Here is a 110,529-nt window from a genome sequence, read left to right on the forward strand (position 1 = left end):
ATGACCTTTTTTAATTTAGGACATAGTGTCCAACTTCATTTTACAATCGGCCGAAAAAAGAGTTATTTGAAAATAAATAACTCTTTTTTTCTGCAAAAAAATTCGAGAAACATAAGTGAAACCCTTGATATTTAAGGGGAGACCAAGTACAATAGTCTTTGTGCATTTGGGCAAGTCTGCTCTAATGCCTAGAATTGTTGTAAAGCGTTGACGCAAAAGGTTGCGGCACGCCAGGCTGCATTGCCACAGTGGTGTGCAGGGAATTTTTGCCGAGCTAGTCATCTTTTAAAGAAGACGTTAAGGAGGTAATTTAATGGCAAGTCAAACAATTCGTATTAGACTTAAGTCTTACGAACATGGTATTCTCGATGAATCAGCTGCTAAGATCGTAGCTAGCGCAAAGAGAACTGGTGCAGAAATTTCAGGTCCAGTTCCTCTTCCAACTGAAAGAACTTTGTTCACTGTTCTTCGTTCACCACACAAGAACAAGGACTCACGTGAACAATTCGAAATGCGCACTCACAAGCGTTTAATCGACATTTTGAATCCAACACCTAAGACTGTTGATTCATTAATGAAGCTTGATCTTCCAAGTGGCGTAGACATCGAAATCAAATTGTAATTTAAATAGAAAGAGGTGTAATCATGACCAAAGGAATCTTAGGAAGAAAAGTTGGTATGACTCAAATCTTCACTAAAGATGGTATCCTTGTTCCAGTAACTGTTATTGAAGCAACTCCTAACGTTGTTATGCAAGTTAAGACTGTTGAATCAGACGGTTACGAAGCAGTTCAATTGGGTTACCAAGACAAGCGTGAAGTATTGAGCAACAAACCAGAAAAAGGTCATGCTGATAAGGCAAAGACTTCACCTAAGCGCTTCATTCGGGAAATCCGCGGTGTTGAGCTTAAGGACTACGAAGTCGGCTCAGAAGTTACTGTGGATACATTCAAGGAAGGTGACGTTGTAGACGTTACTGGTACTTCAAGAGGTCATGGATACCAAGGTAACATTAAGCGTTGGGGTCAATCCAGAGGTCCAGAAACTCACGGTTCAAGATACCACAGAATTCCTGGTTCAATGGGGTCAATCATTAACCGTGTACCAAAGGGTAAGAAATTACCAGGTCACATGGGCGTTAAGACTGTTACTATTGAAAATTTAGTTGTTGAAAAAGTTGTAGCAGATAAGAATGTATTAATGATTAAGGGTAACGTTCCAGGTGCTAAGAATTCATTAATCGTTGTTAAGACTGCTTCTAAATCTGAAGATGCTGCTAAGTAGGAAGGAGGACTAGAATGGCTAATTTTAAAGTTATCGATCAAAACGGTAAAGACTCTGGTGAAGTTACTTTAAACGACAAGGTTTTTGGTATTGAACCTAACGAAAGCGTTGTTTTTGACGCAATTATTAGACAAAGAGCTGGTAAGCGCCAAGGTACTTCAAAGGTTAAGAATAGATCTGCTGTTCGCGGCGGTGGTAAGAAGCCTTGGAGACAAAAGGGTACTGGTCGTGCTCGTCAAGGTTCTATCAGATCTCCACAATGGCGTGGTGGTGGTGTAGTATTTGGTCCAACACCTCGTTCTTACGCATACAGCATGCCAAGAAAGCAACGTCGTTTGGCTATTAAGTCAGTTCTTTCCCAAAAGTTGCTTGATAAGGACTTAATTGTTTTAGACAAGTTGACCATGTCAGCTCCTAAGACTAAGGAATTTGTTGCTATGTTAAACAGCTTGAATGTTGAAGGTAAGGCATTAGTTGTTTCAGACGACAAGAATGTTCAACTTTCAGCAAGAAACTTGACTAAGGTTAAGGTTGTTCCAGTTAACGGTTTAAACGTTGTTGACGCAGTTAACTACGACAAGTTGATCTTATCTCAAGATGCTGTAAAGAGAATTGAGGAGGTTTTGGCTTAATGAACGCACGCGATATCATTTTAAGACCTGTCATTACTGAAAAGTCCACGAACTTAATGGATGATAAGAAGTACACTTTCGACGTGCTTTTAACTGCAACCAAATCTCAAGTTCGCAACGCTGTTGAAGAAATCTTCGATGTTAAGGTTAAGAGCGTTAACATTATGAACGTTCGTGGTAAGGACAAGCGAGTAGGTCGTTACACTGGTAAGACTGCTCGTCGTAGAAAGGCAATCGTTACTTTAACTAACGATTCAAACGACATCAAGATTTTCCAAGACGAAAGTAATTCAGAAGATTAGTAATAGGAGGTCAGTCAATTGGCTATTAAGATTTACAAGCCAACCACAAATGGTCGCCGTAATATGACTTCTTCAGACTTTGCAGAAATTACTAAGAGTAAGCCAGAACGTACTTTGCTCGAAAGTAAGTCACACACTGCAGGTCGTAACTCATACGGTCATATTACTAGTAGACACCGTGGTGGTGGTCACAAGCAAAAGTACCGTATCATCGACTTTAAGCGTAACAAGGACAACGCAAAGGCAGTTGTAAAGGCAATCGAATACGATCCAAACAGAACTGCTAACATTGCTCTTCTTCACTACACTGATGGTATTAAGGCTTACATTATCGCACCTAAAGGTTTAAAGGTTGGCGATGTTGTTGAATCAGGTGAATCTGTAGATATCAGACCTGGTAACGCATTACCATTGAAGAACATTCCTACTGGTACTTCAATCCACAATATTGAAATGAGACCAGGTAAGGGTGCTCAACTTGTAAGAAGTGCTGGTACTTCAGCTCAAGTTTTAGGTTTCGATGGTGCTTACACTTTAGTTAGATTACAAAGTGGTGAAGTTCGTAAGATTTTATCAGAATGTCGTGCAACTATCGGCGTTGTTGGTAACGAACAACACTCATTAATCCAATTAGGTAAAGCTGGTCGTAGCCGTTGGTTGGGCAAGCGTCCTCAATCACGTGGTTCTGTAATGAACCCTAACGATCACCCACACGGTGGTGGTGAAGGTAAGGCTCCAGTTGGTCGTCCACAACCTATGACTCCATGGGGTAAGAAGTCTCGTGGTATCAAGACTAGAAACGTTAAGAAGGCTAGCGAGAAGTTAATTATTCGTCACCGTAAGGGTAGCAAGTAACAGAAGGAGGGTTAATTAATGAGCCGTAGTATTAAAAAAGGTCCTTTTGCTGATGCATCCTTGTTAAAAAAGGTTGATGCACAACAAAGCGCAGAAAAGAAGCAAGTTATTAAGACTTGGTCACGTCGTTCAACTATTTTCCCTTCCTTTGTTGGTTTGACTATAGCTGTTTACGATGGTAGAAAACACGTACCTGTATACGTAACTGAAGATATGGTTGGTCATAAGTTAGGTGAATTTGTTCCAACAAGAACTTTCCGTGGACACAAGGCATCTGACGACAAGGCTACTAAGTAGAGGAAGGAGACACATCTAAATGGCAGAACAAATTAGTTCAGCTAAGGCAGAAGCAAGAACTGTCCGCATCGCTCCAAGAAAAGCACGTTTGGTTATTGACTTAATCCGTGGTAAGAGCGTTGCTGAAGCATTGGCAATCTTGGAATTTACGCCTAGAGCTGCTTCCCCAATCGTTGAAAAGGTATTGCGTTCAGCAATCGCTAACGCAGAACACAACTACGATCTTGAAAGTGCTAACCTTTACGTATCTGAAGCATACGTAAATGAAGGTGCTACTTTAAAGAGATTCCGTCCTCGTGCTAAGGGTATGGCTTCTCCAATTAACAAGAGAACTAGTCACGTAGTTGTTGTAGTTTCAGAAAAGAACGATTAAGGGAGGTTTATCAATGGGTCAAAAGATTAACCCAAACGGTTTTCGTCTCGGTGTTATCCGTGATTGGGAATCAAAATGGTATGCTGACAGAGGTTACAAAGAAACTTTAAACGAAGACCTTCGTATCAGAAAGTTCATTTCAGAAAAATTAAAGGATTCCTCTGTTTCAACTGTTGAAATTGAACGTGCAGCTAACAGAATTAACATTTCAATTCATACTTCAAAGCCAGGTATGGTAATTGGTAAAGGTGGTTCTGAAGTTGAAGCTTTAAGAAGAGATTTAAATGCTTTAACTGGTAAGCAAGTACACATCAACATTGTAGAAATTAAGAAGCCAGATCTTGATGCAGAATTAGTTGCTGATAGTATCGCTCGTCAATTAGAAGCTCGTGTAGCATTCAGACGTGCAATGCGTCAAGCTACTCAAAGATCAATGCGCGCTGGTGCTAAGGGTATCAGAGTACAAGTTTCTGGTCGTTTGAATGGTGCTGACATGGCTAGAAGAGAATGGCATACTGAAGGTCGTGTTCCACTTCAAACTTTAAGAGCTGATATTGATTACGCTTGGGTAAATGCCTTCACTACTTACGGTGAAATTGGTGTTCAAGTATGGATCAATCGTGGCGAAGTCTTACCAACTCGTAAGAACAAGCCTGCGAAGGGAGGAAACAAGTAATGCCTTTAGTACCAAAGCGAGTAAAACACCGTCGTGAATTCCGTGGTAAGATGCGTGGTGCTGCTAAAGGTGGTAAGTATATCGCCTTTGGTGAATACGGTTTACAAGCCCTCGAATCACACTGGATTACTAACCGTCAAATCGAAGCTGCCCGTGTTGCAATGACACGTTACATGAAGCGTGGCGGTAAAGTTTGGATTAGAATTTTCCCTCAAAAATCATACACTGCTAAAGGTGTAGGTGTACGTATGGGTTCTGGTAAAGGTGCACCAGCAGGTTGGGTAGCTGTAGTTAAGAGAGAAAAGATTATGTTTGAAATTGGTGGCGTTGATGAAGCAACTGCTCGTGAAGCTTTAAGACTTGCTTCAACCAAGTTACCAATCAAGACTAAGTTTGTGACTAGAAGTTCGGAAGTAGGTGGCAATTCTAATGAAGGCTAAAGATATCAGATCATTAACCACTGATCAAATGTTAGAAAAAGAAAAGCAATACAAAGAAGAACTCTTCAATTTGCGTTTCCAACAAGCAACGGGTCAATTAGAAAACACCGCTCGCTTGAGCAAAGTCCGTAAAAACATCGCAAGAATCAAGACTATTCTTAGCGAAAAAGCATTAGAACAAAATTAATGGAAGGGAGCAATTAACTTGAGCGAATCAATCGAAAGAAATCGTCGTCACGTATATCAAGGTCGAGTTGTTTCAGATAAGATGGACAAGACTATTACTGTAGTTGTCGACACTTACAAGAACCACCCTGTTTACAGCAAGCGTTTTAAGTACTCAAAGAAGTTCTACGCACAAGACGAAAATAATGAAGCTAAAGTTGGAGATACTGTTCGTATCATGGAAACCCGTCCATTATCTCGCACAAAGCGCTTCCGTTTAGTTAAGATTGTTAAGAGATCTGTTTAATTTTTACGGATTTACTGAAGGGAGGATTTCACAGTGATTCAAAACGAATCTCGTTTAAAGGTTGCTGATAACTCTGGTGCCAGAGAACTCTTAGTCATCAGAGTCTTAGGTGGTTCAAAGCGTAAGACTGGTAATATTGGTGACATCGTAGTAGCCACTGTTAAGCAAGCAACACCAGGTGGCGTTGTCAAAAAAGGTGACGTCGTAAAAGCTGTCATTGTCAGAACAAAATCAGGCGCACGTCGTGAAGATGGTTCATACATCAAGTTCGACGAAAATGCTGGCGTAATTATTAACGCTGATAAGAGCCCTCGTGGTACTCGTATCTTTGGGCCAGTTGCACGTGAATTGCGTGAACACGACTACATGAAGATCGTGTCTCTTGCCCCTGAAGTTTTATAATTGTTAGTGAGGTGCACTGATGTTTGTTAAAACTGGTGACAAAGTAAAGGTCATTGCCGGTAAAGATAAAGGTAAAGAAGGTACTGTTCTTTCAGTTAACGTTAAGAAGAACCGCGTTGTTGTTAAGGGCGTTAACATGATCAAGAAACACCAAAAGCCTTCACAAACCAATGCAAATGGTGGTGTAGTTGAATCAGAAGGTTCAATCCACGCATCAAATGTTAAGGTTATTTCAAAGGCAGATAATAAGTAGAAGGGAGGACGCAAATGGCAAGTTATTTAGCTACAGAATACAAAGAAAAAGTTATGCCTGCATTGCAAGAAAAGTTTAACTACAATTCAGTAATGCAAGTACCAAAGATCGACAAGATCGTCTTAAACATGGGTGTTGGTGACGCTGTTTCTAACGCAAAGAACTTAGACGAAGCTGTTGAAGAATTAACTTTGATTTCAGGTCAAAAGCCATTAATCACTAAGGCTAAGAAATCAATCGCTAACTTCCGTTTACGTGAAGGTATGTCTATTGGTGCTAAGGTAACCCTTAGAGGCGATAGAATGTACGATTTCTTATACAAGTTGATCAATGTTTCTCTTCCACGTGTTCGTGACTTCCGTGGTGTTTCAGATCGTTCATTTGACGGTCGTGGTAACTACACTTTAGGTATTAAGGAACAATTGATCTTCCCAGAAATCGATTTCGATAAAGTAAATCGTACTAGAGGCTTGGATATTGTTATTGTTACTACTGCCAAAACTGATGAAGAAGCCCATGAACTTTTAGGTCAATTTGGTATGCCTTTTACAAAGTAATTGGAGGATATTAATGGCTAAAACATCACAAAAAGTTAGAAATCATCGTCCTGCTAAGTTCTCTTCACGTGAATACACACGTTGCGAGAGATGTGGTCGTCCACACTCCGTATACCGCAAGTTCGGTTTATGCCGTATTTGCCTTAAGGAATTAGCACACAAGGGTCAAATTCCTGGTCTTAAAAAGGCTAGTTGGTAGTATACGGTTAGGAGGATAGCATAAATGGTTATGACAGATCCGATCGCAGATTACTTAACTCGAATCAGAAACGCCAACATGGCTAAGCACGATTCAGTTGAAATTCCTGCATCAAACATCAAGAAGTCAATTTCAGAAATTTTAAAGCGTGAAGGCTTCATCCGCGACTACGAAGTTGTAGATGACAACAAGCAAGGCGTTATCAAAGTTCTATTGAAGTATGGTCCAAACGGAGAACGCGTAATCTCAGGTTTGAAGCGTATTTCTAAGCCAGGTCTTAGAAACTACGTTAGTGCTGAAGATTTACCTAAGGTTCTTAATGGTTTAGGTATTGCCATCGTTTCTACTTCTGCCGGTGTTATTACTGACAAAGAAGCTCGACAAAAGGGCGTTGGCGGCGAAGTTATCGCTTACGTTTGGTAATTCTGACAGAAAGGAGAAAATTCAATGAGCCGTATTGGTTTAAAGACTATTGAAGTACCTGACAGTGTCACTGTTACCAAGGAAGGCGACAACATCACTGTTAAGGGCCCTAAGGGTGAATTGACAAGATACTTCGATCCAAAGATTAAGTTCGAACAAAAAGATGGCGAAATTAACTTTAGCCGTACTAGTGAAAGTGATAAAGCTCTTCACGGTACTGAAAGAGCTAATTTAGCATCAATGATCGAAGGTGTTGTTGATGGTTACAAGAAGACTTTGAAGTTAATCGGTGTTGGTTACCGTGCTCAAGCACAAGGTAACAAGATTACTTTGAATGTTGGTTACTCACACCCAGTTGTTTTGACTGCACCTGAAGGTGTTACTGTTAAGACTCCATCAGCTACTGATGTAGAAGTTGAAGGAATCTCTAAGCAACACGTAGGTCAATTTGCAGCCGAAATCCGCGCCGTACGTGCACCTGAACCTTATAAGGGTAAGGGTATTCGTTACACTGACGAATACGTACGTCGTAAGGAAGGTAAGACTGGTAAGTAATAGTTAGTTATTTTTGAGGTGAAATTGTGATTTCAAAACCAGATAAAAACAAATTACGCTTAAAGCGTCATAAACGTATTCGTGATAAGATTTCTGGGACCGCTGAGCGCCCACGCTTAAGTATCTTTCGTTCAAACAAAAACATCTACGCTCAATTAATTGATGACGTAGCGGGTGTAACGCTTGCAAGTGCCTCAACTTTGGATAAGTCTGTTTCACAAGACGCTAACAAAGTAGAACAAGCCGCAGCTGTTGGTAAAGCAATTGCTGAAGCAGCAAAGGCAAAGAACATTTCAAACGTTGTATTTGATAGAAGTGGTTACTTATACCACGGCCGTATTTCAGCTTTGGCAGATGCCGCTCGTGAAAACGGATTAGATTTCTAGGAAGGAGAATAACACATGGCAAACCGCAACGATTCTCGTAATAATCGTAGAAACAAGGACGATATCGAAGATCAATTAGTCGCTGTCAACCGTATTACTAAGGTTGTAAAAGGTGGACGTCGGATGAGATTTGCTGCCCTTGTTGTCGTTGGTGACAAGAAAGGCCGTGTAGGTTTCGGTACTGGTAAGGCTCAAGAAGTCCCAGAAGCAATCCGTAAGGCTGTTGAAGCTGGTAAGAAGAACATGATCAATGTTCCTAAGGTTGGTACTACTATTCCTCACGAAGTAATTGGTCATTATGGTTCAGGTAACATTATGTTGAAGCCAGCTGAAGCAGGTTCCGGTGTTGCTGCTGGTGGTGCCGTACGTATCGTTATGGATATGGCTGGTATCGCTGATGTTACTTCTAAATCACTTGGTTCAAACACTCCAATCAACGTTGTTCGTGCAACAATTGATGGTTTGAAGAAGCTTAGAACTAGTGAAGAAGTTGCAAAACTTCGCCAAATCACGAACGAAGATTAGGGAGAGGTTACTAGATGACTGATTTAAAAGTTACTTTAATTAGAAGTGTTGCTCACCGTCTACCTAACCAAAAGAAAGTTGTTAAAGCTCTTGGTTTAGGTCGTATCAGTAGTACTGTTGTCGTTCCTGACAACGCTGCTACTCGCGGTGCATTATTGAAAATTGCTCACTTAATCTCTGTTGAAGAGATTAACAAATAATTGAATCAAGGAGGTGCCAAATAAATGAAGCTTCATGAATTACATTCAGCAGAAGGCTCACGTCGTGCAAGAAAGCGTGTAGGTCGTGGTACTTCAAGTGGTTACGGTAAGACTTCAGGTCGTGGCCAAAAGGGTCAATTAGCTCGTCAAGGTGGTCATACTCGTTTAGGTTTTGAAGGTGGTCAAATGCCATTATTCAGAACTATGCCTAAGCGTGGTTTCAAGAACGTAAACCGTAAGGAATATGCCATCATTAACTTAGACGATTTAAACAAATTCGAAGACGGCAGCGAAGTAACTGTTGAAAACTTAAAGGACAATGGCGTAATTAAGAAGGAATTGTCTGGTGTTAAGTTACTTGCTGACGGTGAAGTAAAGGTTAAATTGACTGTTAAGGTCAACAAAGTTTCCGCAGCTGCTAAGAAGGCAGTTGAAGCTGCCGGCGGAACTGTTGAGGTGATTTAATGATTTCAACCTTGAAGAACGCCTTTAAGGATAGAGAGATTAGAAACAAGATTTGGTTCACTCTTTTTATTCTTTTGTTATATCGGATCGGTGCTAACATTACCGTTCCTGGTGTAAATGCAAAGGCGATCACTCAAGTTGCACAAACTGGTTTAGTTCCAATGCTTGATACTGTTACTGGTGGTGGGCTAGACAATTATTCAATCTTTTCACTAGGTGTTTCTCCATACATCACAGCGCAAATTGTTATTCAATTGCTACAAATGGATATTGTACCTACTTTAGTTGAATGGGGAAAACAAGGTGAAGTTGGACGTCGTAAGACCAATCAAGTAACCAGATATTTAGCGCTGGTTATTGCATTCGTACAAAGTATTGGTATTACACTTGGGTTCAATGCTTTAACTCAGATGGGTTTGGTTAAGAATCAAACACCACAAACTTATATTGAAATAGCCATCATTATGACAGGTGGTACTATGTTGCTTAACTGGCTCGGTGATGAAATCACTGATAAAGGTTTAGGTAATGGTATTTCTGTGATCATTTTCGCTGGTATTATCGCAAGATTTCCAGCTGGAATGTATGACATTTATAAAGAAGAAATTGTTAACACCAGTGCTAGTGATCGTTGGCAAGGTATTTTGTTCTTCATCGCGGTAATCGTTGCGATTCTTTTGATTACGCAATTCGTTACCTGGGTTGAACAAGCTGTTCGTCGTATTCCTATTCAATATACTAGAAGAGCGACTATCAGCGGGTCAGAAAGTTTTCTACCTTTAAAGGTTAACGTATCTGGAGTTATTCCGGTTATTTTTGCCAGTTCGTTCATCGTTACTCCGGCAACAATCTTAATGGCTTTCCAGAAAAACCATGGAGATGCTCAATGGTATAAAGTTTTAACTACCATTTTTAGTATGCAAACTACTCCTGGTGTTATCATTTATACTCTTTTGATTGTTTTATTCACTTTCTTCTACGCTTTCGTTCAGGTAAATCCTGAAAAGCTTGCTGAAAATTTGCAAAAACAGGGAGCATATATCCCAAGCGTATGGCCAGGGAAAGATACACAGGATTATGTTTCAAGATTATTAATGCGGTTATCAACTGTAGGTGCACTATTCTTAGGTTTAGTTGCCTTGATACCACAGCTTGCTACTAATTTCTGGAACCTACCTAGTTCGATCGGACTTGGTGGTACTAGTTTATTGATTGTTATCGGTGTCGTTTTGGAATTATCTCGTCAAATCAATGGTTTATTGATGAAGAGAGAATATGTTGGATTCATCAGATAGGAAAGAAAAATGATTAACTTAATTCTTTTAGGTTTACCAGGTGCAGGTAAAGGCACAGCGTCTGAACAAATTGTTGATAAATATCATTTAACACATATCTCAACTGGGGATATGTTTAGAGAAGCAATGGCAAATAAGACCAAGGTTGGTCTGGAAGCCAAGAGTTACATCGACAAAGGAAACTTGGTACCTGATGAAGTTACTGCTAAGTTAGTTGAAGAACGTTTAAGTCAACCTGACATTAAGGAAGGTTTCATCTTGGACGGTTTCCCAAGAACTACAAAGCAGGCTGAACTTTTGGAAGGTATCACTGAAAGACTTAACAAGCCTTTAACAAATGTTATCTCACTTGAAGTTAACCCAGACATTTTAGTTGAACGTTTATCTTCAAGATTCATGTGTAAAAATTGTGGCGCAACTTATAACAAGATCTCAAAGATGCCTAAGGTTGAAGGTACTTGTGATCGTTGTGGTGGTCATGAATTTTATCAACGTGAAGATGATAAGCCAGAAGTTGTTAAGAATCGTTTGGAAGTTAACGAAAAGATGAATGCACCTTTGAAGGACTTCTATCAAAAGAAGGGTTTGCTTACTGTAATCAACGGTGAACAAGAACCTGAAAAGGTATTTGAAGATATTGATGCGGTATTAAGTAATAACAAGTAATAGAAGGCTTGTATAATTATTTTTCCGTGTTATAATTGCAAAGTATGACTGTTTAATTGCGGAGGAACAACTTTGGCAAAAGATGATGTCATTGAAGTAGAAGGTAAGGTAGTTGATACCTTACCTAATGCTATGTTTAAAGTTGAATTGGAAAATGGAGCTACTATTTTAGCTCACGTTTCAGGTAAGATCAGAATGCACTACATTCGCATTTTGCCAGGAGACAGAGTAACTGTAGAACTTTCTCCATATGATTTAACAAAAGGTAGAATTACGTATCGGTTTATTAAGTAATAACGGAGGTAAACATGAAGGTTAGACCATCTGTTAAACCAATGTGTGAACATTGTAAAGTTATTAAGAGACATGGCCGTGTTATGGTTATTTGCCCTGCAAATCCAAAGCACAAGCAACGTCAAGGTTAAAAATTAGGAGGTGCAATTTATGGCACGTATTGCTGGTGTTGACTTACCAAGAGATAAAAGAGTTGTTGTAGCTCTTACATACATTTACGGTATTGGTGAACCAACAGCTAAGAAGATTTGTAAAGACGCTGGTGTTTCTGAAGACATTCGTTCTAAGGATCTTACACCAGAAGACCAAGAAAAGCTTCGTGTAGAAGTTGACAAGTACCGTGTTGAAGGTGACTTGCGTCGTGAAGTAAGCATGAACATTAAGCGTTTGGTTGATATCGGTTCTTACCGTGGTATTCGTCACCGTCGTGGTCTTCCAGTTCGTGGTCAAAACACTAAGAACAATGCTCGTACTCGTAAGGGTACTAAGAGAAACCGTTAATATATTATAAGGAGGTTTATAGATGCCTAAAACAGCACGTAAGCGTCGTGTGAAGAAGCATGTCGAAAGCGGCGTTGCTCATATTCATTCTACGTTTAATAATACTTTAGTCATGATTACTGACGTTCAAGGTAATGCAGTTGCTTGGTCTTCAGCTGGTGCATTGGGCTTTAAGGGTAGTCGTAAGTCTACTCCATTTGCAGCTCAAATGGCAGCTGAAGCAGCAGCTAAGAGTGCAATGGACCAAGGCATGAAACATGTAGAAGTTTCTGTTAAAGGTCCTGGTGCTGGTCGTGAATCTGCTATTAGATCACTTCAAGCAACTGGTCTTGAAATTACTGCAATTCGTGACGTTACGCCAGTTCCCCACAATGGTTCCAGACCACCAAAACGTCGTCGTGTTTAATTTTGTCCTAGTAAGAGGACGTTACGTTTTGAAAGGGGCCTAGTAATGATTGAATTTGAAAAACCAAATATTACCGTTGTTGAACAAGAAGATTCTTACGGTAAGTTTGTTGTTGAACCACTAGAACGAGGCTTTGGTACAACTTTGGGCAACTCTCTTCGTAGAGTATTGCTTACTTCAATTCCTGGTACAGGACTTGTTTATGTACAAATTGACGGCGTTTTACACGAGTTCTCAACAGTTCCTGGTGTACGAGAAGATGTAACCAAGATTATTCTGAACTTAAAGAAACTTGAATTGAAGTCTCTTTCAGATGAACAAAAGGTTATTGAATTGGACGTTGAAGGTCCAGCCACAGTAACTGCTGATGATCTTAAGGTTGATTCTGACGTTCAAGTTTTGAATCCAGACCAATATATTTGCTCCATTGCTGAAGGTGGACATTTGCACATGCAGATCGCAGTTAAGAACGGTCGTGGTTATGTTGCTGCAAATGACAATAAGAGTGATGACATGCCAATTGGTGTTATTCCAGTAGATTCATTGTTCTCACCAATTAAGAAGGTTAACTACCAAGTAGAAGCCACTCGTGTTGGTAAGAGAGATGACTTTGACAAGCTCACTTTTGAGATTTGGACTGACGGTTCAATCAACCCTAATGACGCCCTTAGCTTTGCTGCTAAAATTTTAGTTGAACACTTCAAAGTATTTGAATCAGCTGATGCAAGTACTAAGTTTAACGAAGTAATGGTGGAAAAAGAAGACGACAAGAAAGAGAAGAAACTCGAAATGACTATTGAAGAGTTAAATCTTTCAGTTCGTTCATATAACTGCTTAAAGCGTGCAGGTATTAATACTCTTCAAGAATTGACTGACAAGAGTGAATCAGATATGATGCGTGTACGTAATTTGGGACGTAAATCATTAGAAGAAGTTAAGAATAAATTAAACGACTTAGGACTTTCACTTCGTCAAGAAGATTAACTGAAGAAATGATAAAGGAGGCAAACTGATGGCATACCGTAAATTAGGTCGCGATAGTGCACATAGAAAAGCAATGCTTAGAGAAATGACTACTCAATTGATCATCAACGAACGCATTGTTACTACTGAAGCTCGTGCTAAGGAAATCCGCAAGACTGCTGAAAAGATGATTACTCTTGGTAAGCGTGGTGACTTAGCTGCAAGAAGAAGAGCCGCAGCATTTGTACGTGATGAAGTTGCTGATATTCATGAAGAAAATGATACAGTTGTTGTTAAGTCAGCATTGCAAAAACTTTTCTCTGATATTGCACCTCGTTACAAGGACCGCAATGGTGGTTACACCAGAATTATGAAGCTTGCTGTACCTCGTAAAGGTGACGCAGCTCCAATGGTTATCCTTGAATTAGTTTAATTCAGATAACACAACTTAATAGCTATTAAGAATTATCCATGAAAGTGAGAATAAGCGCGATGATGATGGCGAAAGCTTAGTCTAGCTTAGATGTTTTTCATCCCTCTTCATGGATGATTTTTTTTGCTCTTTTTTGGTACAATAGTCATAGTTTGATAATCGAGGTGGAGTTAGTGGAAAATATCGTTACTTTTAAAAATGTTTCCTTTACATATAGAGAAGCCAAGAAACCGGCAGTTAATAATATTAGTTTTAGTATTAAAAAGGGTAGTTGGACTTCAATCGTTGGGCATAATGGTAGTGGTAAATCCACCATCTCAAGATTGATTAATGGCTTACTTGTTCCAGATGATAATCCAGAGACAGAAATAGTAGTTGATGGTATAAAATTATCAGATGATACAGTTTGGGATATTCGTAATAATGTTGGAATTGTTTTTCAAAATCCAGATAATCAATTTGTCGGAGCAACTGTAGCAGATGATGTGGCTTTTGGACTTGAAAATCGTGGCATTCAACGTGACAAGATGATTGAAATTGTTGACACAGTTCTTAAAGAAGTGAACATGAGTGACTATAAAAATTCTGAACCATCAAATTTATCTGGTGGTCAGAAACAACGTGTGGCAATTGCTGGAATCTTGGCTATTGAACCCAAGATAATTATCTTGGACGAAGCTACCTCAATGCTTGATCCTCAAGGAAAAGAACATATTATTGAATTAGTTAAAAGGATGAAACAGAAGAATGATTTAACAGTCATTTCGATTACTCATGATATCAATGAAGCTGCTAATTCCGATCAAGTTTTAGTAATTAATGACGGTAATTTGGTAACAAGTGGTAGTCCAAATGAGGTTTTTATTCAAACAAAGATGATTAATGAAGTTGGACTAGAGGAACCATTTATTTTTAAATTACAAGAAAAACTTAAGGCTGTGGGTATTGATTTACCTCCAAATTTAGATACGGAAGAAAAGTTGGTTGATGCTTTATGTCGATTAAATTCAAAAATGTAAGCTATGTTTATTCACCAGACTCACCATTTGAGAAAAAGGGGCTAGATAATGTTAGTTTTGAACTAAAAGAAAATTCCTTTATAACATTGGTGGGTCATACTGGTAGTGGTAAATCTACGTTGATGCAGCATTTTAATGCATTGCTCAAGCCGACTAAAGGCGAAATTGAAATAGCAGGTATGACAATTACTCCGGAAACTAGCAATAAAAATTTAAAAGAGTTGAGAAAGCATGTTAGTTTGGTTTTCCAATTTCCGGAAGCACAACTTTTTGAAAATACTGTTGTTGATGATATTGCGTTTGGCCCAAAGAACTTTGGCTATAGTGAAGAAGAAGCAAAAGATTTAGCTAGAAAATGGATTAAGAAAGTTGGTTTGCCAGAAAATATCGCTGAAAGATCCCCATTTGACTTATCGGGTGGGCAAATGAGAAGAGTTGCTATTGCTGGGGTTATGGCGTATTCACCAGATATTCTCTGTTTAGATGAACCAGCAGCAGGCTTAGATCCTAAAGCTAAGAAGCAAATGATGGATTTGTTTAAAGAGTATCAAGAAGAGGGACATACGGTTATTCTGGTTACTCACAATATGGATGATGTTGCTGAATATGCTGACGATGTCTTAGTCCTTGAAAAAGGTAAATTAGTTAAGCATGATAATCCAGAGAACACTTTTGCAGATTCAAATTGGGATAGAACACATTCACTTGATGAGCCAACTCCAAGTATATTTGCAGATAAATTGAGTGGATATCATTTTGATAAAAATCCTTTAACTTTGGATGACTTAGTTGCTGGGATTAAAAAAAATTTGAAGAGGTGAGAATGTGAGTAAAATAATTATAGGACGGTATATCCCAGGAAATTCAATTATTTATAAATTGGATCCGCGTGGTAAACTACTTGCATGTATTCTCTTTATTTTTGTGATTTTTCTTGCAAATAATTGGATAACGTATGGTATCATTTCGGCATTTGCTTTAATTGCTGTTGCGGCAACTAAATTGAAGCCAAAGGTATTTTGGGCTGGAGTTAAACCGCTGGTATGGCTGATTTTTTTCACCTCAATTCTGCAATTATTCTTTACTAGTGGTGGGACAGTTTACTGGAATTGGTGGATTTTCACTTTATCTAGTTATGGAATAACAAATGCCATTTATATTTTCATTCGTTTTACTTTAATCATCTTGATTTCAACTGTAATGACCGTTACTACAATGCCACTTGAAATAGCAGACGCGATGGAATGGCTATTAACGCCTCTGAAGCTATTTAAGGTACCAGTAGATAAAATAGCTTTAGTGATGTCAATTGCGCTAAGATTTGTCCCTACGCTTTTTGATGAAACATTAAAAATTATGAATGCACAAAGATCTCGAGGAGCAGATTTTAATGATGGTGGATTAATAAAAAGAGCGAAAGCCATCTCACCTTTGCTGGTACCATTATTTATTAGTTCATTGGAAACGGCCGTTGACTTATCCACAGCTATGGAATCCAGAGGTTATCGTGGCAGCAGCGGTAGAAGTCGATATCGAGTACTCAGTTGGTCGAATGTCGACTGGATTAATTTAGGATTTTTTATTGCGTTAACTATATTACTATTAATATTTAGGACACATTAAAATGACAACAAGGTACAAAATGTTGATGGCTTACGATGGCCATCTTTTTCATGGCTTTCAAATTCAACCTAATGCACGAACTGTGCAGGGAGCGATTGAGGAAGCATTAAAGAAAATGACAAAGGGGAAAAGGATAATCGTTGAAGGATCAGGGAGAACAGATGCTGGAGTCCATGCATTGGGGCAAGTGATTCAATTTGATTACCCGGGAAATAAAATACCTGCCGATAAGATGGTCTTGGCGCTCAATTCAATGATGCCGATGGATATTATTTTTAAGGAATGTGAAATTGTCGATGATGATTTTCATGTTCGTTATGATATTAAAGGTAAGTGGTATCGATATCGCATGAGCTTGGATCACTTTGTTAATCCATTTAAAAGATTTTATACCGGGCATTATCCATATCCAATTGATGTGGAAAAGATGCAAGAAGCAGCAAAGGATCTGTTAGGTACACATGACTTTACCAGCTTTGCGGCAAGTGGTGGACAAATTGTTGATAAAGTCAGAACGATGTATTATGTGAATATTGAAAAAAATGAAGAGGAAAATGAATTAATTTTTGATTTCATTTGTTCAGGTTTTTTATATAACATGGTGCGAATCTTGGTTGCAATGCTATTAGAAATCGGCAGTGGTAAACGTCCAGTTGACGATATTCCGCGGGTGATTGCAGCTAAGAATCGATTAGAAGTTCCACAAACAGCTCAAGCAAGTGGATTATATCTTTATCATGTTTTTTATGATGAAATGCCAAAGAAATACCGGCAAGATCTTGATTTATAATTGACTTTTTCCTAAAAAGGACGTACTCTAGTATAGTATGTTTGTCCACGATAGGCCCCGGAAACTTATTGTTTTCAAACTGCAAATAAACGGAGGAATTTAAATTGCGTACTACACCATTAGCAAAATCTAGTGAAATCGAACGTAAGTGGTACATTATTGATGCAACAGACGTATCTTTAGGTCGTCTTTCAACTGCTGTAGCCACTATTTTGAGAGGTAAGAACAAGCCTCAATATACACCAAATGTTGATACTGGTGACAATGTCATTGTTATCAACGCTTCAAAGATTAAGTTGACTGGTAAGAAGACTACTGATAAGTTCTACCACCACCACTCATCATGGCGTGGCGGCTTGAAGTCAGTATCATACGGCGAATTGCTTGCTAATAACCCAGTTAAGATGGTTGAAATCTCAGTTAAGGGTATGCTTCCAAAGAACACTCTTGGTCACCAAGAATTCTTGAAGATGCACGTTTATGCTGGTGAAGATCACAAGCATGAAGCACAAAAGCCTGAAAAGTTAGATATTAACAAATTAATCTAGGAGGTTAAAAATGGCACAACAAGCTGCATACATCGGTACTGGTCGCCGCAAGGATTCAGTTGCGCGTGTTCGTTTAGTACCAGGTAACGGTAAGATTACTGTTAACGGTAAAGATGTTGACGTATACATTCCATTCCCTAACTTAGTTAAGGATTTAAAGCAACCTTTGACATTAACTGAAACTGACGGTCAATACGACGTTCGCGTTAATGTTAACGGTGGTGGTTTCTCAGGTCAAGCTGGAGCTATCCGTTTGGGTATCGCTCGTGCACTTCTTGATGTAGACCCAGATTTCCGTGGTCCACTTAAGAAGGCAGGTTTCTTGACTCGTGACCCAAGAATGAAGGAAAGAAAGAAGCCAGGTTTGAAGAAGGCCCGTAAAGCTTCTCAATTCTCAAAGCGTTAATATTTTATATTACGTTTATCAAAAAGCATTCGCATCATTGCGAGTGCTTTTTTGCGCGCAAAAAAGTATACAAATACAAAGAAATGCCGTTAACATATCCAAGAATAGCCTTATTTAGTGGTATAATAAAACTTTATTGCTTGCCAATAAATAAGAAGGGAGTTTTTCTTTTTGGAAAAACAAAATATAGATACAGCTTTTTTCGGACAACCTAAAGGGTTATCCACACTATTCTTCACTGAAATGTGGGAACGTTTCAGTTACTACGGCATGCGTGCTATTTTACTATTCTACATGTACTACGCAGTCACTAAGGGTGGTTTGGGAATGGATCAAACCACCGCTGCTTCGGTCATGTCGATTTACGGCTCGCTGGTTTATTTGTCAGCCCTAGTTGGGGGCTGGCTTTCAGACAGAGTATGGGGTTCAAGAAAAACTGTCTTTTATGGCGGTGTTCTAATCATGCTAGGTCACATCGTTTTGGCATTGCCAGCAGGTATCGGCGCCTTATATAGTTCAATTGCTTTAATTGTGGTTGGTACCGGATTATTGAAACCTAATGTTTCTGATATGGTTGGTGGACTTTATTCAGTTGAAGATCGCCGCAGAGATGCTGGGTTCAGTATTTTCGTCTTCGGAATCAACCTTGGTTCGTTTATTGCTCCATTACTTGTTCCATGGGCGAGTGAGGGCTTCGGTTTCCATGCTTTTGGCAATGAATTAAATTTCCACGCCGGATTCTCGTTAGCTGCAGTCGGAATGTTTTTCGGTCTTGTACAATATGTCTTAGGTGGTAAAAAGTACCTGCCAACTAGCAGTTTGGAACCAAACGATCCAATCGATCGAGGCGATTTACTCAGAATTGTGAAATGGGTCGTTATCATTCTAATTGCAATTGCGGCATTCTTAGCTGCTTTAGCTGGTGTTGGTCAATTAAACATTAACAACGTCATCACCATGTTAACTATTTTGGCAATTGCGTTGCCAATCTACTACTTCGTAACTATGTTACGTAGTCCAAAGGTTACTAAGATTGAGCGCTCACGTGTCAAAGCTTATATTCCACTATTCTTTGCTGCAGCTATTTTCTGGGGAATTGAAGAATCAGGTTCAGTTGTTTTGGCATTATTTGCTGAACAAAGAACTGTGCTTCACATTGGTAATTGGCATTTTGCAGCCGCTAACTTCCAATCACTTAATCCATTATTCATCATGATTTTAACGCCAGTCTTTGTTTGGCTGTGGGAACACTGGAAGAAGCAACCATCTGCTCCAGGTAAATTTGCTGCCGGACTTGTTTTTGCCGGTTTATCATACATGTGGATGGCAATACCTGGGATGCTTTACGGTACAAGCGGTAGAGTAAGTCCTTGGTGGCTAGTTGGTTCATGGTTTATTGTTGAAATTGCAGAAATGTTGATTTCACCAATTGGGTTATCTATCACCACTAAACTTGCACCTAATGCTTATCGTTCTCAAATGATGAGTATGTGGTTCATGGCAGATGCTACAGGACAAGCCATTAATGCTCAAATCGTTAAGTTCTACTCAACTAATACTGAAGTTCAATACTTCATGGCAATTGGCTTGGTTAGTGTAATTTTCGGTGTAATCATGTTCTTATTAGTTAAGAATATTAATACCTTAATGGAAGGTGTACATTAATAAAAAAAGGAGACGTCCAACGCGGATGCCTCCTTTTAAAATACCTAATTTTATAAGCTGTCTTGAATGTTATCAGCTAAGTAGTTGTATAACATGCCTTTCTTTAATGCCTTAGTGTCAACATCGAGTGCTTCAGCGATTGCGTAACTAAATGCCCAAGCAGTTGCAGGACCGCGGCTAGTTACAATCTTGTGTACCTTGTCAGTAACAGTAATCTTTTCAGAAAAGTGCGCAGATGAATCGTACTTTTTACATTCTTCTTCAATGCCTGGGTAGCAAGTGAAATCTGCATCATTCAAAACACCATATTTAGCAAGAGCACGAGGTGCAGCGCACATTGCTGCATCCCACTTACCTGCTTCATGACGCTTAACCATCAAGTCGCGAAGCTTTTCATTGTCACGAAGGTTGGCAGAACCAGTCATCCCACCTGGAAAAGCAACTAAGTCATAATCAAGAAGTGAATCATCCACAACTTTGTCACAAGTAAGTTCAATATGGTGGTCGCCGTCAACCTTTTTACTAGTTAAACCAACCATGTCACATTCAACGTTCAAACGGCGAAGGGTATCAACAACACTTAAGCCTTCAACTTCTTCACAACCATCTGCGAAAACAACAGCAACTTTTGTCATATTATCATCCTTTCAAATAATCACTTATACTTATTATCCAACATAATTATTCAATATTTAAGTAAAATGCTAAATCTGATAACCTTGATAAATGTAATGTTGGGTGAGGTACGATTGGAATTTTTTCCTTCTTTGGGGCAAGCCAAAGTGATTTTAAACCACTATTTTCTGCACCTTGGATTTCTTCACTTAAAGTTGAGCCAATAATTAATGAGTTATCAGGATCAACACCAAGGTCTTTAACCACATTGATAAAAATACTCTTATCTGGAAGTATCTTGTCGAAATCATCTGCAAAGAAAAGAGCATTAAACTTATCCACAATGCCGCTATCGTTCAGGCGAGGGAGTAGCTGTGATTTACTTTCCTTACCGACGCAAACTAAGGTGAATTTGTCCTGAATTTTATTCAAAAATTCTGCGCTATCTTTAATTAAACGGTGTTGCTTTTGTAGGTCTTGATTGAAAACTCGCTCAGCTTCATTCAGTTCGTCATAGAAAAAATTTTGTAAAAGTAAATTAATTTGCTCTTTTCGATCTAATAATTTGAAAGATTCTGATAATTTCGTATACTTAATACTTTCAGAAGATCCAAAAGAGCGGTCAAAATACTTAAGAGTTTTGCGTAAGGCATTTTTTATAGCAAGCTTTTCGTTTAACAGAGTTCCTTCAGGAACAAAAATCAAAGTTTCAAAAGTATTCATTGAATCACCTCATTACTATTGTATAATTTATCCAAAGATTGACACAATTGGGAGTTTAATATGGGAACAGTTGGAACATTTATCTTTCTATTAATTGCTGGAGTCTTATCAGGAGTTGTTTCTGCCGTTGCAAGTATGGCGTCATTAGTCTCATATCCAGCTTTATTAATTGCTGGCGCATCGCCAGTTTCTGCTAATATTACTAATACAGCATCATTAATTTTCACAGGAATCGGCTCAGCAGTGTCTTCTCTTCAAGATATGAAGGGACATTGGCGTGAAATGTGGAAATATGGAATTTTTATTCTCGGCGGTGCTCTTTGTGGGAGCCTTTTACTTCTTGCATTTCCTGGGAGCGTTTTTGAAAAATTAGTCCCGTTTTTTGTGATTTTCTCTGGTGGGATGCTCTTTTTGAGTGGTTCAAAACGCTTCTTCCATATGGATGAAGAACATAGCCAGTTAAAAATTTCTGCTGCATATATCGGAATGTTCTTCGCTGGAATTTACACCGGTTATTTTGGTGCAGCTGCTGGTGTTTTAAACTTAATCTTTTTAACTTATGTTAGTGAATGCAACTTTGTAACTATTAATGCGATGAAGAATATTTTAGGTTCTTTAGGAAATTTAGTAGCTTTGGTTGTCTTCATTTTTGGTGCTAAAATCAATTGGATGATGGTTCTTCCCCTAGCAATTGGCTTATTTATTGGTGGGTTCTTGGGACAAAAGAGTATTAAATATATGTCACCTGCTGCAGTTCGGTTGATTACAGCAATTCTTTCCCTCGTTTTGGCAGGATATTTGTTCTATTCAGCCTACATTGCATAACTAAATTTGGTAAAATAAAAGGAATAGTAAAAAAGGGGGATTGAATTGGCAACAGAAGTTTATTTAGTACGCCACGGAGAAACAATGTTCAATCAGCTGAATAAAGTTCAGGGCTGGTGTGATTCTCCGTTGACTGTAAAAGGAATTGACGATTTAAAGAGAACTGCAAGAGCATTATCTCAAGTCCACTTTGATAATATGTATTCATCGGACTTGAAGCGAGCAATTGATACTGTTCATTTGATGAAAGATGCTAATGTTGTTTCGAAGATCGGAAAAATTAGAAAATTACCCGAATTTCGGGAAGTATTTTTTGGCAGTTTTGAGGGTGATGATATTGATCAAACCTGGATACAAATTGCTGAAGAGGCTGGTCTAGGCCCAGAAAGAGATGTACAAAAAATCATTAATCAAGTAGGGATCTACAGATTCCGTGAGGCTACAAAAAGGGCTGATCCGCGTCATTTAGCAGAAAATACTGAAGAACTTGATGAAAGAATGACGCGCGGGATTGAAAACTTACAAGATTTGACTAAAAATGAGGATCGAGTATTGCTGGTTTCTCATGGTGATTTCATCAAGACACTTGCTATTAAGTATTGGGATAAAAGTGATGGTAAACATGATATTGAATTTCCTAATAATGGTAGTGTTACCCGCGGAATTTTGCATAAAGATGGTCAATTTGAAATTGTTGATTACAACAAAGATGCAGAAAATTTATAAAGGACTGAGAATTTCAGCCCTTTTTTGTTTGTATAAGATATTTGGTATATGATATTTTCTATAATATATCGAGGGAGAATTTATGAAAGAAAATAGTTCTGTAAGGTATCTGATAGTAACAGTTTTTAATATTATTATTACAGTTGCCGAATTCATTGGTGGCTTTATGTCCGGGTCACTTGCTCTAATCTCTGACGCTGTTCACAATTTAAGTGATGTAGGTTCGATTATTTTAGCTTTTATCGCTAACTTAATTGCACGTAGGCAAAAGAATACGCGCAAAACCTTTGGTTATGAGAGAGCAGAAACTCTTGCGGCTTTTACGAATGGGATTATCTTAATTGTAATTAGTATCTATTTATTCATTGAAGCAATCCAAAGATTTTCTAATCCAGAGCCAATTCAAGGTAAGATTATGTTCATCGTTTCTTTGATTGGGCTTGCTGGTAATGTGATCTCAATGCTAGTGATGATGATCGATACCAAAGGTAGTTTAAATGCCAGAGCCTTGTTCTTAAACATGGCCTCTGATGCCTTATCAAGTATTGCGGTAGTTGTCGGATCGATTGTAATTTCTATCTGGAATATCACAATTATCGACCCAATTTTAACCTTACTTGCTTCAGTCTTATTACTCTGGGAGGCAATCAAGGTGACAATGAAGGCCGCGAATATCTTGATGGAAGGTAATCCTGATATTGATTTAAATAAAGTAAATGCGATCCTAACTTCTTTTGCAGAAGTGAAAAATGTTCACCATGTGCACGTTTGGCAATACAGTGATGATATAATTATGCTTGATGCACATATTAATGTTTCTAAAAGCATGCAAATCGAAGAGATAGAAACATTGTATGGTCAAATTGAAAAGAAACTTAAAAAGGAACTAGGAATTAGACACGTGACTCTTCAAGCTGAATGCGAGCGAGGAAAGAATGAAAAGATGATTGTTCCTGGGAAAAATGATTAGGTGATTAGATGGGGTTTCAAGTTAATATTTTTACAGCAATAATTATGTTAATTGTAGGAATTTATGATGTTTCCTACGCAATTAATCGGCGTCATCAACCAAATAAGAGACCGATCTATGCTTATTCAATTTTGGGCGCAGTTTTCATTATTGGTGGATTAGTATTATTAATTCTTCAATTACTTGGTATCAAGGTGAAATAACATGGTAAAGTTAGTATTAGTTAGACATGGTGAAAGCATTGCTAATGCTGAAAATGTGTACACTGGATGGAATGATGTTCCTTTAACTAAAAAAGGCGAAGAGCAAGCTCGACAGGCAGGTAGACTGATTAACAAAATCGATGATTTTCAGCCCACCCATATCCATACTTCGGTTTTATCGCGGGCAATTATGACAGCCAACCTTGTAGCTGATGTCTGCAATATTTTGTGGTTACCAATTACTAAGACTTGGCGCCTAAATGAACGCCACTATGGTGCTTTAAGAGGACTAAATAAAGATATTTCGCGTAAAGTTTTCGGAAAAGAGCAAGTATTATTATGGCGGCGTAGTTTCGATTCGATTCCGCCTAAGCAAGGCTCACCGATTATTGATTGTCGTTACAAACTATGTGATCAACACTTGATGCCGCGAGCAGAGAGCTTACATCAAACGCAACTTAGATTAATGCCATATTATTATGATGAAGTTGCTTCAAGAATGTTAATGGGGGAAGATCAATTAATTGTCGCGCACGGATCAAGCTTAAGAGCATTAATTAAAAAGCTAGAAGACATTAATGATCATGATATTGTTAAGCTTGAAGTGCCAAACGCCCAGCCAATTATTTATACGATGGATGACCAATTGAACATTATTGACAAAAAAATCTTAAAATAGTGCACGAAAGTGCACTTTTTTAGTGTACTTAATAAGGAAATGGCTTTAAGTATGTTAAAATTTATTACGATATTAAATAATTAATTTCTAGTTTGGAGTATTCAGTATGCGTAAAATATTTTTACTAAGAGGCGCACCTGGCTCCGGTAAATCTTCTTTTATTGCTCGCCATCACTTACAACCATATGCGATCAGTCGTGATCAAATTCGGTTATTATTGGCGGATTTAACAGTTTATTATCAAGAGGAAGCCGATTACTTACACCAGGTCATTCCGCGTCATGTTACCGTACAGACGCAAAAGATGGTAGACAATCTTGTTGAGCATAAAATGTCTTATGGAGAAACCGTCATTGTTGATGGTACGCACATTGTGCCTAGTGCGATTGAACATTTTAAGCCATGGGTTGATAAATACCATTATGAGTTGTTTGTTGTGGATTTAATGCAGCACAACACTTTAGAAAGTTTGCTTAAACGAAATCAAACAAGAATGCACTATGATTGGGTAAAGCCGGAAATCGTCAAGCAAATGTACCGCTCATATGAGGCTCATCCAGAAGTCCCATCTTGGGCACATGGAATTGTCCCTAACCAAATGGAAAAGGCTTTACAGCAAAAAGAGAGTAATTTAGATCGTTATTCACATGTTATTGCTGTTCCTGATCAAGTTAAGGAAGAAGATTTTCCACATGTGCATATTTCTAATTTCTACTTTTCTTTCAATGATAAATTTACAGAAAAGTATGGCTCATATCGCAATGTTGTGACAATTGCCAAGACTGAAGAAGAAGCTGTGCAAGAATTCAAATTGCCATATTTTGTTTTTAAATTCCACCACAAGCACTTCTTGATTTCCGCATATCCTATTCGTAACGAAATGCTAGACCCAATTAAGAAAGTGCATGGGGTTTGGTCATACACAACTGGGCTTTACAATGTGGCTGATTATTTGAAGGAATTCCCGGAGAACAAGCAGCAACATGTGCACCAATTTAATTTGAGCAAGCTTGATCCAACAAGATTGCTCCATATTTGGTAAGAAGAAAGATTTAATTTCGATTTTTTCGGAGTTAAGTCTTTTTTAATGCGCTAGGAATTTAGCTGTCTTTGTGCTAATCTTGGAATTCAGGAGGAAGGAAAAATGGCTGGGAATTATAGAAGCGTTTTTGACATTATTGGGCCAGTGATGATTGGACCATCTAGCTCACATACTGCAGGTGCAGTAGCTATTGGACAAGAAGGATATAAATTATATGGTGGCGTCCCTAAAAAGGCGACAGTCCATTATTATGGCTCGTTTGCTCAAACGCACCGCGGACATGGGACCGATTATGCGATTGCAGCTGGTATTCTTGGTTTTGCAGCTGATGATCTGCGTGTTCCTAAAGCACCTGAGATTGCGCGAGAAGAGGGCGTAGACTTAAGGTTTGTCGAAGAAGAGGGACCTAGCCCAATTAATCACCCAAATACAGCCATTTTGGATTTATCAGGTCCTGGTAAGAAAATGCAGTTATCAGGCTGTTCAATTGGTGGAGGAGTTATTGAAATTCGTCAAATTGTAATCTATGGCATTACAATTAAGCCTTTGGGTACCTTGCCAATTATTTTAAAAATTGAAAAAGATCAAGAAAGTGAATCAGAAGCGGAATTGACCGATTTTTTAGAAAAGAATGCGCCATTTAAAAGACAAATTATTTATAAATCTGGCAATAGTAAAATCTATGAATATGACTTGATTAACTATCTGCAGGACACAACAATTAAAGAATTAAAGCAGAAATTTAAAAACATTATCTGCCTATAAAAAGAGTAAGCAACTATGTATAAATATATTAAAGAGATCGTAGCTGATGCAGAGAAAAAGCAAAAACCAATCTCTGAATTAATAATCGAACAAGAATGTGAAATGTCAGGCTTATCAAGAGAAAAAATCTGGCAAAGAATGAAATATAATTTGGAAACGATGCAGAGAGCTGTGGAAAAAGGGCAAGAATGCGACGGTGTTTTCTCCAAAACTGGGATTTCCGGTGGAGAAGCTGTGAAAATAAAAAAATATCGGCAAACTCATAAGACTTTATCTGGTGATTTCATCATGAATGCTGTGCAAAACGCAGTGGCAACTAATGAAGTTAATGCAGCAATGGGGATAATTTGTGCAACGCCAACTGCGGGTTCTTCCGGTACTTTGCCAGGCGTAATTTTTATGCTAAGAAGGCGTTTTGAACTAACAGAAGAACAGATGATTCGCTTTTTATTCACAGCCGGTGGATTTGGTTTAGTGATTGCCAATAATGCAGTGATTGCTGGAGCTACTGGAGGATGTCAGGCAGAAGTAGGGAGTGCTTCAGGAATGGGAGCAGCTGCAGCTGTGGAAATTGCGGGTGGCACGCCGGATCAGAGTGCACAAGCAATGTCCATTGCTTTATCTAATTTGTTAGGTCTAGTTTGTGATCCAATTGCAGGCCTAGTGGAAGTGCCCTGCGTGAATCGAAATGCAATCGGTGCAAGTAACGCATTGATTGCGGCTGATATGGCTTTAGCTGGTTGCAAGAGTGTGATTCCAGCAGATGAATGTATTGATGCAATGAAGAAGATCGGTCAGGATTTGCCATCCTCTTTGAGAGAAACTGGAATTGGTGGCTTAGCCGGTACTCCAACTGGACAAGCAATTAAGGCGAGAATTTTTGGTAAAGATGCATAGGAAGGTGATTGGATGAGGGATGCAGAAACGATCAAAAATGACATCATTTATCGCCTGTCACAAGTCATTGATCCAGAATTAAATATTGATGTAGTAAATTTGGGTTTGATTTATTCGCTGGATCTAGATGAAGATGGAATTTGCCTAATCAATATGACTTTGACAACACCGGCTTGTCCGCTAACTGGCTACTTGATTGACGAGATTAGTAAGTCGGTTAAACAGGTAGAAGAAGTCAAGAATGTCGATGTGGAATTTGTGTGGTATCCAGTATGGACGCCAGATAAGATGAGTGATGCAGCTAAGGCAGCGTTAGGGATGAAAAAAAGTTAGAGAGAATAATTGTTCCCTCTAACTTTTTTAATATATTCAATTACCGTCAATTAAAACTTAAATGCTAAAGCACCCATTGGATCCCATGGCAACAATTGAATTGGATCCTTAACACCTTCATCGTAGGCCTTCTTCAAATCATCAGGTAAGATATCCTTGTTGATAACTGCTTGGTAAACAAATGAGTCAAACCACTTGTCACTCATGACGAAGTAACCCTTGAAACCTGGCTTTTCGCCCCATGAATTTTCAATCTTCCACTTAGTTGGCTTGCCATCAACAATATCAACACCAGTGATAACCATTGCATGGTCCATCAAACTTTCACCAGAATCAAGCTTGTCAGCCTTGGACATAGTGAAGTCAACATCAAACAATTCATCTCTTCTGTAAAGGTCAGTGTCAAGAAGACCTGCACGACGTTCAGAATCCTTAACAACGTTTGAGCCGAACCAAACAACTTCGCCGCTCTCCAATTGCTTAATGATCAAGTCCTTCATTTCGTCGATCTTGAGGTTCAAGTGACGAACTTGACGACCGCCTTCAACATTACCTAAGTATTCCACAGAGAATACCTTGTGGAAAGGCTTATCATCAGTTGGTGCGTTAATTGTGGAAATGTGGTTTGATAAGTCCATACCAACGTACTTGTCGAAGAATTCCTTAGGAGTAATGTCCTTGTCAATGTGGTAATTCTTGTCATCGTCGCGGTATTCAAAGTTGAACTTCTTAGGTGGAACACCAAGTGAAATTGCCAAAACGCGGAAGACATCGTTAAGCATTTCTTCCTTGCGAGCTTGAACTTCATCTTCTGACTTACCATCTTGAACTAACTTACGAAGTTCCAAACCATCTTTTCTGAGTAAAGTGTTCAAAGTATCATTTAAAGCACTGGAGTTAGTTGAGTTAGCAGTTTCTGGGTAAACGCTCTTTGGAACGATACCGTATTTTTCAATAATGCCGCAGAGCATGTCCCATTGACCACCATCTTGTTGAGGAGTGGTGAACAAGAATGCTACCTTACGATCGCCTAAGTCCTTATCAGCAGTAGCAATCACATTTTCAAAGAACCAGTTTGACTTTTCGAATTTGTCCCAGAAGTTAGTGTAGTTTTGAGATAATTCGAAGTCCTTTAAGCTAAACTTCTTTTGAAGTGGGTGACGCATGGTGTTCAAAGCACTGAACATCCAGCAGCGACCTGATTGCTTTTGGTCAGATGGTTTACCAGTCTCAATTTCGATTGAGAAGGTTGGGTCAAGGTCGATCTTAGTTTGCAAATCTTGACTAGCTTTGAAAATGCCGTTTTCTTGAGCGGCACGGCTAGCTACTCTGTATGCAGGGTGGTTAGTTAAATCATTTTCAAATTTTTCAATAGTTTCATTTGAGATTTCTTTAGTCATAAAAATCCTCCTTTTATGTACACATCTAAAGAACATTTTAGCCTATAAAAATAATGTCGTCTATTTAGAAAATGGACGGTGGTACCAAATTGTTTCGTATTCGGGATGCTTTTCAAAATAAGTAATAGCGATGGGATCAAGTGGCCAGATTGGATAGCCAGATTCTTGTATGTAGGAAATTACTTTCTCCATAAGCAGGCTTAATTCATGTGGATCATGTTCATCAGGATTTAAAAAAATATGATTCATTATCCAGACTGTAGCGTCTTTTCGCTCAATTAAATCAATATCAGTACTTGAAGTGATTTGATCATCACTAGTTTTTAAAGTGAAATATTTTTTCTTTTCAATTTTTTCAGACATTTTTGACCTTTTCTAAAAAATATTTGGTGTTTTTTGCGTATATTATTATGTAAGGAAATTCTGTTACTTCTTACTTTGATAAAAACATTGTAAAATAGATAGCTGTAAAAAGAAACGAAGTTCGACATGGAGTGTAATGTAGATAAATGAAAACACGTGGATTTGAAGTTGTAGAAAAATATCGTGATCAAAATATCACCTTGCCGCGTAGGCAAACATTGGCTAGTGCCGGGTATGATCTTGAGGCTGCCGAAGATATTGTCATTCCAAGCATTTGGCGCTTAGATTTTGTGCGTATTTTTAGATTGATCAGAAATGGTCACCAGATGTTTGAGCGTGATTACGAAATGGCAGATAAGATCTTAAAGCCAGTTTTGGTTCCAACCGGGCTTAAGGCATACATGCCAGATGATGAGGTCCTGATTTTAGCAAATCGCTCATCTAATACTTTCAAGAAGAATCTGAGTTTACCTAACGGAATTGGGGTAATTGATGCAGATTACTACAATAATCCTAATAATGAAGGCGAAATTTTCGTCCAAATGATTAATTACGGGGTTAGACCGCTTCACATTCACAAGGGTGACCGCATTGCCCAAGGAATTTTTATGCAATATCTTAAGACAGATGATGATGATCCAATTAACCGCGAACGTGTCAGCGGCTTTGGATCAACGAATAAGAATAAGGAGAATTAATGGCAAGAGTAAAAACACAATATAAATGCCGCTCATGTGGCTATATTTCAGCAAGTTACTTAGGACGCTGCCCTAACTGCGGCGCCTGGAATCAATTTGAAAAAGAAACTCAAGAAGTACAAAAACGTTCAGCTAAAGTTGCACCAAGTCAATTGATTAAGAAGACTGGGATTAATGAACCAGTAAATCTTTCGAAGATTAAGGCTGAAAAAGAAGAGCGAATTGTGACAAAATCTGAAGAATTAAATCGCGTGCTTGGTGGCGGAATTGTTCCAGGATCACTGGTCTTAATAGGTGGTGACCCTGGAATTGGAAAATCTACTTTGATGCTACAAGTAATGAGTGAACTTTCTGAAAAATACAAAGTTTTGTACGTTTCAGGGGAAGAATCAGCCAATCAAATTAAGTTAAGAGCTGATCGCTTAGGCCTTGGCGGCAGTTCAATGTTGCTTTATCCAGAAACTGACATGCATGATATTCGCGAGCAAATTGATGAGGTTAAGCCAGATTTTGTCGTTATTGATTCTATTCAAACAATGAATGAACCAAGTCTTGATTCGATGACAGGTTCTGCTTCACAGGTGCGTGAAGTTACTAGTGAATTGATGAAGATTGCTAAGATGGATGCAATTACGGTCTTTGTTATTGGGCACGTGACTAAAGAAGGGGCAATTGCCGGACCTAAGATTTTGGAACATATGGTGGATACAGTGCTTTATTTCGAAGGGGATGAACACCATTCCTACCGCATTCTGCATTCAGTAAAAAATCGTTTCGGTGCTGCCAATGAAATCGGTATGTTTGAAATGGTGAACGAAGGATTGCGTGAAGTTACCAATCCATCTGAAGTTTTTCTCGATCAGCGACTTCCAAATTCAACAGGTTCTGCTGTGGTCGTTTCACTTGAAGGAACGCGGCCACTGCTTGCAGAAATTCAAGCTTTAGTAACACCGACAGCTTTTGGTTATGCTAAGAGAACAACGTCAGGAATTGACTATAACCGAGCAGCTCTATTGCTCGCAGTTCTTGAAAAGCGGGGCAACTTAATGTTGCAGAATCAGGATGTTTATTTAACGGCAACTGGCGGGATTAAACTGAATGAACCAGCAATTGATTTAGCGATTGCGATGGCAGTAGCTTCTAGTTACACTAACAAAGAAATTTCACCGACTGATTGTTTTGTTGGCGAAGTTGGTTTGACTGGGGAAGTGCGCCGAGTTAATCGCATTGATTCAAGAATTCAAGAAGCTGCTAAAGTGGGCTTTAAGCGTATATTTATTCCAAGACATAATATGAGCGCAAGTTTGAAAAATTATGGCATCGAAGTGGTGCCAGTTGCAAGTGTAGCTCAAGGTTTAAAATTAGTTTTTGGCTAAACAATTGAACTTTTCTTATTTAACGCGTAAACTATTCTTGTTTGAATCTACTATTTTTGAAAGAGGTATGAATTTTGGCTAAAGAAAAAATCCGTGTAAGATATGCACCTAGTCCAACTGGTCACTTACACATTGGTAATGCACGTACTGCACTTTTTAACTATTTATTTGCTCGTCACAATAAGGGTACCTTTGTTTTAAGAATTGAAGATACCGACCAAAAGCGTAACGTTGAAGGTGGTTCAAAATCACAAATGGAAAACCTTCACTGGCTTGGTATCGATTGGGATGAAGGTCCTGATAAGGGCGGTGAATATGGTCCATACCGTCAATCAGAAAGAAAAGATATTTACAATAAGTACATCAAGCAATTGATTGATGAAGGTAAGGCATACTACTCATACAAGACTGAGGAAGAACTCGAAGCACAACGTGAAGAACAACGTGCTATGGGGATTGCACCTCACTACACTTATGAATATGAAGGTATGACTGCCGAAGAAATCAAGAAGGCTCAAGAAGAAGCACAAGCAAAGGGCCTGAAGCCAGTTGTTCGTATTCACATTCCAGAAATGGAAACTTATGAATGGGACGATATTGTTAAGGGTCACTTAAGCTTTGAAAGTGACACTATCGGTGGTGATTTCGTTATCCAAAAGCGTGACGGTATGCCAACTTACAACTTTGCTGTTGTAGTTGACGATCATTTGATGAAGATTACCCACGTTCTTCGCGGGGATGATCACGTTTCAAATACTCCAAAGCAATTGGTAGTTTACGAAGCATTAGGTTGGCAGCCACCTAAGTTCGGTCACATGACTTTGATCATTAACTCAGAAACTGGTAAGAAGCTTTCTAAGCGTGATGAATCAGTTCTTCAATTTATTGAACAATACCGTGACCTTGGTTACTTACCAGATGCAATGTTCAACTTCATCACTCTTCTTGGTTGGTCACCAGTTGGTGAAAACGAAATCTTTACTCAACGTGAATTTATCAAGCAATTTGATCCAGCACGTTTGTCTAAGTCACCTGCTGCCTTTGACCAAAAGAAGCTTGAATGGATTAACAACCAATACATTAAGCAAGCTGACCGTGATACTTTGCTTGACTTAGCTTTAAACAACTTACAAGAAGCTGGTCTTGTTGATGAAAATCCAACCCCAGAAAAGATGGAATGGGTTCGTCAATTAGTAAACATTTACTCAGTTCAAATGTCTTACACAAAGCAAATTGTTGACATGGCCAAGATCTTCTTTGAAGATGCTAAGGACTTGACTGACGAAGAAATCGAAGAAATCAAGAACGATGACGGTCGTCCTGCAATTGAAGAATTTAAGAAGCAATTGGACCTTATTCCAAGATTTACTTCAGTTCAAATTATGGGTGCTATCCAAGCAACTCGTCGTGAAACTGGTATTAAGGGTAGAAAGTTATTTATGCCAATCAGAATCGCTACTACTAGATCAATGGTTGGCCCTGGTATCGGTGAAGCCATGGAACTTTTAGGTAAGGAAAAAGTGATGAGTCACTTAGACTTAACCTTGAAGCAAATGGAAGAAAACGGTCTTTAATTGATATTTTTTAAAAGAAGCTGCCTTCAAAAGGTGCAGCTTCTTTTTTCTTTGGTAAAATAAAAATAGCAATTTTAAGAAAGGACAGTGCAAACCGTGAAAGTCTTTAACACTTTAACAAGACAAAAAGAAGAATTTAAACCATTAGTACCTGGTCAGATCAGTATGTATGTCTGTGGACCAACGGTTTATAACTATATCCACATTGGTAATGCTCGCAGTGTCATTGCCTTTGATACTATTAGACGCTATTTTGAATACAAGGGATATAAGGTTAAGTATGTTTCTAACTTTACCGATGTTGATGACAAGATGATTAACGAGGCTAGAAGTGAAAATACAACTGTCCCAGAATTAGCAGAACGCTACATCAAGGCTTTTTTAGAAGATACTGATGCTTTAAATGTTGAACCAGCAACTCTTCATCCGCGTGCTACTCATGAAATTGAAGATATTATTTCTTTTGTTCAAACCTTAATTGATAAAGGTTACGCATACGAAGTCGATGGGGATGTGTACTATCGCGCCAAGAAATTTGCCCATTATGGTGAACTTAGTGACCAAAACATTGATCAACTTGAAGAAGGCGCTTCAGAGCATATCAATGATGAAGAACAAAATCGTAAGGAAGATCCAATCGATTTTGCTTTATGGAAAGCTCAAAAAGAAGCAGATGAAATCGCTTGGGATTCACCATGGGGCAAGGGTCGTCCAGGTTGGCACATTGAATGTTCTGTGATGAGCACTAAATACTTAGGTGACACTTTCGATATTCACGGCGGCGGCCAAGATTTGGAATTTCCACACCACGAAAATGAAATTGCCCAAAGTGAAGCAAAAACTGGTAAGAAGTTTGTTAATTACTGGCTTCATAACGGTTTTGTTACTGTAGGAAAAGACCAAGAAAAGATGTCTAAATCACTTCATAACTTTGTGACTGTGCATGACATTCTTAAGAAGGTTGATCCACAAGTTTTGCGCTTCTTCATAGCAAGCGTGCAATATCGCCGTCAAATCAATTATTCTGAAGAAAATCTTGAACAAGCTAAGAATATTCTTGATCGCTTCAAGAACACTTTGACCAACATTAACTTTCGCTTGCAAGATGATACTGAAGCAAAGCAGTCAGATGAATTAAGAAAAGCTGTCGCTCAAACCAAAGAAAACTTTGATTTGGCAATGGATGATGATTTTAATGTTCAAAATGCTTTGACTGCAATTTATGATGTATTGCCAGTTGTTAACGCCAATACCAATTTAGCAAATGTTGATAAAGAAGCACTTGAAAACTTCAAGCAAGACCTCAGTGAATGGCTCAGCATTTTCGGGATTGATTGTGAAAAGTTGGCTGCTCGACAAGAAGCAACTAATGATGATGAAATTGACAACTTAGTTAAAGAACGTGATGAAGCCCGCAAGAATAAGGACTGGGCTCGCAGCGATGAAATTCGTGATCAATTAAAGGAAATGGGGATCACTATTCAAGATACCCCTCAAGGGACAAGGTGGAGTCGTGATTAAAATAAAAAAACTCGAAGAAAAAGAAGTCGATCCTAATACTTTAAATGGGCAAACTTTAGCCTATTTAGGTGACGCTGTTTATGAAATTTATATTCGTCGTCACTTAATTAAAGGTGGAATTGTGAAGCCGCAAATGTTGCAAAGGGATGCGACACATTATGTTTCTGCTAAAGCACAAGCTGGGTTAATCACTAAGTTGCAAGATGACGGTTTAATTTCTGAAGAAGAACAAGCTGCTTTTTTAAGAGGTAGAAATAGTAAAAGTCATACAAAAGCTAAGAATACTAGTCTTAAGACTTACCAACTTTCAACCGGTTTTGAAGCAATGATTGGCTTTTTGGATTTAGCTGGGCAAAAATCAAGAATTGATGAGTTAGTTGCTTGGTGCATTAAGACTGTTGAGGATGGTGGACTAGATAATTATGAATTCAAATAAAGATTTTGTCTTTGGTCGACACGCTGGGCTTGATTTTTTGAAAACTCAGGGTTCAGACCGAATTAATAAGGTTTTCTTGCAACATGGTATTCAAGAAGACTTTGCTAACCAAGTTTATTCTTTAGCTAAGAAAAAGCGGTTAGTAATTCAAGAAGTACCTAAAAATAAACTTGATCGTTTGGTTCAAGGTGGTAATCACCAAGGTCTTGTTTTAGCTGTTTCAAGTTTTGAATATGCTGATCTTGATAACTTGCTCAATAAATTTGACGATGAAAACCGCGATGCCTTCTTGTTAATGCTTGACTCAATTGAAGATCCACACAATTTAGGCTCAATCTTGAGATCAGCTGATGCAACAGGTGTTGATGCAATTATTATCCCTAAGCGTCATGCGTCTGGGTTAACTTCAGTAGTTGCTAAAACTTCAACTGGTGCCATTGACTATGTGCCCGTTGCACGCGTTAATAATTTGGTTCAAACAACTAAAGAATTAAAGAAGCGCGGTTATTGGATTTTTGGAACCGATATGGCTGGGACAGATTATCGCGAATGGAATGCTAATGGGAAAACTGTTTTGGTAATTGGTAATGAAGGTAAAGGAATCTCACCATTACTTAAAAAGCAGATGGATCAAACTTTGACTCTACCGATGGTTGGACACGTTCAATCATTGAACGCTAGTGTAGCCACGGGGATTTTGTTATACCAAATGTTGAACAGCAGAAATCCATTAAAATAATAATGAATTAATAGGCTTAGAACTTTTATGTTCTGAGCCTTTTTTGCACAAAAATAAGTAATTGAGCATTATTTTTGTGCAATTTTTTCTTTCTGCTTCAAAAATCTTCAGAAAAGATTATTTATAGAAATATCCTCAGTAGTATTAAACATGAGAAAAAATACGGGAGAAAATTATCTTATGAAGATTGTGAAAGTGACTGAGGAAAAGGAAAGAGAATTAATTGCAGCTGTTGCTGAAAATAATGAGGAAGCACTCTTAGAATTGTTTGAACTGCATAAACCAATTGTTGAGCACAGTAAAAAAATGTATTGGATGAGGAGCTTTGATTCACAAGATTGGGATCAGGAAGCGTTGATTAGCTGTCATGAGGCAGCCCTCAGATATGAGCATAGTCGAGGTAGATTTGGAACTTTTTATAAAAGACAGCTCCACAACAAAGCAATCTCATTTTTGCGTCATAGTCGGGCAAAAACGCGGGTGGCAAATGAGCAGGCGATATCTTTGGAAAAATTAACAGAAGATAGTGATATCGAAATAAACAAAGACAATATGGAGGAAATATGCATTATTGATTATTGGCAAGGAAATAAATTTTTCAGCGAATTGACTTTATTAGAACTTACTGCGTTTAAGGTTTTAATTGGAGAACTCACTTATAAAGACGCAAAGCAGTTTTTTAATTATTCAGAGGTTCAGTTGAAAAGAGCTGCAAATCGGGTTCAACAGAAATTTGATCGTACATTATTGATCGTTTAGTTAAGCGCTTAAAGTAAATTATTGTATAATAAGGTCTGTAGGATATTATTAGGAGGTAATTTAAGATGGCAGACGAAATTTTAAAGACTGCATTGTTAGACCGTCACATGAATGAAGCTTTTGACTGGAGTGATTCAGATATGCCAGTCAGAGATGCCCTTTGGGACTATTTCATGGAAAAGAATGGTAAAGATACCATGAAGACGGAGGAAGATATGCTTCCGTTCTTGAAAGACTCTGACGATAAGATCGAAGCCTTCGTCAACGAAAATCTTAAGAAGTAATCCGACTAAACAACAATGTTCTACGCACCGTGGTCACGCATGTTTGACCACCAAAGACAGTTGCTCTCCTAGCAGCTGCCTTTTTTTTGTAAAAAATTGAAAAAATAGTGTTCTCATAATACAATGTGGAAAATAAAGAAAATTAACCACCTTTAATTGGAATGAATAATATTATGAGTAAAAAGAAAGAATTGAAGAAAAAACGTAAAAAAGCTAAGCAAACCATTGAAGAAATATTAACAATTCAAGATTTTTTGTATGAAAATACACCGTATTATATTTTGGATTATCAACCAGATATTTCTATTTACACTAAGGGAATGCAGAAATTCTACTATGAAGATGGTGGATATGAAGATTGGCTAGACGAGAAGTATTTGCCAATTTTTGCAGATGCAGTTACCAAGATTGCTTTTGAATTGATGCAATATAATTATTCAGAAGTTTATTTAGATCCAGTAGGTGATTTTGATACGAAATATAAAAAGTACGTTGGCTATAATATTCGAAAAATAGGTCTAGCTAAATTAGACGAAATTATCCACCATATTATTCTGGATTGGCAAGATAATATGACGATCAAGTTTATAGACCGGCATCATAATATCTTTTTTATGGAAATCAAGGATGAATGGGAAACTACCTTTACTAATTTACGTGGCGATAATTTAAAGCTAATCAAAAAAATATCTAAAGCAGAAGGATTGTTTTTGACAAAATGTCAATATGATGAAATGGAGTATATTGATGCTCCGAAGTCATGGCTAGATAAAACGGATAAAAAATGGAAGAAGTTTTATAGTTAAAAATGAAATATATTATTGGAATGGATGTTGGTACGACTGCTACAAAAGGAACTCTTTATGATGAAAACGGTCAGTCGATTGCAGAAATGCAGCAGGGATATCCTTTGATTCAGGATAAAGTTGATCAAGCTGAAGAAGATCCTAATTTGATTTTTGATGCTGTTCAAGATGTGATTTTTACTTTAGCCAAAAAGGTGAGCGGAGAAATTGCTGCAATTTCTTGGTCGAGCCAGATGCATTCGCTGATTGGGCTAGATGAAAATAAGCAGCTGTTAACCAATAGCATTACTTGGGCCGATAATCGGGCAGAATATGTTGTAGAAGAAGCCAAAAGTAGTGGTTTAGCACAACAAATCTATGAGCGAGCAGGGATGCCAATTCATCCAATGGCTCCAATTTATAAATTAATTTGGCTCAAGCAAAAACATGAAGAGCTATATAGAAAAGTTAAGTATTGGCTAGGTATCAAAGAATATTTGATCTTCCGCTTAACTGGAAAGATGGCGATCGATATCCCGATGGCGGCTGGGACAGGGTTATTGAATCTGCAAACTTTGACTTGGGATCCTGAACTTTTAAGAGCAGTTGAAATTGATTCTGAGCAATTACCAGAGTTGATGCAGCCAGTAGCTATCGTTGGGACAATTTTGCCGGAATATTCACAGAAGTTGAATTTACACGATACGCAAATTGTTTTAGGTGCAAGTGACGGCTATTTGTCGACGATTGGAATTGGCGTTTTGGATCAACATAGCTATGCATTAAATGTTGGAACTTCAGGTGCGGTTAGAACGATTACTAGGCAACCAGTTTTAGATAAAAAGGCGCGCTTTTTTTGTTATGCTGTTGATGAAAAACAATATTTACTCGGTGGTCCAGTTAACAACGGTGGAATTTCCTTTGCTTGGGCTAAAAATGTAATTTTAAGTTCTGAAGATACTGCAGAAGACTTTTTGAATTTAGCTCAAACTGTGCCTGCAGGTAGCGCTGGACTATTGTTTTTGCCATACTTAGGAGGAGAGCGGGCTCCAATTTGGGATGCAAATGCTCGAGGCTCGTTTGTAGGCTTAACGCGAAATCATACTAAGCCGCAGATGGCGCGCAGCGTTTTAGAAGGAATCATATTCAATCTTTTAGGTGCAAGCCATGCATTAACTGAAAATATTGGTAAACCAAAAGCTATCCGTATTACCGGTGGTTTTGTTAAAAGTGACTTTGTCAGACAAATGCTTGCAGATGTATTTAATGTGCCGATTGTTACCTTGAATAACGATCAAAGTGGTACTTTTGCGGCTATGTTTTTAGCTAGGTTAGCGTTAGGCTTAAGTAAAGATATGGCAGAAATTAACGATTACATCAATGAAGAGCGGATCTATTTTCCACAAGAAAAGAATGTTCAAGTTTATCAGGAACTTTTACCAATTTATAATGATCTTGTTCACAGTATTCAGGAACATTATGAAAAAATAGCTAAGTTTCAAAGTATGCATCCAGAATTATTCAATAAAACTTTGTAATATCATATTGTTGAAAGTGGCTTGCAATTGCTTTATAATGCAATATCTGGTAGAATAACGGAAGTTTGGAAGTGAGATTTATGGCAGTAAAAAAGGCAGCCTTAGCCTGCAGCGTTTGTGGGTCAAGAAACTACTCAATCACCGCAAGTAAGAATCGCACTCAGCGACTTGAGTTGAACAAATTTTGCAAACACTGTGGAAAAATGACATTGCACAAAGAAACGAGGTAAAATCAGAATGATTAAATTCTTTAAGAGTGTCGGTCAAGAAATGAAGCTTGTTACTTGGCCATCATTTAAACAAAATCGTCGTGACACCACAACGGTTATTATTTCATCACTCTTATTTGCTATATATCTAGGTGCACTTGATTGGGCATTTAACGCATTAATTCAAAGACTCGTTTAAGCAAGTTTGACGTAGCTAATCGATTACTAGCGTGGTATAATAGCTTAACGAAGAAAACCTCCGAATGACGGGGTTTTTTTGTTTGCCAATAATTTAAGGAGAAAAGAAATGGTCGAAACAGCAAAGAAACAATGGTATGTTTTACACACTTATTCTGGCTATGAAGATAAAGTTAAGTCAGATTTACTTTCACGTGCACAAAGCATGGGAATGCAAGATTACATTTTCCGTGTAATGGTTCCAGAAGAATCAAAAGTTGAAACTGTTCGCGGTAAAAAGCAAGATGTAGAAGAAAAAATTTTCCCAGGATACGTTTTAGTTGAAATGGTAATGACTGACGAAAGTTGGTTTATTGTTAGAAATACTCCAAACGTAACCGGATTTGTTGGCTCACACGGTGGTGGTTCTAAGCCTTCACCACTTCTTGATGAAGAAGTGGAGCGCCTTCTTAAGAACCAAGGTGCACCTGCTAAGAGATCAGCTGATGTGGACTTTGAGTTAGGAGAATCAGTAACCATTACTGAAGGTGCATTTAATGGTATGGAGGGTAAGATTACTGACATTCAACCAGATAAGTATAAAGTTTATGTATCAGTAGATATGTTTGGCCGTGCTACTACTGCTGAACTTGATTTTGACCAAGTCAAAAAGTTAGAAGACTAATAAAATAGGTATTGTAATTGCGGCTAAACGATGGTAACATACGTAAAGTACGTTTATTATTGTGGGAGGAGAAGTAGGTAAATTCTCCATTTTAACCGCATCACGGAATCAAGGAGGTTTTGACCGTGGCAAAGAAAGTTATTAACGTAGTTAAGTTACAAATCCCAGCTGGTGCTGCAACACCTGCACCACCTGTTGGTCCTGCATTGGGTCAAGCTGGTATTAACATTGTTGGTTTTACTAAGGACTTCAATGCTAGAACTGCTGACCAAAAGGGCATGATTATTCCTGTAGTCATCACTGTATATGAAGATCGTTCATTCGAATTCATTACTAAGACTCCACCAGCACCAGTATTGCTTAAGCAAGCTGCTAAGATCCAAAAGGCTTCTGGTGAACCTAATACCAAGAAGGTTGGTAAGGTAACCAAAGCCCAAGTCAAGGAAATTGCCGAGACTAAGATGAAAGACCTTAACGCTGCTGATATCGAAGCTGCTATGCGCATGGTTGAAGGTACCGCTAGAAGTATGGGTATCGAAGTCGAAGACTAATCCTGTTATTCAATTAACACATTAGGTGGGAGAGCTAAGAGAAAGCTCGGTTGACCACATATATAAGGAGGAAATCAAACATGCCAAAGCATGGTAAGAAATATTTAGAAGCTGCTAAAAAAGTAGATGCAAACAAGTTATATTCAGTAGCAGAAGCTATGAAACTTGTTAAGGAAACTTCATACGCTAACTTTGATGCTTCAGTTGAAGTATCATACAACTTGAGTGTTGACCCTAAGCAAGCTGACCAACAAATCCGTGGTTCACTTGTTTTGCCTAACGGTACTGGTAAGACTCAAAAGGTTATCGTATTCGCTGAAGGTCCTCAAGCTGAACAAGCTAAGGCTGCAGGTGCAGACGAAGTTGGTTCTGATGAATTAGTTGAAAAGGTTCAAAACGGTTACTTGGACTTTGACGTTGTTGTTGCAACCCCTATGATGATGGCTAAGGTTGGTCGTTTGGGTCGTGTACTTGGACCTAAAGGTTTAATGCCAAACCCTAAGACTGGTACTGTAACCATGGACATCGAAAAGGCTGTTAAGAACGTTAAGGCTGGTCAAGTAGAATACCGTGTTGACCGTCAAGCAGCTATTCACGCAGCTATTGGTAAGGTTTCATTTACTGAAGAACAATTAGCTGAAAACTTTGATGCTTTACGTGACGTAATTTTACGTGCTCGTCCTGCATCAGCAAAGGGTCAATACATTAAGAGTGTTGCTGTTGCTGCAACCTTTGGCCCTGGTATCAAGCTTGATCCATTAAACTTGAACTAAAATACCTAAGATTATAATTATCTTTAAAAGTACTCCGCAATATTGCAGAGTGCTTTTTTTATATGGTATCATTAATTGATTTTAAGCACGTTTAAAGGAGCAGTCCATGCATAAACATCGTTTGACTTACATCACTATGATTGCAATTTTAGCAATGGTATTTTTAACAGGATGTAAAAATAATAGTTCAAAAATTACAATTGTTGGTTCAAGTGCCATGCAGCTACTTGCTGAACAAGCAGGTAACGACTATCGTCTCGCCCATCCTAATAGCAATATTGTTGTCCAAGGTGGTGGATCGGGGACAGGGTTAAGTCAAGTACAAGCAGGAGCAGTTGAAATCGGAACTTCGGATGTTTTTGCTGAAACTCAAAAGGGTATTAAAGCCAGCGCATTAAGAGACCATCCGATTGCAGTTGTTGGAATTGTACCTATCACAAATAAAGACACAGGTGTCAAGAACTTAAGTCGGCAACAATTAGAGAAGATTTTCTCAGGTGAAATTACTAACTGGAGGCAAGTTGGTGGAAAAGATGAGGAAATCACGGTTATTAACCGGTCAAAAGGTAGTGGTACGAGAAGTTCTTTTGAAGATATTGTGTTAAAAGGGAAAAAGGCAGTTAGATCTCAAGAGCAAGATTCTAACGGTACTGTTAAGAAGATCGTTAGCTCAACTCCAGGGACTATTTCATATATTTCTTTCCCATACGCAAATGATAAGAATATTCAAAAGATTAGTTTGGATGGTGTTAAACCTACCAATAAGAATATCACCACTAATGCTTGGCCACTTTGGTCATATGAGCACATGTATACTAAGGGAAAGCCAAATAAGCAAATTCAAAAATTCATCAATTATATGTTAAGTGACAAAGTTCAAGATGAATTGATTCCTAAGATTGGCTACTTAAGTGTTAACCAAATGAAGGTTAAAAGAGATAGTAACAACCGAATTACAAAGATAGGTAACTAATAATGGATAAAAAAGATCAATTAAAAGAGGTAGTTGATCAGGCAATTGCTGATCAAAAAGTACCTCACGTCAAACTAAATAAATTAGGCCCAAATGGGGTTAATGTAGATAAGTTAACTAAGCCCTCAAAAGAAACCAGACAAGAATATTGGGGTAAAGGGTTAACATATCTAGCAATTTTATTAATTATTGTTTTAGTTGTTTCCATTATTGGTTTTGTTGGAATCCACGGTTTAGCTACCTTTTTTGGCGATCATGTTAATATTATTCATTTCCTAACTTCAAGTGATTGGGATCCAGGCGAAGGTAAAAACCACGTTGGTGCGGCTGCAATGATTGTTACATCATTTTCAGTAACGCTTTTGGCAGCATTAGTTGCAACACCTTTCGCTATTGCTGTAGCAGTCTTTATGACTGAATATACTTCTAAAAAGGGTGCAAATTTCTTACAATCAGTAATTGAATTGCTGGTTGGTATCCCATCTGTTGTATATGGTTTCTTAGGGTTAACGATTGTAGTACCAACAATCAGAAAGATTTTTGGTGGTACCGGGTTTGGTATCCTGTCGGCAACACTGGTATTGTTTGTGATGGTTTTACCAACGATTACTTCATTGACAGTTGATGCGCTAAAGGCAGTTCCGGGTCATTTTAGACAAGCTTCTGCAGCACTTGGGGCAACGCATTGGCAAACTATTTATAAAGTTATTTTAAAAGTAGCTACTCCTAGAATCTTAACTGCAGTTATTTTCGGGATGGCAAGAGCTTTTGGTGAAGCCTTAGCAGTACAAATGGTTATCGGTAACGCAGTGTTGATGCCAAGCAACTTAATCAGTCCATCAGCTACTTTAACTAGTCAATTGACTAGTCAAATGGGTAATACTGTCATGGGCACACTACCTAACAACGCCCTATGGTCATTAGCATTACTTTTATTGATTATGTCACTAGTCTTTAATATCTTAGTGCGTTTAGTAGGAAAGAGAGGTCAGAAATAGATGAGCGAGAAGAGTAAAGATAAAATTGCTACCGGAGTTATTTACTTCTTAGTAGCAATTGTTGTTCTAATCTTAGCTGGTATTCTTGGTAACATTCTGATTACTGGTGTACCACATCTATCTTGGCATTTTTTAACTTCTGAAGCTTCATCTTTTCAAGCAGGAGGCGGGGTCAGAGATCAGCTTTTTAACTCTTTATATTTATTAGTCTTAACAACTATCATCTCTTTACCTATTGCTTTAGGTGCTGCCATCTATTTGTCTGAATATGCAAAAGATAACTGGTTAACTAGTTTAATCAGAACAACTATTGAAATTTTAAGTTCATTACCATCAATTGTAGTTGGTTTGTTTGGCTATTTACTTTTTGTTATTCAATTTGGCATGGGCTTTTCAATTATTTCCGGGGCAATTGCCTTAACTTTCTTTAACTTACCAATTTTGACAAGTAATATTGAAGAAGCGATTAAGGGTGTACCTCAAACGCAACGTGAAGCTGGTCTTGCCTTAGGCTTATCCAATTGGAAGACAATTCGCGGGATTGTCTTACCTGCAGCATTACCAGGTATTTTAACTGGACTTATTTTAAGTGCCGGAAGAATCTTTGGTGAAGCTGCCGCACTAATTTATACAGCTGGACAAAGTGGGTCAACTGTTAATTATGCAGATTGGAACCCATTTAGTCCAACTAGTCCATTAAATGTGATGCGGCCAGCCGAAACTTTAGCAGTTCACATTTGGAAGGTAAACACTGAAGGTATTATTCCAGATGCAACAGTTGTTTCAGCTGCTACTTCTGCTTTATTAGTCATTGTGGTTATCTTATTTAACTTAGGTGCAAGATACTTAGGAAATAAGTTGTACCGGAAGTTAACTGCTGCAAAATAAGGAGGGAGCTATGGAAGAGAATTTAACGCCAAGTTATATCAAGACTTTCGATAAAGATGAACGTGCTCTTGCTACGGAAGACTTAAGTGTTTTCTATGGTGGCAAGGTGCAAAAGCTGTTCGATGCTAGTCTCCAATTTAAGAAAAATTCGATTACTGCTCTAATTGGAGCATCTGGTTCGGGTAAATCAACATTCCTTCGCTCTTTGAATCGAATGAATGATAAGGTTGCTAAGATTGATGGTAAAATTATTTTTCACGGATTAGATGTTAACAAGCCAGATATCAACGTTTATGAGCTGAGAAAAAATATTGGGATGGTGTTCCAAAGACCTAATCCATTTCCTAAGTCAATTCGTGAAAATATTGTTTACGCTTTAAAAGCAAATGGTAAAACAGATAAAAATGAGTTGGATCGAATTGTTGAAGAAAGTTTAAGAGCAGCAGCACTTTGGGATGAAGTTAAAGATAAACTTGATAAAAGTGCTTTGGCCTTGTCTGGTGGTCAGCAGCAGCGTTTATGTATTGCGCGAGCTTTAGCAGTTCAACCGGAAATTTTACTTCTTGATGAACCAGCAAGTGCGCTAGATCCAGTTTCAACTTCAAAGTTAGAAGATACGCTCAAGCAGCTTCGTTCAGAATATACGATGATTATGGTTACTCATAATATGCAGCAAGCTTCAAGAATTAGTGATCATACTGCATTTTTCCATTTAGGACATGTGATTGAATATAATTCTACAGCAGAAATTTTCACTAATCCTAAAGGCCAGCTGACTGAAGATTATATTCAAGGTAGTTTCGGTTAAAGGTAATAGAATGAATAAAGAAGTTATAACTGCAAAAAATGTCAAATTAAGTTATGGTGAATTTGAAGCTTTACATGGCATCAATCTAAATTTTCATGAAGATGAATTGACCGCATTAATTGGTCCTTCAGGATGTGGAAAGTCAACTTTTTTACGTTGTCTTAACCGAATGAATGACGATATTGAAAATATCAATATTACTGGTGAGATTTTATTTGATGGTGAAGATATCTATGGTTCTAAAATGGACTTGGTAGAACTACGTAAGAATGTTGGTATGGTTTTTCAACAGCCTACGCCATTTCCATTCTCTGTTTATGATAATGTGGCTTATGGTTTGCGGATTGCAGGAGTCAAAGACAAAGAACTGATCGATCAAAGAGTTGAAGAGAGTTTAAAACAGGCTGCAATTTGGAAAGAAACCAAAGATAATTTGAAGCGTAATGCACAAGCTTTTTCAGGTGGACAACAACAGCGTATTTGTATTGCTAGAGCTTTAGCAGTTCGTCCTAAAGTTGTTTTACTTGATGAACCAACTAGTGCGCTTGACCCAATTTCAAGTAGTGAAATTGAAGAAACATTAATGGAGTTAAAGCATCACTATACTTTTATTATGGTGACTCATAATTTACAGCAAGCTGGGCGAATTTCTGATCAAACTGCCTTCCTGATGAATGGTAATTTGATTGAAGCCGGTAAGACAGAAGAGATGTTTATTGCACCTAAGAAAGATATCACTAGTGATTATCTTAACGGTCGTTTTGGTTAATTGGAGAGAAAAAGATGCACGAAATATTTTTAGATGAATTAAAGAAACTAAATACTGAGTACATGGAAATGGGTGTTTCGGTTAATGAATTAATTGATCAAGCTACCCGTGCTTTTGTTGACCATGATAAGAAAAAGGCCCAAGAAATGGTTGATGACGAAGAAAAAATCACTATTGGATCATTGGATATTCAAAAGAAGGCTTTGAAATTAATGGCATTGCAGCAACCTGTTGCAACTGACTTTAGAGTTGTTATCAGTATTTTAAAGGCTGCAACCGACCTTGAAAGAATCGGTGAAAATGCTATTAGTATTGCTTTAGAAACCATCCGTGTAAAAGGGAATACAAGAATTCCTGATGTTGAAGAAATTATCTCTAACATGACGCACAACGTTCGCCATATGCTTATTCAAGTATTGACTGCTTATGTTCAAGATGACAGTAAGATGGCTAAAGAAGTTGCAATTCAAGATTCAACAATTGATCACGATTACGTTCGTGCTCGTAAACTAATTGTTGACGGAATTGAAAAAGATCCTTCAACTGCGGTTGCTTCATCCAGCTATTTTGTAGTTACTAGATTACTTGAAAGAATTGGAGATCACATTGTTAACTTAGCAATGTGGGTTGTTTACAAGACAACTGGTGAATTGAGTGAACTATACAACTCATCTGAATTAAAGACTATTTAACTAAAAAAGATCTGCTATTGCAGATCTTTTTCTTTTATAGGGATACAGGAAGCAATAAAAATTATTCCGAAAAAGATAATTAAATTATTTTTTCCTGCTAAATAGGCGATATTAGCTAAAATTAGACTGGCTAAAATAAAAATCCAATCAACAATTTGCACCTTACGAGCTTTATTAGGTATATTCTCCAAACTCTTTTTAATTCCAATTGCACCTTCGACAATCACGATTAGACTTAATAAAAGCCAAATGGTGTTGGCGATAATTGAGCCAAAATTCCCATGAGCTTGGATAATGCTACGAATACTTAAAAAGAAAACAGTAATTCCTAATGTAAAGTAGACAATATTTTTGAGTTTATTCAAAATTCGCTCTTTTTTATCTTGATCAGTCATATTGATCCCCCCTCAATTCTTTTGTATTAATCACATCAAAAAAAGTACAAATTGTGCTTGCATGATGTATTTTAGGCTGCTATACTATTTAAAGTAAATTCTACCTAAGACTCGGGTGGCATGACGCCTCAATAACCCGCCGAGGCCAGAAGATAATGAAGATTTTTATGCTCCATGTCTTTGTGGCATGGAGTTTTTATATTGGCCTTTATAGAATTTATCAATGAAATCGTGGAGGTGAAATATAAGTGAGTAAAGCTGCTATTGCTGAAAAGGAAAAGCTCGTTAATGCTTTTGCTGAAGAACTTAAGGCTGCTAAGGCTATCTTGGTAATTAACTACTTAGGTTTGACTGTTGAAGAAGTTACTAACATGCGTAAGGAACTTCGTGACAACGACGTTAAGATGAAGGTTATCAAGAATACCTACTTAAGACGTGCTGCTGCTAAGGCTGGCATCGAAGGTCTTGACGATACTTTCGTTGGTCCTACTGCTGTTATCTACACTGACAACGCTGACGATGTTACTGAACCAGCTAGAATCGTTTCTAAGTACGAAGAAGATTTCGACGTTATCGAAATCAAGGGTGGTATGCTTGAAGGTAAGTTGACTTCAAAGGAAGAAATCAAGGAACTTGCTGCTATCCCTGGCCGCGAAGGTTTGCTTTCAATGCTTGTTTCTGTATTGCAAGCTCCTGTACGCGACTTCGCTTATGCTGTTAAGGCTGTTGCTGAATCAAAGGATGAAGAATCAGCTGAATAAGATTGACTATATTTAATATCTAAATTCTAATTTTTCGGAGGATACTTAAATGGCTTTAGATACTGAAAAGATTATTGAAGATTTGAAGGGTGCTACTATCCTTGAATTGAACGACCTTGTAAAGGCTATTGAAGAAGAATTTGACGTTACTGCTGCTGCTCCAGTTGCTGCTGCAGGTGCTGCAGATGCAGGTGCTGCTAAGTCAGAATTCGATGTTGAATTGACTTCAGCAGGTCAAGAAAAGGTTAAGGTTATTAAGGTTGTACGTGACATCACTGGTCTTGGCCTTAAGGACTCAAAGGACCTTGTTGATGGTGCTCCTAAGAACGTTAAGGAAGGCGTTTCAGAAGACGAAGCTAACGACATCAAGGCTAAGCTTGAAGAAGTTGGCGCAACTGTAACCCTTAAATAGTTACAGTCCAACTGGACGACTTTAAGAAGGAAGAACTTTGCAAATGCAGAGTTCTTTTTTTATATCAGAATTAATCATGAAAACTTTTCTAAAATCCAAAATATATAAATGGACTATGGCAATCTTAGCTGTCATAGAGATCGCACTTATTATTACTGATTTCGCAGCCATAATTGATATCAATATTAAGACTTCTAGATGGTTTTGGTTAAATAATACTATTCTGGTGATTTTTGCTATAGATTATTTCTACCGGCTTTATTTGGCAGAAGATAAGAAAAAATTCATTAAAACCCATATTTATGATCTTCTAGCGATTATTCCAGTGGGTGCAGCCACTAATTGGATGCAACTTGCCAAAATGGGTGATATTGCGCTATATTTTCGTTTGTTAAGATTAATTCGTTTAGCTGGACTAATGGGAAAATTGCATGAGATTATCCATACTAATGGAATTCTTTATATGTTATACTTCAGTATTGCCTTTTTGATGTTGGGTTCAGTGGCTATTTCAATTACTGAGCATGTGTCGCTTGATCAAGCCTTCTGGTGGGCAATTACAACTGCTAGTACAGTCGGGTATGGTGATATTTCGACAGATACGATTTCTCCTAAGAGTTTAATCGGTAAACTTGTTATTCTGGCAATGATTCTAATTGGAGTAGGTGTCGTGGGGATGGTTACAAGTTCAATCACAACTTATTTTATGAAGAAGAATTCGATGATCACTGCCTCAGAGAACAAGACTAATCTTAATTTGATTATAGAAAAACTCGATAGCGTTACTAAACAAAATGAACAATTGCTTGAAAAGACCAAGCGATTAGAAGAACAAATTCAGGAGCTGCAGGCTGCACAGAACCAAACGGAATGGCATAAATTTAAGGAATGGCTAGATAAAAAAGAATCCAAAAATAAAAGCGAGGAATAGATTATGGCAAACCAAATGTATTTTGCAGAAAATCCAGAGGCTAAACATGATGAACATGTTGTGGATTATCATGTGAATGGAATAGATTTAAAGTTCAATACTGATGCAGGCGTTTTTTCCAAGATGCGAGTTGATTATGGCTCAGGCGTTTTGATTAAAGCGATGCAAGGACAAGTCTTTCCTAAAGATGGAATTCTTGACGTAGGTACTGGCTATGGCCCAATTGGTCTGTTTGCAGCTAAATTTTGGCCTGATCAAATAGTCGATATGGTTGATGTAAATGAACGTGGATTGGCTTTAGCTAAGAAGAATGCGGAACTGAATCATGTGGATAATGTGAATATTTTTTCTTCTGATATTTATGCACAAGTGGATAAGCAATATGGTTTAATCTTAACTAATCCACCAATTCGTGCAGGGAAAAAAGTAGTTTCAAAAATTTTATCCGAGGCAAAATCTCATCTTGTTCAAAATGGTTTAATCTTAGTTGTTATTCAAAAAAAGCAAGGCGAACCTAGTGCCCGTAAGCTTTTAACTGAAACTTTTGGTAACTGTGAAATCCTTACTCGAGATAAAGGCTATTATATCTTAAAGGCAGTTAAAAGATAATTAAGAAAGCGGTTAAATAGCTGATGAGAGCAGGATTAAACTACTTTCAAAAGTGTTTTTTCTATCTATAATAGATTATAGAAAATAAAGATAGTTAGGGGAGACAATTATGAAAGCTTTGAAGTACATCATAGCAGCAATGTTTATTATTGGTGGATTCTTTATGTTAGGTTGGATTTTTGGTGATAATGAAACTGCTACACCAGCATTCGTAACCTTCCTATACATGATAATCGAAGGAATTTTCTTCTACCACTACTTCAGAAACCGCAGCGTAGGAAATTTATATCAATAAAATAAATTAGTCAGTCGAAGGGGCTGGCTTTTTTGTTAAGATAGATACTAGATTATTCAATAAGGAGTATTTTTGGTGTCTAGCGAAGATAAGAAGAAATACATGCAATTGGCCTTTGAAGAAGCAAAAAAGGCTGAGAAGCAAGATGAAGTGCCAATTGGTGCGATTATTGTCGATCCTGATGGAAATGTGATTGGTCGTGGTTATAATCGCCGTGAACTTGACCAAGATTCAACCCAGCATGCAGAAATCATTGCAATTCGTGAAGCTTGTCAACACTTAGGAACATGGCGCTTGATCGACTGCAGTTTATTTGTAACTCTTGAGCCATGTCCAATGTGTGCAGGAGCAATTATTAATTCACGGGTTAGAACTGTTTATTTTGGCGCGCTTGATCCAAAAGCTGGTGCAGCTGGCAGTGTCGTCGATTTGTTTGCTGTGGAAAAGTTTAATCATCATCCACAAGTTTATCGCGGACTTTTCCGTGAGCAAGCTAGCCAAATGCTGAAAGATTTTTTCAGAGAAATTCGTCGCAAGCAGAAAGAAGCAAAGGCTAAAAAAGAAATAGACAATAATAGTGGAAATCAGGAGTAAAATACGCTATTATATTTGTTGGGCAATGTTCGGCCTCTGAATTGTGTCAGGACCGGAAGGTAGCAGCACTAAGGTTGTTCGGGCATGTGCCCTTTATTCGATAATTAACAAACTCTTAGCTCTTAAGCGAGTTAGGAGTTTTTTTACTAGGAAAGAGAATTTATGGCTTATCAAGCGCTGTATCGTAAATGGCGGCCACGCACTTTTGATAGTGTCATTGGCCAAGAAGCCATTACCGACACTTTAAAAAATGCGATCAAAAGAAATACTATTTCCCATGCTTTTTTGTTTTCTGGGCCAAGAGGAACAGGGAAGACGTCCTGTGCCAAGATCTTTGCCAAAGCATTAAACTGCACTAATTTGCAAGATGGTGAACCTTGCAATGAATGTGAAAACTGTAAAGCTGCTGATGAAGGGGCAATGCCTGATATCATTGAAATTGACGCAGCTTCTAACAATGGGGTTGATGAAATTCGTGAGATTCGCGATAAGGTAAAGTACGCACCGACTCAAGGTAAATATAAGGTTTACATTATTGATGAAGTTCACATGCTCTCGATTGGGGCCTTTAATGCCTTACTTAAGACTTTAGAAGAACCACCAGAGCATGTGGTGTTTATCTTAGCCACAACTGAATTGCAAAAGATTCCAGCAACTATCATCTCAAGAACTCAGCGATACAACTTCAAACGAATTTCTAAGGCTGATCTAGAAAAACGGATGATGTTTATTTTGGATCAAGAACAGATTAAGTATGAAGATAAGGCTTTATCTGTTATTGCTCAAGTTGCAGATGGTGGAATGCGTGATGCACTCAGCATTCTGGATCAGCTTTTATCTTATGAAGCCGATTCAGTTAATTATGATGATGCTTTAAGAATTACTGGTTTTGCGGCTAAAGAAAATATTGAAAAAATTATGCTTGCCTTACTAAATGAAGATGCTGCTGAAGCGCTGAAACAAACGCAAGTAGCTTTAAATGATGGGGCAAGTTCTAAGAATATCTTGGATGAAATAATTGATTTAGCCACTAATAGTTTGATTGTTAATAAGGCTGGAGCAGACAATAATAGCACTTTTTTGACAGAAGATTTTGCTGAAAAAATCAAATCATTCTCAAGTAGCCGCTATTTTAAAATTATTAACTTAGCTAATAATGCCTTGAATGATTTGCGGTATACTAACCAGCAACAGATTCCACTTGATGTCTTTTTAGTGGCAGCTAGTCAAGAAGAAGCACCAGCAAATAGCACTACTGAAATTAGCCAAGTTACACCAGTTAAGCCAAGTGCAAATAATGACTTGCAAGCAGAAATTTCTGCTTTAAAGAAACAAGTAGTTGATTTAACTGAAAAGTTTTCTAAAATTTCTTCTGCACCAAGATCAAGCAATAAAGATCAAGTTTATAAGCTTCCTTCTGAAAATAATCACACCAAGCCTACTAAGACGCGAGCTGAAATTGCACAAGAAAAGACTAAAAAGCCAGTTAAGCGGGTTAAGAAGAACAATGAGCAAAATCGTAAACAGGTTTACCACGTGCTTGAAAATGCGACGCGCGAAGATCTTAATGCAATTAAAGATGTATGGCCAGACTTATTATCTGTTTTGGAAGTGTCAGAAAAGGCTTTACTTGATGTCTTAGAACCGGTAGCAGCTAGCCCTGATCAGGTAGTTATGAAGTGTAAATATGCCTTATGGTTTGAAAAAGCAAGTTCAGACAGCGATTTACTCGGCAAACTAACTGGTTATATTGAGCAGTTTACTAAGCATTCTTATGAAATTGTTTTAGTGCCTGATAATGATTGGATGGCCGTTCGTAATGATTTTGTCCAAAGTCATAAAAAAGAATTGCTAGCTAAAAAACAGCAACACATTGATGCAATTGAAGAAAAAAATGAAGAAGCTGAAGATAATTCAGAAATAATTTCTAAAGCTAAAGATTTATTTGGAGACTTAGTTAATATAAAAGATTAAAATAATAATTGATATAATTAAGTAGATGTAAAAAATAGTAAGGAGATTTTTTTATTATGAGTAGACAACCAAACTTTGGCGGAATGAACATGCAAGCAATGATGAAGCAAGCTAAGAAATTGCAACAACAAATGGCAGCAGAACAAGAAAACATTACTGCTCAAGAATTTGTTGGTAAATCAGCAGATGACTTAGTTGTTGCTACTTTCACTGGTGACCGCAGATTGAAGGACCTTAAGATTAATAAGGATGCAATCGATCCAGATGACCCAGACATGCTTCAAGACTTAATCATTGATGCTGTTAACAAGGGTATTTCAGAAATTGATGAAGCTACTAAGGCAAGTTTAGGTAAGTACACGAAAGGCTTGATGTAATTGCAATATCCTCTGCCAATTGCACATTTAATTGATTCTTATATGAAATTGCCAGGAATTGGTGAAAAAACAGCAACAAGATTGGCTTTTTACACACTCGACATGCCTGAACAAGATGTTAAGGACTTTGCCAAGGCACTAGATGAAGTAAAGCAAAACTTGCGTCAATGTTCAATTTGTGGCAATATCACCGAAAAGGATCCATGTGAAATTTGCTCAAACCCAAATCGCGATCAATCAACCATTATGGTCGTTGAACAACCAAAAGATGTAATGGCTTTTGAAGAAATGGGCGAATACGATGGTCTTTATCACGTTCTTCACGGTGTGTTATCACCAATGGATGGGGTAGGACCAGAGGAAATTAATATTAAGTCACTGATTACACGTTTACAAAAGAATGATCAAGTTAAGGAAGTTATTTTAGCACTCAATTCAACTCCGGAAGGTGAATCAACTGCAATGTACATCAGTAAGTTAATTAAACCTGCTGGAATCAAAGTTACTCGTTTAGCAGCAGGACTTGCTGTAGGGAGTGATATTGAATATGCTAATTCGATTACTTTAAAAAGAGCAGTACAAGGAAGAACATCATTATAATGGCAAAGAGAAATAAGATAAAAGAAGAAGGAGACCAAAGATTGATTACTTTGGTTGAAAAACTTCAAAATCAAATTGCTCTTCAGCAAGATTTAGATCAAACAACTTTAGACATGTCAGATGACAATGTAGTGGCAAGTAAAATTTTGCGTGCAAAATACAGTTTTTTGTACAATGAAGCTCGTCTTCGACACACAAGATTTAGTGGTATCACGAATGCCATTACTCAATAGTTTAAATAGAAAAGTCCATGAAAATGGGCTTTTTATTTTGGTGAAAAAATTTCAAAGTATAAGGGCTGTTAATAGGAGTAAAACTTCTGTAAAATAGACCCATGGAGGATTTTATGAAAGGTTTTTTTATTAGTCTTGAAGGTCCCGATGGAGCGGGGAAAAGTACAGTTTTACAGGAAGTTTTGAAGCAAATTGGTCCGGAGATGAAAACACAATATCTTGTGACGCGTGAGCCGGGTGGTTCAAAGATTGCTGAAAAGATTCGTGAGATTATTTTAGATCCTGAAAATGATAAGATGGATGATCGAACAGAAGCTTTGCTTTATGCAGCGGCACGAAGTCAACATGTTGAAGAAATTGTAAAACCAGCTTTAATGCAAGGCAAAGTTGTTTTTTCAGATCGTTTTGTGGATAGTTCATTAGCTTATCAAGGGGCAGGGCGTGATTTAGGAATTAAAGAAGTTAAAGAAATTAATGATTTTGCAACAGGTGGTCTAGAGCCAGATTTAACAATTTTCTTTGATCTTGATCCTGAAATTGGCTTGAAGCGAATAAAAAAATTACGGCCAGATAATGAAGATCGTTTGGAACAAGAAAAATTAGCCTTTCATAAAAAGGTTTATACTGGTTATAAAGAAGTAGAAAAATTGTATCCAGATCGTATCAAAACGATTGATGCTAGTCAGGCATTAGAACAAGTAGTTGAAGATACAGTTAATCTAATTAAGTCATATTTACCAGAACTGTTTTAATTTTAAGGGGTGATTTGATGAAGTTAGTAATTGCAATTGTGCAAAAAGATGATGCAAATAAATTACAACGTGCTTTTGTCAAAAATAATATTCGAGCTACTAAGCTTGCTACAACTGGTGGCTTCCTAAGTGAAGGTAATGTAACTTTCCTAATTGGTACCGAAGAAGAACATGTAGAAGACGTTCTTACGATTATCAAAGAAAAGTCTCAAGCTAGAGAAGAATATGTACAACCTAATTTGATTCCGACAGGGATGGAGCTGAATCAACCGGTACAAGTTACAGTTGGTGGTGCTACTTGTTTTGTAGTTAATGTAGATGAATTTAGACGATTCTAATGATTGATTTAAATAATATTGGTAAAAGGCAGGCAGATTTATTACGGACGGCTTTTAATAATAAACAATTAGCCCATAGTTATCTATTTGTCGATAATGATCAAAATAGAGCGTTAAATACGGCTTACTGGCTGGCTTGCTTGTTTAATTGTGTCGGTGAAAACAAACCAGATGGGACATGCATCAATTGCAAGCAGATTCTATCAGGTAACCATCCCGATGTTCTATTAGTTAAGCCTGAAGGTAAACAAACATTAGGAATTGATCAGATTCGTCCTTTAAAAGAAGAATTAGCTAAAAGTCCGGTTGAAAGTACAAGACGCTTCTTCTTAATTGATGAAGCACAAAGATTAACATTGCCAGCTGCAAATGCTTTACTTAATTTATTGGAAGAGCCTGTTGCACCTGTGACTTCGATTTTAATTACCAACAATGCTGATCAGATTTTGCCAACTGTTCGATCAAGGGTGCAAGTCGTTTCTTTTGATGAAAGTCAAGCCAGTGGTAAGACCGCAATTTTGCTAAAAAACGGCTTTTCTCAAGATGATCTTGAAGAATTAGGCGATACCCAAAAATTAGATCAGATGATTAAGTATTTTTATGAAGAAATGCTTGAACAAAATGATCTTGCTTTAGTTAGTGCTCATAAATTAGCAGATAGTGCGAAGACGTCTTCTGAGCAGCAATATGTTTTGCTCTTCTTAAAATTAACTGCACAAAAAGATCTGGATGATGATCTAAAGCGGCTAGCGGCAGCACGTATGCTAAAATATTTGATAGAAATAGATAAAATGCGTTTTAGCAATGTTAATTTTCGTAATTCACTAGATTATCTTGCTTTACAGTGGAAACGGTAGGTGTAGTGATGGATCCTTATTCAAAATTGCAGCAGCTTCATGATTCAATGGCTAAAATGACTAAGACAATTGAAAGCTTAGAAAACGACATTCTTGAAACTCTTAAAGAAAATACTGAACTGAAAGTTGAGAATCAGCTTTTAAGAGAAAAATTGGACAAAATGACTGCTAAGAGCACTGAGCCAATTATAAAAACGCAGAGTGGACTTGAGTCATTACGCCAGATTTATAATTCTGGTTATCATATTTGTAATATGTATTATGGCTCACACCGAGATCCCAGCTCAGACTGCATGTTCTGTATGGATATTTTAGATAATTTTGGTGAAAAGAAGAAACCAGCAAAGGATTAAAAGAATGCAAAGGCAAAGTAGTTACGCCAAAGAAGAGGGAAAACTATATTTAGTTCCCACTCCGATTGGCAACCTTGAAGATATTACTATTAGAGCAAAAAAAGTACTAACTGAAGCAGATTATATTGCCGCAGAAGATACTCGTACTAGCGGAATTTTATTGGAAAAAATTGGCGTTCATAATAAGATGCTATCTTTTCATAAATATAATTCTGTCCAAAGAGCGCCTGAATTAGTGCAAATGATGAAAGATGGTGCAGTCATTGCAGAAATTAGTGATGCAGGGATGCCAGTGATTTCTGACCCAGGTTATATTTTGGTACAAGAATGTATTAAAGAAGACGTTCCAGTAGTGCCACTTCCAGGACCATCAGCTTTTGCAACAGCTTTAATTGCTTCAGGCTTTGATGCTCAACCATTTACCTACTATGGCTTTTTGCCTAGAAAAGCTTCTGAGCAAAAGCCTTACTTTGAACAGATGAATAAAGCCAAAGCAACTTCAATTTTTTATGAAGCACCACATCGCTTAAGTAAAACTTTGCAAACTTTGGCTAGTGTCTTGCCAGTCGAACGCCAAATTGTGGCTGCAAGAGAATTGACCAAGATTCATGAAGAATTTGTCAGAGGGACTATTCAAGAAGTAAGTGAATATTTTGAAAATAATGCCCCTCGCGGAGAATTTGTGATTTTGGTATCACCTAATACTGAAGCACCAAAGCAATTATCTTGGCCTGAATTAATCAAGTTAGTTGATGGCTTGGTTGATCAAGGCAAGAGTAAAAAAGATGCAATTAAAGAAGTAGCTAAAGAACATCACGTTTCTAAGAACGAGTTGTATGATGAATACCATCAAGGCTAATGAAATGACGAAATTTACAGAAAAACATATAATAGAATTCAGTGACTGTGATGAAAACCAACATTTGAAATTATCTTCAATGGTAGATTTGATGATGCAGGTTTCAGAGCATCAATTGTCTCAAAAAAATGCCGGTTCTGAAGATTTACTAAAGCAAGGGATAGGCTGGGTCGTTACCCAATATCATTTTGAAATTAATAATTTGCCAAAGCCTGGTGATGAGGTGATTTTAAGTACTGAAGCTTCTGGCTATAATCGTTTCTTTGAGTATCGTGATTTTGGTATTAGTACCGCGGATGGGGAAATACTAGTTAGTGTTCAAAGCCGTTGGGTAATGTTTGACTTGAAGAAGCGGTCATTAATTCCATGTGATGAAGAGTTGATGCAAAGATTTAACGTGCCGCTTCTTAAAAAGCAGCCATTCTTTGCTCGATTACGACCACAAAAAGAATATTCTAGAAAGAGAAGATATCGAGTTAGATATGATGATCTTGATACCAACCATCATCTAACTAATAGCCATTATTTTAATTGGTTTATTGATATGCTTGATCGTGATTTTTTACGTGAGCACCTTGTTAAAACAATTGATATTAAGTTCGACAAAGAGATAGCTTATGGTGAAGAGCCTTTTTCTTGTGTAGTAATTAAAAAAGAAGACGCTGAAATTAAGACTTTCCATGCAATTGAGAATAGCGATGGAGTGGAAGAAACAGTTTCTGAAATTACGTGGAGACAGATTTAGGGCATGACTTTTGGTCATGCTTTTTTATCCAAGAAGGGAGTATGCGAATGAAGTTAAAAAAGTGGTTTGAAATTAGCTTACAAAACCTAGTTTTACTTGGAATTGTTGTAGCAATGGATGTTGTTTTATCTAAAATTTCTTTTGGGCCAGCAACTGTTCAAATTGGGCTGGGTTTTATTGGTAGTGTAATGTTGGGCTACTTTTTTAGCCCGGTCTGGAGTGCGATTGGCGGTGGCGTTGCAGATTTAGTAACTTCTGCAATTTTTGGGCAGCAAGGCGGCTTTTTCATCGGCTTTACGCTAACTGCGATGCTTGGTCCTATGATCTATAGTTTTTTCTTTTACCAGAAACCAATTAAAATCTGGCGTATTGTCGCAGCTGTTTTGTTAGTAACGGTGATTGTGAATGTCTTTTTGAATACACTTTGGATTCACATTATGTATGGATTAGACTTTAGAGCGGCATTGATTCAGCGTGCTCCTAAAGAATTGATTGTTCCATGGATTCAGATGGTAGTGATCTACTTTGTTTTAGAGGCACTATCTCGTGTTAAAATAAAAAAGTGATTATAAATAAGGGAAAGAAATTATATGAAAATTTTGAGTGTTTCAACAGCAACTAATCAGTTGAGTGTCGCCTTAAATGACGGACAAAAGATTATTGTTGAAAAAAATGAACAAGATCAACGCAATCATAGTGAACATCTTGATCCGATGATTGACCAAATCTTAAAAGACAACAATTTATCATTAAAGAATATCGATCGCTTTGCTGTAGCGATTGGACCTGGTTCTTACACTGGTTTAAGAATTGGAATAACTACAGTTAAAATGTTTGCTAGCATCTTAAACAAAGATGTTGTAGGAATTTCAACTTTAGAAGCACTGGCTAAATCAGCAGATACGGATGGCTTAATCGTAGCGGCATTAGATGCAAGAAATGATAATTATTTTGCTGGTGGATATGTTACAAATGAAAACCAAGTGCTGCAAAATGTTATTCCAGATGGTCATTATCATATTGATGACTTGATTAGTGCAATTAATGAATACGTTGAAGAAAATGATACTAAGAAAGTTATCTTGTTAGGCAATGATCTTAATACTCAAAATAAATTTAATGAATTAAAAACAGAATATCAATTTGGAAATAGTGATCAAAATGTACTGCATGCGGGTTTAATTGGTCAATTGGCCGAAAATGCTCCTACAGTTGATCCTGACGAATTATTACCACGTTACTTGCGCCGTACTCAAGCAGAAGTTGATTGGCATAAGAAGACCGGTAAGCCATATGGGTCAGATAGCGATTATGTTGAAGAAGTTTAAAAATATCAATCATTTTTTCCATCCTGATAATAATCATATTTCAACTGATTTTTCTCCCTTTGTTACTACAATTGGTGGGGAAAGATTGCAAGTGATGCAGGCGACAGATAACAATAATTCAGACCTGTTAGATCTTGAAAGAGAAGTTTACAAGGGAGAAATGCCTTGGAGTAGTTTTTCTTTTAAAACTGAACTACAAAAGACAAAAAATTCGTTGTACGTTGTTGTTTACCAAGCCTCAACCTTAGTTGGGTTTATTGGGGCGAGGTTTTTAACTAGAGAAGCGCATATTACTAATATCGCAGTCTCACCTGTTTTTCAAGGGCGCGGAATTGGGACTTTTTTGTTAAACCTAATGATACAGAAAGCCCGCGATAATAAGTGTGAGTGTATTAGCCTTGAAGTAAGAATTGACAACGATCGTGCTAAAAAATTGTATTCAGATTTGGGCTTTGAAGCGACCTTTATCAGAAAGAATTATTATCAAGATGATGTAGATGCCGTTAATATGGTTTGTTGGCTCATGCCACATAAATTAAAAGAAAGAAGTTAACACTGTGAGCGAAAAGAAAGACGTTCGAATCCTAGCCTACGAAAGTTCCTGTGATGAAACATCCACTGCAGTTATCAAAAATGGGCGTGAAATTGAAAGTTTGGTTGTAGCCACTCAAATTAAGAGTCATCAACGCTTTGGCGGGGTAGTACCAGAAGTGGCTAGTCGTCATCATATAGAAGTAGTTAGCCAAATCACTAAAGAAGCGTTGAGTGAAGCAAATGCTTCTTGGGATGACATTGACGCAATTGCGGTTACTTATGGTCCTGGTCTTGTTGGGGCACTTTTGATCGGGGTAAGCGCAGCTAAAGCCGCTTCAATGGCAACCGGTATCCCTTTGATTGGTGTTGACCATATTATGGGGCACATTATGGCTGCACAATTAAAAGATGAAATTGAATATCCAGCTTTAGCTTTACAAGTTTCTGGTGGTCATACTGAAATTGTTTTGATGAAAGATCCAGTTCATTTTGAAATTATTGGTGACACTCGTGATGATGCAGCTGGTGAAGCATATGACAAGATTGGTCGTGTACTTGGTGTAAATTATCCAGCTGGTAAAACCATTGATAATTGGGCACATCAGGGGAAAGATACATTCAACTTCCCAAGAGCAATGCTTGAAGATAACGATTATGACTTCTCATTCTCAGGCTTAAAGAGTGCTTTTATTAACACATGCCACCATGCAGATCAAATTCATGAAGAGTTAAATAAGTATGATTTAGCTGCAAGTTTCCAAGCAGCAGTGATTGATGTTCTTGCTCACAAGACGATTCGTGCAATCAAAGAATACAAGCCTAAGACTTTTATCATGGGTGGTGGGGTTGCTGCTAACCACGGTTTGCGCGAGCGAATGAGTGCAGAAATTGAAAAGTTACCTGAAAATGAACGACCAAAGGTAATTTTGCCAGACCTTAAGCTTTGCGGTGATAATGCTGCAATGATTGGTGCTGCTGCATATAACCTTTATAAGGATGGTCAGTTTGCAGATTTGAGTTTGAATGCTGATCCATCATTAGAATTACCATATGCTAATAGCATGTTGAATTAGAAAAATAAATTTTAAAGAATAGTTTTATTATAAAAAAATGACGGTCTCGACATATTACGACCGTCATTTTTTATATTATTCAAATTCCTTGCGAATCTTATCGCCATTTTCATCAAGTTTAGGTGCATCCTTCTCCAAACCATATGAGTTCCAAGTACCGTACTTCATCGGTGACCCCAGAACTTCATTGCCATCAGGCAACGTCTTAACCATGCCGCGGTCGATAATTTGATCAAGGCGGCGTGTTTTATCGACGTTTAGAACAAGACCTGCAGGAACTCCAGCTTCATGTAAAATTTTATCCCAATCTGTTGCAACTTTATTTTTGAGAACAGCTTGCATAACATCTTTAACTTTACGCCAATTTTTTTCTCTTAAGTCATTAGTTTCAAATTCTGCTTGCTCGATCCATTCTGGATGGTTCAAAGCATTGGATAAAAGTCCCCATAAGTGATCGTTACCGCAGCAAATAGCAATTGGAGCATCTTTACAATCAAAAGTATCGAACGGATACATGTCAGGGTGGCGATTACCAATACGGTGAGGAACTTCATGTGGCCCTAAGGCAAGCATGAGATCCTGAACCATTAATGAAAATGTCGAGTCTAGCATTGAGACATCAACTGTTGTTCCTTTTCCAGTGCGCTCACGTGCAACTAAAGCGGTCATAATTGCGCTATAGCCAATTATGCCAGCCACAACATCGGATACTGAAGTACCAACTCTAGTAGGTTTACCTTCAGGGGTACCAGTCGCATCCATTAAACCAGATACGGCTTGAATGATTGTGTCATAAGCAGCTTGCTTAGACCATGGACCATATTGTCCAAAGCCTGAAATCGAAGCAAAGATTAATTTAGGATATTTTTTTACCATTTCTTCTGGATCAAAACCCAGCCGGCCCATTACACCAGGGCGGAAATTTTCAACGACAATATCTGCTTTGGCAATCATTTTTTCAACCAATTGATGGTCTTTAGGATCTTTTAAGTCCAAAGCAATTGATTCTTTACCAGCATTACAGATTCTAAAATATTCACTTGAGCCATCGGCAAGGTAAGGTCCCATATGCCGAGTGTCATCGCCAGTTTTTCTTTCAATATGAATTACCCGTGCACCAGCATCAGCAAGCATCCGAGTACAAGTTGGTCCTGACAAAACGTGAGTAAAATCAATAACTAAAATCCCATCTAATGGGTAAGGTTTGGTTTTATCGAGATGTAAATTAGCTGCTTCAAGTTTTGCATAATTTGGTTCTACCATTTTTTCACGCTTTCTATTTACTCATCTACGCATATTTTAGTCTAATTTTTGTAAAGAAAAAACGAAAAGATTCATAAAATATGGAATGAATTTTTCTAAAAAAGCATCATTAAAACGCAAAATTATATTTAAATTATAGCAATATAAAGTTGACATAAAGTTTTAATCATAATATATTTTTTAAAAACATGAAGGGGATTACTTTGAAACAAAAAATTTTATGGTGGATACAGTTCTTCATCAATGAATGGTTTATGTTAAAATTATTGGTTTATTTGGCAGGCTTAGTGGATTATTTTGTAGACTATGATATTGAAGCAGGTTGGGATATTGTAATATGTTTTTTTTAGTAATTGTTTTCTTATTATTAGGATATGCATTTACTAAAAAATTTGAGAATGATTAAAGAGGACACGGAATGAAATTAAGAGGAAAAATTTTAATAGCTATTGTTTGAAGTAGTGTGAAAATATCTTAGAAAATTAACGTATTCAAACATAATAAGCAGACTAAACCAAAAGGGCAGAACTATATCAATCTTAGTCCTGTCCTTTTACTTTTTTATTCAAATTCTTCTAATTCAAGCATAACATTTTCCCATTCTTCATTTGCTTGGTCAATTTTATTTTGAACCTTAGTTAATTTTTCTTGTAATGGTCCTAATTTATCAAAGCTAGAAGCAATCTCTGGATTGGCCATTTCATCTTGAATTTCAGATGCTTGTTTTTCTAATTCATCAATTTGCTTTTCAGCATTATCAACAGCGCGCTGTAATTTTCTCTTTTGAGAATCACGCTGTTTTTGTTCTTGATATGACAACTTTTGCTCACTAACTTGTTTAACAGTAATATCAGCTTCATTGTCATTCAGATTTGTAGAAGCTGCAGCTTCTTGCTTAGCTTTTTCATCAAGGTAGTAAGAGTAATTACCGTCATATACTTTGGCATGTCCATTTTCAAATACGACAATCTTGTTAGCCAACTTGTTAATAAAGTAACGGTCGTGAGAAACAAAGAGTAAGGTACCATCGTAGTCTTGCAATGCTTGCTCCAAAACTTCTTTGGCATCGATGTCCAAGTGGTTGGTAGGTTCGTCCATTAACAAAAAATTATCATGTTCAAGTGATAAAACTGTTAAAGTTAAACGCGCTTTTTGTCCACCAGATAGTTGACCAACTGTTTTATCAATATCTTTAGCAGTGAATAGGAAACTAGCTAAAATTGAACGAACATCACGCTCAGGCATAGTCTTATGACGATCCCAGACAGTGTCAATTACAGTCTTAGATGGGTCGAGACCTTGAAGTTCTTGGTCATAGTAGCCGATATCAAGTGAAGCACCGTATTTAATTGAACCTTTCTTAGGAGTCAATTGCTTCATAATTGTCTTAAGAAGAGTAGATTTACCAATTCCGTTAGGTCCAATGACAGCAACACGATCCCCTTTATTAATTTGGAAAGAAATATTCGAAATCATTGTCTTGTCAGGATAGCCGACAGAAAGGTCATTGAAGATCAAGACTTCTTTTCCTGAAGGGCGTTCACTAGTAAAGTGAATTTTCACCTTACTCTTAGACTTCGGCGGGGTAATACGTTCAATTTTATCCAATTTCTTTTGGCGACTTTGTGCTCGTTTAGTTGTAGAGGCACGGACCATATTCTTTTGAATAAATTCTTGGTCTTTTTTAATTTCTTCTTGTTGCTTTTCATAAGCGGCTTGCTGCGTTTCATCGCGAAGTTCACGCTCAGCAACATATTGAGAGTAGTTACCAGTAAAGGCAGTCAATTTTCCAAATTGTAACTCGAAAATCTGCGTTGCCAAGTGATCCAAGAAATACTGGTCGTGGGATACAACTAAAATAGCACCGCTATAGTTCTTAAGAAAGCCTTCGAGCCAGTCTAATGTATCTAAATCCAAGTAGTTGGTTGGTTCGTCAAGTAAAAGTAAAGGTGGCTTCTTCAAAAGTAGCTTAACAAAAGCCAGTCTAGTTTTTTCACCACCGGATAAACTACCAATCATCTTTTGCCAAGTATTTTCAGGAAACTTAAAACCATTCAAAATACTCTTGATGTCAGATTGATATGTGTAGCCGCCTTCTTGTTCAAAGTCAAATTGCATCTGATCGTATTTTTTCAAGAGTTCTTGGTCTTCAGGATGATCAGCAATTTGCATTTGCATTTCTTCTAGCTTTTTTCCTTTATTAATCAAAGGAGTGAAGACTTCTTCCATTTCGTCCCAAATAGTCTTGTCTTCATCTAATGCATTTTCCTGAGCAATATAACCAACTTGAATTCCCTTATTAGTGGTGAATTCACCATGGGTTGGTTCTTGCTGACCAGTCATAATCTTTAATAATGTAGTTTTACCAACCCCGTTAGGTCCAACAAGACCAATACGAGCGTTAGAATCGATTGAAAAGTTAACGTTTTTAAATAATGTATTGGCACCAAATTGTTGTTCAAGATCGTGCCCTTGTGCAATAATCATAATTTCTTCACCTAACAATTATTTTAACATATGGATGAATTTTTTAGTTTCAATTAAATATATTGTGATTGTGAAAATATCGCTTGCAAAGATCCTCTAATACCAGGTATGATATATATGCTTGATTGTGTATTCACAAACATAAAGAGAATAGGAGGCTAACACTTTATGGAAAAAATAAAAATTCCAAAAGCCACCGCTAAGAGATTACCACTGTATTACCGTTACTTAATTATTCTTAATGAAGAAGGAAAGTCAAAAGTTTCTTCAACGGAATTATCTGAAGCGGTGCAAGTTGATAGTGCCTCAATTAGAAGAGATTTTTCTTATTTTGGCGCGTTAGGTAAGCGTGGATATGGATACGATGTTAAAAACTTGTTGAGTTTCTTTAAAAAAATCTTGAATCAAGATACTTTAACTAATGTTGCTTTAGTTGGAGTAGGTAATTTAGGTAGAGCTTTATTGAATTACAACTTTAAACGTAGTAACAATATTCGTATCTCATGCGCATTTGACATTAGCAAAGACATTACAGGTCGCATTTTGAGTGGAGTTCCAGTTTACGATATGGCTGATTTAAAGCAGCAATTGAGTGATCAGCAGATTTCTATTGCAATCTTGACTGTGCCATCTAGTGCTGCACAAAGGACAACTGATGAGATGGTGGAAGCAGGGATTAAGGGAATTATGAACTTTACACCAATTAGATTATCAGCTCCATCAAATGTTCGTATTCAAAATGTGGACCTAGCTACTGAATTACAGACTTTGATTTATTTCTTAGATTCAGAAAAAGAGAATGATTTATAAAATTGGGTAAATGCCTAAAGCAAAAACCACGCGGGTTAACGCGTGGCTTTTTTTATGCCGTTGTTCTACTTTTAATCAATTTAACTGGCAATTTATATTGCATTTGTTCAAGTTTTTTATTCGGATCACTAATTCTTTGAAGAAGTAAATCAACCAAAACTGTTGCAATGTCCTCAATTGGCTGAGCGATTGTTGATAATTCTGAATGGTAAGTTTGAATCTCTTGAGTTCCATCAAAGCCGATAACCTTTAATTCTTCAGGGACCTTAATGCCTAACTTAGCTGCTTCTTGTAACACCAAGATAGCGGTTAGATCATCTGTAGCGACTACGCCATCGGGATGATCGTCTTCTAGCATTTGATGAATACGCATATTTTTCAGTAAAACAGAATCAGAGAAGGCAACTGAGCGAATATGAGGTTCAAACTTGTTTTCTTTAGCAGCATCAAGATAAGCCTGCAATCTTTGGTCAGTTGGATTACCTTTTCTATTTTTATTTCCCAAAAAATAAATATTTTTGCAGCCAGCTTGTAATAAGTCATGAACTGCTAAATTGATTCCTTGATAATTATCGCAACTTACGATAGGTACCTGATTGGATAATTTTCTATCAAAAGATACAATAGGTAAGCCTAATTTTTGATATTCTTCAATCCCTAAATTGTGAGCACCAGCGATGATACCATCTACCTGATTGGCAGATAGCATTTTTAAATATTCGCGTTCCTTATCTTTATCTCTACCTGCGTTGCAAAGAATAACTTTATAACCTTTTAAGAATAGCTTTTCTTCAATTGTTTCAATTAATTCCGCGAAGAATGGGTTAGTAATATTAGGGAAAATCAATCCTACTAAGTTCATTCTTTTGCCTTGAAGAGAGCGAGCTAAAGAGTTGGGTTGATAATTCAACTCTTTCATTGCTTGAAAAACTTTATCTTTAGTCTTTTGACTTAAATAGCCATGATTATTAATTACTCTTGAACATGTAGTAACGGAAACCCCTGCTCTTTTTGCTACGTCAGATAACTTTACGGCCATCTTAATCACCTAATTACAAAATAGTTTTCATTTGCCAAAGTGTTGCTTGGTAGCTTGTTTCATTGTCAAAGACAATCTTTTGTGAGTCTTGGTTAGTGAAGAAACGACCGGTTAAGACGTGTTCACCACCGTTTACAAACACTTCGATTAATGAATGATCTACAAAAATATCTAAATCTAAATCTTTATTCTTAGCTAAAACAATCTTTCTACTAGTTCCGTAGTTGGCCGATACTTCGCCAGCTTTTGAACGATCTAACACTAATTCACCATTTTCAGTATCAAATGATAATTTAAGGTTTTCGCTAAGATCGCTGTTTGCTTGCAAATATAGATTGCCCTTTTGACCAGCAGAAATCTTCATCTTCAATTCGTATTGTTGACCAGCTTTAGTAGTTAATTCACGCTCATCAATGAAGGATTGTTCATTTTCACGTAATGACTTGATTGCATCAACTGGTTTTTGCAATAACTTACCATTTTCAATCGTTAATTCCTTAACTTGGCTCAAGCAATTAGCCCAATTTTCGTTATCAGTTGGATAGGAAATATCTGGTAATCCTACCCAGCTAACAGCATATGCTTTACCGTTAGGTGCATTGAAAGCTTGAGTTGCATACACATCGAATCCATCATCCAAGTTCTTTAATTGACTAGAATTCATTAACGTGTGGTTTTCTAAATCGGCTTGATCGGCTACAACGTACATATTAGGGTAGATATTGTCGTAGTCAGCTATTGACTTATCTAAGCCTTGTGGACAGAAAATCAAAACGTTTTTGCCATCAACTTCAACTAAGTTAGGGCATTCGATCATATAGCCCATATCTTTATCTGAAAAGTCTAAGAAACCAAGTTCTTTCCAATCCTTAAGATCTTCAGAAGACCAGACATCGACATGGCCATGCTTTTCTTTTTCATCTTGTGCACCTAAGATAGCGTAGTATTTTCCATCTTTCTCGATGATTTGAGGATCGCGGAAGTGTTCACTAATGTGATCAGGATTCTTAAATAAGATTTCCTTTTCGCCTAATTTGTTATCTTTATCCATCCAGACGCCAATTTGATAAGGGATGCGTTCCCAATCATCGGTGCGGTGGTTACCAGTATACATAATGAATAATTTATCACCAATTTGTTTAGCAGAACCAGAGTAAGCCCCGTGTGAATCAGCTTTTGCATCAGGTTCTAAGCCGATACCTAAGTTTTCCCAGTGAACTAGATCCTTTGATTTAAAGTGCCACCATGATTTAAGACCATGGACTGCTCCAAATGGAAATGATTGATAAAAGAGGTGGTATTCACCATTAAAGAAAGAAAAACCATTTGGATCGTTAACTAAACCAGATATTGGACGCAAATGATAGTGCATTTGTGCAGGAGAGTTTGCTGCTTGAGCTTGTAAATGAAGCAGAGTGTCTGCGTCCCATTTGTTATAAGGTAAGTATCTTTTTTCTTGTGTCCATTCCATAATTAATACCTCCGTGTAAGCGCTATTTCTAAAAATATTTTATTAGAAATGCCAATTTATGTCAAACGATTATCATATAATCAAAAGCCTATATTATCAGTGATTTTAGAATGACTAAAACTTTTTTGAAAAAATATATGTCAAACGATTGACATATTTTAAGAATACGCTATCATAGTTATTGAGAAAACAAATAAAAGCGTTTACATGTTTTTCGCGAGGGAGGAAAATTATGGACCATAAAAAAGTGGCTGAGCGAGTAATTAAGGATGTTGGCCGTGACAATCTTGTTGCAGCTGCTCACTGTGCTACTCGTTTACGCTTAGTGCTTAAAGATGATAATGACATTGATCAAAAGGCTTTAGATAATGATCCAGATGTAAAGGGTACTTTTAAGACCAATGGTCAATATCAAGTAATTATTGGACCAGGGGATGTTAATGACGTTTACGATGAGCTAATTAAGATAACTGGTCTTCAAGAATTGTCAACTGAAGATTTAAAGAAGGTTGCTGCAGGTAATCAAAAGAAGAATCCAGTAATGGACTTCATCAAGCTCTTGTCTGACATCTTCGTTCCAATCATTCCGGCCTTAGTTGCTGGTGGTTTGCTGATGGCATTGAACAACTTCTTGACTTCACCAGGACTATTTGGTCCTAAGTCAGTTGTTCAAATGTACCCAAACGCTGCCGGCCTTTCAGAAATGATTCAGGTTATGTCAGCTGCGCCATTTATCTTCATGCCAATTCTAGTTGGTATTTCGGCAGCCAAAAGGTTCGGTGCTAACCAATATCTAGGTGCTGCTGTTGGTATGATTATGACCACACCAGGTCTAGCAGGACCAACTAAGTTCTGGGATCTTTGGGGCTGGCATGTTCCTCAAACAAGTTACCAATACCAAGTTATTCCGGTTTTAGTAGCTGTGTGGGTATTGGCAATTCTTGAAAAGAACTTACATAAACGTTTGCCTTCAGCAGTTGACTTTACATTCACTCCACTTCTTTCATTAATGATCACTGGTTTCTTAACTTACACTGTTATTGGACCAGTCTTCAAGGGTGTATCTGACTGGATTACTGCTGCTATTGTATGGCTTTACAACACTACTGGCGCCTTTGGTATGGGTGTATTTGGTTTATCATACTCAGCTATTGTTACTACTGGTCTTCACCAAAGTTTCCCAGCTGTTGAAACTCAATTGGTAAGTCAATTCGCACAAAACCATGGTGGTGCAGGTGACTTCATCTTCGTTACTGCATGTATGGCCAATGTTGCCCAAGGTGCTGCAACGTTTGCAGTTTACTTCTTAACTAAGAACGAAAAGATGAAAGGTTTATCAAGTTCAGCAGGTGTATCAGCACTTCTTGGTATTACTGAACCAGCACTTTTCGGTGTTAACTTGAAGTACAAGTTCCCATTCTTCTGTGCCTTAATCGGTTCAGGTATTGCAGCCTTTGTTGCAGGATTAACTCACGTTACTGCAGCTTCAATGGGTAGTGCAGGATTCCTCGGATTCCTTTCAATTTACCCAAGAACTATTCCAGTTTGGATTCTATCAGTTGCTATCAGTTTCGTAATTGCCTTTGCACTTACTTACGTTTATGGTAAGTCACACTTGAAGGAAGAAGTTGCTGAACAAGATGTTCCAGTTAATGACGCAACTAGTCAAGCAGAAGAAACTCAAAGAGCTGAAAAAGTTTCTAAAGAACAATTAAGCTTGAAGGATGAAGTTATTGCTTCTCCAGTTGATGGTGAACCTGAAAGTTTGACTAAGGTAAACGACCAAGTCTTCTCAGCTAAGTTGATGGGTGACGGTGCTGCTGTAATTCCTAGTGATGGTACAATTTACGCACCAGTAACTGGTACTGTAACTATTGCTTACGAAACTAAGCACGCTTACGGTATTAAATCAGATGATGGTGCTGAAGTATTGATCCACGTTGGTCTTGATACTGTTAACTTGAAGGGTGAACACTTCGAAAGTTTTGTTAAGCAAGGTCAACGAGTAGAAAAAGGAGACAAGCTTGGTACAGTTGATTTAGATGCTGTGAAGAAGGCTGGTTATGATACTACTGTAATGGTAATCATTACTAACACTGCTAACTATGCTAATGTTTCAAGAATTAGTGATGCTGGTGACAAGCACGGCGACAATTTGATTGCTGTTACTGCTCACGAATAATTGCTTATACTCCTCTAGAAATTAAATATGCAATGAAAAAAATCGCTCAAGAAATATTCTTGGGCGATTTTTCATGCTATTCTAATGAAAAAGATAGGTAGTGATTTTAATGAACCAGAAAACAAAAAATATGTGGTTAGCTCTGCTCTTTTATTGGATCTTAGGAGCAGTCTTTGTCATTTTTGGTGGATTAGAAAATATTTCTAAAATATATGGTATTACTTTGCTAATTTTTACAAGTTTATTGATTATTCCAGCACTTTTAGTAAGTCTGAAAGTTAAGGTGCCCCATATTTTTGCTAATGGGTGGAGTTTTATTTTCTACTTTTTCTGGCTCCTTTCTTTAGGACTTAGCTATAAATTGCAAAGTTGGTTAGGGATTGTTTTCGTAGTATTTTTCATAGTTCTTTTCTTTATTTTAGGTTTGATTTTCACATTGCTTAAAACTTTACGCAGCAGAAAAAATGGCAAATACTATTTTACCGACGAAGAGCACAATAAAACTTACGAATATAGCAGTTTTGGAAAAGCTTATAAGAAATACTTGGAAGTCACTTTAACAGAAGGTGCAATTGATGCAGTTCTTACCGCTATTTTCTCTTGGTGGTAAAGAGGAAACCACTTAGCTAATCTATTTGACCACTTAGTCAAAACGGCTAGCTTTCCTTAATAAAACGCGGTGTAATAATGATATGGAAAATAAAAGATGAGGTGAAAATAGTGAAGGTGAAACTGGAAATTGATCCTGATAATCAAGAATCAGTCGTAATCATTAAAGCAAATAAGATCACGCCAGAAATTGAACGACTCTATCATAAACTCCAAGATGAATCTTCTCATCCTGACCAAATTACCGGAATAAGAGACAATAAAGCTTACTATCTTGATTTAAATCAAATTCTCTTCTTTGAGACTGCCGACAAACAGGTAATGGCTCATACTACAGACCATAGTTATGCTGTGAAATACAAATTGTATGAATTAGAAAATCTATTAGGCGGACAATTCATGCGGGTATCAAAATCGACAATTTTGAACCTTGATCAGATCTATGCTTTAACTAGATCAATTTCTAATTGCCAGATTCAATTTCATGAATCTTATAAAACCGTTTACGTCTCTCGACGTTATTATCGTGATTTAAGAAATAAATTAGATGAAAGAAGGACTAACTAATGAAAGCTAAATGGGGAAGAATTGTGTGGGGTGTTGGCTTTATTGCAGCCGCCATCTTTTTAGTGGTTGATCAATTAAATTTACTTCCAGTTGCAATCGGATTTTGGTCAATCTTTTGGACTGTTATCTTCACAGCAAGTTTAATCACATCACTTTTTAATAAGAATCTCTACGGTTCAATCTTTTCAATTGCATTCTTGTTGATTGTTTATGTTAAGCCGCTACATATTGAAGTTTTGTCACCTTGGACGATTTTACTTGTGGCGCTCTTAGCCTCAATCGGGTTAAGTTTGGTTTTTAGGAAAAGTTTCAAACCGACTGTGATCATCAACGGTGAGAGAGTTAATGCAAATTGGTCAGATTTAAAAAATGATCATTCTTTTAAAGCAGATAATGTTTTGAATGACACTAGCTTCGGTGTTAATAGTGACAATGTTGTAATTAGTGAAAAGATGTCGGATGCTTCTCGCTATGTTCATTCACAAAATCTGAAGACTATTACCATTAATTCAACGATGGGTGATATTGATGTGTATTTAGATGATGCTCGGGCTGCTGGGGATGAAGTAATTGTCAACATCAATAGTTCAATGAGTGATATTGCTCTCTATATTCCCAAGGACTGGCAAGTGGTTAATAACTTGCAAGGTGGCTTTGGTGATGTTGAGATTGATTATAGCAAGGCTGATGGTCCTAAGTTGATCTTGCAAGGTAAGCAGAATATGGGAGACCTTGGAGTACATCATATTAATAAGTAAAGAAGAAATTAGCACTTTTTATAAAAGAGTGCTAATTTTTTCTTGCATTCTTATATAAACATGTTAAACTAATAAATGTAAGTTAGCACTTGATAAATGTGAGTGCTAATCATTAACTAGAAAATAAAAAATTAAAAGATAATTCCAGGAGGTATTTGAACGTGTTAGAACCAATCGGAGATCGTGTAGTCGTTAAAGTTAAAGATGAAGAAGAAAAGACTGTTGGTGGCATTGTTTTAGCTTCCAATGCTAAAGAAAAGCCAACTCAAGGCGAAGTCGTTGCTGTAGGTAGCGGCGCATATGCTGACAACGGTGAAAAGTTGCCAATGACTGTTAAGACAGGCGATGTTGTTCTTTATGATAAGTATTCAGGCACTAATGTTGAATACGAAGGCGAAAAGTACTTAGTTCTTCGTGAAAAGGACATTTTAGCAATCGTTAAGTAATTGACTACTGGAATATAAATTAAGAGAAATAATCTAAACTAAGGAGTAATTAGTTTATGGCAAAAGATATTAAATTCGCAGAAAACGCAAGACGTTCACTCTTAAAGGGTGTTGATAAGTTAGCAGATACTGTTAAGACTACTATTGGTCCTAAGGGTAGAAATGTTGTTTTGGAACAAAGCTACGGCAATCCAGACATCACCAACGATGGTGTTACTATTGCTAAGTCAATTGAATTAAAAGACCACTACGAAAACATGGGTGCTAAGCTTGTTGCTGAAGCTGCACAAAAGACCAACGACATTGCTGGTGACGGTACTACTACTGCTACTGTTTTGACTCAAGCAATTGCTCGTGAAGGTATGAAGAACGTTACTGCTGGTGCAAACCCTGTAGGTATCCGTCGTGGTATTGAAAAGGCTACTAAGGCAGCTGTTGATGAACTTCACAAGATTAGCCACAACGTAGAATCAAAGGAACAAATCGCTAACGTTGCTGCTGTTTCTTCAGCATCAAAAGAAGTTGGTGAATTGATTGCTGACGCTATGGAAAAGGTTGGTCACGATGGTGTTATCACTATTGAAGACTCACGTGGTATTGAAACTGAACTTTCAGTAGTTGAAGGTATGCAATTTGACCGTGGTTACCTTTCACAATACATGGTAACTGACAATGATAAGATGGAAGCAGATCTTGATAATCCATACATCTTGATTACTGACAAGAAGATTTCTAACATCCAAGACATCTTGCCATTATTACAAGAAATTGTTCAACAAGGTAAGGCTTTGATGATCATTGCTGATGATGTTACTGGTGAAGCTCTTCCAACACTTGTATTGAACAAGATTCGTGGTACTTTCAACGTTGTAGCTGTTAAGGCTCCTGGATTTGGTGACCGTCGTAAGGAACAATTACAAGATATCGCAGCTTTGACTGGTGGTACTGTAATTACTGAAGACTTAGGTCTTGAATTGAAGGACACCAAGATTGATCAATTAGGTCAAGCACGTCGTGTAACTGTAACTAAGGACTCAACTACTATTGTTGACGGTAGTGGTTCAAAGGATGCTATTAAAGAACGTGAAGACTCAATCAGAAAGCAAATTGAAGAAACTACTTCAGACTTCGACAAGAAGAAGTTGCAAGAACGTCTTGCTAAGTTAACTGGTGGTGTAGCTGTAATCCACGTTGGTGCTGCTACTGAAACTGAACTTAAGGAACGTCGTTACAGAATTGAAGATGCCTTGAACTCAACTCGTGCCGCTGTTGATGAAGGTTACGTTGCTGGTGGTGGTACTGCATTAGTAGACGTTGAAAAGTCTATTAAGGACCTTAAGGGTGACACTCCAGATGAACAAACTGGTATCAACATTGTTCTTAGAGCATTGAGTGCACCAGTTCGTCAAATTGCAGAAAACGCAGGTAAAGATGGCGCAGTTATCTTGAACAAGCTTGAAAATGAAGATAACGAAATTGGGTACAATGCTGCTACCGACAAGTGGGAAAACATGGTAGAAGCTGGTATCATTGACCCAACTAAGGTAACTCGTACCGCTTTACAAAATGCTGCTTCAATTGCTGCACTTCTTCTTACTACTGAAGCTGTTGTTGCAGAAATTCCTGAAGAAAAGCCAGAAGCTCCTCAAGCAGGCGCACCAGGAATGGGTATGTAAAAGTTAGTTTATAATTTAAAGAGATAAGACATGAATACACTCTAGTGAAGTGATTACTAGAGTGTATTTTTTTGCGTTATTTTATATTTTCGAAAAAGTAGCACATAATCTATCCCTTAAGTTAAGCTGCGTTATTTAATACTTGAAATCAAACATTATTTGCAAGGTGTATTAATAACCTTATTTGCAAAATAAGACTATACTAAAAACAAGATGTAAGGAAAGGAGTTTAAAATGAATGAGGAAAAACAAACTGATTTAGAAAAAGCCGACATAAAAACTGTTTTGACTAAATTGGATGTTAATTCTCAAGTAGGATTAACTACTCAAGAAGTAAAAAAACGTTTAAATGAATACGGTCCAAACGATATTACCGCTAAACAAGAACCAATGTGGTTAAAGTTTTTGAAAAACTTCACTGGTCCAATTGCATATATGATTGAAGTTGCTGCACTTGTTTCTGCTTTTATTAGGCACTGGGACGACTTCATAATTATTTTGGCGTTATTACTATTTAATGCTTGTATTGAATTTTGGCAAGAAAGCAAATCTTCTAATGCCTTGGCAGCATTGAAAAAAGGTTTAGCCCCAACTGCTAATGTAAAAAGAAATGGCAAATTTGAAACAATTCCTGCAAAAGACTTGGTTCCAGGCGATATTGTAAAGGTGCGCCTTGGCCAAATTGTTCCAGCTGATATGCGATTTATTAGTGGAGATTATGCTTCAATTGACCAATCGGCACTAACAGGTGAAAGTTTACCTGTGACTAAGAAAACTGGTGATGAAGCTTATTCAGGCAGTATTGTTAAAGAAGGTGCAATGACTGGTGTTGTAATTGCTACTGGATCACATACTTTCTTTGGTAAGACAGCTAAATTGGTTGCCTCAGCTGGAAGTAAAAGTCGCGCCCAAGAAGCAATGTTTAAGATTGGTAACTATTTAATATTTGTGGCTGTAATTTTAGCCGTCATTATGGTTGCCTTTAGAGTTTACAATGACTTGGTTGCACATACATTTGGTTTGAATACCGCTTTAAGTATCTTGCAATTCGTGTTGGTCTTATTAGTAGCATCAATTCCTGTTGCGATGCCAACAGTCTTTTCAATTACATTGGCATTAGGAGCACTTAACTTATCAAAGAAGAAGGCAATCGTCTCAAAGCTTTCTTCAATTGAGTCAATGGCTGGTGTTGATATTTTATGTAGTGATAAAACTGGTACACTAACCGAAAATAAATTAAGACTAGGTAACACTGTCTTGATCAATGCAAAAGCTCCGCAAGATGTTATCTTGGTTGGCTCGCTTGCTTCAAATAAAAATAATAATGATCCCATTGATAATGCTGTTCTCAACGCATTGAAAGACAAGGATAAGCTTAATGAATGGGTGACTGATAAGTTTATTCCGTTTGATCCGGTAACAAAGAAAATGGAGGCTCATTTACATAATAAAAAGACTAATAAATCTCTTTGGGGAATTAAAGGTGCACCACAAGTTGTCGCAGCTTTAGCAACTGACGATCAGGTTAAAGATAAAGTTAATGAAATTACTGCTAATTTAGCTAAACATGGTTATCGTGCTTTAGGGGTTGCTGAAAGTACAGACGAAGGTAAAAATTGGACTGTACTTGGAATTTTATCAATGTTTGATGCACCAAGACCTGATTCAAAGAAGACGATTGCAGAATGTAAAGATGAAGGTATCGATGTCAAGATGATCACTGGGGATGATACAGCGATTGCAATTGAAACTGCTAAAAAGTTAGGTATGGGTACTAAGATTTATAATGCTTCAAAAGTCTTTCCGAAAGATCTAGATCCTAATAATGTTTCACCAAAAATAGCAAAATTAATTGATGAAGCTGATGGTTTTGCTAGAGTTTTTCCTGAACACAAATATGCGATTGTTAAAAGTCTACAAAAACAAGGGCATATTGTTGCGATGACTGGAGATGGTGTTAATGATGCGCCAGCTTTGAAACAAGCTGATTGTGGTACTGCCGTTGATGGTGCTACTGATGCAGCTAGAAATGCAGCAGCTCTTATATTGACATCACCGGGTTTATCAGTAATTCAAACAGCTATTATTGAGGCTAGAAAAATCTTCGCTAGAATTACTAGTTATACTGTTTATCGTGTGGCATTGACTATGAATATTATGTTCCTAGTTGTTTTGTCCTCAATTTTTCTCAATTTCCAGCCGCTTACAGCGATTATGATTGTGGTTATGTCACTTCTTGATGACTTACCAATAATGACAATTGCTTATGATAATACTTATATCAGTAAAAAACCGATTAGATGGAATATGAAGAGAATCTTGTCTACTTCTTCAATTTTAGGTTTGTTTGCTGTGATTCAATCAATGCTTTTACTTACCATCGGATGGTTATCAGTTAAGAACCCAGGTACAATTAGTTTCTTTACTGTAAATAGCACAGGACAATTACAAACGATTATGTTCTTGCAATTAGTAGCTGGTGGACACTTGCTATTATTTGTTACCCGTCAAACACGTTGGTTTTTCCAGAGACCATTTCCAGCTAAGATCTTATTCTGGGCGATTGTAATTACACAAGTTTTTGCAGCATGTGCTTGTTACTTTGGTTGGTTAGTACCCAAGATCTCATTAGGGATGATTGCTGAAGTCTGGATTTATAACATTATTTGGATGTTTATTTTGAATATTATCAGAATGTGGATTGAAAAAGTATATAACCATCAAGCAGCATGAATCGACAATACAACAAAAATGCTTAGTCATAATAAAATTACGGGTCTAATTTTGGACTAATAATTTCTTATTACTGAAGTAAAAGAAAAGAGGAAATTTAATTATGAAGACAAAGCAATTTCGTTACAGTAATAATATTTTTGATATTTCAAAAACTCCAACTTTTGTAGAAGATTCAAGTAAGGACCTTAAAAAAATCAAGGAGCAAATTAAGAAGAATGTAAAACGGATAAGAAAGGCTCAAGCTAAGTTATATGCCCGGCATGAATACAGTATTTTGATTATTTTACAAGGGATGGATTCTGCAGGCAAAGATAGTATGATTAAACACATTCTTTCAGGTGTAAATCCAAGTGGATTTAATGTTGCAAGTTTTAAGCAACCAACTGCTGAAGAATTGGCTCATGATTACTTATGGCGGATTAATAAAAAACTGCCAGCACGTGGACATGTCGGAATTTTTAATCGTTCCTACTATGAAGATGTATTAGCAACACGAGTTCACCCAGAAATTCTTTTGCATGAAGACTTGCCAAATATTCATTCATTGAATGATGTTGGTGATAAGTTCTTTAATAAGAGATATAAAGATATTCGCCATTTTGAAAATTACCTTACTAGAAATGGTTATGTGATTTTGAAGTTCTTCCTTAATATTTCTAAGCAGGAACAAAAGAAGCGTTTCATGGCAAGAATCGATACTCCAAGCAAGAATTGGAAGTTGTCCGCTTCTGATATTAGAGAAAGACAATATTGGAATAAATACCAAGCAGTTTATGAAAAAGCTATTAATTCTACCTCAACTAAGAAGAATCCATGGTATGTAATTCCATCTGATGATAAGTGGTATTCACGGTTAATCGTATCAGATATTCTGACTAAGCGGATTGAAAAATTACCATTAGCATATCCAACTATGTCACCAAACCAAGAAAAAGAATTAGAGTTAGCCAAGGAATTACTAGAAGATGAGGGGAAATATTAAGTAGATATTTACTAGTTGAATAGCAAAAAATGGTGGTTGTTATATGACCACCTTTTTTGATGCTTAATCTAGGTTGTGATGCAGTACTTGAATGTGTTGGTGCTGAAAGTGCTATCCAACAAGCAGGTCAACTTGCAAGAGCAGGTGCAGTTATTGGTAGAGTAGGTGTTCCTCAAACTCAACCGAATACTAACACAATGTTTTGGAAGAATGTTGGTCTACGTGGTGGTATTGCATCTGCAACTACTCACGACAAGACTTTACTTTTGAAGGCCGTTTTAGATGGTGAAATTGATCCAGGGAAGGTTTTCAACAAACGTTTTGATTTAGCTGATATTCAAAAGGCATACGAAGCAATGGACAAGCGTGAAGCGATTAAGTCACTTGTAATCGTTGCTGATAAGTAATAGAAATATTTTTTTAAAAGGCCGGATTCCGGTCTTTTTTCTTTTGCCTTTAGCAGCGTATAATTATTAGAGTACGTCTATTAAGAAAGGAACATTTAATGGCCAATGCAAGTAAAACTCCAATGATGGAGCAATATTATGAAATTAAAAAGCAGTATCCTGATGCCTTTCTCTTTTACCGCGTTGGGGACTTTTATGAATTATTTGAAGACGACGCTGTTAAAGGAGCACAAATTCTAGAATTAACCTTAACTCACCGCTCCAACAAGACTAAAAATCCAATTCCAATGGCTGGTGTTCCTCACATGGCTGTGGATTCATACGTTAATACTTTAGTCGAAAAAGGCTACAAAGTTGCTCTTTGTGAACAACTAGAAGATCCCAAAAAAGCTAAAGGGATGGTCAAGCGTGGAATTGTTCAATTAGTAACACCAGGAACCATGATGACAGAAGGCCCAAATGGGGCAAAAGATTCCAATTATCTAACTTCTGTTGTAACTAATAAAAGTGGTTTTGGCTTAGCTTATAGTGACTTATCAACAGGTGAAATCTATGCAACACACTTAAAAACTTTTGCAGGAGTTGCAAATGAATTACTTTCTTTAAGAACAAGAGAAGTTGTGTATAACGGTGTTTTAACACCAGACAACAAGGACTTTTTCCACAAAACTAATATTACAGTCTCTGCGCCAACGCCGCTTGAAGGAGAGCATGCCGAAATTTCTTACGTTGAGCAAGGTGTGCATAATCAGGCTGAAAAAGCTGCTGTAGAGCAATTAGTTGGCTACTTATTAACAACCCAAAAAAGAAGTCTGGCCCACCTGCAAATTGCCCAAAGCTATGAAGTTAACCAATATTTGCAAATGACGCACACTGTGCAAAATAACTTGGAATTGATTGCTTCTGCTAAGACTGGCAAGAAGATGGGATCACTATTCTGGGTCTTGGACAAAACTCATACTGCCATGGGTGGACGACTTCTTAAGCAGTGGTTAGCGCGTCCATTATTGTCACTTGAAGAAATTAACAAGCGCCAAGAAATGGTTCAAGCATTACTAGATAATTACTTTACTAGAGAAAATGTAGTAGATGCTTTAAAGGGTGTTTACGATTTAGAGCGTTTAACTGGCCGTATTGCCTTTGGTAATGTGAATGCACGTGAATTATTGCAGCTTTCACGCTCACTTAAAGCAGTGCCAGTAATTTTAGAAAATCTGTTGCAATCAGATAGTGATGTTTTGAAAGATTTTGCTGCTAAAATTGATCCGTTAAAGGGAGTAGCAGAGCGAATTTCCACAACTTTAGTCAGTGATCCGCCAATTTTGACCACTGAAGGTGGCTTAATTCAAGAAGGTGTTGATGCACAACTTGATCGCTATCGTGATGCCATGAATAATGGTAAAAAATGGCTGGCAGAAATGGAACAAACTGAACGCGAAAAAACTGGAATCGATAATTTGAAGGTCGGCTATAACAAGGTTTTCGGTTACTATATCCAAGTTTCAAATGGTAATAAGAGTAAGGTTCCGCTAGATCGTTATACGCGTAAGCAAACTTTAACTAATGCAGAACGTTACATCACGCCTGAATTAAAAGAGCACGAAAATCTTATTATGGAAGCGCAAAATCGCTCAACTGATCTTGAATACGATTTATTTGTAAAGTTGCGTGATGAAGTTAAAAAATTCATCCCTGATTTACAAAAATTAGGAAATCAATTAGCTGCCTTAGATGTTTTCACTAGTTTTGCGACAGTTGCTGAACAAAATAACTATTGCCGTCCTATTTTTCATGATGATGATCAAGAGATCGAAGTTATTGCTGGGCGCCATCCTGTTGTAGAAAAAGTTATGACTGAAGGATCTTACATTCCAAATGATATTAAAATGGGCAATGACACCAATATCTTTTTGATTACTGGGCCTAACATGTCAGGTAAGAGTACTTACATGCGCCAAGTAGCTTTGATTGCGATTATGGCGCAAGTTGGTGCTTTTGTTCCGGCAGACAGTGCTAATTTACCAATTTTTGATCAAATTTTTACCAGAATTGGGGCAGCTGATGATCTGATTTCTGGTCAAAGTACCTTCATGGTAGAAATGAGTGAAGCAAATGAAGCTTTGCAATATGCGACTAGAAGAAGTTTAGTTTTATTCGATGAAATTGGACGAGGAACGGCTACTTATGATGGGATGGCCTTAGCTGGAGCAATTGTCGAATACTTGCATGACAAGGTTGGAGCTAAAGCTTTGTTTGCGACTCACTATCACGAATTGACTGGGCTAGACAAGAGTCTTGAGCATTTAAAGAATATTCATGTTGGTGCAACTGAAGAAAATGGCAAGTTAATTTTCTTACACAAGATTTTGCCAGGACCCGCTGACCAAAGTTATGGTATCCACGTAGCCCAATTAGCAGGTCTGCCAAATAAGGTTTTACGTGAAGCAACTAAATTATTAAAGCGGCTTGAAGCTCAAGGTGCCAGTGAATTAGGCCCAGCCAGTGAACAACTTGATTTGTTTACTGAAAGTAGTACCAATAGTATCCCAGAAGTTGCAGAAGAAAATGATGCTCAAGAAGTTGTTTCTGACAAAGAAAAAGATATTTTGGATCAAATTTCTAATTTGTATATTGCCGATAAAACGCCACTTCAAATCATGCAAATGGTGGCTGATTGGCAACAAGATTTGAAGGATGAAGATTAGTAATGGCTAAAATTCATGAATTATCGGAAAATCTAACTAATCAAATTGCTGCAGGAGAAGTAATTGAGCGACCGGCTAGTGTTGTAAAAGAATTGGTGGAAAACTCAATTGATGCTGGAGCTAGTAGAATTAGAGTTGATTTTGTCGATGCTGGTTTAAAGGAAATCGTTGTCCAAGATAATGGTTCGGGAATTGCTCGTGATCAGATTGATTTAGCTTTTACAAGGCATGCTACTAGCAAGATTAACAATGAACATGATCTTTTTAATGTTTCAACTTTAGGCTTTCGTGGGGAAGCCTTAGCATCAATCTCTGCTGTTGCTCATGTTGAAATTGTCACTAGCAGCGGAGATGAAATTGGAACAAGGGCAGAGTTTAGTGGCGGCGTTAAGAAGAGTCAGGAAGATTCGGCAGCACAAAAAGGTAGTAAGATCACTGTTCGTGACTTATTTTTCAATACTCCTGCTAGATTAAAGTACTTGCGTAGTCCGCGAACTGAAACAATGAAAATTGTGGATATCATTAATCGTCTAGCTTTAGGGTATCCACAGATTGCAATTACTTTGTCTAATAAAGGTAAAATTCTGTTGAGAACGCCAGGCAATGGTAAACTTGACCAGACTGTTGCTAATGTTTACGGACGACATATTGCTGAAAAAATGGTGGCAATTTCTCAAAAAGATGCTGATTTTGAAATTTCAGGATTAATTTCAAAACCAGAGTTAACTAGATCAACGCGAAACTTTATTTCCATTCTATTAAACGGCCGCTACATTCATAATTTCAAATTAAATACAGCGATTATGGAAGGTTATGGCTCAAAGCTTGCTGTTAAGCATTATCCAATTGCAGTCATTAATATTAAAGTTGATCCCTTGCTTGTTGATGTTAATGTTCACCCAACTAAGCAAGAAGTGCGTTTATCTAAAGAAAAAGAATTAAGCAGACTAATTACTTCAGCGATTAGTGATAGCTTAATCGCTCGAACTGAAGAAATCAGTGGTTTTGAGAATTTAAATAATAAACGCGAAACTTTAGTCGATCAGTTGAAGTTTAATTTGAATAAAAATGTTGTCGACACTAGTCGATCTTTAGAAGTGCCAGAAGTCAACGATGAACCTTTTCAAGCTGAAGAAATTAGTCCAAAAAAAGAAGAAAAAGTTGTCACTAAATATGTGGACTTAAATCTGCCAAGAAATGATAGTCGTTATGTCATTACGCCAACTTGGAATGAAAATGTGACAAAGCAAAAGCAGTTAACGCCTTTTAGTGAAGGAAAAACCACTTCTGATATTATTTCTGACGGGGATGAAACTGTCGCTCATAAGATGCCGGAATTAATTTATCTTGGGCAAATGACATCTTACATTCTTGCTAAAAATCAAAACAATTTGTTCTTAGTTGATAAATTAGCTCTTGAGCGGCGGCTAGCTTTTGAAAGAATCTATCAAGCTCTATCTGCCAAAAAAATTGTTCAACAAGGTTTACTAACTCCACTTGTTTTAGAGTTTGGTAATTTGGACTTTATGCAGATCAAAGAAAAGATTGAAGATATTAACAAATTGGGGATCTTCTTAGAAGACTTTGGCCAAGATAGTTTTATTATTCGCTCTTATCCAACTTGGATTAAGGGGGATATTGAACAATCTTTACGCTCAATTCTTGATCGCTTTTTGAATAAGAACAAAAATGTAAATAATTTTTTTAAAGATATTGCGGCAAGCCAAGCTAAAAAAGAAATTAGCACACACAATTTATCTGATGCAGAAGCTAGTAATTTATTAGAAAAATTGCGCCTTACATCTGACCCATATCATGATGCGGAAGGCAATCTAGTACTTGTCAGAGTAAGTGCAAACGACTTACGAAAAATGTTTAAAAAGGATGAATAATTAATGTACGAATATTTTGAAGGAATTATTGCTGAGATAACGCCAAGCTATATTGTGGTTGATGTTAACGGGATCGGTTATAAAGTCTACAGTCCAACTCCTTTTGCTTATAAGCAAGGTGAAAAGGCTAAAGTTTATATTGAACAAAACTTTACTGATAATAACGGCTTTACTCTTTACGGCTTCGAGAATCAGGATGCTAAAGGATTGTTCTTGAAACTGTTAAGCGTTAGCGGAATTGGTCCAAAATCTGCTCTAGCAATTATGGCTGCAGAAGATAGTGATTCTTTGGCTGAAGCAATCGAACAAGGTGAAGTGAAGTATCTAACCAGATTTCCAGGTGTGGGCAAGAAGACCGCTTCACAAATTGTGCTTGATCTAAAAGGCAAGCTTGGTGATTATGTTCAAAAATTGGACAGAAAAGATGAAGAAGCAGAAGGAATTACACCAGCTCTGCACGATGCTCTTCTTGCTTTGAGTGCGCTTGGATACACCCAAAAAGAAATCGACCGTATTACTCCAAAATTGGTCAAAGTTGATGCAGAAACTGCTGATCAATATATTAAGCATGGGCTCTCGCTTTTACTTAAAAAATAATGCTATAATGTTTAATTGAACATTAGTTTGAAAATGACATAAGGAAGTGAATTTTGTGGTAGACAAAGATGACTCAATAACTTCAAAAGAAATGCAGGGTCAAACAGAAGAACAAATGGAATTAACTCTTCGTCCGCAAACTCTTGATCAGTATTTGGGACAAAAAAGAGTAAAAAAAGAAATGGCAGTTTATATTAAAGCTGCTAAGAAGCGTGATGAAGCACTAGATCACGTCTTGCTTTATGGGCCACCAGGACTTGGTAAAACGACATTAGCCTTTGTTATTGCACATGAATTAGGGGTTAATTTAAAAAGTACTAGTGGACCAGCGATTGAAAAAGCTGGTGATTTAGTAGCCCTTTTATCAGATCTTGATCCTGGGGATGTTTTGTTTATCGACGAAATTCATCGATTATCAAAACCAATTGAAGAAGTTCTGTATTCTGCCATGGAAGACTACTATGTAGATATCATGATTGGTGAAGGTGAAACTACTCATGCTGTCCACGTACCGCTTCCGCCATTTACTTTAATCGGGGCAACAACTTTAGCAGGACAGTTGTCTGCACCACTTCGCGATCGTTTTGGAATTGTAGAACACATGCAGTACTACACAATTGATGAACTCGAACAGATCATTTTAAGATCCAGTGATGTTTTCAACACTTCAATTGCGCCAGAAGCTGCTCATGAATTGGCTAGAAGATCACGTGGTACGCCGCGTGTTGCCAACCGTTTACTTAAGCGTGTACGTGATTTTGCTGAAGTAAAGGGCGAAAAAACAATTTCTTTTGAAACGACAACGCACGCTTTAAAGCAATTACAAGTTGATGATGAAGGGCTTGATCAAACTGATCGTAAACTCTTAAAAACGATGATTGAAGGCTATGGCGGCGGACCTGTAGGAATTAGAACTTTGGCAGCCAATATTGGTGAAGATATCGAAACAATTGAATCTTTATATGAGCCTTATTTACTTCAAAATGGTTTTATTTTACTCACGCCTCGAGGAAGAATGGTTACTAATAAGACCTATGAACAATTAGGATTGCCAATTCCTAACGAAGACTAGTGCAATAGAAGCTAGTTTTTTGTATAATTGTTATAATGTATATATTTTGATGAGGTGAAATAGTTTGAATACTTTATTTTTAGCAAGCAATGCTGGTGCAGCTGGCGGTAGTAACATGATGATGTTGGTAATGCTGATTATTATTGGTGTGTTCATGTACTTCGGCATGATTCGCCCACAAAAAAAGCAACAACAAAAGCGAATGGAAATGATGGACTCTTTAAAGAAGGGCGATCGCGTTATCTTAGTTGATGGATTGCACGGTAAAGTTGATTCTATCAATGATAAAGATAAGACTGTTGTCATCGACGCAGATGGTATTTACTTAACTTTCAGCAGAATGGCAATTCGTCAAATTCTTCCAGGCACTGATACAGAAGCTGCTCCAGTGAAGGCAGAAGAAAAATCAGAAGCACCTTCAGAAAACAAGACTGCAGAAACTACTGAAGAAAAGCCAGCTGAAGCTGATAAGTCAGAAGAAACTACTGAAGAATCAAAAGATTAATATTTTTGATAAAAACGTCTTATAAAGGCGTTTTTTATTTTGATTAAAAAGCTCGTGTTGTAAAATATAAGTAGTTTTGTAAAACATATAGGAGGTTGCACAAAATGAAGAATATCCCTGTAATTATGGTTCTTTTTGGGGGGAGCGGGGATCTCGCACACCGTAAACTTTATCCAGCATTATTCAATTTATATGAACAAGGATTAATTCATGATAATTTTGCGGTTATCGGTACTGCCCGTCGTCCTTGGTCTCATGAATTCTTCCGTGAACAAATTACTGATGCTATTCATGAAACTCATGATGAAGTAGATGAAAATGAAGTAAAGGATTTTGCTAGTCACTTCTACTACCAATCTCATGATGTTACTAATGTTGAACACTATGTAACTTTAAAGGAATTGGCTGCTGATCTTGATAGTCGTTATAGTGCACAAGGTAATCGCTTATTCTACATGGCGATGGCACCAAGATTCTTTGGCACGATTGCTACTCACATTAATGATCAAAAGTTGACTGGTAGTGGCTTTAATAGAATCGTTGTTGAAAAGCCATTTGGTCGTGATTTAACTTCTGCTGAAGAACTTAACAAGCAAATCACTGCTTCTTTTGAAGAAGATGAAATCTTCAGAATTGACCACTACTTGGGTAAGGAAATGGTGCAAAATATTTTACCTCTTCGCTTTAGCAACCCATTGGTTAAGAATATCTGGAATTCAGATGACATTAAGAATATTCAAGTTACTTTAGCTGAAAGACTTGGTGTTGAAGCACGTGGTGGCTACTATGAAACTTCTGGTGCCTTAAGAGATATGGTGCAAAACCACATCTTCCAAATCATCACTCTTTTAGCAATGCCTGAGCCAAAGGATATTTCAGCTGCTTCAATTCACGCAGCTAAGCAAGAATTGCTTGATAGTTTAATTATTCCGAATGCAGAAGATGTAAAGAAGCATTTTGTCCGTGGTCAATATGCAGGTAGTGATACTACTTTTGCTTATCGCAAGGAACCTAATGTTGCAGAAGATTCAACTACCGAAACTTTTGCGGCTGGTGAAGTTAAGTTTAATGCCGGTCCAATTGCAGGTGTTCCAATTTACTTTAGAACTGGTAAGGAATTTAAGGAAAAGAAAAACAGAATTGACATTGTTTTGAAGCACCACAACAACCCATATGGTCGTGCTCATTCAAACAATATTTCAATTGAAATCGATCCTGAAAGCAAGATTTTCTTCACTATTAACGGTAAGAAAATTAGTGAACCTGGAATTCGCCGTGAAAACTTGACATATGCCTTTTCAAAAGAAGAATTAGCTCAAGTTCCAGACGGCTATGAAAGACTTTTACATGATGTCTTTGTTAACGATTCAACCAACTTCACTCACTGGAGCGAATTAAAGCGCTACTGGCAATTCATCGATGCAGTTGAAGCTGCCTGGCAAAAAGAAAATGAAGCTGGGAATCCTGACATTCCACAATATTTGCCATACCGTATGGGACCAGTTGAAGCTAATAGCATCTTTGAGTCACCAACCTCACATTGGATTTATGAATAATAGCGATAATTTATTGCCTAAAAACGACATCCATCGCCGGATAATACATCTGGATATGGATGCTTTTTATGCTTCAGTAGAGATGCGTGATCACCCAGATTTAAAGGAAAAAGCAGTTGTTGTAGCACATGACCCACGTAAACATAATGGTCACGGAGTTATTACAACAGCTAATTATGTCGCGCGAAAATATGGGGTAGGTAGTGCGATGCCGGCAATGAGGGCGGTTGAGCAAGTTCCTAAAGATCAGCTAGTTTTTATTCCACCTAATTTTGAAAAGTATCGCCAAGTTTCTGCTCAAGTTCATGAAATTATGCATGAAGTAACTGATCAAGTGGAATCAGTTTCATTAGATGAAGCATATATAGATGTAACTCAGAACAAGTTGGGTAATTATTCCTCGATTGAGTTGGGGAATTACATGCAGCAGAAAATTTTTAAGACGACAAAATTAACTTGCTCTTTTGGGGTAACATATAATAAATTTTTAGCTAAGATGGCTTCGGAATATGCCAAGCCGTTTGGTAAGACCGTGATTTTGCCAGAAGAAGCACTAAATTTTTTAGCAAAGCAAGATATCAAGAAGTTCCCAGGTGTTGGTAAAAAAATGCAGGAAACTTTGCGCAGTATGAACATCAATACCGGTGAAGACTTACAAAAAACCAGCGTCCAAACTTTGATTGATCGTTTCAAAAAAATGGGCTATGTTTTGGCAATGCATTCACGTGGAATCGATTTAAGCCCAGTGCAAGCGGAAAGACAGAGAAAATCAATTGGAAAAGAGCGTACGTTTGAGCCAAGCATTTTTGAAGAGCAAGCTGCTTTAACGCAACTAAGAAAATACAGTAGAGAAATAACTGAGATGCTCAAAGAGCGGAATTTGCAAGCAGGTTGTGTTGTTTTGAAAGTGCGTGACACGAATTTTTATACAATTACTAGACGACGAATGCTTAAGAAAAAAACGCAAGATCCAAGAATAATTTATCAAGAAGCACGTGCACTGCTAGAAAGAGAAGAAGATTTCGTGACTCGCGGCATTAGACTTCTTGGAGTATCTGTAACTGATCTTGAACAAGAAATCTATGAAGAAACAAATCTGTTTTCGACATTATAAAGTTGGGCGCTTTTCTGTTAAACTAGATAAGAATAATATTAAGGAGAACAACTATAACTATGAGTACTTTTGATGAAATCTATGCCAAAATTAAAGAATATCCTACAATTATCTTGCACCGCCATACTAGCCCAGATCCAGATGCGATTGGTTCACAAGCTGGTTTGTCACGTGCATTAAAAGCAAAATTCCCAGAAAAGAGAATTTTATGTGCCGGTGAAAACGACGAAGGCGACCTAACTTGGATTAACACGATGGATGAAGTAACCCCTGAAGATTACAAAGGTGCATTAGTAATTACTACTGATACTGCTAACACTCCACGTATTTCTAACAAGAATTACGACAAAGGTGATTTCTTAATCAAGATTGACCACCACCCAGATGTTGATCCATACGCTGACATGAGCTATGTTGATCCAGATGCTCCAGCTGCAAGTGAAATTATTGTTGATTTCTTAAATGCAGAAAAATTGCCAATTACTGCTGATGTTGCTTATCCACTTTATGCTGGTATTGTTGGTGATACTGGAAGATTTATGTATCCAGAAACTAGTGCTCATACCTTTGATGTTGCATCTCAATTAGCAAATACAGGTATTAATATTAACGAAATCGCTCGTAACATTAGTGACGTAACTTTTGCTCAAGCTAAGCTTCAAGCAGCAGTTCTTGATTACATGACTGTTGATCCAAGTGGTGCAGCATACGCTGTATTAACTCAAAAAGACTTAAAAGAACTTGGCGTGACTGATGATCAAGCTTCCGTTACTATTTCTACACCAGGTCGAATTAAGGACATTATGGCTTGGAATGTCTTTGTTGAAAAGCCAGATGGCACTTACCGCGTTCACTACCGTTCAAAAGGTCCAGTTATTAACCAATTAGCTGAAAAGCATGATGGCGGTGGCCACGCATTAGCTTCAGGTGCCAATGCCAAAGATATGGACGAAGTAAAACAAATCTTTGAAGAAGTTGTCGAAGTAACTAAGAAGTACAATGAGGATCATGAATAATATTTTTACAGACTCAAGATTACGTCCTGAATTACAAGCAGGACTCAAAAAAATTCACTTTGATAAACCTACCCCAGTTCAAGAAAAGGTGATTCCGGCTTTATTAAGCCGTTTAAATGTTGTGGTGCAAGCTGCAACTGGATCAGGTAAGACACACTCTTATTTAGTGCCAGTTTTAAATGATATTGATGAAAACGCAAATTACGTTCAAGCAATCATTACCGCACCAAGTAGAGAACTTGCTGATCAACTTTATCAAGTTGCTAAAGAATTACGTAAGGCATCAGAGCTTGATATCTCAATCATGCATCTTGCTGGCGGAACTGACCGCGAAAGACAATTAGAACGACTTGAAAATAATAAGCCGCAATTAGTTATTGCAACTCCTGGTCGTTTGCTTGATTTTGTTCAAAAGAAGGCTTTTGCAGTTGATCAAGTTAAGGATTTCATTATTGACGAAGCTGATATGACTTTGGATATGGGATTTTTAGCTGATATTGATCAAGTGATGGCAAAACTGCCGAAGAATACACTAATTGCCGCTTTCTCAGCAACTATTCCAGTTAAATTATCAAACTTCTTACGTAAATATATGGCGCATCCAGATGAAATCGTCATTGATAATCCAACTGTAATTGCTCCAACTATTAAAAACGATTTACTCGATATCGGTTCAAAAGACCGTAAAAACATTTTGTACAAGTTATTAACAATGGGCCAACCTTATCTGGCTTTAGTTTTTGCTAATACTAAGCAAAAGGTGGACGAATTAGTTAATTACTTACAAGATCAAGGCTTAAAAGTTGCTAAAATTCACGGCGGAATTACTGAACGTGAACGAAAGAGAACTTTGCGCCAAGTTGAACAAGGACAATACCAATACGTTGTTGCTAGTGACTTAGCTGCGCGCGGATTAGATATCGATGGTGTCAGCTTAGTTGTTAACTATGAAGTTCCACGCGATCTTGAATTTATGATTCACCGAATCGGACGAACTGGTCGTAATGGCTTACCAGGACATGCAGTTACATTGATTCGCGAAGAGGAAATGGGCCGCATCGCTGAACTTGAAAAGCTTGGTGTTCACTTTGACTTTGTTGAAATCAAGAATGATGAATTAGTTCCACGTAAGCACTACAGAAGTCGTGATAATCGTCAAGCTAAGAATCGCAAACTTGATACTAAATTAGTAGGATACGTTAAGAAAGAAAAACGTAAGCGTAAGCCTGGCTATAAGAAAAAGATTAAGCGCGCAATTCAAGAAGATAATCGGCAAAAGCGTAAACTAGAACAACGCCATGAAGTTAGAAAGGCTAAGCGACAAAGAAAACGTCGCCGTGAACAAGGGCGTTGACAAAAGCGTAGCTTGTAGTACAATTATTTTCAGCTTAAGATATGCTTTTTAAAGTGGGATTTCAAAGAGAGAGCTAGTTGGTGAGAAGTGCTTAATCCGCTTTACTAAGTGCTCCTTTAAGTAATGAATTAAAGATAATTAAGAGGTAACAAACACTGTTGCAATCAAGGTGGTACCGCGAGTATTTCCCCGTCCTTGAATTAGCAATAGTGTTTTTTATTGTTTTTAAGGAGATAAAAATGAAGAAACTAACCAGTTCAGAGTTTCGTCAAATGTTCTTAGACTTCTTCAAAGAACATGGCCACATGATTATGCCTAGTGCATCACTTATTCCAAAGGATGACCCAACTCTTCTTTGGATTAACTCTGGTGTTGCCACTATGAAGAAATATTTTGATGGTTCAGTTGTACCAAAGAACCACCGTATCACTAGTTCACAAAAGTCAATCAGAACTAACGATATCGAAAACGTTGGTAAAACTGCTCGTCACCAGACTTTCTTTGAAATGCTTGGTAACTTCTCAGTAGGTGACTACTTCAGAGATGAAGCTATTCCTTGGGCTTGGGAATTCTTAACAAGTCCTAAGTGGCTTGGTCTTGATAAGGATAAGCTTTACTGTACTGTTTATCCAAAGGATGAAGACTCATTTAATGTTTGGGTAAAGGCAGGGATGCCAGCTGACCATATTGTAAAGCTTGAAGACAACTTCTGGGATATCGGTGAAGGTCCTTGTGGTCCAGATACTGAAATCTTCTACGATCGTGGTCAAGAAAATAACGATGTTGCTGAAGATGATCCAGAAAACTTCCCTGGTGGTGAAAATGCTCGTTACCTTGAAATTTGGAACATCGTATTTTCACAATACAACCACTTACCAAATGGCAAGTACGTTGATCAACCACATAAGAACATCGATACTGGTATGGGTCTTGAACGTGTACTTTCAATTTTGCAAGATGCACCAACTAACTTTGAAACCGACTTATTCATGCCAATTATTAATGCCACTGAAAAGATGAGCGACAATAAGAAGTATGGTGAAAATGCCGAAGATACTACTTCATTCAAGATTATTGCCGATCACGTTCGTGCAGTAAGCTTTGCGATTGCTGATGGTGCTCTTCCTTCAAACAATGGTCGTGGTTATGTTTTACGCCGTTTGATCCGTCGTGCTGCATTAAACGGTCAACGTTTGGGTATTAAGGGAGCATTCCTTTACAAGCTTGTACCAGTAGTTGGCGAAATCATGGAAAGTCACTACCCAGAAGTTATGGATCAAAGAGGCTTTATTGCTAATGTCATTCAAAACGAAGAAGAACGTTTTGGTGCAACTCTTGATTCAGGTTTGAATCTACTTGATGAATTAATTGATGATGCTCAAAATTCTGAAGAAAAGACGATTTCTGGTAAAGATGCCTTCAAGTTGTTTGATACTTACGGTTTTCCATACGAATTAACTTTTGAATCTGCTCAAGATGCTGGATTAAAGGTTGATAAGAAGGGCTTTGATGCAGAAATGGAAGCTCAAAAAGAACGTGCTCGTAAGGCTCGTGGTGATCTTCAATCAATGGGGCGTCAAGATGTAACTTTGATGAACATCAAGGATGATTCAGAATTTGAATACGGTGTTTATGAAGAACCACATGCCAAATTAATTGATATCGTTGTTGATGATAAGTTAGTTGATAAAGCAGATGGTGAACAAGCTGTTTTAGTCTTTGATAAGACTCCATTTTATGCAGAACGTGGTGGACAGGTTGCTGACCATGGTGATATTTACAATCAAGATGGTGATTTAGTAGCTAAGGTTACTGACGTTCAACACGCACCTAACGATCAAAACTTACACTTTGTTGATATTGTTTTACCACTTGAAAAGGGTCAAGAATACGTTCTTAAGATTGACCGTGAACGTCGTGAAGGCTTGCGTCACTCTCACTCAGCAACTCACCTTCTTCACGCAGCCCTTCGTCAAATCTTAGGTGATCACACTCACCAGGCTGGTTCATTAGTAGAACCTGATTACTTGAGATTTGACTTCACAGCAATGGAACCAATGACAGCACGTGAACTTAAGTCAGTTGAAGAATTGGTTAATCAAAAGATCTGGGAAGCAATTCAAGTAACTACCACTATTACCACACCTGAAGAAGGTGAAAAGATGGGTGCTTTGGCTTTATTTGATGGTAAATATAACGACAAAGTACGTGTTGTTCAAATGAGTGACTTCTCATCAGAATTCTGTGGTGGTACTCACTGTGACAACACTAGCCAAATTGGTATTTTCAAGATTACTTCAGAATCTGCAGTTGGTGCAGGTATGCGTCGTATTGAAGCTGTAACTTCAAAGAAGGCTTACGAATACTTAGCTAACCGTTCAGACTTATTGGATAGCATTCAAGCTGAAGTTAAGGCGACTAAGGTTGACGATATTATTGATAAAATTGATTCAATTGAAACTAAGTTGCACGATAGCCAAAAGCAAGTTGAAGAACTTAACAAGAAGATTAACCAAGCTAAGGCTGGTGAAATCTTTGATAACGTTCAAACTGTTGGTGATTTAACTGTTATTGCAGAAATTGCTGAAGTTGAAGGTATGAAGGACTTGCGTGAATTAGCTGATAACTGGAAGAGCAGTAACAAGTCAGATGTTCTTGTGTTAGCAGCTAAGAGTGATGACAAGGCTAACATGATTATTAGTTTAGATAAGAAGGCACTTGATAAAGGACTTAAGGCTGGAGACTTAATTAAGAAGGCTGCACCAATCTTTGGTGGTGGCGGTGGTGGTCGTCCAAATATGGCCCAAGCCGGTGGTAAAAAGCCAGAAGGTTTGGAAGACGCTATTAAGACTGTAGTTGCTGAAATTTCAGAAAATTAAATAATTGAGTTTAGTTCTTTTTTCAAGTAAAATTGTTGGCAGGAGGAATAAATATGAGTTCGCTAGATAAGACAATGCATTTTGACTTTAACCAGAACAAAGGAAAAAATGTTTATGACACTCTTCAAGATGTTTACAATGCGCTCGAAGAAAAGGGCTATAATCCAATTAACCAGATTGTAGGATACTTACTTTCTGGCGATCCTGCTTATATCCCACGCCATAATGATGCTCGTAATTTGATTCTTAAGCATGAACGTGACGAAATCATTGAAGAGCTTGTAAAGAGCTATCTCGGTAAAGATAAGTAATGCGTTTAATTGGTTTAGATATAGGTTCTAAGACAGTCGGAGTAGCTGTAAGTGATGAATTGGGCTTTACTGCACAAAAAGTAGAGACTATTTCGATTGATGAAAAACGTCACAATTTTGGAATGAAAGCTCTAAAAAAAGTCGTACGTCAATATGATGCAGACGGTTTTGTCTTAGGACTGCCAAAAAATATGGATGGTACTTCTGGGCATTCAGTTGAACGCAGCAAAGCTTATGGTAAGAGGTTAGAAGATAAGTTTAAATTGCCGGTATATTACTCAGATGAACGGTTAACGACAATTGAGTCAAGACGCGTTCTTGTTGAAGAAGCAGGAATGCATAATCGTCATGAACGCAAAGAAGTAATTGACCAAATGGCGGCAGTACTGATCTTGCAAAACTATTTAGACTTACACCGAAAGGATAAAAATGGTAGCAAACATGAATAACGATGGTGATAAGGACCGTCAAATTACTTTGATTGATGATCAAGGTAATGAAGAATTGTATGAAATTTTGTTCACTTTCCATTCAGATGACTATGATAAATCTTATGTGCTTCTTTACCCAGAAGCTATAGCTGAGGATGAAGATATTGAAGTGCAGGCTTTCAGTTATGATGCTGATGATGAAGGCGATGTTACAAGCAGCGACTTACATGAAATCACATCTGATGAAGAATGGGATATGGTTCAAGGAGTACTCAATACATTCTTGGATGATGACCGTTTAAGCGGTGAATAGTGAATAAAAAAGATGACTGGCTCAGCCAGTCTCTTTTTGTTATTACATAGAAATTAAGAACTTACAGGATATCAATGAATAAGAAAATTTTAGAAATTATGGAATTCAGTCGAATTACTGAACTCCTAGAGAATTTAACGATTACGGAGCCAGCAAAGAAAGAGGCTCAAGAATTATTACCAAGTACTGACTATGACAAAGTTAAATCACGTCTAGATCAAACTTTTGCTTTGGCAAATTTACTCAGAGTGAAGGGACAACTTCCTTTAACAGATTTTGAAGATGTTAAGCCAAGCACCAAGCGGTTAAGTGTAAAAGCAAATTTAAATGGACAAGAATTAGGTAATTTATTGCTTGTTTTGACTTTAGCAAATGAAATTAATATGTTCTTAGAAGATGTTGATAACGTTGACTTAAGCGCAATCGATAATTTACTTGATCAACTTGATGTACCAGATCAATTATATCGAGAATTAAAAAAGTCGGTTGACTATGACGGAACAGTTTTAGACACAGCTTCTTCTGCTTTAGCACGCCTTCGTCATGATCTGCGCAGCAATGAAGAAGAAATCAAGAATAAGATGGAATCTTACACTAAAGGAAATAGTAGTAAGTACTTGTCTGAGGGGATTGTAACTATTCGTGATGACCGCTATGTAATTCCCGTTAAACAAGAATATCGTGGAAAATTTGGTGGGGTTGTTCATGATCAAAGTGCCAGTGGTCAAACTTTGTTTATTGAACCAGAAGCCGTATTGAATTTGAACAATCGTCAACAAAATTTACTTGCTCAAGAAAGACAAGAAATTCATCGTATTTTGCGAAATTTGTCTGATTTAGCAAGAGAAGATATTGAAGAGTTAAATCAAATTGCGGAAGTTTTAACCCAATTAGATTTCTTGCAAGCTAAAGCAAAATTAGCTAAGCAAATGAAAGCGACCGAACCTAAGCTTAGTCAAGACCATTCGGTCAACTTACTTAAGGCGCGGCACCCATTGATTGATCCAGAAAAAATTGTGCCAAACGATATACGACTTGGTACTGATTTTGATACGATGTTGATCACTGGTCCTAATACAGGTGGTAAAACAATTACTTTAAAAACAGTTGGCTTACTTCAATTAATGGCACAATCAGGATTGTTTATTCCAGCTGAAGAAGGTAGTACAGTTGGGATCTTTAATGAAATTTTTGCTGATATTGGGGATGAGCAATCAATCGAACAATCCCTCAGTACTTTCTCCTCACACATTAATGACATTGTTGCCATTATGAAAAATGTGGACAAGAATACTTTGGTTTTGATTGATGAAATTGGAGCAGGGACTGATCCTGAAGAAGGTGCTAGTTTAGCAATTAGTATTTTGGACTTTTTACGTAAGAAAAATGCTAAAATTATGGTTACTACGCACTATCCAGAATTGAAGTTGTATGGTTATAATCGTCCGCGCACTACTAATGCATCAATGGAATTTGATTTAAAGACTTTGTCACCAACCTACAATTTACAAATTGGAATTCCAGGTCATAGTAATGCATTTGCAATTGCGCGCCGCTTAGGAATGCGCGAAGATGTTGTCAAAAATGCTCAGAGTTTGATCAAAGATACCGATTCAGATATTAATAAGATGATTGAGCGTTTAAATGCACAAACTAAGGCGGCAACAACTGCTCGTCAACGTTTAGAAACGAGTCTAGATCGAGCTCAAAAACTGGAAAAGAAATTGCAAGATGCTTTAGACTGGTATAATCAACGCTTGCAAAAACAACTTGATTTTGCTCAAGAAAGAGCTAATGAAGTTGTCGCTAAACGACGCAAGAAAGCTGATAAGATTATTGAAGAACTTGAAAAACAACGCAAAAACGGTGCTGGTATTCAAGAAAATAAATTGATCGATGCTAAAGGTGAATTGAATAGTTTGGAACGTCAAGCTCAGAATTTGGCAAATAATAAGGTCTTACAGCGTGAAAAACGTCGGCATCATGTAAATGTAGGTGACCGAGTAAAAGTGCTCTCATATGGTCAAACAGGGACGATTACTAAGAAGTTAACTGAACATGAATATGAAGTCCAAATGGGTATCATTAAAGTTAAAGTTAGTGATCGTGATGTTGAAAAAATTGATGGAACTACCAAGAAACAAAAACAACCAGTTAGAGCAACTAGTGCTTCGCTTAGAAGAAGTAATGCTCATAGCGAATTAGACTTGCGTGGTCAACGCTATGATGAGGCAATGACTAATTTAGATCGTTATATTGATTCTGCACTTTTGGCTGGGCTTAGCACTGTAACGATTATTCATGGTATCGGTACTGGTGCAATTAGAAAGGGAGTCTGGCAGTATCTTCGAAGTAGTGGACATGTCAAAGCCTTTAATTATGCTCCAGCAAATGAAGGTGGAAATGGTGCAACGATTGTTCAACTCAAGTAAGCAAATTACTTGTAAAAAGTAAGTTATCCTGATATATTATTAATATAGTTTAATTAATACGAGAGAGGTAATACTATGGTTGATGCAATTAACGACCAAAACTTTGAAGAAGAAACTAGTAATGGTGTAGTTTTGACTGATTTCTGGGCAACTTGGTGTGGTCCATGTAAAATGCAATCTCCAGTTATTGATCAATTGGCTGAAGAACGTCAAGACGTAAGATTCACTAAGATGGATGTAGACAACAATCAAGAAACTGCAAAGAACTTGGGAATTATGGCTATTCCAACTCTTATTATCAAGAAAGATGGTAAGATTGTTGATCGCTTGACTGGTTACACCCCAAAGGAAAAGTTAAACAGCATTTTAGATCAATATACAGACTAACTAATAAAAATCAGAACAAACAAAGAGGACGGCGAAAGCCGTCCTTTTCTAATTGGATTGTTTTTCTAAAATATCACGAATATCTTTTAAATAATCTTCTGCTGTAGGGGTAGGATCAACTTGTTGTTCCTCTTTTTTAATCACTTTGTTAAGTGATTTTACGATTAAAAAGACAACTAAAGCAATAATCAAAAAGTTAATAATAGCATTGATAAAATTACCATATTTAAATGTTGCGTCGCCAACTTTTACTACCAAGTTGGACAAATCGATTTTGCCAATAAATAATCCAATTAAAGGATTAATCAAGTCTTTTACAAGCGAATTAACAATTGCGGTAAAAGCGGCACCAATAATCACACCTACAGCTAAATCAATCACATTTCCACGTGCGATGAATTGTTTAAATTCTTTTATCATCAGTGTTCCTCCTATATTTCTTACTCATTTTTAAGTATACAGGAAGATGAAAAAATAGACTATTTAGTTGCCTAGCCAAAGCGTGCTACTAATTGTACTTTCTTTTCTTTTTCTAGAATAGCAATTTCACATTCGGTTGGACGATCCATTGTAGTTTGCACAGTTTCTGCAATCATACCACTTTCAAGTGAAAATTCTTTACTATCACTATTTAAACGGTCTTCAACAGTTTGACCACTTAATTCATAAGTAATAGAGGAACGACGTTCTTTAACTTTGACTAAATTACCAAATTCAGCCATGTTAAAAAACTCAACTAAATCGTCAAAAGAAGAAAGAGCGTAATGACGTGCTACGCGCTTACCAGCCCAGTAAAGAATAGCAGCATTATCGTCGCCTAAGATTTCTGGTAATAAAAAGTCACGATAGAGTTGATTAATAAAATATACATGTTCGTTTGGTTGTTCAGTATTGTTTTCCATAAAGTTTTCATCCCTTTTATTCTTTTTTATTTTACCGTAAACTAGTAACAGTAGAAAACAAAAATTTTTCTTTAGGGGGAATAATTATGGATAGACGTCCAATTGGACTCTTAGATTCAGGTGTTGGCGGCTTTACAATCGTTAAAAAAGTGATTAATAAACTTCCTAATGAATCGACAATTTTTATTGGGGATAGTAAGCACATGCCATATGGCGATAAGTCTCGTGAAGAAGTCATTGAACTAACTCGCAAGAGCGTTAATTTTTTATTAAGTAAGAATGTTAAGCTAATTATCTTTGCATGTAATACAGCTACAGCTGCTGCAATGGACATTATTCAAAAAGAAATTGATGTTCAAATTATCGGTGTAATTCAATCTGGTAGTTTAGCAGCAGCCAGAACTACGAAGAATAACAAAGTTGCAGTTTGTGCAACCCCAGTAACCATTAATTCACATGCTTATGAAAAAGAAATCAAATATAGAAATTCAGAAATTGACGTTACTGAAGTAGCAACACCTGACTTAGCTCCATTAATTGAACAAAGAAAGAATTTTGAAACTAATCTTAAAGCTGTTGAGCACGATTTAATTCCACTTAAGGAAAAAGATTTTGATACTTTTGTTTTGGGATGTACTCATTACCCAATTATTCAAAAAGAGTTTGCAGAAGTTTTAGGTAAAAATGTGCATATTGTTGATCCAGCAGATCAAGTAGCACAATATACTTTTAACGTTATGCGGCGCGATGGATTGTTTAACATTCATCCGTCAATTTATCATAAGTACTACACTACTGGAGATCCTGATAATTTTGCCGCAATGGGGCGCGCATTTTTAGGGGATCAAAATTTAGTTGCAGAACGAGTTGATACGGAGAATTTATAATGGCAAAAGAAATTTTATTTGCAACAAATAACCAAGGCAAGGTTAGAGAATTAAAAGAAGCCTTTAAAACTGCAGGTGTTGACTTAGATATTAAGACAAATTCAGATTTAGATAATCCACCACATGTTGCTGAAACTGGAAAAACCTTTGAAGCAAATGCCAAATTAAAGGCACATGCTTTAGCAGAATATTCAGGACTAGCAACAATTGCTGATGATTCCGGCTTGATGGTAGATGCTCTAGATGGTGCCCCTGGAGTCAGATCAGCTCGTTATGCTGGAGAAGCTCATAATGATGCTCATAACAATGCAAAATTATTAGCAGAATTAGGCGGCGTTCCTGAAGAAAAAAGAACTGCTAAATTTAATACCACCATTGTCGTTTCAATGCCTGATCACTTTGACCAAGACTTGGTTGTAAGTGGGCAGTGTGAAGGTAGAATTATGCCAGGACCACGCGGAGAAGATGGTTTTGGATACGATCCACTTTTCTATGTTCCAGAAAAGGGTAAGACTTTTGCGCAAATGACGATTGACGAAAAGAATGAAATTTCTCACAGAGGACGTGCAATTGAAAAGTTATTAAAAGAACTTCCTGCATGGCTAACGCAGTTTGATTAATGAGTTAGGTGAGCTGTTGTGGTATTAGAAATTATTTCTATTTATCAAAACTATTGAGATTAAAAGAATAAAATAAAACCGGAGATAGGTTCAAAAAATGAATTTATCTCCGGTTTATTTATTTTGCAAGAGTAGTTTTAACAACTGGTTCATCCGCAAATTTAATATTATTTTCTTGCAAGACTTGAATATATTTAGCTAAATATAGATTGCGAACAACGCTTTGTTTACCAGGTTTAACCTGAAAATGAATTTGGTAGACAAACTTTTTACCTGTTTGTTCAGTAATTCCGACAATTGTCGGTCCTTGAATAATTGTCTTTTTTTCTACCTTGATATCACGATTGCATTCCTTAATTAACTGTTCAACTTTATTAATATCATTGCTGGCATCAAGATCTAGAGTAAGGTCTAAGCCAATGCCGCCGTGAGCTAGGTTTTGCACAACAGTGATGTTCCGATTAGGGATATAGATCATTGAACCATCTGAAGCCTTAAGTCTTGTCGTTCTAAGGCCTAATTGGACAACTGTTCCAACGCTAGTTCCGATCTGAACTAAATCTCCGACATCATATTGATCCTCGCTTAGAATGAAGAATCCGTTGACTAAGTCGCTGACAAAGCCTTGTGCTCCCATCCCTAAAGCTAGGGAAAAAATTCCGGCACTGGCAAGTAGCGTTCCAACAGGTACACCTAAGATAGAGAGAACTCCAAAAAGATAGAAGAAAATCACGGTATATTGAAAAACACTGTTAATTAATGCTGTGATTGTTTGAGTTCGTTTATTGGTATTTCTTTTAGGCCGAGAATTTAGATATCGATTGATAATCTTTTTACCAAAATGAGAGATTAGATAAAAGATTATAGTTGTAATTACTAGCTGCCAAGTTATTGATAATAAATTATTACCAATCTTGTCCCAATCTAGGGAAATATTTTTTACTTTAATCCCTAAAGCATTTTTCATGGCTAAACTCCTCGTATTTTAAATTCTTGTTTATTATCTTAACAAATTACATATGGATTGAGAATAAAGCATTTTCATGCTAGACTTTTTTTAGATATAAATTTGGAGGTATAAGATGGCAATTTCATACGGCGCTCTTGCAGGCTTAATTGCTGCAATCGCATTTTTAATTTTAGTATTGTTTACTATTCCAACACTTGTACGCACTTCAAAAGCTTTAAAAGAAGTTGACCGCACTATGCAGACTACTAACAAGTCAATCCAAGAAATTTCGGCTGATGTAGATGGCTTGATAAAGCAAACTAGTGATTTGCTTGATAAAACAAATGATCTTTTAGCTGATGTTAATGGTAAAATGAAGACAATAGATCCAGTTGTTCAAGCTGCTGCAGATTTGGGAGAAAGCGTTTCAGAAATCAACGATTCTTCTAAGAAAATGGTAAAACGTTTTAATAATGTTCGCAGTGCAAGAACTGGAATAGTGTCTTCGATTATGACTGCTCTTTTGGCAAGACGTTTGCGTCGTAAGGGTGAAGACTAATTTTAATTAAATAAAGGAGGAATTTTAAAATGAGTAAGTTTACTAATTTCGTTGTTGGTGCCGCTTTAGGTGCCGTTGCAGGTTTTGTTGCTGGTTCATTATTAGTTGATGATGATCAAATTGATGACGTTAAGAAGAAATTCCAAGATAACGAAAAACTTCAAGACTTAAAGAAAAAATATGACAATGGTACTGAAATTGTGAAGAACCAATTGGCATCTTTTCCTAAGAGTGTAGAAGATGACTCAGAATTAAAGGACTTTGATGATATTGTCATTGATGATTCAAATAATGATGTCGATGATAATGCAGAAAATACTGCTGAAGATTTAAATAATGCAGAAAAAAATGATGATACTGCAGATGAAGGCGTAAATCAGCCAGCTGAATAATTACCTATAATAAAAAACTCATAGTTGCTATCACTTCAAGTTGATAGTAATTATGAGTTTTTATTTTAGTCTTTAACTGGAATATACTTTAATTCTTTGTCAGTATGAGTGAAAGTTTCAAAGCCATTCTTGGTTACTACACCGCAGTCTTCAATTCTAACACCAGCAACATTTGGAATATAGATACCTGGTTCAATTGAGAAGCACATGCCTTCTTCTAAGACAACATCGTTACCTTCCATGATCTGAGGAAACTCGTGAACGTTCATCCCAATACCGTGACCTAAACGGTGAATAAAGTATTCGCCATATCCAGCTTTTGTAATAATATCACGAGCAATCGCATCAAGTTCGCCTGCAGTCATACCTGGTTTTGCAGCGTCAATTGCAGCTTGTTGAGCTTCGCGGTCGATTTCGTAAATTTCCTTTTCTTTCTCAGTTGGTGTACCATAAGCAACTGTTCTACTTGAGTCTGATGCATAGCCGTTATGCATTGTACCTAAGTCAAACAAGACTAATTCGTTAGGTTCAATCTTGTTCATGGTAGGCCCTAAGTGCGGGTTAGCAGCATTGGTACCGGCTTGAACGATGGTTTCAAAACTGGTGTGCATAACACCTTTTTGCAATTTTAATTGATAGTCGATTTGTCCTGCAACATAACGTTCAGTAACACCATTTCTTAAGGCGTTAAAACCAATTTGAAATGCAAAATCAGCTTCAGCTCCGGCAGCTTTAAGTTGTTCAACTTCTTCTGGAGTCTTAATTAAGCGACTCTTAGCGATAAACGGTGAAACATTGCCTGAAAAATCAACACTTGGAAAGACACGTCTTAATTCTTCTAAGCGTTCAACTGAAAGGAAACTCTTTTCAATTGCTGCTTTTTGAGGATTGGAAACGTGCTTTTTAACTAAATCAGCAATTTTTTGCCATGGATCTTGGTGGTCTAAATAGCCGTATACATCACCATCCCAAGCAGAGTTCTTGGCTTCTTCAACATTTAATTCTGGTGCAAAGATGAAAGGAGCTTGATCTTTAAATGCAAGCAATGCAAAAATTCTTTCGTGTGGATCCATACTGTAACCAGTAAAGTAAGCAATACTGATTGGATCTGAAATATAAGCAAAATCGTTGTCTGTATCAATTAACCATTGACTCAATTTTTCTAAATTCATGATATGGCCTTTCTAAAATTAACTTGTTAATATTTTTCATCAAGTATATCATGAATAAACATGAAAAAATGAAAATAAAACTGCAAACGTTTGCATTGCTTTGGGCATTTGTGTTAAATTTATTGGGAACCAAATTAATAAGGAATGAGATATATGCATAAACAAGAAGTTACTATTTATGACGTTGCCCGTGAAGCTAAAGTTTCAATGGCAACTGTCTCTCGTGTTGTTAACGGTAATAATAACGTTCGTAAGGAAACTCGCGAGCGAGTTGAAGAAGTTATTAAGCGTCTACATTATCAACCAAATGCTGTAGCTCAAGGATTAGCTTCAAAAAAGACTACTACAGTGGGCTTAATTGTTCCAGATTTGACTAATTTATATTTTGCAGAATTGTCAAAGGGAATTGATGATATTGCGCTTTTGTACAAATACAATATTATTATTACCAGTATTGAAAATCGTTTAATGAAAGAAGATCAGGTTATTCAAAGCTTGCTTAATAAACAAGTTGACGGTGTGATTTATATGTCCAATCGTTTACCTGATGAAGCAGCAGAAGCTTTTAAGAGAACAGATACACCTGTTGTTTTAGCCGGTACTAAGGATAATCGTGCTGAATTTCCATCTGTTACAATTGATTACAAAAAAGCAGGAACTGAGGCTTACAATTTGATGTACAATGATGGCAAGAGAAAGTTGGCATTAGTTGTAGGTGACCCAGACGCTGTTGTTAACAGTGATAATAGAGTTACTGCATATCGGAAATTTGTTAAGGATCACGATATTTCTGAAGAACATATTTATACAAACGTTAACGACTATTCAGATGGTTACAATTTATTCTCACAGCTCGAAAAAGACGGTATAGATGGCGTGCTTGTAACACGTGATAGTACTGCAGTCGGTATTTTAAATGCCGCTCTTGATGCTGGAAAGAAGGTTCCAGAAGAGCTTGAAATCATCACTTCAAGTGCTACTCAAATTGCTTCTGTTGTGCGTCCTGCCTTAACCACAGTTAAGCAACCACTTTATGATATAGGTGCTGTAGCAATGAGAATGCTTACTAAGTTGATGAACAACGAAGAAATTGACGACACCCATATTGTAATGCCATATGAATTAGTTAAGAAGCAAAGTACTTTGAATTCTTAATTTGATATATTTACTTAATAAAAAAAGAGATTGATGTTCAATCTCTTTTTTATTGACGGTTGTAAATAATATTATTGAGTCTATTCATAATTGCGGTAAATGACTGACTTATTTTTGATTGAGGAAGTGGATAAGATAGTAACGCTATATTAGAGTAGCGACTTATTTTAGGTAAATTTTTCAAGATTGTTAATTCTGCTTTGTTAAAAAATCCGTAGAATAAAATATCTGATGCTTTAATCCAACCATCTTTGGTGTAAAGCCACATACTCTGTGGACTACCATTAAAGTTTTGAATTTTATAAGTTTTATCTGGATTAAGATATTTGTTGGTTTTAGCAGTATTTTCAGGATAAGTATAAAGCGGAACCTGTTTATTTGGCTTAGCCACAATGGACTTATTTGCATATGGGGTGATATTTTGTGGAGTAAGGTCAAGATTGACGAATTCTGCAGAAATAAAGCTCTTTTCAGCTACCTGATAATAAAGACGATCATCAACTCTAACACCATACATAATGTGTAATTTTTGGTTTGGATATACATATTTTTTCTTTGAGATACGAATATAAGGATTAGTTACAATCGGTGTTTTATCTTTACCCAAATAAATTGCGGTTCGGTCAATTGCGTATTTTTTTGTGCCCTGTTTTGCTAGTTTGTATTTAAAACCAGTCGCAGGGAAGTTGGTAACAACGCCGTCAACATTTTTGTTAATTAACCAATTCCATAAACTAGGTGACTCATCCATCTCTGCCCAAACAAAAACTTGGCGGTGAACTCGGTGGAGCCAGCGAATTAAAAAAGGATGATCCTGAATGATGTCTGAGGAAACATTAACAGCGTTTACTTGTGGTAAGTTGCTGAAATTAATTCGCTTTAAGCTACCAACAATTAGAATTAGATATGCATGTGGCATTAATTTTCTCAAACGAAATAAACTTGCTGCAGAAAAAGAATGAATCATGATTCTATTTTCCATATGATATTTTTTAACTACTTTTGCAATTTTATTTTCAAGTTCATAAGAATGATCAATGCTGTGATCAATTTTGGTTTCCAAAACAAATTTAGTATTTGGCCGGTTTTTGTAATATTTAAATAATTCATTTAAAGACATTACATGTTCACCGTTATCGTAACGTAGCTGTTTCAGCGATTGAAAAGTATTTTGTGATACAATTGCATGTGTATGAGTAACGCGGAATAAATCATCGTCGTGGGAGATTACCAGGACACCGTCTTTTGATAAATGCAGGTCTAGTTCGATATAGTCAGCACCGGAATTGAAGGCGGAGTTATCACTCTGAATAGTTTCTTCAGGATACTTAATTGGATCTCCGCGGTGCCCCACAACAGTGAAGCCGCTTGAAAAAATAAAAATAAAGCTAAAAAGCAGAACTTTAAGCAATTGGCTTTTTAATTTCATGTGTACACCTCTATCGCATATAACAATAGCATGGATGTACATTTTTTTCTATTTTTCGCAAATTCTTTAGAGTAGAACAGGTGTAAGGTATGGAACATCAATACGAAAATTTAGATTTAATTGAAGAGATAACGCGCAAAGATGGTAGTAAGTATTTTGAGATTTCTAATATTGATCAAAATGGAATTGCAGAGCTTGCAGCCAATCGCGGTTATATTAAAAGAGTGAAAATTTTACAAGTAAATATTGCTAGAACTAAGCCATTGATTACTTATGAAAAATATATCAATGATACTTATGATTTGCAGACTTTGCTTAATGAAGATGATTGGAAAGATCCAAAATGGATTGAATGGGAAAAACCAAAAGGAAAAATTTTAGATGCCTATAATATGGTGTTAAAGGCTAATCATATTGGCTAGAAAGCAGGTTTCTTTATGGAACAGATTCGGATATTGCATACTAATGATCTTCATTCACATTTTGAAAACTTCCCCAAAATTGGACGCTATTTAGAAAAAGCGCAAGCTGATCCAACAGTGGATGAAGTTTATACTTTTGACTCTGGCGATTTTATGGATCGCTCACATCCCTTAACTGATGCAACAGAGGGGCAGTTTAATATTAAGCTAATGAATGGTTTTAAATATACTGCTGGGACAATTGGTAACAATGAAGGGATATCTAATCCTCACTGGGTGTTAGAGCATCTATTTGATCATGTTGACTATCCCATTTTGCTTTCCAACTTACGTGAAGAAGACGAAACTATGCCTAAGTGGGCCAGAGATTACGAAATTATCACGACTAAACAAGGGGCTAGAATTGCTTTAGTTGGTTTAACTGCAGCTTATCCGATGACCTATGGTCCTAATCACTGGCATATTAAAATGCTAGGTGAAACGATGGATCGAGTTTTGCCTGAAATTGAGGGCAAGTATGATGTTTTGATTTTATTAACACATGTTGGTTTAAAGATGGATTGCTGGCTTGCTAAACATTATCCTCAAATTGACTTAATTGTCGGTGGTCATAGCCATGATTTACTCAAAAATGGCTTGGAAGTTAATGGAGTCTGGATTACGCAGACAGGTAAGTGGGGACATTATGTTGGTGATATTTTAATCGAATTAGAGGATCATAAAGTTAAAAAGATTGTTCCTAGAACTTTTGCTACAGCTGAGATGCCTGAAATGCCAGAAGATGAAGAAGTGATTCAAAGTTATCGCATAAAAGGCAAGGAAATTTTAGAGAGTGAAAAAGTTGCAGATTTACCTGAAAAATTTGAAGGTGATAAGATGGAAGCGATTCAAGTTTCTCTTGATGCAATTGCTGATTTTGCTAAAACTGATTTGGCGATTTTAAGTTCAGGGCTATTTTTGCATCCGTTCAAAGCGGGGATTTTGACCAAATTCGACTTACAGCACTCTTTGCCGCACCCAATGCATGTCGTGCGCTCAACTTTAAGGGGTAGCGACTTGTGGCGCTTAGTAATGGAAATTGAAAAGAATCGACATTATTTGGATCATTTTCCTTTGCAAGGGATGAGTTTTAGAGGGAAAATTTTTGGTCAAATGTACTATAAAGGGATCAAAGTCGATCTGGCTAAGCGAATTGTTTACGTGAATGGCAAAGAGATCGATCCACTGAAAGATTATCAAATTGCTGGTCTAGATCATTATGTTCTAGTGCCATTTTTCCCAACCTTGTCAATTGTTGGTGAAAATGAATTCCTTTTCCCACAATTTTTAAGAGAAGTTATTGGGAATTATTTAGCTAAAAAATATCCATTACCTCAAGAAGTGAAGTAAATGACTAAAAAAGAAGATCAAGAAAATAAATTAGAAGATAAAGAAAACCGTTTTGAAAAAGAACAACCTTTGCGTCATCCGATGGCTGCTGTTTCAGTTGATGGTGGGAGAATCAAGATTAATAAGCAAGTTTATCGAATTTTGATTAATAAAGCGGACGCACTGGATGTAGAAATATTACGTAGAAAATATGACCCATACTTAGATCAATATGATTTTTTGGTAGGGGATATTTCTAGTGAGCATTTGCGGCTGAAAGGTTTTTATAAAGACATTGTTCAGACTGCTATTGATAGAAAAGAAAGAGCAATTGCTGATTATTTGATTGAGTATTGTAATCCGGGCAGTGCTTATTTTGTGTTAGAATTGATTTCACCGGTGCATCGTTATTCTGGTAAGAGCCAAGAAAAAAATGCTTTTCACCGAAAGAGATATAATAAGCAGAATAAGAATAACTTTAAGAATAATTTCAAAAAGCGGAGAGTTCATAAGACAAACTTCAAGAAAAAGTCAGTGGCTGTACAGAAGGGGCACGGGCGTAAGCATGCTTTTGTAATTAAGAAGAGAAAGGATAGCAAGTAAGTGAAAGATTACCGTGTATTTTTAATCGATTTGGATGGAACTGTCTACCGAGGAAACGAAACTGTTGAATCAGGGGTACGTTTTGTTCATCGACTAGATAAAGCAGGCAAGGACTATCTTTTTTTAACGAACAATACTACTAGAACGCCGCAGATGGTAGTTGACAAATTGAAGGGCCATGGCATCGAAACGGATGTTGAACATGTTTATACCCCCAGTATGGCTACGGTGAGCTACATTTTAGAACATAGTCATAAGAAAAAAGTTGGTGTTTATATAATTGGCGAAATCGGTTTGTGGAGTCAGTTGTTAAGCCGGCCTGAATTTGAATTAAACGAGAAAAATCCAGACTATGTTATTGTTGGGATGGATACTGATTTGACATACCATAAAGTCCGCGTAGCAACGAGAGCAATTCGTAATGGAGCAACTTTTATTGGAACTAATGCAGATATGAATTTGCCTTTAGGGGATGAATTTGTTCCAGGTAATGGCTCTCAATGTGCAATGATTGCAGCCGCAAGCGGACAAGCGCCTCTGTATATTGGAAAACCAGAATCTATTATTGTTGAGATGGCACTTGAAAAAGTTGGGTACGATAAAAACAATGCGATTTTAGTTGGCGATAATTATGATACTGATATCAGAGCTGGTTTTAATAGCGGTGTTGATCAGTTACTGACTTTGACAGGTATTACTAAAAAAAGCGATATTGTAGAGAAAAAACAACCTACGATTGTTGTAAACAATTTAGATGAATATGAAATATGATGAAAAACAATAATCCTTTAATAGCCTTATATCATTTACTATTTGCCATATCTTCAAGTGTAGTAGGGGCAATTATTGCTAGTTGGCCCTTGCTTTGGATTTTTATGTTAGTGCAAAAAACTAATGAAACTGTAAATATGTCTATTTTAAAAGTAATGCATAACTACAATCAGTTGATGTGGTATTTGATGTGGCCTTTTAAAACAAAACTAAAAATGGATAACTTTCCTACGTCACGCGATGCTGCACAACATTTTGCAGATTGTAAAAGGCTATTTTTGCTGGCGATTGTTGTCTTTATTGTGTGCTTGATTATGTATTTGATTGCTCGAAAAGATCAAAAAAGGAACTTGCTTAATTTGGATAAAACTTGGGCATTACTTTTCTTAATCTTACCCGTGGCGATCTTACCTTTTGCTATGGCAAACTTTGATACATTTTTTGCAACCTTTCATCATATTTTTTTCTCAAATAGTAATTGGTTGTTTGATCCAACGACGGATCCGATTATCAATGTTCTGACCGAAGGGTTTTTTGCCTCTTGCTTTGCAGTAAGTGGGATTATCTATGAGTTGTTTTTTGCCGCAAAACTATTGCAAAAATAAAAGGAGTTCCTTAATGGAACTCCTTTTTGAGTGAAATTCTTTTTCTTAATGCAACGATTATGATCGGAACTACTGAAACTAAAATAATTGCAATAACAATCATTGAAAAATGGTCTTTTACAAATGGAATATTACCGAAGAAGTAACCGATTGTTGTAAATAAACCAGTCCAAAGTATTCCGCCGACAATATTGTAAGTGATAAAACGGCCGTAATGCATTTTGCTTCCACCAGAAATAAATGGGACAAATGTCCTGATGAAAGGAATAAATCGACCGACTACAATGGTAATTGGTCCATGTCGTTCAAAAAATTTTTCAGCTGCCAATCTATTTTTTTGATTAATGAGTTTATTAAACCAGGAATGCTTTTGTCCAGCATGAGTTGACCAATAACCAAGATGATAGTTTACTGTATCTCCAATGATTGCAGCTAATGTTACGACTAGATAAATCACCCAAATGTTGAGCTGATAGCGCGGATTCGCAGCCATCGCACTTGCGGCAAAGATTAGTGAATCACCGGGTAGAAAAGGAAAGATAACTAGTCCTGTTTCTATAAAGATAATTGCAAAAAGAATTAGATAAGTTGAGCTACCAAACTGATTAACAATTGTAACTAAGTGATCATCAATGTGAAGGATAAAATCGATCAGGTTCATATTTCTCTCCTACATACTTGTTGAGTGAATTGTTAAAGTCTTTTCTGGGAAAAGTCTTCGCATAATATCTGTAATTGCAATTTGAGCTTCACCAAAGCCAACACCAATAACAGGAACACGACCTTCATATGTTGCTATATCACCAATTGCATAAATTCCGGAAATGTTTGTTTCCATTGTGCGGGAGACATTAATCCCAGCTCCATTTAATTCAATTCCCCATTTTTTAACAAAACGATTGTCTGCTCTAAAACCATAGGCCACAACAATTTGATCAAATTCATGATATTCAATCTCTGAGCTTGCCATCTTTTTGAGGCCGAGCTTCAATTTATTATCAACTAGTTCTGCAGTTTTTGGAAGGTACGGCGTCAAAATTTCAACGTTTTTTAAACTACGTAAGTTTTCAACGCTCGACTGCATTCCGCGAAATTCAGAGCGTCGATGAACTAAAATTACATTTGCTTCTTTAGCTAATTCTTGTGCCCAATCTAGTGCCGAATCTCCGCCTCCAAAAACGCCAATCGTTTGCCCAGCGAAACTTTCAGGATCTTTAAAGAAATAATGTACACGTTTTTCAGCTTCTGGAGCTATTTTGACTGGGAATTTTTTAGGCTTAAACGCACCAGCCCCAGTTGCAATAATGATACTTTTTACTAAATATTCATTATCTATGATGAAACTATCCTCATTCTTTTCAATCTCATTTACTCGATGATTAGTTTCAATCTTTGCTTTTTCAGTGAGTTCTGAAGTGAGACGCTCAATTAATTCATCGGCAGTAATATGATTAAAGACAGGAATATCAGTAATGTCTTTAAATGGGTAGAGCATTTTAGGTTGTCCACCAATTTCTTCCATAGAATCAAAAATAACGGTTTTTAAGTTATGAAGATGAGCATAATTGGCAGCAAATAATCCAACGGGACCAGCTCCAATGATTGCTAAATCAAATTTTTTAATTTTAAAAACTCCTCTCAATTGCTGATGTATCAACTTTAACATGAATTTCTTTCAAATTCATTGAAAATTTTACTTGTCAAATCAGACAAAGTAATGTAAATTAATTAAGTCGGCTTCGTAAGAAGTTGATTCAACAAAAAAGATATTTGAAAAAGTTAAAAAAAGACTTGCATTCATCTTTTAAAGTTGGTAATATATTTAACTGTCGTCAGGTGATACAAATCACTTGAGCGACAGAAAAAATAAATCAAATTAATACTTGACAAGAGTTGAGTTGATTTGATAAAACATAAAAGCTGTCTGCTAGAGCAGACAGGCTAGTACCTTGAAAACTGAACAAAGTTTCGCTAAAGTGTGCGGGTGTAAGAACCCAAA

At 37.1% G+C, this 110,529-nt stretch carries 137 protein-coding genes, 1 other RNA gene, 1 pseudogene and 1 other annotated feature; of the genes and pseudogenes, 123 read left to right on the top strand and 16 right to left on the bottom strand.

Features of this window, described 5'->3' with window-relative positions; genetic code table 11:
* Nucleotides 1–313 precede the first annotated feature (313 nt).
* The 36 genes from rpsJ (at nt 314) to FC46_RS01480 (ending at nt 19,905) form a co-directional block, all read left to right on the top strand.
* Nucleotides 314–622, top strand: a complete 309-nt coding sequence (gene rpsJ / locus FC46_RS01305) for a 30S ribosomal protein S10 (RefSeq protein WP_006351933.1) — start codon at nt 314–316, stop codon at nt 620–622.
* 23 nt (nt 623–645) lie between these two features.
* On the top strand, nt 646–1,284 hold the full coding sequence (gene rplC, locus FC46_RS01310; protein ID WP_057797244.1) for a 50S ribosomal protein L3: 639 nt from the start codon (nt 646–648) through the stop codon (nt 1,282–1,284).
* Nucleotides 1,285–1,298: 14 nt separating this feature from the next.
* The gene (gene rplD / locus FC46_RS01315) at nt 1,299–1,916 is read left to right on the top strand and encodes a 50S ribosomal protein L4 (protein WP_057797245.1); all 618 of its coding nucleotides are present in this window, start codon (nt 1,299–1,301) and stop codon (nt 1,914–1,916) included.
* Entirely contained in the window at nt 1,916–2,218 is a 303-nt protein-coding gene (rplW, locus tag FC46_RS01320) for a 50S ribosomal protein L23 (RefSeq protein ID WP_057797246.1), read from the top strand. The genes rplD and rplW overlap by 1 nt, the downstream gene beginning before the upstream one ends.
* An 18-nt stretch (nt 2,219–2,236) precedes the next feature.
* Nucleotides 2,237–3,073 carry a 50S ribosomal protein L2 gene (gene rplB / locus FC46_RS01325; protein WP_057797247.1) on the top strand — a complete coding sequence of 279 codons (837 nt, stop codon included), beginning with the start codon at nt 2,237–2,239 and terminating at the stop codon, nt 3,071–3,073.
* A gap of 18 nt (nt 3,074–3,091) precedes the next feature.
* A complete protein-coding gene (rpsS, locus tag FC46_RS01330) occupies nt 3,092–3,370 on the top strand; it encodes a 30S ribosomal protein S19 (RefSeq protein ID WP_057797248.1) in 279 nt (92 codons plus the stop codon).
* Nucleotides 3,371–3,389: 19 nt separating this feature from the next.
* Complete coding sequence (gene rplV, locus FC46_RS01335; RefSeq protein WP_003549029.1) at nt 3,390–3,743, top strand: 50S ribosomal protein L22; 354 nt, start codon at nt 3,390–3,392, stop codon at nt 3,741–3,743.
* A gap of 13 nt (nt 3,744–3,756) precedes the next feature.
* Nucleotides 3,757–4,419, top strand: a complete 663-nt coding sequence (gene rpsC / locus FC46_RS01340; RefSeq protein ID WP_057797249.1) for a 30S ribosomal protein S3 — start codon at nt 3,757–3,759, stop codon at nt 4,417–4,419.
* Entirely contained in the window at nt 4,419–4,859 is a 441-nt protein-coding gene (gene rplP / locus FC46_RS01345; protein WP_057797250.1) for a 50S ribosomal protein L16, read from the top strand. The genes rpsC and rplP overlap by 1 nt, the downstream gene beginning before the upstream one ends.
* Complete coding sequence (rpmC, locus tag FC46_RS01350; protein ID WP_025080093.1) at nt 4,849–5,046, top strand: 50S ribosomal protein L29; 198 nt, start codon at nt 4,849–4,851, stop codon at nt 5,044–5,046. Before rplP ends, rpmC begins: the two co-directional genes overlap by 11 nt.
* A gap of 18 nt (nt 5,047–5,064) precedes the next feature.
* Nucleotides 5,065–5,331 (top strand): 30S ribosomal protein S17, encoded by a 267-nt coding sequence (gene rpsQ / locus FC46_RS01355; protein WP_057797251.1) that lies wholly within the window; start codon nt 5,065–5,067, stop codon nt 5,329–5,331.
* Nucleotides 5,332–5,364: 33 nt separating this feature from the next.
* Nucleotides 5,365–5,733, top strand: a complete 369-nt coding sequence (gene rplN, locus FC46_RS01360) for a 50S ribosomal protein L14 (protein ID WP_057797252.1) — start codon at nt 5,365–5,367, stop codon at nt 5,731–5,733.
* 19 nt (nt 5,734–5,752) lie between these two features.
* Nucleotides 5,753–5,986, top strand: coding sequence for a 50S ribosomal protein L24 (gene rplX / locus FC46_RS01365; protein ID WP_057797253.1), 234 nt, complete (start codon nt 5,753–5,755; stop codon nt 5,984–5,986).
* Nucleotides 5,987–6,000: 14 nt separating this feature from the next.
* Entirely contained in the window at nt 6,001–6,543 is a 543-nt protein-coding gene (rplE, locus tag FC46_RS01370; RefSeq protein WP_057797254.1) for a 50S ribosomal protein L5, read from the top strand.
* 13 nt (nt 6,544–6,556) lie between these two features.
* The gene (locus FC46_RS01375) at nt 6,557–6,742 is read left to right on the top strand and encodes a type Z 30S ribosomal protein S14 (RefSeq protein ID WP_057797255.1); all 186 of its coding nucleotides are present in this window, start codon (nt 6,557–6,559) and stop codon (nt 6,740–6,742) included.
* A 24-nt stretch (nt 6,743–6,766) separates the two neighbouring features.
* Entirely contained in the window at nt 6,767–7,165 is a 399-nt protein-coding gene (rpsH, locus tag FC46_RS01380) for a 30S ribosomal protein S8 (protein WP_057797256.1), read from the top strand.
* 24 nt (nt 7,166–7,189) lie between these two features.
* The gene (gene rplF / locus FC46_RS01385; protein WP_057797257.1) at nt 7,190–7,720 is read left to right on the top strand and encodes a 50S ribosomal protein L6; all 531 of its coding nucleotides are present in this window, start codon (nt 7,190–7,192) and stop codon (nt 7,718–7,720) included.
* Nucleotides 7,721–7,746: 26 nt separating this feature from the next.
* Nucleotides 7,747–8,106: a 50S ribosomal protein L18 gene (rplR, locus tag FC46_RS01390; RefSeq protein WP_057797258.1), complete on the top strand. Its 360-nt coding sequence runs from the start codon at nt 7,747–7,749 to the stop codon at nt 8,104–8,106.
* A gap of 15 nt (nt 8,107–8,121) precedes the next feature.
* Complete coding sequence (gene rpsE, locus FC46_RS01395; protein ID WP_057797259.1) at nt 8,122–8,631, top strand: 30S ribosomal protein S5; 510 nt, start codon at nt 8,122–8,124, stop codon at nt 8,629–8,631.
* Between the two features lie 14 nt (nt 8,632–8,645).
* Nucleotides 8,646–8,831, top strand: a complete 186-nt coding sequence (rpmD, locus tag FC46_RS01400; protein ID WP_057797260.1) for a 50S ribosomal protein L30 — start codon at nt 8,646–8,648, stop codon at nt 8,829–8,831.
* Between the two features lie 24 nt (nt 8,832–8,855).
* Nucleotides 8,856–9,296 (top strand): 50S ribosomal protein L15, encoded by a 441-nt coding sequence (gene rplO, locus FC46_RS01405; protein WP_057797261.1) that lies wholly within the window; start codon nt 8,856–8,858, stop codon nt 9,294–9,296.
* Nucleotides 9,296–10,591 carry a preprotein translocase subunit SecY gene (gene secY / locus FC46_RS01410; RefSeq protein WP_057797262.1) on the top strand — a complete coding sequence of 432 codons (1,296 nt, stop codon included), beginning with the start codon at nt 9,296–9,298 and terminating at the stop codon, nt 10,589–10,591. Before rplO ends, secY begins: the two co-directional genes overlap by 1 nt.
* A gap of 9 nt (nt 10,592–10,600) precedes the next feature.
* Nucleotides 10,601–11,257, top strand: a complete 657-nt coding sequence (locus FC46_RS01415; protein ID WP_057797263.1) for an adenylate kinase — start codon at nt 10,601–10,603, stop codon at nt 11,255–11,257.
* 72 nt (nt 11,258–11,329) lie between these two features.
* A complete protein-coding gene (gene infA, locus FC46_RS01420; RefSeq protein ID WP_002878178.1) occupies nt 11,330–11,551 on the top strand; it encodes a translation initiation factor IF-1 in 222 nt (73 codons plus the stop codon).
* Between the two features lie 14 nt (nt 11,552–11,565).
* The gene (gene rpmJ, locus FC46_RS01425; protein ID WP_002878160.1) at nt 11,566–11,682 is read left to right on the top strand and encodes a 50S ribosomal protein L36; all 117 of its coding nucleotides are present in this window, start codon (nt 11,566–11,568) and stop codon (nt 11,680–11,682) included.
* A 19-nt stretch (nt 11,683–11,701) separates the two neighbouring features.
* Nucleotides 11,702–12,052 carry a 30S ribosomal protein S13 gene (gene rpsM, locus FC46_RS01430; RefSeq protein ID WP_057797264.1) on the top strand — a complete coding sequence of 117 codons (351 nt, stop codon included), beginning with the start codon at nt 11,702–11,704 and terminating at the stop codon, nt 12,050–12,052.
* Between the two features lie 22 nt (nt 12,053–12,074).
* Nucleotides 12,075–12,458 (top strand): 30S ribosomal protein S11, encoded by a 384-nt coding sequence (gene rpsK / locus FC46_RS01435; RefSeq protein ID WP_004045557.1) that lies wholly within the window; start codon nt 12,075–12,077, stop codon nt 12,456–12,458.
* Nucleotides 12,459–12,503: 45 nt separating this feature from the next.
* On the top strand, nt 12,504–13,442 hold the full coding sequence (locus FC46_RS01440; RefSeq protein ID WP_057797265.1) for a DNA-directed RNA polymerase subunit alpha: 939 nt from the start codon (nt 12,504–12,506) through the stop codon (nt 13,440–13,442).
* Between the two features lie 28 nt (nt 13,443–13,470).
* Nucleotides 13,471–13,854, top strand: coding sequence for a 50S ribosomal protein L17 (gene rplQ / locus FC46_RS01445; protein WP_057797266.1), 384 nt, complete (start codon nt 13,471–13,473; stop codon nt 13,852–13,854).
* Nucleotides 13,855–14,027: 173 nt separating this feature from the next.
* Nucleotides 14,028–14,873, top strand: a complete 846-nt coding sequence (locus tag FC46_RS01450; protein WP_412362718.1) for an energy-coupling factor ABC transporter ATP-binding protein — start codon at nt 14,028–14,030, stop codon at nt 14,871–14,873.
* Nucleotides 14,849–15,694, top strand: a complete 846-nt coding sequence (locus FC46_RS01455) for an energy-coupling factor transporter ATPase (protein ID WP_057797268.1) — start codon at nt 14,849–14,851, stop codon at nt 15,692–15,694. Before FC46_RS01450 ends, FC46_RS01455 begins: the two co-directional genes overlap by 25 nt.
* 4 nt (nt 15,695–15,698) lie before the next feature.
* A complete protein-coding gene (locus FC46_RS01460) occupies nt 15,699–16,496 on the top strand; it encodes an energy-coupling factor transporter transmembrane component T family protein (protein ID WP_057797269.1) in 798 nt (265 codons plus the stop codon).
* A 1-nt stretch (nt 16,497) separates the two neighbouring features.
* Nucleotides 16,498–17,286: a tRNA pseudouridine(38-40) synthase TruA gene (gene truA / locus FC46_RS01465; RefSeq protein WP_057797270.1), complete on the top strand. Its 789-nt coding sequence runs from the start codon at nt 16,498–16,500 to the stop codon at nt 17,284–17,286.
* Between the two features lie 104 nt (nt 17,287–17,390).
* Nucleotides 17,391–17,834 (top strand): 50S ribosomal protein L13, encoded by a 444-nt coding sequence (gene rplM / locus FC46_RS01470; RefSeq protein WP_057797271.1) that lies wholly within the window; start codon nt 17,391–17,393, stop codon nt 17,832–17,834.
* Between the two features lie 10 nt (nt 17,835–17,844).
* Nucleotides 17,845–18,240, top strand: a complete 396-nt coding sequence (gene rpsI / locus FC46_RS01475; RefSeq protein ID WP_057797272.1) for a 30S ribosomal protein S9 — start codon at nt 17,845–17,847, stop codon at nt 18,238–18,240.
* 171 nt (nt 18,241–18,411) lie between these two features.
* Nucleotides 18,412–19,905: a peptide MFS transporter gene (locus FC46_RS01480; protein WP_057797273.1), complete on the top strand. Its 1,494-nt coding sequence runs from the start codon at nt 18,412–18,414 to the stop codon at nt 19,903–19,905.
* Between the two features lie 50 nt (nt 19,906–19,955).
* Here FC46_RS01480 and FC46_RS01485 read toward each other — a convergent pair whose 3' ends face one another.
* Nucleotides 19,956–20,540, bottom strand: a complete 585-nt coding sequence (locus tag FC46_RS01485) for a DJ-1 family glyoxalase III (protein ID WP_057797274.1) — start codon at nt 20,538–20,540, stop codon at nt 19,956–19,958.
* A gap of 46 nt (nt 20,541–20,586) precedes the next feature.
* Nucleotides 20,587–21,243: an HAD family hydrolase gene (locus FC46_RS01490; RefSeq protein WP_057797275.1), complete on the bottom strand. Its 657-nt coding sequence runs from the start codon at nt 21,241–21,243 to the stop codon at nt 20,587–20,589.
* Nucleotides 21,244–21,303: 60 nt separating this feature from the next.
* Between FC46_RS01490 and FC46_RS01495 the strand changes: the two genes are divergently transcribed.
* From FC46_RS01495 to FC46_RS01535, 9 genes are all read left to right on the top strand, one after another.
* A complete protein-coding gene (locus tag FC46_RS01495; RefSeq protein ID WP_057797276.1) occupies nt 21,304–22,068 on the top strand; it encodes a sulfite exporter TauE/SafE family protein in 765 nt (254 codons plus the stop codon).
* A 45-nt stretch (nt 22,069–22,113) separates the two neighbouring features.
* A complete protein-coding gene (locus FC46_RS01500) occupies nt 22,114–22,794 on the top strand; it encodes a histidine phosphatase family protein (protein WP_057797277.1) in 681 nt (226 codons plus the stop codon).
* An 82-nt stretch (nt 22,795–22,876) separates the two neighbouring features.
* Nucleotides 22,877–23,764, top strand: coding sequence for a cation diffusion facilitator family transporter (locus FC46_RS01505; protein WP_057797278.1), 888 nt, complete (start codon nt 22,877–22,879; stop codon nt 23,762–23,764).
* 8 nt (nt 23,765–23,772) lie between these two features.
* The gene (locus FC46_RS01510) at nt 23,773–23,967 is read left to right on the top strand and encodes a hypothetical protein (protein ID WP_057797279.1); all 195 of its coding nucleotides are present in this window, start codon (nt 23,773–23,775) and stop codon (nt 23,965–23,967) included.
* 1 nt (nt 23,968) lies between these two features.
* The gene (locus FC46_RS01515; protein ID WP_057797280.1) at nt 23,969–24,646 is read left to right on the top strand and encodes a 2,3-bisphosphoglycerate-dependent phosphoglycerate mutase; all 678 of its coding nucleotides are present in this window, start codon (nt 23,969–23,971) and stop codon (nt 24,644–24,646) included.
* A 106-nt stretch (nt 24,647–24,752) separates the two neighbouring features.
* Complete coding sequence (locus FC46_RS01520; protein WP_057797281.1) at nt 24,753–25,688, top strand: AAA family ATPase; 936 nt, start codon at nt 24,753–24,755, stop codon at nt 25,686–25,688.
* A gap of 102 nt (nt 25,689–25,790) precedes the next feature.
* Nucleotides 25,791–26,453, top strand: a complete 663-nt coding sequence (locus FC46_RS01525; RefSeq protein WP_057797282.1) for a serine dehydratase beta chain — start codon at nt 25,791–25,793, stop codon at nt 26,451–26,453.
* 15 nt (nt 26,454–26,468) lie between these two features.
* Nucleotides 26,469–27,350: an L-serine ammonia-lyase, iron-sulfur-dependent, subunit alpha gene (sdaAA, locus tag FC46_RS01530; protein WP_057797283.1), complete on the top strand. Its 882-nt coding sequence runs from the start codon at nt 26,469–26,471 to the stop codon at nt 27,348–27,350.
* A 12-nt stretch (nt 27,351–27,362) separates the two neighbouring features.
* Complete coding sequence (locus FC46_RS01535) at nt 27,363–27,683, top strand: metal-sulfur cluster assembly factor (protein WP_057797284.1); 321 nt, start codon at nt 27,363–27,365, stop codon at nt 27,681–27,683.
* A gap of 50 nt (nt 27,684–27,733) precedes the next feature.
* On the opposite strand, the gene pepC is transcribed toward FC46_RS01535, so the two are convergent.
* Nucleotides 27,734–29,083, bottom strand: coding sequence for an aminopeptidase C (pepC, locus tag FC46_RS01540; protein ID WP_057797285.1), 1,350 nt, complete (start codon nt 29,081–29,083; stop codon nt 27,734–27,736).
* Between the two features lie 60 nt (nt 29,084–29,143).
* Nucleotides 29,144–29,446: a GNAT family protein gene (locus FC46_RS01545; protein ID WP_057797286.1), complete on the bottom strand. Its 303-nt coding sequence runs from the start codon at nt 29,444–29,446 to the stop codon at nt 29,144–29,146.
* 146 nt (nt 29,447–29,592) lie between these two features.
* Here FC46_RS01545 and FC46_RS01550 point away from each other — a divergent pair, with 146 nt between their 5' ends.
* From FC46_RS01550 to phoU, 21 genes are all read left to right on the top strand, one after another.
* On the top strand, nt 29,593–30,144 hold the full coding sequence (locus tag FC46_RS01550; RefSeq protein ID WP_057797287.1) for a dCTP deaminase/dUTPase family protein: 552 nt from the start codon (nt 29,593–29,595) through the stop codon (nt 30,142–30,144).
* The gene (gene radA, locus FC46_RS01555) at nt 30,144–31,520 is read left to right on the top strand and encodes a DNA repair protein RadA (RefSeq protein WP_057797288.1); all 1,377 of its coding nucleotides are present in this window, start codon (nt 30,144–30,146) and stop codon (nt 31,518–31,520) included. Before FC46_RS01550 ends, radA begins: the two co-directional genes overlap by 1 nt.
* A 74-nt stretch (nt 31,521–31,594) precedes the next feature.
* Nucleotides 31,595–33,094, top strand: a complete 1,500-nt coding sequence (gene gltX, locus FC46_RS01560) for a glutamate--tRNA ligase (RefSeq protein WP_057797289.1) — start codon at nt 31,595–31,597, stop codon at nt 33,092–33,094.
* A 96-nt stretch (nt 33,095–33,190) separates the two neighbouring features.
* Entirely contained in the window at nt 33,191–34,615 is a 1,425-nt protein-coding gene (cysS, locus tag FC46_RS01565) for a cysteine--tRNA ligase (RefSeq protein WP_057797290.1), read from the top strand.
* Nucleotides 34,608–35,051, top strand: a complete 444-nt coding sequence (locus tag FC46_RS01570) for a Mini-ribonuclease 3 (protein ID WP_057797291.1) — start codon at nt 34,608–34,610, stop codon at nt 35,049–35,051. Before cysS ends, FC46_RS01570 begins: the two co-directional genes overlap by 8 nt.
* Nucleotides 35,038–35,790, top strand: coding sequence for a 23S rRNA (guanosine(2251)-2'-O)-methyltransferase RlmB (rlmB, locus tag FC46_RS01575; RefSeq protein ID WP_057797292.1), 753 nt, complete (start codon nt 35,038–35,040; stop codon nt 35,788–35,790). The genes FC46_RS01570 and rlmB overlap by 14 nt, the downstream gene beginning before the upstream one ends.
* A 180-nt stretch (nt 35,791–35,970) precedes the next feature.
* A complete protein-coding gene (locus tag FC46_RS01580; RefSeq protein WP_057797293.1) occupies nt 35,971–36,549 on the top strand; it encodes a sigma-70 RNA polymerase sigma factor region 4 domain-containing protein in 579 nt (192 codons plus the stop codon).
* A gap of 65 nt (nt 36,550–36,614) precedes the next feature.
* Nucleotides 36,615–36,833, top strand: coding sequence for a P8 family protein (locus FC46_RS01585; protein WP_057797294.1), 219 nt, complete (start codon nt 36,615–36,617; stop codon nt 36,831–36,833).
* A 173-nt stretch (nt 36,834–37,006) separates the two neighbouring features.
* Nucleotides 37,007–37,639: a hypothetical protein gene (locus FC46_RS01590; RefSeq protein ID WP_057797295.1), complete on the top strand. Its 633-nt coding sequence runs from the start codon at nt 37,007–37,009 to the stop codon at nt 37,637–37,639.
* Nucleotides 37,640–37,641: 2 nt separating this feature from the next.
* A complete protein-coding gene (locus tag FC46_RS01595) occupies nt 37,642–39,156 on the top strand; it encodes a gluconokinase (protein ID WP_057797296.1) in 1,515 nt (504 codons plus the stop codon).
* A gap of 80 nt (nt 39,157–39,236) precedes the next feature.
* A complete protein-coding gene (rpmG, locus tag FC46_RS10000) occupies nt 39,237–39,386 on the top strand; it encodes a 50S ribosomal protein L33 (RefSeq protein ID WP_083478000.1) in 150 nt (49 codons plus the stop codon).
* A gap of 7 nt (nt 39,387–39,393) precedes the next feature.
* Nucleotides 39,394–39,564: a preprotein translocase subunit SecE gene (gene secE, locus FC46_RS01600; protein ID WP_057797297.1), complete on the top strand. Its 171-nt coding sequence runs from the start codon at nt 39,394–39,396 to the stop codon at nt 39,562–39,564.
* 108 nt (nt 39,565–39,672) lie between these two features.
* Nucleotides 39,673–40,227: a transcription termination/antitermination protein NusG gene (gene nusG, locus FC46_RS01605; RefSeq protein ID WP_057797298.1), complete on the top strand. Its 555-nt coding sequence runs from the start codon at nt 39,673–39,675 to the stop codon at nt 40,225–40,227.
* A 125-nt stretch (nt 40,228–40,352) separates the two neighbouring features.
* Nucleotides 40,353–40,778 (top strand): 50S ribosomal protein L11, encoded by a 426-nt coding sequence (gene rplK / locus FC46_RS01610; RefSeq protein WP_057797299.1) that lies wholly within the window; start codon nt 40,353–40,355, stop codon nt 40,776–40,778.
* Between the two features lie 80 nt (nt 40,779–40,858).
* Entirely contained in the window at nt 40,859–41,551 is a 693-nt protein-coding gene (rplA, locus tag FC46_RS01615; RefSeq protein ID WP_057797300.1) for a 50S ribosomal protein L1, read from the top strand.
* Nucleotides 41,552–41,657: 106 nt separating this feature from the next.
* The gene (locus FC46_RS01620; protein ID WP_057797301.1) at nt 41,658–42,524 is read left to right on the top strand and encodes a phosphate ABC transporter substrate-binding protein; all 867 of its coding nucleotides are present in this window, start codon (nt 41,658–41,660) and stop codon (nt 42,522–42,524) included.
* 2 nt (nt 42,525–42,526) lie between these two features.
* On the top strand, nt 42,527–43,522 hold the full coding sequence (gene pstC / locus FC46_RS01625) for a phosphate ABC transporter permease subunit PstC (RefSeq protein ID WP_057797302.1): 996 nt from the start codon (nt 42,527–42,529) through the stop codon (nt 43,520–43,522).
* Complete coding sequence (gene pstA / locus FC46_RS01630; protein WP_057797303.1) at nt 43,523–44,410, top strand: phosphate ABC transporter permease PstA; 888 nt, start codon at nt 43,523–43,525, stop codon at nt 44,408–44,410.
* A 10-nt stretch (nt 44,411–44,420) separates the two neighbouring features.
* Nucleotides 44,421–45,218 carry a phosphate ABC transporter ATP-binding protein PstB gene (gene pstB, locus FC46_RS01635; protein WP_057797304.1) on the top strand — a complete coding sequence of 266 codons (798 nt, stop codon included), beginning with the start codon at nt 44,421–44,423 and terminating at the stop codon, nt 45,216–45,218.
* A gap of 10 nt (nt 45,219–45,228) precedes the next feature.
* Nucleotides 45,229–45,987, top strand: coding sequence for a phosphate ABC transporter ATP-binding protein PstB (pstB, locus tag FC46_RS01640; RefSeq protein WP_057797305.1), 759 nt, complete (start codon nt 45,229–45,231; stop codon nt 45,985–45,987).
* A 14-nt stretch (nt 45,988–46,001) separates the two neighbouring features.
* Nucleotides 46,002–46,679, top strand: a complete 678-nt coding sequence (gene phoU, locus FC46_RS01645; RefSeq protein WP_057797306.1) for a phosphate signaling complex protein PhoU — start codon at nt 46,002–46,004, stop codon at nt 46,677–46,679.
* A gap of 14 nt (nt 46,680–46,693) precedes the next feature.
* Here phoU and FC46_RS01650 read toward each other — a convergent pair whose 3' ends face one another.
* Nucleotides 46,694–47,074 carry a hypothetical protein gene (locus FC46_RS01650; protein ID WP_057797307.1) on the bottom strand — a complete coding sequence of 127 codons (381 nt, stop codon included), beginning with the start codon at nt 47,072–47,074 and terminating at the stop codon, nt 46,694–46,696.
* An 85-nt stretch (nt 47,075–47,159) separates the two neighbouring features.
* Nucleotides 47,160–47,283 (top strand) — a sequence feature (ribosomal protein L10 leader region).
* A 39-nt stretch (nt 47,284–47,322) separates the two neighbouring features.
* Between FC46_RS01650 and rplJ the strand changes: the two genes are divergently transcribed.
* From rplJ to tsaD, 21 genes are all read left to right on the top strand, one after another.
* Nucleotides 47,323–47,835, top strand: a complete 513-nt coding sequence (rplJ, locus tag FC46_RS01655; protein ID WP_057797308.1) for a 50S ribosomal protein L10 — start codon at nt 47,323–47,325, stop codon at nt 47,833–47,835.
* Between the two features lie 49 nt (nt 47,836–47,884).
* Nucleotides 47,885–48,247 (top strand): 50S ribosomal protein L7/L12, encoded by a 363-nt coding sequence (rplL, locus tag FC46_RS01660; RefSeq protein WP_057797309.1) that lies wholly within the window; start codon nt 47,885–47,887, stop codon nt 48,245–48,247.
* A 76-nt stretch (nt 48,248–48,323) separates the two neighbouring features.
* A complete protein-coding gene (locus FC46_RS01665) occupies nt 48,324–49,178 on the top strand; it encodes an ion transporter (RefSeq protein WP_057797369.1) in 855 nt (284 codons plus the stop codon).
* A gap of 3 nt (nt 49,179–49,181) precedes the next feature.
* Nucleotides 49,182–49,787, top strand: a complete 606-nt coding sequence (locus FC46_RS01670) for a class I SAM-dependent methyltransferase (protein WP_057797310.1) — start codon at nt 49,182–49,184, stop codon at nt 49,785–49,787.
* Nucleotides 49,788–49,896: 109 nt separating this feature from the next.
* The gene (locus FC46_RS01675) at nt 49,897–50,082 is read left to right on the top strand and encodes a hypothetical protein (RefSeq protein ID WP_412362728.1); all 186 of its coding nucleotides are present in this window, start codon (nt 49,897–49,899) and stop codon (nt 50,080–50,082) included.
* A 72-nt stretch (nt 50,083–50,154) separates the two neighbouring features.
* Entirely contained in the window at nt 50,155–50,676 is a 522-nt protein-coding gene (tadA, locus tag FC46_RS01680) for a tRNA adenosine(34) deaminase TadA (protein ID WP_057797312.1), read from the top strand.
* 16 nt (nt 50,677–50,692) lie between these two features.
* Nucleotides 50,693–50,774, top strand: an RNA gene (gene ffs / locus FC46_RS10005) — signal recognition particle sRNA small type.
* Nucleotides 50,775–50,838: 64 nt separating this feature from the next.
* Nucleotides 50,839–52,650 (top strand): DNA polymerase III subunit gamma/tau, encoded by a 1,812-nt coding sequence (gene dnaX, locus FC46_RS01685; RefSeq protein ID WP_057797313.1) that lies wholly within the window; start codon nt 50,839–50,841, stop codon nt 52,648–52,650.
* Between the two features lie 56 nt (nt 52,651–52,706).
* On the top strand, nt 52,707–53,027 hold the full coding sequence (locus FC46_RS01690; RefSeq protein WP_057797314.1) for a YbaB/EbfC family nucleoid-associated protein: 321 nt from the start codon (nt 52,707–52,709) through the stop codon (nt 53,025–53,027).
* Nucleotides 53,028–53,627 (top strand): recombination mediator RecR, encoded by a 600-nt coding sequence (gene recR, locus FC46_RS01695; RefSeq protein WP_057797315.1) that lies wholly within the window; start codon nt 53,028–53,030, stop codon nt 53,625–53,627.
* On the top strand, nt 53,627–53,860 hold the full coding sequence (locus tag FC46_RS01700; protein WP_057797316.1) for a YaaL family protein: 234 nt from the start codon (nt 53,627–53,629) through the stop codon (nt 53,858–53,860). The genes recR and FC46_RS01700 overlap by 1 nt, the downstream gene beginning before the upstream one ends.
* 113 nt (nt 53,861–53,973) lie before the next feature.
* Complete coding sequence (tmk, locus tag FC46_RS01705) at nt 53,974–54,612, top strand: dTMP kinase (protein WP_057797317.1); 639 nt, start codon at nt 53,974–53,976, stop codon at nt 54,610–54,612.
* A 17-nt stretch (nt 54,613–54,629) separates the two neighbouring features.
* Nucleotides 54,630–54,950, top strand: a complete 321-nt coding sequence (locus FC46_RS01710) for a cyclic-di-AMP receptor (RefSeq protein WP_057797318.1) — start codon at nt 54,630–54,632, stop codon at nt 54,948–54,950.
* On the top strand, nt 54,950–55,807 hold the full coding sequence (locus FC46_RS01715) for a DNA polymerase III subunit (protein ID WP_057797319.1): 858 nt from the start codon (nt 54,950–54,952) through the stop codon (nt 55,805–55,807). The genes FC46_RS01710 and FC46_RS01715 overlap by 1 nt, the downstream gene beginning before the upstream one ends.
* 8 nt (nt 55,808–55,815) lie before the next feature.
* The gene (gene yabA, locus FC46_RS01720) at nt 55,816–56,160 is read left to right on the top strand and encodes a DNA replication initiation control protein YabA (RefSeq protein ID WP_057797320.1); all 345 of its coding nucleotides are present in this window, start codon (nt 55,816–55,818) and stop codon (nt 56,158–56,160) included.
* 4 nt (nt 56,161–56,164) lie between these two features.
* A complete protein-coding gene (gene rsmI / locus FC46_RS01725) occupies nt 56,165–57,019 on the top strand; it encodes a 16S rRNA (cytidine(1402)-2'-O)-methyltransferase (protein WP_057797321.1) in 855 nt (284 codons plus the stop codon).
* A 4-nt stretch (nt 57,020–57,023) separates the two neighbouring features.
* Nucleotides 57,024–57,764, top strand: coding sequence for an acyl-[acyl-carrier-protein] thioesterase (locus FC46_RS01730; RefSeq protein WP_057797370.1), 741 nt, complete (start codon nt 57,024–57,026; stop codon nt 57,762–57,764).
* Between the two features lie 47 nt (nt 57,765–57,811).
* Nucleotides 57,812–58,330 carry a folate family ECF transporter S component gene (locus FC46_RS01735; protein WP_057797322.1) on the top strand — a complete coding sequence of 173 codons (519 nt, stop codon included), beginning with the start codon at nt 57,812–57,814 and terminating at the stop codon, nt 58,328–58,330.
* Between the two features lie 24 nt (nt 58,331–58,354).
* The gene (gene tsaB / locus FC46_RS01740; protein WP_057797323.1) at nt 58,355–59,092 is read left to right on the top strand and encodes a tRNA (adenosine(37)-N6)-threonylcarbamoyltransferase complex dimerization subunit type 1 TsaB; all 738 of its coding nucleotides are present in this window, start codon (nt 58,355–58,357) and stop codon (nt 59,090–59,092) included.
* Nucleotides 59,076–59,645: a ribosomal protein S18-alanine N-acetyltransferase gene (gene rimI, locus FC46_RS01745; RefSeq protein WP_057797324.1), complete on the top strand. Its 570-nt coding sequence runs from the start codon at nt 59,076–59,078 to the stop codon at nt 59,643–59,645. The genes tsaB and rimI overlap by 17 nt, the downstream gene beginning before the upstream one ends.
* A 4-nt stretch (nt 59,646–59,649) precedes the next feature.
* The gene (tsaD, locus tag FC46_RS01750; protein WP_057797325.1) at nt 59,650–60,699 is read left to right on the top strand and encodes a tRNA (adenosine(37)-N6)-threonylcarbamoyltransferase complex transferase subunit TsaD; all 1,050 of its coding nucleotides are present in this window, start codon (nt 59,650–59,652) and stop codon (nt 60,697–60,699) included.
* 75 nt (nt 60,700–60,774) lie between these two features.
* Here tsaD and FC46_RS01755 read toward each other — a convergent pair whose 3' ends face one another.
* Nucleotides 60,775–61,962: a CaiB/BaiF CoA transferase family protein gene (locus tag FC46_RS01755; RefSeq protein WP_057797326.1), complete on the bottom strand. Its 1,188-nt coding sequence runs from the start codon at nt 61,960–61,962 to the stop codon at nt 60,775–60,777.
* Nucleotides 61,963–62,165: 203 nt separating this feature from the next.
* Here FC46_RS01755 and FC46_RS10095 point away from each other — a divergent pair, with 203 nt between their 5' ends.
* Nucleotides 62,166–62,312 carry a hypothetical protein gene (locus FC46_RS10095; RefSeq protein WP_157046768.1) on the top strand — a complete coding sequence of 49 codons (147 nt, stop codon included), beginning with the start codon at nt 62,166–62,168 and terminating at the stop codon, nt 62,310–62,312.
* A 211-nt stretch (nt 62,313–62,523) separates the two neighbouring features.
* On the opposite strand, the gene FC46_RS01760 is transcribed toward FC46_RS10095, so the two are convergent.
* Complete coding sequence (locus FC46_RS01760; protein ID WP_057797327.1) at nt 62,524–64,449, bottom strand: ABC-F family ATP-binding cassette domain-containing protein; 1,926 nt, start codon at nt 64,447–64,449, stop codon at nt 62,524–62,526.
* Nucleotides 64,450–64,617: 168 nt separating this feature from the next.
* Between FC46_RS01760 and FC46_RS01765 the strand changes: the two genes are divergently transcribed.
* A complete protein-coding gene (locus FC46_RS01765) occupies nt 64,618–65,259 on the top strand; it encodes a redox-sensing transcriptional repressor Rex (RefSeq protein ID WP_057797328.1) in 642 nt (213 codons plus the stop codon).
* A gap of 52 nt (nt 65,260–65,311) precedes the next feature.
* Here the strand turns inward: FC46_RS01765 and FC46_RS01770 are convergent, their stop codons facing one another.
* Together FC46_RS01770 and FC46_RS01775 are read right to left on the bottom strand one after the other, a co-directional pair.
* Nucleotides 65,312–66,298, bottom strand: a complete 987-nt coding sequence (locus FC46_RS01770) for a LacI family DNA-binding transcriptional regulator (protein WP_057797329.1) — start codon at nt 66,296–66,298, stop codon at nt 65,312–65,314.
* Between the two features lie 13 nt (nt 66,299–66,311).
* The gene (locus tag FC46_RS01775) at nt 66,312–67,769 is read right to left on the bottom strand and encodes a sucrose-6-phosphate hydrolase (RefSeq protein WP_057797330.1); all 1,458 of its coding nucleotides are present in this window, start codon (nt 67,767–67,769) and stop codon (nt 66,312–66,314) included.
* Between the two features lie 232 nt (nt 67,770–68,001).
* Here FC46_RS01775 and FC46_RS01780 point away from each other — a divergent pair, with 232 nt between their 5' ends.
* The 24 genes and pseudogenes from FC46_RS01780 (at nt 68,002) to trxA (ending at nt 96,696) form a co-directional block, all read left to right on the top strand.
* The gene (locus FC46_RS01780; RefSeq protein WP_057797331.1) at nt 68,002–69,951 is read left to right on the top strand and encodes a sucrose-specific PTS transporter subunit IIBC; all 1,950 of its coding nucleotides are present in this window, start codon (nt 68,002–68,004) and stop codon (nt 69,949–69,951) included.
* A gap of 109 nt (nt 69,952–70,060) precedes the next feature.
* A complete protein-coding gene (locus FC46_RS10275) occupies nt 70,061–70,561 on the top strand; it encodes a hypothetical protein (RefSeq protein ID WP_412362747.1) in 501 nt (166 codons plus the stop codon).
* A 110-nt stretch (nt 70,562–70,671) separates the two neighbouring features.
* Complete coding sequence (locus tag FC46_RS01790; protein ID WP_201779047.1) at nt 70,672–71,127, top strand: LytTR family DNA-binding domain-containing protein; 456 nt, start codon at nt 70,672–70,674, stop codon at nt 71,125–71,127.
* The gene (locus tag FC46_RS01795; RefSeq protein WP_057797333.1) at nt 71,127–71,885 is read left to right on the top strand and encodes a LiaF transmembrane domain-containing protein; all 759 of its coding nucleotides are present in this window, start codon (nt 71,127–71,129) and stop codon (nt 71,883–71,885) included. Before FC46_RS01790 ends, FC46_RS01795 begins: the two co-directional genes overlap by 1 nt.
* A gap of 161 nt (nt 71,886–72,046) precedes the next feature.
* Nucleotides 72,047–72,331 carry a co-chaperone GroES gene (groES, locus tag FC46_RS01800; protein ID WP_057797334.1) on the top strand — a complete coding sequence of 95 codons (285 nt, stop codon included), beginning with the start codon at nt 72,047–72,049 and terminating at the stop codon, nt 72,329–72,331.
* 56 nt (nt 72,332–72,387) lie between these two features.
* The gene (gene groL / locus FC46_RS01805) at nt 72,388–74,007 is read left to right on the top strand and encodes a chaperonin GroEL (RefSeq protein WP_057797335.1); all 1,620 of its coding nucleotides are present in this window, start codon (nt 72,388–72,390) and stop codon (nt 74,005–74,007) included.
* Between the two features lie 234 nt (nt 74,008–74,241).
* On the top strand, nt 74,242–76,740 hold the full coding sequence (locus tag FC46_RS01810) for a plasma-membrane proton-efflux P-type ATPase (RefSeq protein ID WP_057797336.1): 2,499 nt from the start codon (nt 74,242–74,244) through the stop codon (nt 76,738–76,740).
* A 103-nt stretch (nt 76,741–76,843) separates the two neighbouring features.
* The gene (locus FC46_RS01815; protein WP_057797337.1) at nt 76,844–77,725 is read left to right on the top strand and encodes a PPK2 family polyphosphate kinase; all 882 of its coding nucleotides are present in this window, start codon (nt 76,844–76,846) and stop codon (nt 77,723–77,725) included.
* Nucleotides 77,726–77,796: 71 nt separating this feature from the next.
* A pseudogene (locus tag FC46_RS01820) lies at nt 77,797–78,132 on the top strand (zinc-binding dehydrogenase); the annotation flags it as partial.
* A 122-nt stretch (nt 78,133–78,254) separates the two neighbouring features.
* A complete protein-coding gene (mutS, locus tag FC46_RS01825) occupies nt 78,255–80,837 on the top strand; it encodes a DNA mismatch repair protein MutS (RefSeq protein WP_157046770.1) in 2,583 nt (860 codons plus the stop codon).
* A gap of 2 nt (nt 80,838–80,839) precedes the next feature.
* Nucleotides 80,840–82,729, top strand: coding sequence for a DNA mismatch repair endonuclease MutL (mutL, locus tag FC46_RS01830; RefSeq protein ID WP_057797339.1), 1,890 nt, complete (start codon nt 80,840–80,842; stop codon nt 82,727–82,729).
* Between the two features lie 3 nt (nt 82,730–82,732).
* On the top strand, nt 82,733–83,326 hold the full coding sequence (gene ruvA, locus FC46_RS01835) for a Holliday junction branch migration protein RuvA (RefSeq protein ID WP_057797340.1): 594 nt from the start codon (nt 82,733–82,735) through the stop codon (nt 83,324–83,326).
* Between the two features lie 91 nt (nt 83,327–83,417).
* On the top strand, nt 83,418–84,398 hold the full coding sequence (ruvB, locus tag FC46_RS01840) for a Holliday junction branch migration DNA helicase RuvB (RefSeq protein WP_157046771.1): 981 nt from the start codon (nt 83,418–83,420) through the stop codon (nt 84,396–84,398).
* A 64-nt stretch (nt 84,399–84,462) separates the two neighbouring features.
* Complete coding sequence (gene yajC / locus FC46_RS01845) at nt 84,463–84,903, top strand: preprotein translocase subunit YajC (protein ID WP_057797342.1); 441 nt, start codon at nt 84,463–84,465, stop codon at nt 84,901–84,903.
* A 104-nt stretch (nt 84,904–85,007) separates the two neighbouring features.
* Nucleotides 85,008–86,459, top strand: coding sequence for a glucose-6-phosphate dehydrogenase (zwf, locus tag FC46_RS01850; protein WP_057797343.1), 1,452 nt, complete (start codon nt 85,008–85,010; stop codon nt 86,457–86,459).
* The gene (gene dinB, locus FC46_RS01855) at nt 86,452–87,573 is read left to right on the top strand and encodes a DNA polymerase IV (RefSeq protein ID WP_057797344.1); all 1,122 of its coding nucleotides are present in this window, start codon (nt 86,452–86,454) and stop codon (nt 87,571–87,573) included. The genes zwf and dinB overlap by 8 nt, the downstream gene beginning before the upstream one ends.
* 59 nt (nt 87,574–87,632) lie before the next feature.
* A complete protein-coding gene (locus FC46_RS01860) occupies nt 87,633–88,589 on the top strand; it encodes a DHH family phosphoesterase (protein ID WP_057797345.1) in 957 nt (318 codons plus the stop codon).
* Nucleotides 88,582–89,943: a DEAD/DEAH box helicase gene (locus FC46_RS01865; RefSeq protein ID WP_057797346.1), complete on the top strand. Its 1,362-nt coding sequence runs from the start codon at nt 88,582–88,584 to the stop codon at nt 89,941–89,943. The genes FC46_RS01860 and FC46_RS01865 overlap by 8 nt, the downstream gene beginning before the upstream one ends.
* Nucleotides 89,944–90,182: 239 nt before the next feature.
* Nucleotides 90,183–92,822, top strand: a complete 2,640-nt coding sequence (alaS, locus tag FC46_RS01870) for an alanine--tRNA ligase (RefSeq protein WP_057797347.1) — start codon at nt 90,183–90,185, stop codon at nt 92,820–92,822.
* Between the two features lie 53 nt (nt 92,823–92,875).
* Complete coding sequence (locus FC46_RS01875) at nt 92,876–93,133, top strand: IreB family regulatory phosphoprotein (protein ID WP_004045418.1); 258 nt, start codon at nt 92,876–92,878, stop codon at nt 93,131–93,133.
* The gene (gene ruvX, locus FC46_RS01880) at nt 93,133–93,582 is read left to right on the top strand and encodes a Holliday junction resolvase RuvX (protein WP_057797348.1); all 450 of its coding nucleotides are present in this window, start codon (nt 93,133–93,135) and stop codon (nt 93,580–93,582) included. Before FC46_RS01875 ends, ruvX begins: the two co-directional genes overlap by 1 nt.
* A complete protein-coding gene (locus FC46_RS01885; protein WP_057797349.1) occupies nt 93,563–93,877 on the top strand; it encodes a DUF1292 domain-containing protein in 315 nt (104 codons plus the stop codon). The genes ruvX and FC46_RS01885 overlap by 20 nt, the downstream gene beginning before the upstream one ends.
* A gap of 74 nt (nt 93,878–93,951) precedes the next feature.
* Nucleotides 93,952–96,309, top strand: coding sequence for an endonuclease MutS2 (locus tag FC46_RS01890; RefSeq protein ID WP_057797350.1), 2,358 nt, complete (start codon nt 93,952–93,954; stop codon nt 96,307–96,309).
* A 75-nt stretch (nt 96,310–96,384) separates the two neighbouring features.
* Nucleotides 96,385–96,696: a thioredoxin gene (gene trxA / locus FC46_RS01895; RefSeq protein ID WP_057797351.1), complete on the top strand. Its 312-nt coding sequence runs from the start codon at nt 96,385–96,387 to the stop codon at nt 96,694–96,696.
* A 48-nt stretch (nt 96,697–96,744) separates the two neighbouring features.
* Here trxA and mscL read toward each other — a convergent pair whose 3' ends face one another.
* Complete coding sequence (gene mscL / locus FC46_RS01900; protein WP_057797352.1) at nt 96,745–97,116, bottom strand: large-conductance mechanosensitive channel protein MscL; 372 nt, start codon at nt 97,114–97,116, stop codon at nt 96,745–96,747.
* A 71-nt stretch (nt 97,117–97,187) separates the two neighbouring features.
* The gene (locus FC46_RS01905) at nt 97,188–97,598 is read right to left on the bottom strand and encodes a YslB family protein (protein ID WP_057797353.1); all 411 of its coding nucleotides are present in this window, start codon (nt 97,596–97,598) and stop codon (nt 97,188–97,190) included.
* Nucleotides 97,599–97,684: 86 nt separating this feature from the next.
* Here FC46_RS01905 and murI point away from each other — a divergent pair, with 86 nt between their 5' ends.
* Both murI and FC46_RS01915 read left to right on the top strand, forming a co-directional pair.
* Entirely contained in the window at nt 97,685–98,485 is an 801-nt protein-coding gene (murI, locus tag FC46_RS01910; RefSeq protein ID WP_057797354.1) for a glutamate racemase, read from the top strand.
* Nucleotides 98,485–99,105 (top strand): XTP/dITP diphosphatase, encoded by a 621-nt coding sequence (locus FC46_RS01915; protein ID WP_057797355.1) that lies wholly within the window; start codon nt 98,485–98,487, stop codon nt 99,103–99,105. Before murI ends, FC46_RS01915 begins: the two co-directional genes overlap by 1 nt.
* Before the next feature lie 118 nt (nt 99,106–99,223).
* Here the strand turns inward: FC46_RS01915 and FC46_RS01920 are convergent, their stop codons facing one another.
* Entirely contained in the window at nt 99,224–100,072 is an 849-nt protein-coding gene (locus tag FC46_RS01920) for a mechanosensitive ion channel family protein (protein WP_057797356.1), read from the bottom strand.
* 115 nt (nt 100,073–100,187) lie between these two features.
* Between FC46_RS01920 and FC46_RS01925 the strand changes: the two genes are divergently transcribed.
* Together FC46_RS01925 and FC46_RS01930 are read left to right on the top strand one after the other, a co-directional pair.
* On the top strand, nt 100,188–100,613 hold the full coding sequence (locus FC46_RS01925; protein WP_057797357.1) for a DUF948 domain-containing protein: 426 nt from the start codon (nt 100,188–100,190) through the stop codon (nt 100,611–100,613).
* A 29-nt stretch (nt 100,614–100,642) separates the two neighbouring features.
* Entirely contained in the window at nt 100,643–101,005 is a 363-nt protein-coding gene (locus FC46_RS01930; protein WP_057797358.1) for a DUF1269 domain-containing protein, read from the top strand.
* 65 nt (nt 101,006–101,070) lie between these two features.
* Here FC46_RS01930 and FC46_RS01935 read toward each other — a convergent pair whose 3' ends face one another.
* Nucleotides 101,071–102,177, bottom strand: a complete 1,107-nt coding sequence (locus tag FC46_RS01935; RefSeq protein WP_057797359.1) for an aminopeptidase P family protein — start codon at nt 102,175–102,177, stop codon at nt 101,071–101,073.
* 153 nt (nt 102,178–102,330) lie between these two features.
* Between FC46_RS01935 and FC46_RS01940 the strand changes: the two genes are divergently transcribed.
* Nucleotides 102,331–103,332, top strand: coding sequence for a substrate-binding domain-containing protein (locus tag FC46_RS01940; protein WP_057797360.1), 1,002 nt, complete (start codon nt 102,331–102,333; stop codon nt 103,330–103,332).
* A 49-nt stretch (nt 103,333–103,381) separates the two neighbouring features.
* Here FC46_RS01940 and FC46_RS01945 read toward each other — a convergent pair whose 3' ends face one another.
* On the bottom strand, nt 103,382–104,761 hold the full coding sequence (locus FC46_RS01945) for a glycerophosphodiester phosphodiesterase (protein ID WP_057797361.1): 1,380 nt from the start codon (nt 104,759–104,761) through the stop codon (nt 103,382–103,384).
* Nucleotides 104,762–104,850: 89 nt separating this feature from the next.
* Between FC46_RS01945 and FC46_RS01950 the strand changes: the two genes are divergently transcribed.
* The 5 genes from FC46_RS01950 to FC46_RS01970 are packed head-to-tail and all read left to right on the top strand — an operon-like array spanning nt 104,851 to nt 108,530.
* Entirely contained in the window at nt 104,851–105,183 is a 333-nt protein-coding gene (locus tag FC46_RS01950; RefSeq protein ID WP_057797362.1) for a hypothetical protein, read from the top strand.
* Between the two features lie 15 nt (nt 105,184–105,198).
* Complete coding sequence (locus FC46_RS01955) at nt 105,199–106,572, top strand: bifunctional metallophosphatase/5'-nucleotidase (RefSeq protein WP_057797363.1); 1,374 nt, start codon at nt 105,199–105,201, stop codon at nt 106,570–106,572.
* Nucleotides 106,573–107,154 (top strand): YutD family protein, encoded by a 582-nt coding sequence (locus FC46_RS01960; protein ID WP_057797364.1) that lies wholly within the window; start codon nt 106,573–106,575, stop codon nt 107,152–107,154.
* Nucleotides 107,155–107,925: a TIGR01457 family HAD-type hydrolase gene (locus FC46_RS01965; protein WP_057797365.1), complete on the top strand. Its 771-nt coding sequence runs from the start codon at nt 107,155–107,157 to the stop codon at nt 107,923–107,925.
* Nucleotides 107,922–108,530 (top strand): TIGR01906 family membrane protein, encoded by a 609-nt coding sequence (locus tag FC46_RS01970; protein WP_057797366.1) that lies wholly within the window; start codon nt 107,922–107,924, stop codon nt 108,528–108,530. Before FC46_RS01965 ends, FC46_RS01970 begins: the two co-directional genes overlap by 4 nt.
* Before the next feature lie 10 nt (nt 108,531–108,540).
* Here FC46_RS01970 and FC46_RS01975 read toward each other — a convergent pair whose 3' ends face one another.
* Nucleotides 108,541–109,191: a VTT domain-containing protein gene (locus FC46_RS01975; protein WP_057797367.1), complete on the bottom strand. Its 651-nt coding sequence runs from the start codon at nt 109,189–109,191 to the stop codon at nt 108,541–108,543.
* A 9-nt stretch (nt 109,192–109,200) separates the two neighbouring features.
* Entirely contained in the window at nt 109,201–110,133 is a 933-nt protein-coding gene (locus FC46_RS01980) for an NAD(P)/FAD-dependent oxidoreductase (RefSeq protein WP_201779048.1), read from the bottom strand.
* Nucleotides 110,134–110,529: the final 396 nt, after the last annotated feature.

Source organism: Lactobacillus kalixensis DSM 16043 (genome assembly GCF_001434335.1).
Classification (GTDB): Bacteria; Bacillota; Bacilli; order Lactobacillales; family Lactobacillaceae; genus Lactobacillus; species Lactobacillus kalixensis.

Bases quoted from the DNA above. Each gene is read 5' to 3' on its own strand.
- rplD (WP_057797245.1), top strand. From the start codon at position 1,299: ATGGCTAATTTTAAAGTTATCGATCAAAACGGTAAAGACTCTGGTGAA.
- FC46_RS01440 (WP_057797265.1), top strand. From the start codon at position 12,504: ATGATTGAATTTGAAAAACCAAATATTACCGTTGTTGAACAAGAAGAT.
- tsaB (WP_057797323.1), top strand. From the start codon at position 58,355: ATGAAAATTTTGAGTGTTTCAACAGCAACTAATCAGTTGAGTGTCGCC.
- FC46_RS01535 (WP_057797284.1), top strand. From the start codon at position 27,363: ATGAGGGATGCAGAAACGATCAAAAATGACATCATTTATCGCCTGTCA.
- FC46_RS01525 (WP_057797282.1), top strand. From the start codon at position 25,791: ATGGCTGGGAATTATAGAAGCGTTTTTGACATTATTGGGCCAGTGATG.
- FC46_RS01580 (WP_057797293.1), top strand. From the start codon at position 35,971: ATGAAGATTGTGAAAGTGACTGAGGAAAAGGAAAGAGAATTAATTGCA.
- rpsJ (WP_006351933.1), top strand. From the start codon at position 314: ATGGCAAGTCAAACAATTCGTATTAGACTTAAGTCTTACGAACATGGT.
- dnaX (WP_057797313.1), top strand. From the start codon at position 50,839: ATGGCTTATCAAGCGCTGTATCGTAAATGGCGGCCACGCACTTTTGAT.
- FC46_RS01755 (WP_057797326.1), bottom strand. From the start codon at position 61,962: ATGGTAGAACCAAATTATGCAAAACTTGAAGCAGCTAATTTACATCTC.
- rpmC (WP_025080093.1), top strand. From the start codon at position 4,849: ATGAAGGCTAAAGATATCAGATCATTAACCACTGATCAAATGTTAGAA.
- FC46_RS01930 (WP_057797358.1), top strand. From the start codon at position 100,643: ATGAGTAAGTTTACTAATTTCGTTGTTGGTGCCGCTTTAGGTGCCGTT.
- FC46_RS01775 (WP_057797330.1), bottom strand. From the start codon at position 67,769: ATGGAATGGACACAAGAAAAAAGATACTTACCTTATAACAAATGGGAC.
- FC46_RS01520 (WP_057797281.1), top strand. From the start codon at position 24,753: ATGCGTAAAATATTTTTACTAAGAGGCGCACCTGGCTCCGGTAAATCT.
- groL (WP_057797335.1), top strand. From the start codon at position 72,388: ATGGCAAAAGATATTAAATTCGCAGAAAACGCAAGACGTTCACTCTTA.
- pstB (WP_057797305.1), top strand. From the start codon at position 45,229: ATGAATAAAGAAGTTATAACTGCAAAAAATGTCAAATTAAGTTATGGT.
- FC46_RS01670 (WP_057797310.1), top strand. From the start codon at position 49,182: ATGGCAAACCAAATGTATTTTGCAGAAAATCCAGAGGCTAAACATGAT.
- FC46_RS01920 (WP_057797356.1), bottom strand. From the start codon at position 100,072: ATGAAAAATGCTTTAGGGATTAAAGTAAAAAATATTTCCCTAGATTGG.
- FC46_RS01585 (WP_057797294.1), top strand. From the start codon at position 36,615: ATGGCAGACGAAATTTTAAAGACTGCATTGTTAGACCGTCACATGAAT.
- FC46_RS01955 (WP_057797363.1), top strand. From the start codon at position 105,199: ATGGAACAGATTCGGATATTGCATACTAATGATCTTCATTCACATTTT.
- rplO (WP_057797261.1), top strand. From the start codon at position 8,856: ATGAAGCTTCATGAATTACATTCAGCAGAAGGCTCACGTCGTGCAAGA.
- ruvB (WP_157046771.1), top strand. From the start codon at position 83,418: ATGCAGGGTCAAACAGAAGAACAAATGGAATTAACTCTTCGTCCGCAA.
- FC46_RS01810 (WP_057797336.1), top strand. From the start codon at position 74,242: ATGAATGAGGAAAAACAAACTGATTTAGAAAAAGCCGACATAAAAACT.
- FC46_RS10275 (WP_412362747.1), top strand. From the start codon at position 70,061: ATGAACCAGAAAACAAAAAATATGTGGTTAGCTCTGCTCTTTTATTGG.
- phoU (WP_057797306.1), top strand. From the start codon at position 46,002: ATGCACGAAATATTTTTAGATGAATTAAAGAAACTAAATACTGAGTAC.
- radA (WP_057797288.1), top strand. From the start codon at position 30,144: ATGGCAAGAGTAAAAACACAATATAAATGCCGCTCATGTGGCTATATT.
- dinB (WP_057797344.1), top strand. From the start codon at position 86,452: ATGAATAATAGCGATAATTTATTGCCTAAAAACGACATCCATCGCCGG.
- FC46_RS01510 (WP_057797279.1), top strand. From the start codon at position 23,773: ATGGGGTTTCAAGTTAATATTTTTACAGCAATAATTATGTTAATTGTA.
- FC46_RS01675 (WP_412362728.1), top strand. From the start codon at position 49,897: ATGAAAGCTTTGAAGTACATCATAGCAGCAATGTTTATTATTGGTGGA.
- FC46_RS01865 (WP_057797346.1), top strand. From the start codon at position 88,582: ATGAATAATATTTTTACAGACTCAAGATTACGTCCTGAATTACAAGCA.
- FC46_RS01545 (WP_057797286.1), bottom strand. From the start codon at position 29,446: ATGTCTGAAAAAATTGAAAAGAAAAAATATTTCACTTTAAAAACTAGT.
- FC46_RS01715 (WP_057797319.1), top strand. From the start codon at position 54,950: ATGATTGATTTAAATAATATTGGTAAAAGGCAGGCAGATTTATTACGG.
- FC46_RS01905 (WP_057797353.1), bottom strand. From the start codon at position 97,598: ATGGAAAACAATACTGAACAACCAAACGAACATGTATATTTTATTAAT.
- FC46_RS01780 (WP_057797331.1), top strand. From the start codon at position 68,002: ATGGACCATAAAAAAGTGGCTGAGCGAGTAATTAAGGATGTTGGCCGT.
- rpsI (WP_057797272.1), top strand. From the start codon at position 17,845: ATGGCACAACAAGCTGCATACATCGGTACTGGTCGCCGCAAGGATTCA.
- FC46_RS01915 (WP_057797355.1), top strand. From the start codon at position 98,485: ATGGCAAAAGAAATTTTATTTGCAACAAATAACCAAGGCAAGGTTAGA.
- rpmJ (WP_002878160.1), top strand. From the start codon at position 11,566: ATGAAGGTTAGACCATCTGTTAAACCAATGTGTGAACATTGTAAAGTT.
- FC46_RS01495 (WP_057797276.1), top strand. From the start codon at position 21,304: ATGGGAACAGTTGGAACATTTATCTTTCTATTAATTGCTGGAGTCTTA.
- FC46_RS01515 (WP_057797280.1), top strand. From the start codon at position 23,969: ATGGTAAAGTTAGTATTAGTTAGACATGGTGAAAGCATTGCTAATGCT.
- FC46_RS01700 (WP_057797316.1), top strand. From the start codon at position 53,627: ATGGCAAAGAGAAATAAGATAAAAGAAGAAGGAGACCAAAGATTGATT.
- nusG (WP_057797298.1), top strand. From the start codon at position 39,673: ATGGTCGAAACAGCAAAGAAACAATGGTATGTTTTACACACTTATTCT.
- FC46_RS01730 (WP_057797370.1), top strand. From the start codon at position 57,024: ATGACGAAATTTACAGAAAAACATATAATAGAATTCAGTGACTGTGAT.
- FC46_RS01650 (WP_057797307.1), bottom strand. From the start codon at position 47,074: ATGACTGATCAAGATAAAAAAGAGCGAATTTTGAATAAACTCAAAAAT.
- FC46_RS01950 (WP_057797362.1), top strand. From the start codon at position 104,851: ATGGAACATCAATACGAAAATTTAGATTTAATTGAAGAGATAACGCGC.
- rplV (WP_003549029.1), top strand. From the start codon at position 3,390: ATGGCAGAACAAATTAGTTCAGCTAAGGCAGAAGCAAGAACTGTCCGC.
- rpmD (WP_057797260.1), top strand. From the start codon at position 8,646: ATGACTGATTTAAAAGTTACTTTAATTAGAAGTGTTGCTCACCGTCTA.
- FC46_RS01935 (WP_057797359.1), bottom strand. From the start codon at position 102,177: ATGAATTTAGAAAAATTGAGTCAATGGTTAATTGATACAGACAACGAT.
- rplW (WP_057797246.1), top strand. From the start codon at position 1,916: ATGAACGCACGCGATATCATTTTAAGACCTGTCATTACTGAAAAGTCC.
- FC46_RS01760 (WP_057797327.1), bottom strand. From the start codon at position 64,449: ATGATTATTGCACAAGGGCACGATCTTGAACAACAATTTGGTGCCAAT.
- FC46_RS01925 (WP_057797357.1), top strand. From the start codon at position 100,188: ATGGCAATTTCATACGGCGCTCTTGCAGGCTTAATTGCTGCAATCGCA.
- murI (WP_057797354.1), top strand. From the start codon at position 97,685: ATGGATAGACGTCCAATTGGACTCTTAGATTCAGGTGTTGGCGGCTTT.
- FC46_RS01620 (WP_057797301.1), top strand. From the start codon at position 41,658: ATGCATAAACATCGTTTGACTTACATCACTATGATTGCAATTTTAGCA.
- rimI (WP_057797324.1), top strand. From the start codon at position 59,076: ATGTTGAAGAAGTTTAAAAATATCAATCATTTTTTCCATCCTGATAAT.
- FC46_RS01960 (WP_057797364.1), top strand. From the start codon at position 106,573: ATGACTAAAAAAGAAGATCAAGAAAATAAATTAGAAGATAAAGAAAAC.
- ruvA (WP_057797340.1), top strand. From the start codon at position 82,733: ATGTACGAATATTTTGAAGGAATTATTGCTGAGATAACGCCAAGCTAT.
- FC46_RS01795 (WP_057797333.1), top strand. From the start codon at position 71,127: ATGAAAGCTAAATGGGGAAGAATTGTGTGGGGTGTTGGCTTTATTGCA.
- FC46_RS01505 (WP_057797278.1), top strand. From the start codon at position 22,877: ATGAAAGAAAATAGTTCTGTAAGGTATCTGATAGTAACAGTTTTTAAT.
- rplX (WP_057797253.1), top strand. From the start codon at position 5,753: ATGTTTGTTAAAACTGGTGACAAAGTAAAGGTCATTGCCGGTAAAGAT.
- rpmG (WP_083478000.1), top strand. From the start codon at position 39,237: ATGGCAGTAAAAAAGGCAGCCTTAGCCTGCAGCGTTTGTGGGTCAAGA.
- FC46_RS01415 (WP_057797263.1), top strand. From the start codon at position 10,601: ATGATTAACTTAATTCTTTTAGGTTTACCAGGTGCAGGTAAAGGCACA.
- rplE (WP_057797254.1), top strand. From the start codon at position 6,001: ATGGCAAGTTATTTAGCTACAGAATACAAAGAAAAAGTTATGCCTGCA.
- FC46_RS01890 (WP_057797350.1), top strand. From the start codon at position 93,952: ATGAATAAGAAAATTTTAGAAATTATGGAATTCAGTCGAATTACTGAA.
- FC46_RS01860 (WP_057797345.1), top strand. From the start codon at position 87,633: ATGAGTACTTTTGATGAAATCTATGCCAAAATTAAAGAATATCCTACA.
- FC46_RS01735 (WP_057797322.1), top strand. From the start codon at position 57,812: ATGAAGTTAAAAAAGTGGTTTGAAATTAGCTTACAAAACCTAGTTTTA.
- yabA (WP_057797320.1), top strand. From the start codon at position 55,816: ATGGATCCTTATTCAAAATTGCAGCAGCTTCATGATTCAATGGCTAAA.
- FC46_RS01665 (WP_057797369.1), top strand. From the start codon at position 48,324: ATGAAAACTTTTCTAAAATCCAAAATATATAAATGGACTATGGCAATC.
- FC46_RS01975 (WP_057797367.1), bottom strand. From the start codon at position 109,191: ATGAACCTGATCGATTTTATCCTTCACATTGATGATCACTTAGTTACA.
- FC46_RS01770 (WP_057797329.1), bottom strand. From the start codon at position 66,298: ATGGCCGTAAAGTTATCTGACGTAGCAAAAAGAGCAGGGGTTTCCGTT.
- secY (WP_057797262.1), top strand. From the start codon at position 9,296: ATGATTTCAACCTTGAAGAACGCCTTTAAGGATAGAGAGATTAGAAAC.
- zwf (WP_057797343.1), top strand. From the start codon at position 85,008: ATGAAGAATATCCCTGTAATTATGGTTCTTTTTGGGGGGAGCGGGGAT.
- FC46_RS01885 (WP_057797349.1), top strand. From the start codon at position 93,563: ATGGTAGCAAACATGAATAACGATGGTGATAAGGACCGTCAAATTACT.
- rpsK (WP_004045557.1), top strand. From the start codon at position 12,075: ATGCCTAAAACAGCACGTAAGCGTCGTGTGAAGAAGCATGTCGAAAGC.
- tmk (WP_057797317.1), top strand. From the start codon at position 53,974: ATGAAAGGTTTTTTTATTAGTCTTGAAGGTCCCGATGGAGCGGGGAAA.
- FC46_RS01690 (WP_057797314.1), top strand. From the start codon at position 52,707: ATGAGTAGACAACCAAACTTTGGCGGAATGAACATGCAAGCAATGATG.
- FC46_RS01815 (WP_057797337.1), top strand. From the start codon at position 76,844: ATGAAGACAAAGCAATTTCGTTACAGTAATAATATTTTTGATATTTCA.
- pepC (WP_057797285.1), bottom strand. From the start codon at position 29,083: ATGACTAAAGAAATCTCAAATGAAACTATTGAAAAATTTGAAAATGAT.
- pstA (WP_057797303.1), top strand. From the start codon at position 43,523: ATGAGCGAGAAGAGTAAAGATAAAATTGCTACCGGAGTTATTTACTTC.
- FC46_RS01710 (WP_057797318.1), top strand. From the start codon at position 54,630: ATGAAGTTAGTAATTGCAATTGTGCAAAAAGATGATGCAAATAAATTA.
- rpsM (WP_057797264.1), top strand. From the start codon at position 11,702: ATGGCACGTATTGCTGGTGTTGACTTACCAAGAGATAAAAGAGTTGTT.
- FC46_RS01765 (WP_057797328.1), top strand. From the start codon at position 64,618: ATGGAAAAAATAAAAATTCCAAAAGCCACCGCTAAGAGATTACCACTG.
- rplQ (WP_057797266.1), top strand. From the start codon at position 13,471: ATGGCATACCGTAAATTAGGTCGCGATAGTGCACATAGAAAAGCAATG.
- rpsH (WP_057797256.1), top strand. From the start codon at position 6,767: ATGGTTATGACAGATCCGATCGCAGATTACTTAACTCGAATCAGAAAC.
- FC46_RS01595 (WP_057797296.1), top strand. From the start codon at position 37,642: ATGAAATATATTATTGGAATGGATGTTGGTACGACTGCTACAAAAGGA.
- sdaAA (WP_057797283.1), top strand. From the start codon at position 26,469: ATGTATAAATATATTAAAGAGATCGTAGCTGATGCAGAGAAAAAGCAA.
- mscL (WP_057797352.1), bottom strand. From the start codon at position 97,116: ATGATAAAAGAATTTAAACAATTCATCGCACGTGGAAATGTGATTGAT.
- FC46_RS01455 (WP_057797268.1), top strand. From the start codon at position 14,849: ATGTCGATTAAATTCAAAAATGTAAGCTATGTTTATTCACCAGACTCA.
- pstB (WP_057797304.1), top strand. From the start codon at position 44,421: ATGGAAGAGAATTTAACGCCAAGTTATATCAAGACTTTCGATAAAGAT.
- FC46_RS01945 (WP_057797361.1), bottom strand. From the start codon at position 104,761: ATGAAATTAAAAAGCCAATTGCTTAAAGTTCTGCTTTTTAGCTTTATT.
- truA (WP_057797270.1), top strand. From the start codon at position 16,498: ATGACAACAAGGTACAAAATGTTGATGGCTTACGATGGCCATCTTTTT.
- FC46_RS01550 (WP_057797287.1), top strand. From the start codon at position 29,593: ATGAAAACACGTGGATTTGAAGTTGTAGAAAAATATCGTGATCAAAAT.
- rplP (WP_057797250.1), top strand. From the start codon at position 4,419: ATGCCTTTAGTACCAAAGCGAGTAAAACACCGTCGTGAATTCCGTGGT.
- rplF (WP_057797257.1), top strand. From the start codon at position 7,190: ATGAGCCGTATTGGTTTAAAGACTATTGAAGTACCTGACAGTGTCACT.
- FC46_RS01590 (WP_057797295.1), top strand. From the start codon at position 37,007: ATGAGTAAAAAGAAAGAATTGAAGAAAAAACGTAAAAAAGCTAAGCAA.
- rplA (WP_057797300.1), top strand. From the start codon at position 40,859: ATGCCAAAGCATGGTAAGAAATATTTAGAAGCTGCTAAAAAAGTAGAT.
- rpsS (WP_057797248.1), top strand. From the start codon at position 3,092: ATGAGCCGTAGTATTAAAAAAGGTCCTTTTGCTGATGCATCCTTGTTA.
- rplC (WP_057797244.1), top strand. From the start codon at position 646: ATGACCAAAGGAATCTTAGGAAGAAAAGTTGGTATGACTCAAATCTTC.
- ruvX (WP_057797348.1), top strand. From the start codon at position 93,133: ATGCGTTTAATTGGTTTAGATATAGGTTCTAAGACAGTCGGAGTAGCT.
- rlmB (WP_057797292.1), top strand. From the start codon at position 35,038: ATGAATTCAAATAAAGATTTTGTCTTTGGTCGACACGCTGGGCTTGAT.
- secE (WP_057797297.1), top strand. From the start codon at position 39,394: ATGATTAAATTCTTTAAGAGTGTCGGTCAAGAAATGAAGCTTGTTACT.
- rpsC (WP_057797249.1), top strand. From the start codon at position 3,757: ATGGGTCAAAAGATTAACCCAAACGGTTTTCGTCTCGGTGTTATCCGT.
- FC46_RS01875 (WP_004045418.1), top strand. From the start codon at position 92,876: ATGAGTTCGCTAGATAAGACAATGCATTTTGACTTTAACCAGAACAAA.
- alaS (WP_057797347.1), top strand. From the start codon at position 90,183: ATGAAGAAACTAACCAGTTCAGAGTTTCGTCAAATGTTCTTAGACTTC.
- rsmI (WP_057797321.1), top strand. From the start codon at position 56,165: ATGCAAAGGCAAAGTAGTTACGCCAAAGAAGAGGGAAAACTATATTTA.
- FC46_RS01940 (WP_057797360.1), top strand. From the start codon at position 102,331: ATGCATAAACAAGAAGTTACTATTTATGACGTTGCCCGTGAAGCTAAA.
- FC46_RS01490 (WP_057797275.1), bottom strand. From the start codon at position 21,243: ATGAATACTTTTGAAACTTTGATTTTTGTTCCTGAAGGAACTCTGTTA.
- FC46_RS01485 (WP_057797274.1), bottom strand. From the start codon at position 20,540: ATGACAAAAGTTGCTGTTGTTTTCGCAGATGGTTGTGAAGAAGTTGAA.
- mutS (WP_157046770.1), top strand. From the start codon at position 78,255: ATGATGGAGCAATATTATGAAATTAAAAAGCAGTATCCTGATGCCTTT.
- mutL (WP_057797339.1), top strand. From the start codon at position 80,840: ATGGCTAAAATTCATGAATTATCGGAAAATCTAACTAATCAAATTGCT.
- pstC (WP_057797302.1), top strand. From the start codon at position 42,527: ATGGATAAAAAAGATCAATTAAAAGAGGTAGTTGATCAGGCAATTGCT.
- rpsE (WP_057797259.1), top strand. From the start codon at position 8,122: ATGGCAAACCGCAACGATTCTCGTAATAATCGTAGAAACAAGGACGAT.
- trxA (WP_057797351.1), top strand. From the start codon at position 96,385: ATGGTTGATGCAATTAACGACCAAAACTTTGAAGAAGAAACTAGTAAT.
- rplL (WP_057797309.1), top strand. From the start codon at position 47,885: ATGGCTTTAGATACTGAAAAGATTATTGAAGATTTGAAGGGTGCTACT.
- FC46_RS01970 (WP_057797366.1), top strand. From the start codon at position 107,922: ATGATGAAAAACAATAATCCTTTAATAGCCTTATATCATTTACTATTT.
- FC46_RS01375 (WP_057797255.1), top strand. From the start codon at position 6,557: ATGGCTAAAACATCACAAAAAGTTAGAAATCATCGTCCTGCTAAGTTC.